96 protein-coding genes, 1 tRNA gene and 1 pseudogene (2 of these 98 only partly in view) are annotated in these 115,343 nt (G+C 68.4%); 66 read left to right on the forward strand and 32 right to left on the reverse strand.

The window, feature by feature from the left end:
• Window positions 1-752, reverse strand: the 5' portion of a protein-coding gene (gene eccB, locus FHR38_RS19605; protein WP_184536046.1) for a type VII secretion protein EccB. It extends 658 nt beyond the left edge of the window; the window shows 752 of its 1,410 coding nt (coding positions 1-752); it begins with the start codon at window positions 750-752; its stop codon lies beyond the left edge, outside the window.
• Between the two features lie 34 nt (window positions 753-786).
• A complete protein-coding gene (gene eccD, locus FHR38_RS19610) occupies window positions 787-2,175 on the reverse strand; it encodes a type VII secretion integral membrane protein EccD (RefSeq protein ID WP_184536047.1) in 1,389 nt (462 codons plus the stop codon).
• A gap of 203 nt (window positions 2,176-2,378) precedes the next feature.
• Here eccD and eccCa point away from each other — a divergent pair, with 203 nt between their 5' ends.
• The 5 genes from eccCa to FHR38_RS19635 all read left to right on the forward strand — a co-directional run bounded on the left by eccCa (window position 2,379) and on the right by FHR38_RS19635 (window position 11,635).
• Entirely contained in the window at window positions 2,379-6,341 is a 3,963-nt protein-coding gene (eccCa, locus tag FHR38_RS19615; protein WP_184536048.1) for a type VII secretion protein EccCa, read from the forward strand.
• 121 nt (window positions 6,342-6,462) lie between these two features.
• Window positions 6,463-7,410: a hypothetical protein gene (locus tag FHR38_RS19620; RefSeq protein ID WP_184536049.1), complete on the forward strand. Its 948-nt coding sequence runs from the start codon at window positions 6,463-6,465 to the stop codon at window positions 7,408-7,410.
• A gap of 30 nt (window positions 7,411-7,440) precedes the next feature.
• The gene (locus tag FHR38_RS19625) at window positions 7,441-9,333 is read left to right on the forward strand and encodes a WXG100 family type VII secretion target (RefSeq protein WP_184536050.1); all 1,893 of its coding nucleotides are present in this window, start codon (window positions 7,441-7,443) and stop codon (window positions 9,331-9,333) included.
• 98 nt (window positions 9,334-9,431) lie between these two features.
• Window positions 9,432-10,745, forward strand: coding sequence for a VWA domain-containing protein (locus tag FHR38_RS19630; protein WP_184536051.1), 1,314 nt, complete (start codon window positions 9,432-9,434; stop codon window positions 10,743-10,745).
• A 44-nt stretch (window positions 10,746-10,789) separates the two neighbouring features.
• Entirely contained in the window at window positions 10,790-11,635 is an 846-nt protein-coding gene (locus tag FHR38_RS19635; protein WP_184539929.1) for a peptidase, read from the forward strand.
• Window positions 11,636-11,810: 175 nt separating this feature from the next.
• On the opposite strand, the gene FHR38_RS31625 is transcribed toward FHR38_RS19635, so the two are convergent.
• Entirely contained in the window at window positions 11,811-12,938 is a 1,128-nt protein-coding gene (locus tag FHR38_RS31625) for an asparaginase (protein WP_221449089.1), read from the reverse strand.
• 284 nt (window positions 12,939-13,222) lie between these two features.
• On the opposite strand from FHR38_RS31625, the gene FHR38_RS19645 reads away from it, so the two are divergent.
• The 4 genes from FHR38_RS19645 to FHR38_RS19660 all read left to right on the forward strand — a co-directional run bounded on the left by FHR38_RS19645 (window position 13,223) and on the right by FHR38_RS19660 (window position 18,399).
• Window positions 13,223-14,578, forward strand: a complete 1,356-nt coding sequence (locus tag FHR38_RS19645; protein ID WP_184536052.1) for a glycosyl hydrolase family 28-related protein — start codon at window positions 13,223-13,225, stop codon at window positions 14,576-14,578.
• A gap of 750 nt (window positions 14,579-15,328) precedes the next feature.
• Complete coding sequence (locus FHR38_RS19650; RefSeq protein WP_184536053.1) at window positions 15,329-16,717, forward strand: APC family permease; 1,389 nt, start codon at window positions 15,329-15,331, stop codon at window positions 16,715-16,717.
• Window positions 16,714-17,712: an acetamidase/formamidase family protein gene (locus tag FHR38_RS19655; RefSeq protein ID WP_184536054.1), complete on the forward strand. Its 999-nt coding sequence runs from the start codon at window positions 16,714-16,716 to the stop codon at window positions 17,710-17,712. The genes FHR38_RS19650 and FHR38_RS19655 overlap by 4 nt, the downstream gene beginning before the upstream one ends.
• Before the next feature lie 6 nt (window positions 17,713-17,718).
• The gene (locus FHR38_RS19660; protein WP_184536055.1) at window positions 17,719-18,399 is read left to right on the forward strand and encodes a GOLPH3/VPS74 family protein; all 681 of its coding nucleotides are present in this window, start codon (window positions 17,719-17,721) and stop codon (window positions 18,397-18,399) included.
• Window positions 18,400-18,682: 283 nt separating this feature from the next.
• On the opposite strand, the gene FHR38_RS19665 is transcribed toward FHR38_RS19660, so the two are convergent.
• Window positions 18,683-19,153, reverse strand: a complete 471-nt coding sequence (locus FHR38_RS19665; RefSeq protein WP_184536056.1) for a DIP1984 family protein — start codon at window positions 19,151-19,153, stop codon at window positions 18,683-18,685.
• A gap of 153 nt (window positions 19,154-19,306) precedes the next feature.
• Between FHR38_RS19665 and FHR38_RS19670 the strand changes: the two genes are divergently transcribed.
• Window positions 19,307-19,705, forward strand: coding sequence for a nuclear transport factor 2 family protein (locus FHR38_RS19670; protein WP_221449091.1), 399 nt, complete (start codon window positions 19,307-19,309; stop codon window positions 19,703-19,705).
• Here FHR38_RS19670 and FHR38_RS19675 read toward each other — a convergent pair.
• Entirely contained in the window at window positions 19,702-20,229 is a 528-nt protein-coding gene (locus FHR38_RS19675) for a DinB family protein (protein WP_184536058.1), read from the reverse strand. The genes FHR38_RS19670 and FHR38_RS19675 overlap by 4 nt on opposite strands.
• Before the next feature lie 122 nt (window positions 20,230-20,351).
• On the opposite strand from FHR38_RS19675, the gene FHR38_RS19680 reads away from it, so the two are divergent.
• Together FHR38_RS19680 and FHR38_RS19685 are read left to right on the forward strand one after the other, a co-directional pair.
• Entirely contained in the window at window positions 20,352-20,810 is a 459-nt protein-coding gene (locus FHR38_RS19680; protein WP_184536059.1) for a sigma-70 family RNA polymerase sigma factor, read from the forward strand.
• 137 nt (window positions 20,811-20,947) lie between these two features.
• Complete coding sequence (locus tag FHR38_RS19685; RefSeq protein ID WP_312882287.1) at window positions 20,948-22,423, forward strand: recombinase family protein; 1,476 nt, start codon at window positions 20,948-20,950, stop codon at window positions 22,421-22,423.
• A gap of 506 nt (window positions 22,424-22,929) precedes the next feature.
• Here the strand turns inward: FHR38_RS19685 and FHR38_RS19690 are convergent.
• From FHR38_RS19690 to FHR38_RS19705, 4 genes are all read right to left on the reverse strand, one after another.
• Window positions 22,930-23,427 carry a hypothetical protein gene (locus FHR38_RS19690; RefSeq protein WP_184536061.1) on the reverse strand — a complete coding sequence of 166 codons (498 nt, stop codon included), beginning with the start codon at window positions 23,425-23,427 and terminating at the stop codon, window positions 22,930-22,932.
• 20 nt (window positions 23,428-23,447) lie between these two features.
• A complete protein-coding gene (locus tag FHR38_RS19695; RefSeq protein WP_312882111.1) occupies window positions 23,448-24,566 on the reverse strand; it encodes an IS630 family transposase in 1,119 nt (372 codons plus the stop codon).
• Between the two features lie 86 nt (window positions 24,567-24,652).
• Complete coding sequence (locus FHR38_RS19700) at window positions 24,653-25,744, reverse strand: IS630 family transposase (RefSeq protein WP_184536062.1); 1,092 nt, start codon at window positions 25,742-25,744, stop codon at window positions 24,653-24,655.
• A gap of 203 nt (window positions 25,745-25,947) precedes the next feature.
• Window positions 25,948-26,565, reverse strand: a complete 618-nt coding sequence (locus FHR38_RS19705) for a hypothetical protein (RefSeq protein WP_184536063.1) — start codon at window positions 26,563-26,565, stop codon at window positions 25,948-25,950.
• Window positions 26,566-26,669: 104 nt separating this feature from the next.
• Here FHR38_RS19705 and FHR38_RS19710 point away from each other — a divergent pair.
• The 3 genes and pseudogenes from FHR38_RS19710 to FHR38_RS19720 form a co-directional block, all read left to right on the forward strand.
• Window positions 26,670-26,838: pseudogene (locus FHR38_RS19710) on the forward strand (IS5/IS1182 family transposase); the annotation flags it as partial.
• Window positions 26,839-27,136: 298 nt separating this feature from the next.
• Complete coding sequence (locus FHR38_RS19715) at window positions 27,137-27,775, forward strand: hypothetical protein (RefSeq protein ID WP_184536064.1); 639 nt, start codon at window positions 27,137-27,139, stop codon at window positions 27,773-27,775.
• A gap of 5 nt (window positions 27,776-27,780) precedes the next feature.
• Window positions 27,781-28,635, forward strand: a complete 855-nt coding sequence (locus FHR38_RS19720) for a hypothetical protein (RefSeq protein WP_184536065.1) — start codon at window positions 27,781-27,783, stop codon at window positions 28,633-28,635.
• 54 nt (window positions 28,636-28,689) lie between these two features.
• On the opposite strand, the gene FHR38_RS19725 is transcribed toward FHR38_RS19720, so the two are convergent.
• The 3 genes from FHR38_RS19725 to FHR38_RS19735 form a co-directional block, all read right to left on the reverse strand.
• Window positions 28,690-29,037 (reverse strand): hypothetical protein, encoded by a 348-nt coding sequence (locus FHR38_RS19725; protein ID WP_184536066.1) that lies wholly within the window; start codon window positions 29,035-29,037, stop codon window positions 28,690-28,692.
• 126 nt (window positions 29,038-29,163) lie between these two features.
• Entirely contained in the window at window positions 29,164-29,817 is a 654-nt protein-coding gene (locus FHR38_RS19730) for a hypothetical protein (RefSeq protein WP_184536067.1), read from the reverse strand.
• Window positions 29,814-31,319, reverse strand: a complete 1,506-nt coding sequence (locus FHR38_RS19735; protein WP_184536068.1) for a reverse transcriptase domain-containing protein — start codon at window positions 31,317-31,319, stop codon at window positions 29,814-29,816. The genes FHR38_RS19730 and FHR38_RS19735 overlap by 4 nt, the downstream gene beginning before the upstream one ends.
• A gap of 1,029 nt (window positions 31,320-32,348) precedes the next feature.
• Here FHR38_RS19735 and FHR38_RS19740 point away from each other — a divergent pair.
• The 3 genes from FHR38_RS19740 (at window position 32,349) to FHR38_RS32360 (ending at window position 35,245) form a co-directional block, all read left to right on the forward strand.
• A complete protein-coding gene (locus FHR38_RS19740; protein WP_281384887.1) occupies window positions 32,349-33,155 on the forward strand; it encodes a DUF2637 domain-containing protein in 807 nt (268 codons plus the stop codon).
• Window positions 33,156-33,591: 436 nt separating this feature from the next.
• The gene (locus tag FHR38_RS19745; RefSeq protein ID WP_184536069.1) at window positions 33,592-34,539 is read left to right on the forward strand and encodes a replication-relaxation family protein; all 948 of its coding nucleotides are present in this window, start codon (window positions 33,592-33,594) and stop codon (window positions 34,537-34,539) included.
• Window positions 34,540-35,095: 556 nt separating this feature from the next.
• Window positions 35,096-35,245 carry a hypothetical protein gene (locus FHR38_RS32360; protein ID WP_246446650.1) on the forward strand — a complete coding sequence of 50 codons (150 nt, stop codon included), beginning with the start codon at window positions 35,096-35,098 and terminating at the stop codon, window positions 35,243-35,245.
• Window positions 35,246-35,520: 275 nt separating this feature from the next.
• On the opposite strand, the gene FHR38_RS19755 is transcribed toward FHR38_RS32360, so the two are convergent.
• Entirely contained in the window at window positions 35,521-36,000 is a 480-nt protein-coding gene (locus tag FHR38_RS19755) for a GNAT family N-acetyltransferase (protein WP_184536071.1), read from the reverse strand.
• Window positions 35,997-39,110, reverse strand: coding sequence for an orotidine 5'-phosphate decarboxylase / HUMPS family protein (locus tag FHR38_RS19760; protein WP_312882288.1), 3,114 nt, complete (start codon window positions 39,108-39,110; stop codon window positions 35,997-35,999). The genes FHR38_RS19755 and FHR38_RS19760 overlap by 4 nt, the downstream gene beginning before the upstream one ends.
• 575 nt (window positions 39,111-39,685) lie before the next feature.
• Between FHR38_RS19760 and FHR38_RS19765 the strand changes: the two genes are divergently transcribed.
• Genes FHR38_RS19765 through FHR38_RS19795 form a run of 7 tightly spaced genes read left to right on the forward strand, consistent with a single transcriptional unit; the run spans window position 39,686 to window position 46,740 of the window.
• Window positions 39,686-41,170: a protoporphyrinogen/coproporphyrinogen oxidase gene (locus FHR38_RS19765; RefSeq protein WP_312882289.1), complete on the forward strand. Its 1,485-nt coding sequence runs from the start codon at window positions 39,686-39,688 to the stop codon at window positions 41,168-41,170.
• Entirely contained in the window at window positions 41,167-42,255 is a 1,089-nt protein-coding gene (locus FHR38_RS19770) for a hypothetical protein (RefSeq protein ID WP_184536072.1), read from the forward strand. Before FHR38_RS19765 ends, FHR38_RS19770 begins: the two co-directional genes overlap by 4 nt.
• Window positions 42,255-42,803, forward strand: coding sequence for a P-loop NTPase family protein (locus tag FHR38_RS19775; protein WP_221449092.1), 549 nt, complete (start codon window positions 42,255-42,257; stop codon window positions 42,801-42,803). Before FHR38_RS19770 ends, FHR38_RS19775 begins: the two co-directional genes overlap by 1 nt.
• Before the next feature lie 3 nt (window positions 42,804-42,806).
• Window positions 42,807-43,823 carry a glycosyltransferase family 4 protein gene (locus FHR38_RS19780; protein WP_184536073.1) on the forward strand — a complete coding sequence of 339 codons (1,017 nt, stop codon included), beginning with the start codon at window positions 42,807-42,809 and terminating at the stop codon, window positions 43,821-43,823.
• The gene (locus tag FHR38_RS19785) at window positions 43,820-45,406 is read left to right on the forward strand and encodes a hypothetical protein (RefSeq protein WP_184536074.1); all 1,587 of its coding nucleotides are present in this window, start codon (window positions 43,820-43,822) and stop codon (window positions 45,404-45,406) included. The genes FHR38_RS19780 and FHR38_RS19785 overlap by 4 nt, the downstream gene beginning before the upstream one ends.
• 42 nt (window positions 45,407-45,448) lie before the next feature.
• Complete coding sequence (locus FHR38_RS19790) at window positions 45,449-45,931, forward strand: NUDIX domain-containing protein (RefSeq protein ID WP_184536075.1); 483 nt, start codon at window positions 45,449-45,451, stop codon at window positions 45,929-45,931.
• A gap of 8 nt (window positions 45,932-45,939) precedes the next feature.
• Window positions 45,940-46,740, forward strand: coding sequence for a phosphotransferase family protein (locus tag FHR38_RS19795; protein WP_184536076.1), 801 nt, complete (start codon window positions 45,940-45,942; stop codon window positions 46,738-46,740).
• A gap of 1,074 nt (window positions 46,741-47,814) precedes the next feature.
• Here the strand turns inward: FHR38_RS19795 and FHR38_RS19800 are convergent.
• From FHR38_RS19800 to FHR38_RS19810, 3 genes are all read right to left on the reverse strand, one after another.
• Window positions 47,815-49,293 carry a tetratricopeptide repeat protein gene (locus FHR38_RS19800; protein ID WP_221449093.1) on the reverse strand — a complete coding sequence of 493 codons (1,479 nt, stop codon included), beginning with the start codon at window positions 49,291-49,293 and terminating at the stop codon, window positions 47,815-47,817.
• A 240-nt stretch (window positions 49,294-49,533) separates the two neighbouring features.
• The gene (locus FHR38_RS19805) at window positions 49,534-49,911 is read right to left on the reverse strand and encodes a DUF6244 family protein (RefSeq protein WP_184536078.1); all 378 of its coding nucleotides are present in this window, start codon (window positions 49,909-49,911) and stop codon (window positions 49,534-49,536) included.
• Between the two features lie 217 nt (window positions 49,912-50,128).
• Window positions 50,129-50,680 carry a GNAT family N-acetyltransferase gene (locus tag FHR38_RS19810; protein ID WP_376771489.1) on the reverse strand — a complete coding sequence of 184 codons (552 nt, stop codon included), beginning with the start codon at window positions 50,678-50,680 and terminating at the stop codon, window positions 50,129-50,131.
• A gap of 1,186 nt (window positions 50,681-51,866) precedes the next feature.
• On the opposite strand from FHR38_RS19810, the gene FHR38_RS19815 reads away from it, so the two are divergent.
• Complete coding sequence (locus tag FHR38_RS19815) at window positions 51,867-53,501, forward strand: NsdA family TPR-like regulatory protein (RefSeq protein WP_184536079.1); 1,635 nt, start codon at window positions 51,867-51,869, stop codon at window positions 53,499-53,501.
• Here FHR38_RS19815 and FHR38_RS19820 read toward each other — a convergent pair.
• Window positions 53,484-54,050 (reverse strand): N-acetyltransferase, encoded by a 567-nt coding sequence (locus tag FHR38_RS19820; RefSeq protein ID WP_184536080.1) that lies wholly within the window; start codon window positions 54,048-54,050, stop codon window positions 53,484-53,486. The genes FHR38_RS19815 and FHR38_RS19820 overlap by 18 nt on opposite strands.
• Window positions 54,051-54,089: 39 nt before the next feature.
• On the opposite strand from FHR38_RS19820, the gene FHR38_RS19825 reads away from it, so the two are divergent.
• From FHR38_RS19825 to FHR38_RS19850, 6 genes are all read left to right on the forward strand, one after another.
• Window positions 54,090-54,350 (forward strand): hypothetical protein, encoded by a 261-nt coding sequence (locus FHR38_RS19825; protein ID WP_312882291.1) that lies wholly within the window; start codon window positions 54,090-54,092, stop codon window positions 54,348-54,350.
• A 322-nt stretch (window positions 54,351-54,672) separates the two neighbouring features.
• The gene (locus FHR38_RS19830; protein WP_184536081.1) at window positions 54,673-55,965 is read left to right on the forward strand and encodes a sialidase family protein; all 1,293 of its coding nucleotides are present in this window, start codon (window positions 54,673-54,675) and stop codon (window positions 55,963-55,965) included.
• 141 nt (window positions 55,966-56,106) lie between these two features.
• Window positions 56,107-56,682 carry a hypothetical protein gene (locus tag FHR38_RS19835; RefSeq protein WP_184536082.1) on the forward strand — a complete coding sequence of 192 codons (576 nt, stop codon included), beginning with the start codon at window positions 56,107-56,109 and terminating at the stop codon, window positions 56,680-56,682.
• Window positions 56,679-57,857 (forward strand): peptidoglycan-binding protein, encoded by a 1,179-nt coding sequence (locus FHR38_RS19840; RefSeq protein WP_312882292.1) that lies wholly within the window; start codon window positions 56,679-56,681, stop codon window positions 57,855-57,857. The genes FHR38_RS19835 and FHR38_RS19840 overlap by 4 nt, the downstream gene beginning before the upstream one ends.
• A 5-nt stretch (window positions 57,858-57,862) precedes the next feature.
• Window positions 57,863-58,549 (forward strand): ABC transporter ATP-binding protein, encoded by a 687-nt coding sequence (locus FHR38_RS19845; protein WP_446685688.1) that lies wholly within the window; start codon window positions 57,863-57,865, stop codon window positions 58,547-58,549.
• 125 nt (window positions 58,550-58,674) lie between these two features.
• Window positions 58,675-59,826, forward strand: a complete 1,152-nt coding sequence (locus tag FHR38_RS19850; protein ID WP_184536084.1) for an ABC transporter permease — start codon at window positions 58,675-58,677, stop codon at window positions 59,824-59,826.
• Window positions 59,827-60,789: 963 nt separating this feature from the next.
• On the opposite strand, the gene FHR38_RS19855 is transcribed toward FHR38_RS19850, so the two are convergent.
• The 4 genes from FHR38_RS19855 to FHR38_RS19870 form a co-directional block, all read right to left on the reverse strand.
• Window positions 60,790-60,864 (reverse strand) — tRNA-Arg (locus tag FHR38_RS19855).
• Window positions 60,865-60,975: 111 nt separating this feature from the next.
• Window positions 60,976-61,662 carry a winged helix-turn-helix domain-containing protein gene (locus FHR38_RS19860; RefSeq protein WP_184536085.1) on the reverse strand — a complete coding sequence of 229 codons (687 nt, stop codon included), beginning with the start codon at window positions 61,660-61,662 and terminating at the stop codon, window positions 60,976-60,978.
• 185 nt (window positions 61,663-61,847) lie between these two features.
• Window positions 61,848-62,552, reverse strand: a complete 705-nt coding sequence (locus FHR38_RS19865; RefSeq protein WP_184536086.1) for a DUF305 domain-containing protein — start codon at window positions 62,550-62,552, stop codon at window positions 61,848-61,850.
• 12 nt (window positions 62,553-62,564) lie between these two features.
• Window positions 62,565-63,452 (reverse strand): thioredoxin-like domain-containing protein, encoded by an 888-nt coding sequence (locus FHR38_RS19870; RefSeq protein WP_184536087.1) that lies wholly within the window; start codon window positions 63,450-63,452, stop codon window positions 62,565-62,567.
• Between the two features lie 95 nt (window positions 63,453-63,547).
• On the opposite strand from FHR38_RS19870, the gene argS reads away from it, so the two are divergent.
• Window positions 63,548-65,206 (forward strand): arginine--tRNA ligase, encoded by a 1,659-nt coding sequence (argS, locus tag FHR38_RS19875; RefSeq protein WP_184536088.1) that lies wholly within the window; start codon window positions 63,548-63,550, stop codon window positions 65,204-65,206.
• 169 nt (window positions 65,207-65,375) lie between these two features.
• Complete coding sequence (gene lysA, locus FHR38_RS19880) at window positions 65,376-66,761, forward strand: diaminopimelate decarboxylase (protein ID WP_184536089.1); 1,386 nt, start codon at window positions 65,376-65,378, stop codon at window positions 66,759-66,761.
• Window positions 66,762-66,775: 14 nt separating this feature from the next.
• On the opposite strand, the gene FHR38_RS19885 is transcribed toward lysA, so the two are convergent.
• The 3 genes from FHR38_RS19885 to FHR38_RS19895 all read right to left on the reverse strand — a co-directional run bounded on the left by FHR38_RS19885 (window position 66,776) and on the right by FHR38_RS19895 (window position 69,316).
• Window positions 66,776-67,177 carry an RNA-guided endonuclease TnpB family protein gene (locus FHR38_RS19885; protein WP_221449095.1) on the reverse strand — a complete coding sequence of 134 codons (402 nt, stop codon included), beginning with the start codon at window positions 67,175-67,177 and terminating at the stop codon, window positions 66,776-66,778.
• A gap of 33 nt (window positions 67,178-67,210) precedes the next feature.
• Complete coding sequence (locus FHR38_RS19890) at window positions 67,211-68,281, reverse strand: IS110 family RNA-guided transposase (RefSeq protein WP_184536090.1); 1,071 nt, start codon at window positions 68,279-68,281, stop codon at window positions 67,211-67,213.
• A gap of 198 nt (window positions 68,282-68,479) precedes the next feature.
• Window positions 68,480-69,316, reverse strand: a complete 837-nt coding sequence (locus FHR38_RS19895) for an RNA-guided endonuclease InsQ/TnpB family protein (RefSeq protein ID WP_221449096.1) — start codon at window positions 69,314-69,316, stop codon at window positions 68,480-68,482.
• A 167-nt stretch (window positions 69,317-69,483) separates the two neighbouring features.
• On the opposite strand from FHR38_RS19895, the gene FHR38_RS19900 reads away from it, so the two are divergent.
• Both FHR38_RS19900 and thrC read left to right on the forward strand, forming a co-directional pair.
• A complete protein-coding gene (locus FHR38_RS19900; RefSeq protein WP_184539947.1) occupies window positions 69,484-70,797 on the forward strand; it encodes a homoserine dehydrogenase in 1,314 nt (437 codons plus the stop codon).
• 188 nt (window positions 70,798-70,985) lie between these two features.
• On the forward strand, window positions 70,986-72,035 hold the full coding sequence (gene thrC / locus FHR38_RS19905; protein WP_184536092.1) for a threonine synthase: 1,050 nt from the start codon (window positions 70,986-70,988) through the stop codon (window positions 72,033-72,035).
• Between the two features lie 67 nt (window positions 72,036-72,102).
• Here the strand turns inward: thrC and FHR38_RS19910 are convergent, their stop codons facing one another.
• Window positions 72,103-73,311 carry an IS30 family transposase gene (locus FHR38_RS19910; protein WP_376771391.1) on the reverse strand — a complete coding sequence of 403 codons (1,209 nt, stop codon included), beginning with the start codon at window positions 73,309-73,311 and terminating at the stop codon, window positions 72,103-72,105.
• 276 nt (window positions 73,312-73,587) lie between these two features.
• Here FHR38_RS19910 and FHR38_RS19915 point away from each other — a divergent pair, with 276 nt between their 5' ends.
• The 5 genes from FHR38_RS19915 to FHR38_RS19935 all read left to right on the forward strand — a co-directional run bounded on the left by FHR38_RS19915 (window position 73,588) and on the right by FHR38_RS19935 (window position 80,349).
• A complete protein-coding gene (locus FHR38_RS19915; RefSeq protein ID WP_184536093.1) occupies window positions 73,588-76,884 on the forward strand; it encodes an efflux RND transporter permease subunit in 3,297 nt (1,098 codons plus the stop codon).
• Between the two features lie 78 nt (window positions 76,885-76,962).
• Window positions 76,963-77,895: a polysaccharide deacetylase family protein gene (locus tag FHR38_RS19920; RefSeq protein ID WP_184536094.1), complete on the forward strand. Its 933-nt coding sequence runs from the start codon at window positions 76,963-76,965 to the stop codon at window positions 77,893-77,895.
• A 43-nt stretch (window positions 77,896-77,938) separates the two neighbouring features.
• Window positions 77,939-79,177 (forward strand): MFS transporter, encoded by a 1,239-nt coding sequence (locus FHR38_RS19925; RefSeq protein WP_184536095.1) that lies wholly within the window; start codon window positions 77,939-77,941, stop codon window positions 79,175-79,177.
• A gap of 92 nt (window positions 79,178-79,269) precedes the next feature.
• Window positions 79,270-80,136, forward strand: coding sequence for an SPFH domain-containing protein (locus tag FHR38_RS19930; protein ID WP_184536096.1), 867 nt, complete (start codon window positions 79,270-79,272; stop codon window positions 80,134-80,136).
• A gap of 15 nt (window positions 80,137-80,151) precedes the next feature.
• Window positions 80,152-80,349 carry a type II toxin-antitoxin system antitoxin gene (locus FHR38_RS19935; RefSeq protein ID WP_184536097.1) on the forward strand — a complete coding sequence of 66 codons (198 nt, stop codon included), beginning with the start codon at window positions 80,152-80,154 and terminating at the stop codon, window positions 80,347-80,349.
• Between the two features lie 36 nt (window positions 80,350-80,385).
• On the opposite strand, the gene FHR38_RS19940 is transcribed toward FHR38_RS19935, so the two are convergent.
• Window positions 80,386-80,898, reverse strand: coding sequence for a hypothetical protein (locus FHR38_RS19940; RefSeq protein WP_184536098.1), 513 nt, complete (start codon window positions 80,896-80,898; stop codon window positions 80,386-80,388).
• 98 nt (window positions 80,899-80,996) lie between these two features.
• Here FHR38_RS19940 and thrB point away from each other — a divergent pair, with 98 nt between their 5' ends.
• The 3 genes from thrB (at window position 80,997) to FHR38_RS19955 (ending at window position 87,958) form a co-directional block, all read left to right on the forward strand.
• Window positions 80,997-81,971, forward strand: coding sequence for a homoserine kinase (thrB, locus tag FHR38_RS19945; protein WP_184536099.1), 975 nt, complete (start codon window positions 80,997-80,999; stop codon window positions 81,969-81,971).
• Window positions 81,972-82,265: 294 nt separating this feature from the next.
• On the forward strand, window positions 82,266-84,302 hold the full coding sequence (rho, locus tag FHR38_RS19950; protein ID WP_184536100.1) for a transcription termination factor Rho: 2,037 nt from the start codon (window positions 82,266-82,268) through the stop codon (window positions 84,300-84,302).
• A 170-nt stretch (window positions 84,303-84,472) separates the two neighbouring features.
• Window positions 84,473-87,958, forward strand: a complete 3,486-nt coding sequence (locus tag FHR38_RS19955) for a phosphodiester glycosidase family protein (protein ID WP_184536101.1) — start codon at window positions 84,473-84,475, stop codon at window positions 87,956-87,958.
• A 69-nt stretch (window positions 87,959-88,027) separates the two neighbouring features.
• Here FHR38_RS19955 and FHR38_RS19960 read toward each other — a convergent pair whose 3' ends face one another.
• The 3 genes from FHR38_RS19960 to FHR38_RS19970 all read right to left on the reverse strand — a co-directional run bounded on the left by FHR38_RS19960 (window position 88,028) and on the right by FHR38_RS19970 (window position 91,677).
• On the reverse strand, window positions 88,028-88,924 hold the full coding sequence (locus tag FHR38_RS19960; RefSeq protein ID WP_184536102.1) for a phosphatase domain-containing protein: 897 nt from the start codon (window positions 88,922-88,924) through the stop codon (window positions 88,028-88,030).
• A gap of 199 nt (window positions 88,925-89,123) precedes the next feature.
• Window positions 89,124-90,485, reverse strand: coding sequence for a glycosyl hydrolase family 18 protein (locus FHR38_RS19965; RefSeq protein WP_184536103.1), 1,362 nt, complete (start codon window positions 90,483-90,485; stop codon window positions 89,124-89,126).
• Window positions 90,486-90,552: 67 nt separating this feature from the next.
• Entirely contained in the window at window positions 90,553-91,677 is a 1,125-nt protein-coding gene (locus FHR38_RS19970; protein WP_184536104.1) for an RNA ligase, read from the reverse strand.
• 278 nt (window positions 91,678-91,955) lie between these two features.
• Between FHR38_RS19970 and rpmE the strand changes: the two genes are divergently transcribed.
• A complete protein-coding gene (gene rpmE, locus FHR38_RS19975; RefSeq protein ID WP_184536105.1) occupies window positions 91,956-92,180 on the forward strand; it encodes a 50S ribosomal protein L31 in 225 nt (74 codons plus the stop codon).
• A gap of 215 nt (window positions 92,181-92,395) precedes the next feature.
• Window positions 92,396-93,484, forward strand: a complete 1,089-nt coding sequence (gene prfA, locus FHR38_RS19980) for a peptide chain release factor 1 (protein WP_184536106.1) — start codon at window positions 92,396-92,398, stop codon at window positions 93,482-93,484.
• Window positions 93,485-93,809: 325 nt separating this feature from the next.
• On the opposite strand, the gene FHR38_RS19985 is transcribed toward prfA, so the two are convergent.
• Entirely contained in the window at window positions 93,810-95,348 is a 1,539-nt protein-coding gene (locus FHR38_RS19985) for a GGDEF domain-containing protein (protein ID WP_184536107.1), read from the reverse strand.
• A gap of 134 nt (window positions 95,349-95,482) precedes the next feature.
• Here FHR38_RS19985 and prmC point away from each other — a divergent pair, with 134 nt between their 5' ends.
• The 17 genes from prmC (at window position 95,483) to FHR38_RS20070 (ending at window position 111,229) form a co-directional block, all read left to right on the forward strand.
• On the forward strand, window positions 95,483-96,328 hold the full coding sequence (gene prmC, locus FHR38_RS19990) for a peptide chain release factor N(5)-glutamine methyltransferase (RefSeq protein ID WP_184539949.1): 846 nt from the start codon (window positions 95,483-95,485) through the stop codon (window positions 96,326-96,328).
• Between the two features lie 194 nt (window positions 96,329-96,522).
• On the forward strand, window positions 96,523-97,167 hold the full coding sequence (locus tag FHR38_RS19995; protein ID WP_184539951.1) for an L-threonylcarbamoyladenylate synthase: 645 nt from the start codon (window positions 96,523-96,525) through the stop codon (window positions 97,165-97,167).
• Window positions 97,168-97,791, forward strand: coding sequence for an arsenate reductase/protein-tyrosine-phosphatase family protein (locus FHR38_RS20000; protein ID WP_184536108.1), 624 nt, complete (start codon window positions 97,168-97,170; stop codon window positions 97,789-97,791). It abuts the gene before it with no gap.
• A 142-nt stretch (window positions 97,792-97,933) separates the two neighbouring features.
• The gene (locus FHR38_RS20005; protein ID WP_246446654.1) at window positions 97,934-100,054 is read left to right on the forward strand and encodes a transglycosylase domain-containing protein; all 2,121 of its coding nucleotides are present in this window, start codon (window positions 97,934-97,936) and stop codon (window positions 100,052-100,054) included.
• 90 nt (window positions 100,055-100,144) lie between these two features.
• On the forward strand, window positions 100,145-101,461 hold the full coding sequence (glyA, locus tag FHR38_RS20010) for a serine hydroxymethyltransferase (RefSeq protein ID WP_184536110.1): 1,317 nt from the start codon (window positions 100,145-100,147) through the stop codon (window positions 101,459-101,461).
• Window positions 101,458-101,889: a Cg1360 family ATP-synthase-associated protein gene (locus FHR38_RS20015; protein ID WP_184536111.1), complete on the forward strand. Its 432-nt coding sequence runs from the start codon at window positions 101,458-101,460 to the stop codon at window positions 101,887-101,889. The genes glyA and FHR38_RS20015 overlap by 4 nt, the downstream gene beginning before the upstream one ends.
• A gap of 316 nt (window positions 101,890-102,205) precedes the next feature.
• Complete coding sequence (locus tag FHR38_RS20020) at window positions 102,206-102,427, forward strand: MFS transporter (protein WP_184536112.1); 222 nt, start codon at window positions 102,206-102,208, stop codon at window positions 102,425-102,427.
• A 40-nt stretch (window positions 102,428-102,467) separates the two neighbouring features.
• Window positions 102,468-103,247 carry a F0F1 ATP synthase subunit A gene (gene atpB, locus FHR38_RS20025; protein WP_184536113.1) on the forward strand — a complete coding sequence of 260 codons (780 nt, stop codon included), beginning with the start codon at window positions 102,468-102,470 and terminating at the stop codon, window positions 103,245-103,247.
• Between the two features lie 90 nt (window positions 103,248-103,337).
• Complete coding sequence (gene atpE, locus FHR38_RS20030; protein ID WP_184536114.1) at window positions 103,338-103,571, forward strand: ATP synthase F0 subunit C; 234 nt, start codon at window positions 103,338-103,340, stop codon at window positions 103,569-103,571.
• Between the two features lie 35 nt (window positions 103,572-103,606).
• Window positions 103,607-104,134, forward strand: a complete 528-nt coding sequence (locus tag FHR38_RS20035) for a F0F1 ATP synthase subunit B (protein ID WP_184536115.1) — start codon at window positions 103,607-103,609, stop codon at window positions 104,132-104,134.
• Window positions 104,134-104,955, forward strand: a complete 822-nt coding sequence (locus FHR38_RS20040; protein ID WP_184536116.1) for a F0F1 ATP synthase subunit delta — start codon at window positions 104,134-104,136, stop codon at window positions 104,953-104,955. The genes FHR38_RS20035 and FHR38_RS20040 overlap by 1 nt, the downstream gene beginning before the upstream one ends.
• Window positions 104,956-105,008: 53 nt before the next feature.
• Entirely contained in the window at window positions 105,009-106,658 is a 1,650-nt protein-coding gene (gene atpA / locus FHR38_RS20045; protein ID WP_184536117.1) for a F0F1 ATP synthase subunit alpha, read from the forward strand.
• Between the two features lie 10 nt (window positions 106,659-106,668).
• Entirely contained in the window at window positions 106,669-107,607 is a 939-nt protein-coding gene (locus tag FHR38_RS20050) for a F0F1 ATP synthase subunit gamma (RefSeq protein ID WP_184536118.1), read from the forward strand.
• Window positions 107,607-109,061, forward strand: a complete 1,455-nt coding sequence (gene atpD / locus FHR38_RS20055; RefSeq protein ID WP_184536119.1) for a F0F1 ATP synthase subunit beta — start codon at window positions 107,607-107,609, stop codon at window positions 109,059-109,061. The genes FHR38_RS20050 and atpD overlap by 1 nt, the downstream gene beginning before the upstream one ends.
• 192 nt (window positions 109,062-109,253) lie before the next feature.
• Window positions 109,254-110,387 carry an LCP family protein gene (locus FHR38_RS20060; RefSeq protein WP_312882295.1) on the forward strand — a complete coding sequence of 378 codons (1,134 nt, stop codon included), beginning with the start codon at window positions 109,254-109,256 and terminating at the stop codon, window positions 110,385-110,387.
• Between the two features lie 89 nt (window positions 110,388-110,476).
• On the forward strand, window positions 110,477-110,761 hold the full coding sequence (locus FHR38_RS20065) for a F0F1 ATP synthase subunit epsilon (RefSeq protein WP_184536120.1): 285 nt from the start codon (window positions 110,477-110,479) through the stop codon (window positions 110,759-110,761).
• Window positions 110,762-110,773: 12 nt separating this feature from the next.
• Complete coding sequence (locus tag FHR38_RS20070; RefSeq protein WP_184536121.1) at window positions 110,774-111,229, forward strand: DUF2550 domain-containing protein; 456 nt, start codon at window positions 110,774-110,776, stop codon at window positions 111,227-111,229.
• A 234-nt stretch (window positions 111,230-111,463) separates the two neighbouring features.
• Here the strand turns inward: FHR38_RS20070 and FHR38_RS20075 are convergent, their stop codons facing one another.
• On the reverse strand, window positions 111,464-112,036 hold the full coding sequence (locus tag FHR38_RS20075; protein ID WP_184536122.1) for a cob(I)yrinic acid a,c-diamide adenosyltransferase: 573 nt from the start codon (window positions 112,034-112,036) through the stop codon (window positions 111,464-111,466).
• Between FHR38_RS20075 and murA the strand changes: the two genes are divergently transcribed.
• From murA to FHR38_RS20090, 3 genes are all read left to right on the forward strand, one after another.
• Window positions 112,035-113,504 carry a UDP-N-acetylglucosamine 1-carboxyvinyltransferase gene (murA, locus tag FHR38_RS20080; protein WP_246446656.1) on the forward strand — a complete coding sequence of 490 codons (1,470 nt, stop codon included), beginning with the start codon at window positions 112,035-112,037 and terminating at the stop codon, window positions 113,502-113,504. The two genes, FHR38_RS20075 and murA, sit on opposite strands and share 2 nt — an antisense overlap.
• A gap of 142 nt (window positions 113,505-113,646) precedes the next feature.
• Window positions 113,647-114,783, forward strand: a complete 1,137-nt coding sequence (locus FHR38_RS20085) for an MBL fold metallo-hydrolase (RefSeq protein ID WP_221449099.1) — start codon at window positions 113,647-113,649, stop codon at window positions 114,781-114,783.
• A gap of 68 nt (window positions 114,784-114,851) precedes the next feature.
• Window positions 114,852-115,343 carry the 5' portion of a 3-hydroxyacyl-CoA dehydrogenase family protein gene (locus FHR38_RS20090; RefSeq protein WP_184536123.1) on the forward strand. Its footprint extends 357 nt past the window's final position, so only the first 492 of its 849 coding nucleotides appear in the window; its start codon is at window positions 114,852-114,854; its stop codon lies beyond the right edge, outside the window.

Below are 115,343 nucleotides of genomic sequence, written 5' to 3' on the forward strand. Positions count from 1 at the left end.
GTGGCAGGCTGCCCCCGGCCGATCACCGTACGGGTCGTCAGCGGCCCTCCGGCGGGTAACGCGTCGAGCCACGCGCGGGGGACCACGATCGCGGGCTGCTGGTCGAGGCCCAGGGCGGTCAGTGCGACCCGTCGGTCCATGAGTTCGTGTCGACGCCCGTGCCAGATCAGGAAGAGACGCCGGGAATCGGCGTTCTCGACGAGGAGCGCGTCGTCGCCCAACTCCCGCCCGGTCGAGTCGACGCCGATGCGCAGACTGGTGAAGCCGTGCGGGCGGTCGCCGGCCTGGGGAGGCAGCCCGCACAACTGCCACGGCTTGGCGGTCACCCGCGCGGCCGGCGGCAGCGCGTCGGGTGCGCCGACGATTCCGAGCAGCGGACCACGGGGGACACCCAACAGGGAGTTGGCCGCCACCCCGACCGTCTTCGCTGGCCCGTCCAGCGCCAGCACCGCGGAGGTGAGGTTCGCCATCGGATAGAGCGTGCCGTCCCGGTAGACGTATCGGGTGCCGCTCTGCTTCTCCACGATGACGGCGGAACCGTCTCGCCAGGTCTTGTTGCCACCGGGTCGGAGCATGCCGTACACACCCATGCCCGCCAGGCCCAGCGCCGCCACCATCACCCCGGCCAGGCCGGCTCCCAGCAGCCGCCGCCCGGCCGGATGCACCGGATCGGTGTCCTGGTGGGCGAAGGCCGACATCACCCGTTGCATCATGAACTGGTAGGACTGCACCTGGTCGCGGCGTGTTGGCATCATCCCTCCGTAGTTGGGCCAGGCGCAGGGGTGCTCAACCGGCCAGCCCGCGCATCACCGCGTAGAGGCCGAGGACGCCGCAGACCAGCGGCACGACAGCCAGCAGCAGCAGGATGTCGAGTAGCTCGGCCGCCCGACCCAGATAGACCGACGAGCGGTTGCGGCGCAGGCCCAGGGCGAGCACGACCGTCGCGGAGCCGACCAGTGCCAGGAGGGACCAGCCGGGTGGGTCTTCGACGGGTAACCGCAGCGACAACGCGACCAGTCCGGTCAGACCGGCCAGCAGCATCGGCAACCGATGTCGTACGGCTGGGAACAGCCGGGCGCGCAGCAGGCAGGCAGCGGTGACGACGCCACCGAGTACGGGCGCGGCGAGCCCGTCGGCGAGGCCGAGCGCCACCAGTCCCGGTGCGATGACGGCGGTGGCTCCCGCCAGTAGGCCGGTCAGCATGTCGTCGGCCTGGGCGATGACGCCGAAGGTGACGGCGGCCGGCGTCGGCGGCGCGTCCTGGAGCAGTTCCGAGGTGCTCCGGGGGAACGCGGGCAGCGGCAGCCGTCCGAGCCGTCCGGCGATCGCCGGCCAGGTCGGGGTGAGCAGCAGCAGCACCGATACGGTGACGGCGGCGGTCGACGGCAGGTCCAGCGGGCTCAGCGCCACCAGTGCGCCGCCCGCTCCGGCGACGCCGGCCACCATGGCGGCGACGAAGAGCCAGCGCCGGCCGGAACTGCCCAGGTAGCCGACCGTGCCGGCGAGCAGCAGCAGGGCGAAGCCGGTGAGCAGGTGTGGGGCGGCCAGTTCCGGCCCCGGGCCGGTGCGGGGCAGTACGAGCAGTCCGCCGACGAACGCGGCGACCAGGCCGTATCCGGCCACGGTCCGGCCGATGTCCGGCTCGTCGTACGCCCGGGTGAGCAGGATGCCGCCGGTCAGGCAGCCGATGGCCAGGCCCAGCCCCCACCAGGCGCCGATGCTCGACTGGGCGGCGGTCTCCGACTGGACGGCGGTGCGCAGACAGACCGCCAATGCCGCAGCGACCAGCACTCCCATGGCCACGGTGCCGGTCCAGCGACTGACCCCGGTGCTCCAGACCAGGCCCCCCTGCCGGGCGCTGGCGGCGATCACCTCCACCACGTCGTCGTACTCCGGCTCCGGCCAGTCGACCTGCGCATGGACCAGATGCAGCACGTCGCCGTCGCGTACGCCCTGGGCGGTGAGGCCCCGACCCACGTCGAGCGGGGTTCCGTCGGTGCGGCGGAGCAGCCAGCCGCCCTGCTCACCCGCCTGGTGCGTGGCCTCGTCGCCGGCGTGGGACAGCACCGCCGGCAACAACATCGCCAGGGTCAGCTGTCCGGGCAACGCCAGGTCGAGATGCCGGCGTGGCGTCACCACCACCACCCGGACCAGTCCGACTTCGGTGTCCGTCACCATGCCGGTCCTACCGCCTTCCGCGCGCCGTCCCCGCTCGGCCGAACAAGGAAACCATGATGACTGGCCGCCGGGAAGATGCTGTCATCGGTCTATCATTTGCCGCTGACGGGACCGGGACCATGTCGTAGTGCCTGCGCCGCCGAGCGGGCGACGGGCACCTCGGCTGCCCGACGTGCGACGCCGGGAGGTTGGACCGCCGAATGGCCTTCACCGTCCACCGTAGACCGCCGCGGATGCCGGCACCCGAATATCCCACCGGTGAACTGATCCTGGACCCGCCACCGGAGATACCACCAGCCGGCGGCCAGCGCTGGGCCCAGATGATGATGATGCTGCCCATGCTGGCCGGCTCGTGCGCGATGGCGCTGATGTTCGCCGGCCAGGGCGGCAGCTCCCTGGCGTACGTCACCGGTGGTCTCTTCGGTGTCTCCGCGCTCGGCATGATCTTCTCTCAGCTCAGCATGTCGGCCGGCGGGCAGAACCGGCAGCAGCTGATCACGGCGCGCCGCCAGTTCATGCAGCACCTGAGCCAGCGGCGGCGTACGGTGCGGCGAACGGTGACCCGGCAGCGGGCCGCGCAGCTGCACCACCATCCGGACCCGGACAGCCTCTGGTCGATCGCGGCCAGTCCCCGACTGTGGGAACGGCGTAGCGGCGAACCCGACTTCGTCACGGTCCGGATCGGGCTCGGTCCGGCCGAACTGGCCACCCCGCTGGTGCCACCGGAGACCAAGGCGGTCGAGGACCTCGACCCGCTCTGCGCCGCCAGCCTGCGCCGCTTCCTGCACACGTACGCGATCGTGCCGGACCTGCCCATCGTCATGGCGCTGGACGGGTTCAGCCGGGTCTACCTACGCGGCGACGGCGAGCGCACCCGGGCTTTGGCCCGCGCCCTCATCGCCCAGGCAGCGACCTTTCACGCCCCCGACGACCTGCTCGTGGCGGTCTGCCTGACCGAGGGCAACCGGTCACAGTGGTCCTGGACCAAGTGGCTGCCGCACGCCCTGCACCCCGGACGGACCGACGGACTCGGGGCCCTGCGCCTCGTGTCGACCAGCATCTCCGGCCTGGAGACCATGCTCGACGACGTGGTGGCCGGACGGCCCCGGTTCGACAGCCGGTCGCCCGAGCGGCATGCCCAGGCCGGTACGGCCACCCCGCACGTACTGGTGCTCCTCGACGGGGGTGACGGCACCGGGTCGGGTCATCTGCTCACCGAGGGGGGCCGCAGCGGCGTGACCGTGCTCGACCTGCATTCGGCGCCACCCCGGATCCTCGACCGGCACACGCTGGTGCTCGACGTCGACGCGCAGGGATCGCTGCGTACGACCACCGCGGAGGGGACGGCCGAAGCCGGGCGGGCCGACGGACTGCGGCCGGACGTCGCGTTGGCGCTGGCGTTGCAGATGGCGCCGATCCGCCTGCACGGCGGAACCCGTACGGAGCCGCGGATGACCGGTGACGTCGGATTGACCGAGCTGCTCGGTCTCGGCGACCCGTGGACGTTCGATCCGGGCACCACCTGGGTGGCCCGCTCACCGCGGGACCGGCTGCGGGTGCCGATCGGCGTCGGCCAGGACGGTGGCCGGGTCGAGTTGGACCTCAAGGAGTCGGCGCAGGACGGCATGGGGCCGCACGGCCTGTTGATCGGGGCCACCGGCTCCGGCAAGTCCGAGCTGCTCCGTACCCTGGTGCTCGCGCTGGCCGTCACGCACGACCCGGAACTGCTCAACTTCGTGCTCATCGACTTCAAGGGCGGGGCGACCTTCACCAGGTTGGAGACGCTGCCGCACACCAGCGCGGTCATCACCAACCTGGCCGACGAGCTGCCGCTGGTCGACCGGATGGCGGAGGCCATCAACGGCGAGCTGACCCGCCGTCAGGAACTGCTCCGGGCCAGTGGCAATTTCGTGTCGCAGCGAGACTACGAGCGGGCGCGGGCCAGCGGCGCGGCGCTCGCGCCGCTACCCAGCCTGCTGATCGTCTGCGACGAGTTCTCCGAGCTGCTCAGCGCCAAGCCCGACTTCGTCGACATGTTCGTCCAAATAGGACGGGTTGGTCGGTCCCTCGGCATCCATCTGCTGCTCGCCTCGCAACGCCTGGAGGAGGGGCGACTGCGCGGGCTCGACACCCACCTGTCCTACCGGATCGGCCTGCGGACGTTCTCGGCGGCGGAGAGCCGGGTCGTGCTCGGCGACGCGGCAGCGTACGAACTGCCCCGGTCCCCGGGACACGGCTTCCTCCGGTTCGCCACCGAGGCGCTCGCCCGGTTCCGGGCGGCGTACGTCTCCGGAGCGCTGCCCGATCCGGCGGCCGGTACGTCGCACGTCGTCCCGGTCGACCAGGTGCGGGTCTACCACACCGAGTACCTGGCGCCGGCGCTGCCGACCCCCGAGGCCGAAGAACCGGCCCCGGTCGACGAGGTGGACGGGGAGAGCCTGCTGGACGTCCTGGTCGACCGGATGCGGGGGCGGGGTGCCCCCGCCCACCAGGTGTGGCTGCCACCGCTGACCGACCCGCCGACGCTGGACAACCTGCTCCCCCCGATCCGGGTGGTTCCCGGACGGGGCCTGACCGTGGCGGACGATCGCCTGCATGGCGCGTTGCGGGCGCAGCTCGGCGTGGTGGACCGGCCGTCGCAGCAGCGCCGGGACCCACTCTGGCTGGACCTGGGGGGTGCTGCCGGGCACGTGGTGATCGTCGGCGGGCCGCACAGCGGCAAGAGCATGGCGCTACGGACCTTCGTGGTCGGCATGACGCTCTGTCACACCCCGCGCGAGGTGCAGTTCTACTGCCTCGACTTCGGTGGGGGCGGCCTGCTCGGGCTGCGCGAGTTGCCGCACGTGGGTGGGGTGGCCACCCGGCTGGAGGCCAGCCAGGTGCGGCGCACGGTGGCGGAGGTACGGCTGCTGCTCGAACAGCGGGAACGACTCTTCGCCGAACACGGGATCGACTCGATGGCCAGCTATCGGCGGGCCCGGGCGGCGGGACGGTTCCCGGAGGACCCCTTCGGTGACGTGTTCGTCGTGGTGGACGGCTGGGGCACGCTGCGCTCCGAGTTCGACGACATCGAGACGGCGCTGGTCGAGGTTGGCAACCGGGGCCTGTCGTACGGCGTGCACCTGGTCGTCTCGGCGACCCGGTGGTTGGACCTCCGTCCGGCGGTCCGGGACATCTTCGGGAGTCGACTGGAGTTTCGCCTGGGTGAGCCGGGTGATTCGGCGCTGGACCGGCGTACCGCCATGAACGTGCCGGAGAAGGTTCCCGGGCGGGGCATCACGCCGGAGCGACTGCACTTCCTCGCCGCGCTGCCCCGGATGGACGGCAGGCAGGACGCGGAGACCGCCAGCGAGGGGCAGGCCGCGCTGATCCGGCAGATCCGGGAGGGTTGGACGGGCCCGAGCGCCCCACCGGTCCGCCTGCTGCCGACCCTGCTGCCGTACGAGGAACTGCCGGTCGAGGCGGACCGTCCCGGGGTGCCGGTGGGAATCGCCGAGCTCGACCTGCGTCCGGTGACCATCGACTTCGAGACCGACGCGCACTTCATCGTGTACGGCGACTCCGGCTCCGGGAAGACCGGCTTCCTGCGCCTGCTCGCGAGATCCCTGGCGGAGCGGAACACGCCGCGCCAGGCTCGCCTGATCGTCGTCGACTACCGGCGGGGACTGCTCGGTTCGGTGCCGGACAGCCATCTCGTCGGGTACGGCACGTCGGCCGCCGTCACCCGCAACATCATCGAAGAGGTGGCGACGGCCATGCGGGCCCGGCTGCCAGGCCCGGACGTGACGGCCGAACAGTTGCGGGACCGGAGCTGGTGGCAGGGGTCGCAGCTGTACGTCCTGGTCGATGACTACGACCTGGTCGCCGGGGCGCAGAACAATCCACTGGCACCGTTGGGGGAATTCCTCGCCCAGGCCGAGGACATCGGCCTGCACCTGATCGTCGCGCGGCGCACCGCTGGGGCGGCACGCGGTGCCTACGAGCAGGTGCAGTTGCAGCTGCGGGAGCTGGGTGTGCCCGGCATCCTGATGTCCGGTGCGGCCGACGAGGGGCCGTTGCTGGGTAACGTCCGGCCGTCGGCCCAGCCGCCGGGGCGGGGCTGGCTGGTCGACCGCCGACACGGCCCCCGGCTGGTGCAGTTGGCCTGGCGGTCGCCGTCGTAGGTCTGCTCGCTTCGGCCATTCTGTTCGGGTGCCTACGACGACTATCATCGTGAATGCCCGCAGTCGCCGTGGAGCTGCGGGTCGGGTCGGTCCGCCGGCCCCGACAACCGGGAGGGTGTCGATGTCCGACGACGACGCGACGGGGCCGGGCGGGCAGGTCCGGGTCAACCTCGACGACCTCGACACGTACCGGTCGCGGATCGACGCGATGAGTCAGGAGTTCGCGACGGACAGCAGCCGGTCCCTGGAGACCCTGATGCTGTTTCTCCTCGGTAGTACCGACTCTGAGGTCTTCTCCGAACTGGACGAGTTCGGCAGCGCCGGCTTCGACAACGTCACGAAGTTCCAGGGGCTCAGCCAGGACATGACGTTCGGGTTGACCAACCTCGCACTCGGCGCCAGCATGCTTGGCTTCGCCTACCAGGTCACTGACCAGATCGGTGCGGACGGCCTCAACCGCATCGACTCCGACGACGTCACCAAGCTGTTCACCGCTCGGCTGGGGGACGCCGATCCGCTGCAGTTGGCGAATGAGAAGCTGGCAACGGAGTACGAGAAGATCCAGCTCAATCTGGCCGAGCAGGAGAAGGCGTACAAGAAACGCCAAGCCGCGTTGGCGCAGCAGGCGGATCAAACGAGGACAGCTCCGCCGGGTGAGCGGGAGGACGTACAGGTCAATCCCCTGACCGGAGCCGTGACCGTCTATATCAGTGATCCGGACCCGAACCAGCCATGGGGCCCCGGGCGGAGCAGCACCCCGGAGAACGAGATCCGACCGGACATCTGCCGGGTGAAGCCCGGCGGTGTGTCGGCCGACGAGCCGCTGCCGTACAACATGTTGGAGCTCGACAATGGAAAAGTGGTGCAGAAGGTCGGCGTCTGGGTGCCGTACCGCTACGGCCAGGATATTTACACCGAGCCGATGATCGCTCCGCCGGTCGAGTGCACGTACGACGAGGGGTCGCGGCGAATTCCCGCACCGGCGATCGTGACACGGACCGAGGAGAACTACGGCAGGTACCCCCGGCCGTTCGATCCCCGGCTGTCCGAGTCGCTACCGGACCAGTAGCGTCCCGCCCAGATCGAGAAGGCCGAGTCGATGGCGGAGTATATTCCTTACGGCGGGCCCCCGATCGACCAGGTCTGGCGGGCTGTCGCACTGCTCAGCGATGAACGGCTCTACGAGGCGGCGCAGACGTACCGGGCGTTCGCCGGCCGGATGCTGAATCTCCAGATCACCCTGTCGCTGTACGACGAGGAGTTGGCCAAGACCTGGCAGGGGGAGGCAGCGGATGCCTTCATGACCCAGGGGGCGAAGATCCGGAAGGTCGCGAACAGCGCCCTTACGGCGGCACTGGACAACGCGCAGGCGCTGGACACCATCGCTGACAAGATCAGCCAGGTGCAGAGTGCCATGCAGACGCTGTGGGACGAATACCGGATGCAGCTGGCGCGGTACTCCGGGGGCGGTTATGTCGATCTCACGGCCAACGGCTCGCCCACCCTGGTCCGGACACCACTCGAATGGCAGTGGTTCGACGACCAGTTCAGCATACGGGCCATGCGGATAGTCGAACCCCTGCTCGGGCTCGTGGCCGATCCCAACATGCGTCCGGCCCCGCCGCCGGAGTTCGAGGGCCCAAAGTCGATCAACGTCAGCGGACTGTTCGGCCTGCTCGACGAGATGGTGAAGCAAGCGCAGGAGCGGATGGCTCCCCCGAGCGCCCCGGCCGGCGTGGCCGGTACGGGGATGCCCCCACCGCCGGCCCCGGCGGCCCCGACTCTCGCCGGGCTGGGCGCTGCACCACCGATGCCACCGGTCCTGCAGGCCCTTGGCGGGCTGGGTGTTCCGCCGCCCTCGCCACCGGTCCTGCCGGCCGGTCAGGTGGCGTCCCGAGGCCCCGTGCCGACACCACCAGGCTCGATAGGACGGCCGGGCGGCAGTCGACCCGGCGGTCCGGTGCCACAACCACTGCCGCAGGGTTTGATCCCGCCAACCTCACCGCGTACGCCAGTAGTTCCGGTGTCGCGTACGCCGGCTGTTCCGGCACCGCCCAGCCGGCCGAGCGTCGCCCTGCCCGGCAGCCGGCCGGCTGACGTTTCTGGCCAGGGCGGATCGTCGATGTCGTCCACGCCGACACCCCCACTCCGGCCATCGGCGTCGCTGTCAAAGGACCCGGCTCAGCTCGGGCCTCCAAGCCAACCGGGGGAGCCGGGCCAACCCCGACAGCCGATGCGTCCGCCGAGCCTGCCGATGCCCCCGCGACGGCCCGGAGGTGCGAACCCGGCCCAGGCGGCGAGCGCCGCCGACGCGTTGTCGAAGCGGCCGCCACCGTCGCTGGGCGGCCGTGGCTGGCCGCCACCGGGCAGTGGTACATCCCGAGGCCCGGACGGCCGGTCGACGCCGCCGACCGATGCGCAGCCAGCGAGCCTGACCGAGGAACTCGGCCGTCTCGGCCCACGGCCGGTCGCCCCGGAGTTGACCGGCCAGCGGACTCCCACCCCGCCCATGCTCCCACGTGGCCCGGCCGCCCGGATTGCGCCGCCGGCCGGCGGCACTCGTTCCCAACCGGCGGCTGGCACCGCCGGTGTCAGCGTGGGCAGAGCGGCTCGGAACACCCCGGGTACGCCACCGGACGATCCCTGGTCACCGGCGACCCCGTTTCGGCTGGACCTGACCGGCCGGTCGCGTCGGCCGCTGCCCGGTGAGGAGCCACAGCGGTCGGCTCCCATGCTGGCCGGCGCTCGAAGTCCAGCGGAATCGACGAACCGTGCCGGGAATCCGGCAGTGGGACGCGGGGAGCTGCGCACCGGGTCGCCGGTCGTCACCCCGAGCGATCGACTGGCGTCATCGTCAAAACCCGCGGAGCCGGACGAGCAGCAGCCCTGGCAGGTGCCAGGAGCCGGTGGCCGGGTGCTCGACACACCGGCTTCCGTCAACCTTCCGCGCCACTCCGCGATGCTCTCGGGGCTGCCGTCACGCTCCGAGTGACGTCCGATTGGTCACCGGACGTACTCGCCTGCCCACTTTGACGAAGTCCTATCCTGCCAACCGCAGGCGATCCAACGAGTCTCATTAGGATCGTCGCCGTGATCATCAAAAGACGGCTCCCAATGGTCCTGTTAGGACTATTGGTCGCCCTCCCGACACTGGGCATTCCCCCCGCCTACGCCGCCGAACCCGAGACCGAACCGGTCGAGCCGCCCAAGATGGAACTCGTGCTCGACGTCAGCGGCTCGATGCGGGCCAAGGACATCGGCGGTCGTACCCGGATCGAGGTCGCCCAGGAGGCGTTCAACGACGTCGTGGACGCGGTGCCCGAGACGACGGACCTCGGCATCCGGGTCCTCGGTGCCACCTACGGTGGCGACGACAAGAAGGTCGGCTGCCAGGACACCCAGCAGCTCGTACCGGTCGGCCCGGTGGACCGGGTGAAGGCGAAGAACGCCATCGCCACCCTGCGCCCCACCGGCTTCACCCCGGTCGGGCTGGCCCTGCGGGAAGCAGCCAAGGACCTGGGCACCGGTGAGACGACCCGACGCATCGTGCTCATCACCGACGGCGAGGACACCTGTGCGCCGCCGGACCCGTGCGAGGTGGCCCGGGAACTGGCCGCCCAGGGCACCCACCTGGTGGTCGACACGCTCGGCCTCATCCCCGACGAGAAGGTACGCAAGCAGCTCGTCTGCATCGCCGCGGCGACCGGCGGGACGTACACCTCCGCGCAGAGCAAGGAGGACCTGACCCGCCGGATCAAACAGATCGTGGAACGGGCCAAGGACACCCACGCCAAGACTCCGGCGAAGGTGACCGGCACCGACGTCTGCGCCAAGGCACCGGTGCTGACCGCCGGCGTCTACACCGACCGGGAGCGCTTCGAGGAGCACCGCTGGTACCGGATTCCGGTCCAGCCCGGACAGGAACTGCGGGCCTCGGTCAGCATCGGCCTGGACCGGCCGTTGAACCGGGACTACGGCGTACTGCTGCGAGCCACCGCCACCGACGGACGGGAACTGGTCCGGGGCAACGACGCGGGGAGCGGTCGTACCGACGTACTGTCGACCGGTCTGCGCTGGTCGGCGGCGGACGACGAAGATGAGGAAGAGGCGGAGGACGACGACCAGGGCGGGATCTTCACGAAGTCGACCACGAAGGCCCCTGAGCCCACCGTCGTCTGCCTGGTGGTCAGCAACTCCTTCTCCGCAGCGGCCGGTGCCGGTCAGGCGCCAGGCATGCCGCTGGAACTGACCATCGACCTGGTCGACGCCTCGCCCGCCCCGAACAGCCCGGGTCTCGGCCGGGGTTGGGTGCTGCTGGGCGTACTGGCCCTCGCGGGTCTGCTCAGTGGCCTGCTCGTCGGTTGGCTGACGCGCTGGTGGGTAGCGGTCTGGAGGACCCGATGACGATGCGGACGACTTCGACCCGGATGCCGGCACCGGCTCCGGGCATGACCTCGGGTGCGGCCTCGGGCGTGACCTTGGCCCGGACCTCGGTCCGCCGGGCGGCGGTGGTGCTGGCCGCCGCTGGTATCGCCGTCGGGTTGCCGGCGGCCGCCAGCGCGGAGACACCCACCCCGTCCCCGGGGGCCGCGACGGTGAACAAGGCCGGCACCTCGTTCCTCACCGCCGCCGGGATCAGTCCCGGCCAACCGGTACGAGTCGGTGCCTCCATCGGTGACTACCTGTACTGGTCGTTCACGGCCAAGGCGGGGGAGACCCACCACGTGGCGGCCACCGTCTCGCTGCCCACGGCGGCGACCCGGCAGGGCGACTCCACCTGGACCGTGGAGGTCTTCGACGGGCTGCGTCGCCGGCAGGCGTGTGTCGCCGGGGCACAGACCCCGGTGGCGGCCAAGGCCGCTGCCAGCGTCGAACTCGACTGTGAACTGCGGCAGGTGCGCTCATGGGCGGAGCCGTGGTCCGGTGATCCGCTGCCGGGCACCTACTACGTCCGACTCTCCGGCAGCTCGCTGCCCGAGCAGGAGTTGGGCCTGCCGATCGAGGTGAGCCTGGTGGTCGGGGTGGAGTCCGACGGTGACACCAAGCCCGAGGGCGGCGACCTCAAGCAGCCGCTGGCGATGCCGGTCGAGCCGGGCAAGGTGGTGGTCGAGGATCCGACCCTCAGCACGCCGCCCGCGGCTGCGGCTGGTGACGAGGATGACGGCTGGTTCGACTGGGTACGGTGGCCGGACCTGTCGTCGCGCTGGTACTGGACCATCGGGGGCGGCATCCTGGCCGCTGTCGCAGGTGTGGTCGGATTCGCCCTGACCCGTCCCCGTAACCGCGTCAGCTGATCGTCCGCCCCCGCACGTAGGTGCCTGCCGATCTACCCCTGCGCCTGCCCCCGCCCTACCGCGTTGATCAAGAGGTTTGCGTCAGCTTTTGGTTCTTGGCTGACGCAAACCTCTTGATCAACCGGGGTGGTTGGGGTGGTTGGGGTGGTTGGGGTGGTTGGGGTGGTTGGGGTGGTCAGCGGATCGGGCCGAACTCCGGTACGGCGTAGCGCTGGAACAGGCTGCGGACCTCGGCCGGATCACCAGTACGGCTGAGCGCGAGCAGGAGTAGCAACCGGGACTTCTGCGGCAGCAGATCCTCGGCGGGGATGACCGGACCGGGAGTGTCGTACACGGCACCGGTGTTGTTACGGTTCGCCGCGACCACGGCCATGCCCGACTGCGTTGACGACATGAGCGCCGCGGTCTGTGCCGGGGACGGGGTGCCGGCAGCTACCACGCCCTTGACTCCCGCCGCCGCCATCGCGGTGATCGACTCACCGCCAGCATCGGCGTACGAGTAGACGATCTCCACCTTGGCCAGCCCGTCGCGCGGCATCGTGGCCAGGTCGAACGGCGTACGCCACTGCTTCGGCTGGGCGCAGTCGTGGACCCGGGCGGGAGCGCGGTGCAGTCGTACGTTCTTTTCGTCCATCGTGCCGAGGATGCCCAGTTCGGGTGACTGGAGGGTGTCCAGGCGAGTGGTGCTGGTCTTGGTGGCGTCCCGGGCGGCGAGGATCTCGTCGTTCATCATGATCACAGTGCCGAAGCACCGGGTACGTCGACCGGCCGCGAGCGTGATGGCGTTGTAGAGATTGGGCGGCCCGTCGCTGCCGATGACCGTCCAGGGGCGCATCGAGCCGGTGACCACCACCGGTTTGGGGCTGCGCACGGTCAGGTCCAGCCAGTACGCCAACTCCTCCATGGTCTGCGTGCCGGTGGCGACGACCACCGCGTCTGCCTTGGTCAACTGCTCGTCGACCAGCCGGGACAGGTCGTGGAACTCGGCGATCGTGTATTCGCTGGAGCCCTTCTCGCCGAAGTCGACCGAGGACACGTCGGCGACCTGACCGACCTCGGGTTGCAGGAAGTCGACCAGCTCGGCGACCGGCGTACGGCCGGGCTGGTAGCTCTGGAAACCAACCCGGCTTTCGGACTTTCCGGCGATCGTGCCCCCGGTGCCGATGACGGCGACCTTCGGGCGGCTCTCCCGCTTCGACGTTTTGGTCGGCACGTTGGCCGAGCCTGGTACTGCGGTTGCCGCCAGGAATCCGAGGACGACCAGTGCCAGCATGCCTGTGCTGCGGGAACGTGACTTTGTCATGTCGTCAGCCTGCCGTCTGCCGGACTGGAACTCGATGAAGCCAGTCCGACTCTTCATGCAGCGGCCAGCCTGACTCCTCATGCTGCGGGTAGCCGTACCCGCAGGGAGATGTCGTACGTGGTCCGGAGTGCCCGCAAACAAGATCCTTAATTTTTGATCAAGTTTCTTGTCCGGTTTCGGGTGATCTATCTACTGTGGACCGGCTTGGACGCCAGTTCGAGCCAGAACCGCTGAGGAGAGTCGTCGGTATGCCAGCAAGGCAGAGCGAGCCAGAGCAGCCAAGAATGTTCAGCCGTCGTGGGTTCGCGTTCGGCGCGGCGGGCGGGGTCGGCGCGTTCGCGATCGCCGGTGCCTCGCCGGCCGTGGCGGCCCCTGCGGTCGGCGAGGCCGCTACAGGTGACGGTGTCTACACGATCAACGTCAGGGACCACGGCGCCAAGGGTGACAACAAGACGGACGACTCCGACGCCATCCGGGCTGCGGTCGCGGCAGCGGTCTCGTCCCGGTCCGGGGTGCATGCTCAGCGGGAGATCTACTTCCCGCCGGGGCAGTACCTGGTTACCAAGAAGGACACGTTGATGTGGTCGCCGACCGCCGGCAAGTCCGACCAGATCTTCGGCCTGCGCTTCCGGGGCGGCGGCCCTCGGGTGACGAACATCAACTTCGCGAGCAGCTTCGCCGCGAATGCCGACCCCCGCGAGAACAACCTGATCACCGCGGCGATGCGATTGCGGTACGTCTATTTCAACGACATGAGCTTCAGCTCGACCAACCCGAACAACCGCTTCGCCTACTACTATTCCCGGGACGGTGACGACACCGCCTACAAATATCCGGAGTACGGCTACGGTCAGAACCAGTACTTCGTGTATCAGAATGTCGAATGGCGTGGCCAGTGGGACCGGGTGATCGGTATCGATGGTGACCAGCAGGCCAACAACAACAGCGAGCACCACTTCATGCTCTGCTCGACGGACACCGCATCGGAATACACGGACTCGTTCCTGCGCTGCGGCGGCATCAGTGGCACGAACGACCAGCAGAACCAGTTCCTCAACTTCTTCGTGCTGTCGTGCAACTTCGCCCTGCGGAAGGGCAATTTCTTCCGCTTCGATCGCGGCGGATCCATCAACGTCTACGGTGGCTCCTGGTCGATGGTCGGAAACAGCGACGGAACGCAGAACACCTGCAAGTACTTCTACATGCCGCTGGCGAACGGCAACACGACGGCCGCTCGACTGAACGTCAACGGCGTCCGGTTCGAGCCCCGGGCCACGGACAAGCATCGGATCATCGACTGCAACTGGAACAACGGATCGGTGACCTTCACATCCTGTTCCGACGTGGGGGCCGTGCAGGGCGGCAACGGTAAGCCGTACAGCTTCCACGAGTACAAGGCCACGAGTAACCGGCTGCCGATCGTGCGCTACCAGGACTGCGTGCTCGCGGGGCGGCATCTGGTGAGTGCCAACGGCACCAGCCTCACCAACGGAAAGATGATCTACGAGGGCTGCCGGACGTACCACAACACCAAGGCGGTCGGTGGCACGTCCGACGCGGATGCCTTCCTGCAGTACGCCGGCACGCCCGCCCGGTACGCGTTCCGCGACTCCTGGGCGACCCCGGACGTCTCCGGCTGACGGCGAGCAGCAGCATCTTCCACCCGGGCCGACCCACCGTCACGGTGGGTCGGCCCGATCCGGGGTGACTGTTGGCGGGGCTCTGGCCCCGGGTGTGACTGTTGGCGGGGCTCCGGTCCCTGGTGCGGTCGCCGGCTGCCCCGCCTCCGTCGTCGATCGTCGGCCAGCTGTCTCGGAGTCGTGTCGAACCTGCGGGTCCGATACCACTCGAGTATCGGTGGACGCCACCCACTCAGGGGATTTTTGTGAAGATCCAACCGGGCATGAAGTCGAACACCTTCAGGTGTTGTGGGCTCCGTCGACCCGGTTCTTTCTCGGCCCTCGTACGCCGGCTCCATCGTGATCACTCAGCGTGCGCGATTTAGGGGGCCGCCCGGGTGAAGTTGCGCTCCGTATCGGAGCGCAGGATCGGACTCGTCGACCGAAGCGCAGCTTGCTGCGTTGATCATCAGCTTTAGGTGAATCATTCCAGTTTTCGCTGATGGCGTTCCGTATAACGATGTTCTCCCGGCCCTTATTGCAGAGCGTACACATACCACTCTGGACACAAGTCGCCACGCTGCGACATCTATGCTGACCCGGCGCACGTGCTGGCTCTTCACTTGCCCGTCCGGGCACTGCATGATCTGCCAGCGGAACAGGACCTCGACACTGATATGCCCAGTCCGACCACCCCAACCCCTGATTCAGGGGGGCCAACCATCTGAGGCGGCACACCGGACTGGCGCACCAAAGGGGAGGAACAACGCAATGCGTACCGAGCAGCCGACCCAGTTCGGCTATCGGCAGGAGCTACGCCGCACATTGGGCTTTACGGACCTGCTGTTCTACGGATTGATCTTCATGGTGCCGATCGCCCCGATGGGCATCTTCGGGTCGGTCTACAGCAGCTCCGGTGGGATGGTCGTCCTGACGTACCTCGTCGGCATGATCGCGCTGGTGTTCACGGCGGCGTCGTACACACAGATGGTCAAGGCATTCCCCCTGGCCGGCAGCGTCTACAACTACGCGGGTCGGGGCATCGGCGCGCCGATCGGCTTCCTGGCGGGCTGGGCCGTGCTGCTCGACTACGTACTGGTGCCGAGCATGCTCTACCTGGTGGCCTCGGTCGCCATGCACTCCACGGTGCCGGCGATTCCGGTGTGGGGCTGGCTCATCCTGTTCGTACTGTTCAACACGGTAGTCAACTACCGAGGCATCCGGCTCACCGCGGCGATCACGCGGATCTTCCTGATCGGCCAGGTCATCGTACTGTTGATCTTCCTGGCGGTGGGCCTCACGGCACTGGTGGAGGGCAAGGGCACCGGGTTCTCGGTGGAACCGTTGTTCAACCCCGACACATTTACCTGGCCCATCGTCTTCGGCGCGGTCTCGGTCGCGGTGTTGAGCTTCCTCGGGTTCGACGGCATCAGCATGCTGGCCGAGGAGAACCGGGGTGGCGCGGGACAGATCGGGCGGGCCATGGCGGCGGCCCTGGGGCTGGCTGGCCTGCTGTTCATCACCCAGACCTGGGTCGCGGCGATGCTGTTGCCGAATGCGGCCGAGGTGCTGGCGACCGGTGACCCGGACGGGGTCGCCTTCTACGACGCCGCCCGTGAGGCCGGCGGTGCGTGGCTGGCCACGCTCTGCGCGATCGCCACCGCACTCGCCTGGGGCTTCGCCAACTCCCTGGTGGCCCAGGTGGCGACCTCCCGGCTGCTGTACGCCATGGCTCGGGACCGCCAACTGCCGAAGTTCCTCGCCAAGGTCTCCGTGAAGCACGGCGTGCCGTCCAACGCCATCCTGCTGACCGCTGCCGTGTCGCTGGTGATCGGCCTCTACATGAACTCACGCGACGACGGCATCTCCGTGCTGAGCAGCCTGATCAGCTTCGGCGCGCTCACCGCGTTCCTGGTGCTGCACCTGGCGGTGATCTGGCACTACCTCGTCCGTCGGCGCAGCCGGAACTACTTCGCCCACCTGATCATGCCGGCCGTCGGATTCGCGATCCTCGCCTACGTCGTGGTCAACGCCAACATCGCGGCGCAGCGCCTCGGCTTCGTGTGGTTCGGCATCGGAATCATCGTGTTGATCGGGCTGTACGCGGCTGGCCGCCGCCCGGTGCTGTCCGGCCTGGAGAACGAGGAGGACTCCGAATGACCCGTCTCATCCGTCACGATCCATCCGGCGGTCAGCCGACCTACACCTTCGGCGGTCACCAGCCGGTCGCCGAGGTCAAGCCGGGGGACGTCCTGGTCACCACCACCGAAGACTGCTTCGGCGGTGCGGTCCGGACAGTCGACGATCTGCCCACCCTGGTCTGCCAGGCGTTCAACCCGGTCGTCGGGCCGTTCCACGTCGTCGGCGCGGAGCCGGGGGACACCCTGGCCCTGCACTTCGCCGACCTGACCCCCGCCCGGGACTGGGGCATGTCGGCGACCTTCCCGCACTTCGGCGCGTTGACCAGCACGCACACCACCGCGACGCTGCAACCGCCACTGGAGGAACGGGTCTGGCGTTACGACATTGACGTCGAAGCCGGGATCGTGCGCTACCACGCACGCCGGTCCGACTTCACGGTCGACCTGCCGCTGGACCCGATGCTCGGTACGGTCGGCGTCGCGCCCGCCGGTGGCGAGGCCCGATCCACGATCGTGCCGGATGCCCACGGCGGAAACCTGGACACCCCGGAGTTGCGCGCCGGCACCACCGTCTACCTCGGCGTCAACGTGCCGGGCGCGCTGTTCGCCTTCGGCGACGGGCACGCCCGCCAGGGGCAGGGGGAGGTCTGCGGAGTGGCGGTGGAGACCGCCATGCGGGTCACCGTCGCAGTGGAGCTGATCAAGGGCGTGACCACCCCGTGGCCCCGGATCGAGACGGACGACCGGCTGATCTCGATCGGCGCGGCCCGGCCGTTGGAGGACGCCTACCGGATCAGCCAGCACGACCTGGTCACCTGGACCGTCGGCCTGACCGGTCTGGAGTTGCTGGACGCCTATCAACTGGTGTCGCAGGCGGGCCTGGCCGCACCGGGCAACGTGTGCGACCCGAACTACACGATGCATGCTTCGATCGACAAGGCCATACTCTCCGGGGCGCCGGCCTACCAGGGCACGCACCAGCGTCTGCGGGAGTTGGCCGGGTCTCTCCGGTAGGTCGGGATGAGTCAGCCCTTCACACCCACCCCACCGAACAACCGCATGCCGCTGCGGGGCGAACTGTTCGTACTGACCCACACCGAGGCAGGCGAACCCATGGCCCACCGGCCTTCGCTCTCCATCGGGCTGGCCGGGGCGATCCTGGTCGGCCTGGTGATGCCGGTCGAACGGGTCCGGCTCATCGGCGGCTCGGCAGCGGTGGTGGTGGACCATCAGATGACCGGCGACCCCGTCGCGGACTGGGCACTGACGATGCTGGCCGGGCACCAGGCGTCGATGTCGGTGCAGGACACGCTGCGACTGCTCGCAGTCGACGCGTACCAGCGGACCAGTGCAGGGCTCGTCGCCGGCGGCCTGGTGACCGAGACCAGCCGCCGCCGGTTGTTCGGTCGCACCGCTGCCTACCCGCCGACCGACTCGGCCGTCATCCCCCGGGTACGGGGTCGACTCCGGTACGTCCTCCAGGGCATCGAGGCGGCCGATCCGCAGACCGACGTCCTCGCCGGTCTGGTCCGGGCTCTCGGGCTGGAGTCCGCCCTGTACCTCGACGCGATCGGCGAAGACATCCGCCCGGTGATGCGGCAGATGCTCAACCGGGTCGCTACCGAGTACCCAGGGGTGAAGGAGATCGTCAAGGCGGTCGAGGGCCTGATCGGCGAGTCGGCGATCTCGGTGTACGGCTAGTTCCGCGGTTCCGGCACGTGGGTCCCGCCTGCACCGGGACCCACGTGACCGTCGGCGCGGTGGACAACATGAAGACCCCGAGCCCGCCCTCGTCGTCGCGGATCTGCACGTGGTGGTGAGCTGTACATCGTGCCCCGTCACCTGTACGCGATGCTGGGCTGCACTGTCTGCTGGGGAGTCGAACCCCGCGCTGCCCCTCACGCGCCAGGAGGGGTCGGAAACCGCCGACCTCGGTGTGTGCCCGCCTCCGTGACGACTACCTGCTCACGTTGTCGCCCCACGCCTAGTCCAGGAGGTCGGCCTCCCAGTTGGTGCGTTGGATCCGTACGTCCAGTTCGCGGATCTCCCGCGCGAGCCGGTCGGCCTGCTCGCGTAGCTGCGCGACGGGAAGAGCGGAGACCATCGCCAGCTCGGACCTCAACTGCCGCACCGCATGGCCACGCTGGCTGCCGGCCGCCGCGTCCGCAGCGGCGGTGACCACCGAGTGACGCATTCGGAGTACGTCCCGACGGGCGAGCGCATCGGTCAACGTACCGTCGTCGCCCATCGTGACAGTGGCGTTGGTCCGGTTGATCCGGCGGATCAGCACTTCAAGCGTCTCCAGCACGTCATCGACCTCGACCAGCAGTCGATGCGCATCCTCGGACGGCGTCTCGCCCTCCTGGTACCGCGCATTGGTGGTGATGCGCGCACGAAGTTGTTCCACCCGGCGAGCTGCGTCCGCCCGTTCAGCCAGCGCCTCGGCAAGCTTCACTTTTGTACCTTCCTGGCCGTGGTCCACCACCAATATCAGTCATGCGGGTGGTTCACCAACTTTCTCGTCAGTGGGTACGACCTCGGCCGGTTGTCAGAGGGGGCTGGTAGGAGTGGTCACGACATGGGCAGTGGTTCACAGTCGGGGGAGCGGATGGAAACTCGTGCGGCGGCCCAGCGCTGGGCCCGGACGTGGGCGACGGCCTGGCCGGTCAAGGACGTGGCGGCGATCGTCGCCCTGCAGGCCGAAGAGGGCGACCACTGGGCATCGATGTTCCGGCCCTACCGGGGGCGGGACGGGCTTCGGGAATACGTCACGGAGTGCTTCGCCGAGGAGACTCGCCCCGCCGAGACCTGGTTCGCCGAGCCGCAGGTCGACGGCGCTACGGCAGCCGTGGAGTACTGGGTGGTGCTCTACGTCGACGAGAAGCCGACCACCATCTCCGGCTGTACGGTGCTGCGCTTCGACGAGTCCGGCCTGGTGACGGAGGCCCGGGACTATTCACACGTCAGGGAAGGGCGGCACCTGCCCCCGGACGGCCTCTTCGACTAGTGCTGTACCCGGTAGAGGTTTCGCACCAGGCCGATCTCGGCGACGTTCTTGGTCAACTCGATGTTGACCCAACCCGCCACGTCGGCCAGCGTCAGCTTCTCGCCCCAGGGCAGCCCGGCGGTCCGCTCGACGGAGTCGAGGTCGGCATCGGTGAGCGGCAGCAGGTTCGCCCGCCAGTCGTCTCGCAGACCGCGTAGCCAGTCGGTCGCCGCCGCCATGCTGCCCGGCCAGGTGATCTCTTCACGTTCAGGTGCCCCGGAGCCGAAGCAGTGCCCGAGGGTGGTCGTCCACCAGTAGCCGATGTGCCAGGTCACCCAGCCGACGGAGACGGCCGGCACCGGGTCCGGCTCGGGCACCGCCCAGTCGGCCACCCAGCGACCGTGCTCGTCCGGTCGTACGGCCCAGCAGACCGGTGCCGGCTCCCAGTGGCAGACCGTGTCGTCCAGGTCGGCCAAGTGGTATTCGAGCAGCGCCCAGGCGATGTCGAGTTGTCGGGTCAGCAGATCCACGCGCGCTACCGGCATCCGGGGATCCTGGCAGCGCCGGCGACGATCCGGCAATCGGATTTATCGGTCGCGAGAAATTCTTTTGAAAGTCAGGCAACCGATTCCGTCCCGGGGAGGCACCTAATGGTGAAGGGAGTCGGATGCGACGTGACGAGGATGAGGGTCGGCGCCAGTTCAGCGAGTACTTCGCTGCCCGGCGTGAGGCGGTCCGGCATACCGCGTACCTGATCTGCGGTGACTGGCACTGGGCGGATGATCTGACCCAGGCTGCGTTCATCCGGGTCGCCACAGCCTGGCATCGGATTCGTGACCCGCAGGCGGTGGATGCGTTCGTCCGGACCTGCCTGGTGCGGACGTACTTGTCCGAGACCCGGCGAGTGTGGCGGCGCCGCGAGCGCTCAGTGGCGCAGATGCCGGATCAGGCCAGCGGGAACGACGACGCCGAGTCGGCGACCCGTCGGGTGCTCTTCGCTCAGGCGTTGCGGCAGGTGCCGCCTCGTCAGCGGGTCACTCTCGTCTGCCGGTTCTATCAGGGACTCGACGTGGCCGAGACGGCCGCCGCGTTGGGCTGCTCGGAGGGCACTGTCAAGGATCGTTAGATGCTAGTTTCGTTCATGTGGGGACGCGCATCGATCGAGGGATCCTGGTCATGGTACGGAAACGGTCGGCCCGGCAAGTTTCGACGCGGTTCGACACGAAAGCTGCTCTGCTCGCGGGCGGGGCTGACGTGCGGGCGGTGCGGTATCAGCGGGCAAGTCAGGATAAGAAGGAACAGGGTAAGAGCGTCAGCGACCAGGGCAACCTGAACCTGGCCGAGATCCACCGCAACGGATGGTCGGAAGCGGCCTCGTTCACAGACAACAACCTGTCGGCGAGTCGCCACGCGACGAAGGAGCGCGAGGACTTCGAGCGGATGATGGACGGCATCCGCGCTGGCCGCTACGACGTCCTCGTCGTGTGGGAGGTGTCCCGCAAGGAACGCGACCTCGCCGTCTTTGTCAAGATCCGCGACCTGTGCCACGAGGTCGGCCTCTACTTCTGGCTGGTCGGCGGGGTGCTGTTCGACCTGCGGGACAAGAACGACCGGATGATGCTCGGCTTCCAAGCGGTGCAGGCCGAATGGCTGGCCGATTCGATCCGCGACAACGTGCTGCGCGGCATCAACGGTGCCGCCGAAGCGGGCCGACCGCACGGGAAGGTCACCTACGGGTACCGGCGGATCTACGACCAGCGCACCAAAGCGTTGCTGCGCCAGGAACCGGACACGGAGACCCGCCAGGCGGTCGCCGCAGACGGCACGGTCACCGAGTACTCGCACGCGCAGGTGGTGCGGGACAACTTTCGCAAGATCTCCGAAGGCATGCCACTGACCGTGCGGGAAGCCGAGTTGAACCAGCTCGGCATCCCCGCGCCGCAGGGTGGTGTCTGGCGGCGCGGGGTCTTGCGCAAGCAGGTGATGAACCCGGCCTACATTGGCAAACGGGTGCTGCGCGGGGAGATCGTCGGTGACGGGATCTGGCCCGCCCTGGTGGACGAGGAAACCTACTGGTCGGTGGTACGGATGCTGGCCGACCCGTCCCGCACGACCACCCGCCCCGCCCGCGCGGTCCACCTGCTGTCGTACATCGTGCGCTGCGGCGTCTGCGGCGGGCCGTTGTCGTCGCAGAAGGTGAACCGGCACGGCTGGACCGGCCAGGTGTACTCCTGCCTGCACAAGCGGTGCGCCGCGGTGAAGGCCGAGTATTTGGACGAGTACGTGCAGCGGGTGGTGGTGGCGTGGCTGTCCCGCCCCGACGTGTACGAGATCCTCTCCACCGCTGGCGCCAGTGACGAGGAGGCCGCGTTCGCCCGTGCGGAGGCGCAACGGTTGCGGGGGGAGTTGGAGGACTGGCGCAAGCTCGGCGAGGAGGGCGACGTCACCGCGATCGCCTACGCCCGCGCGGAGAAGCGCCTGCTGGCGAAGATCGCCGAGCACGAGCAACGCGCCGCCGAGGCCGGGGTTCCCGCCGTGCTGCGCGGACGGATCGGGGATCAGGCTGTACCGGCGTGGCAGGTACTCGGAGACGACGTCGCGGTCAAGCGGGAGATCATCCGCCTCGTCGCGGACATCAAGCTCCTGCGGGCCGGGTTCAAGGGCGAACGGCGATCGTTCGGCCGCCACCGCCTCGACTGGCGGTGGAAGTTCGGCCCGCAGGACCAGCAGGCAGCCTGAACCGCTAACGGCAGCCGAGCCGAGTCCTCGAACGACTTGACCTTCACGCAGAGGCGAGTGTCGATCGTGTCCGCCGCCCCGCCCACCACTGGGCGGGGCGGCGTCATCCGCCGACGGAAGGTGTCTCGCCGTGCCCCGCGAACGACTCAGCGCCCTCGCCTCCATCCCGGACGACGTGACCGATCCGCTGCTGTGGCGGCTCGCCCTCGACGTCGCCGCCGCCCACCAACCTGACGAGGACGGCAACTGCCGCAACCTGCAGTGCGTTAGCCAGCGCGGCATGTGCTCCGCCGTGCGCCACGCCCGTCGCGCCATGGCGTGCGCACGGTCTGCTCGCCAAAGCGCGCCTCACCCCAGCTCAGCGGCCCTTCAAGGTCGCGCTGCTGTGCCCATCCGCCAGGTCTCCGGATTTCGCGGCTGGTTCCGTGCGTCCGCCGTGGCGGAAGCGGGACTTCCGCTGCGGCGGATCGCTGCGATGCCAGCCGCATGAGACGGAAGCTGGTGCCTTACCGCAGCCGAGCGAGAGCGCAGGCGAGCCGTTCCGCTGAACCGTCGCCAGGTGCTATCCGGCCGGCCGATTTCTCAATAGCGGTGTAGACGTCGGGCAGCCACAGCAGCGACCAGCGGTCCAGGCTTCGTACGTGCGCCAGATAAGCACTGAGCTTGGCGTGATGGGCTTGTGTGGTGAGTAGGAACAGCTGCGCTTCGGCTGGAGCGTGGGAGGCGTACTTGTCGAGCTGCGTATCGTCGTCTTGTTGTGAGTTGAGCCTGGAGCGGATCTTCACCTCGCACTCGATGACGATCTGGCCTGCGCGTGTTCCCACGATGTCCGCCTGTCTTCCGCGTTGGCCGAGGTCGAAGGCCACGTCGGGTCCGCACCGAAACAGGGCGTCCGCCAGTCCGGGGATGCATCGCAGCCCGGCCAGCAATAGCGCTTCGAGTAGCCGCTCGTCGGCCTTGCTGGCAACCTGGGGATGGCTGAGGACGGCTAGTGCCGTGACCACGAACGTTCAGAGTGTCGGGGTCAGGCTGCGCGGGTGGCGGGTTGGCCCCATTGTCGTTGTCGTTCGCTGCGAATGCGGGCGCGTTCGCGGCGTTGGGCTGCCAGGACGTCGGGGTGGCGGGTGTTGGCGTTGCGCCAGCGCAGGTAGGTCTGCAGTTTCCGGGTCAGCGTGGGGTGGTTGGGGTGGTTCGAGCCGGCGATGACGAAGGTGCGTAGCGGCCCGAACTGGGCCTCGATCGGGTTGGCCCAGGAGGCGTAGGTCGGGGTGAAGCACAACTCGACCTTGTTCCGGGCTGCCCACCTGCGAATTTTGAGGCCTTTGTGTGCGGACAGGTTGTCCAGGATCACGTAGATCGGTGCCCCGTCCGGACGGGCGGCGCGGATCGACTTGAGTGCGGCGAGGGTGTTCACGGCACTCTTGCGGCATCGGACGACGCCCCAGAGTTGGTCGTCACCGATGCTGTAGCAGCCGTGGAACTGCCGGACGCCGTGCAGTTTGTGATAGTTCGCGGGCAGCCGGTGTGGGTGTCGGGCCGGTGCCCACCCGGCGCCGGCCTGCGGGCGGATCGTGAGGGGACCGAACTCGTCGAACGCGAACACCCGCTGCGGGAAGTGGCTGCTCACGTACTCGATCCGGGCGAGTTTGGTGTCCCGGTCAGGGTCGGTGGACTCCTTCCACGTTTTTGTCCGCTGGAAGGTGATCTTCTGCTGGTGCAGGATCTGCCGCAGCCGCTCCCGCCCGATACGGATCGGGCGGGCAGTATGCGAGCCCAGGTAGTCGGCGAGCTTACGCACACTCCAGCGGGTGAACGGTTTCCCCAGCTTCTCGGGGCGGGTGTTGGCCGTCTCGACGATGAACGCTTGATCGTCAGGACTGATCTGGCGGGGACGGCCACCCGCCCACTGAGGGTCCAGGCTGGCCATCCCCATCTCGTTGAACCGGTGGATGACCTGCCGGATCGTGTCCTCGTCGGCTTGGACGAGGCGGGCGATCGCCGGCACCGTGTTCCCGCCGGCCGAGGCGAGCACGACCATCGCCCGCCGTAGTCGGATCGCTGAACCGGTTCCCCGGCGAGTAATTCTGAGCAGCTGCTGACCCTCCTGGTCACTGAGCCGCCGCACACGTACAGGATCTGCCACCGCCACAGCCTGACCGCCACGACGCCGCCCAGCCGACAGGCCGGACGGCGTGTCACCCAACACCGCGAACGTTCGTGGTCACGGCACTAGTGTCCTGCGCCAGAAATTCGCCTACAAAATCGTGCGAGTGATTCGAGGATCTCTTCGGCGGTCTTGGTCCAGATGAAGGGACGTGGATTGCTGTTCCAGTCGGTGATCCACGCCCGAATGTCCGCCTCAAGGGACCGGACACTCTTGTGCGCGCCACGACGGATCTTTTGTTCGGTGAGGTAGCCGAACCAGCGTTCGACCTGGTTGAGCCAGGACGAGCCGGTCGGGGTGAAGTGCATGTGGAAGCGGGGGTGTCTGGCGAGCCAGGCCCGGATGGCCGGGGTCTTGTGGGTGCCGTAGTTGTCGCAGATCAGGTGGATGTCGAGGTCGGCGGGCACGGTCTTGTCGATCGCGGTCAGGAACTTCTGGAACTCGGTGGCGCGGTGCTGGCGGTGGAGTTGGCCGATCACGGTGCCGTCGGCGACGTTGAACGCGGCGAACAGGCTGGTGATGCCGTTACGGACGTAGTCGTGGGTGCGGCGTTCCGGCATGCCGGGCATCATCGGCAGTACCGGCTGGGAGCGGTCCAAGGCCTGGATCTGGGATTTCTCGTCGACGCACAGCACCACGGCCCGTTCCGGCGGGTTGTGGTACAGGCCGACCACGTCAACGACCTTCTCCATGAACTGCGGATCGGTGGACAGTTTGAACGTGTCCGCCCGGTGTGGCTTGAGGCCGAAGTCCCGCCAGATTCGCCCGATGGTGGACTTCGACAGCCCGGATCGCTCGGCCATTGACGTGCGGGACCAGTGCGTGGCGTTGCGTGGTACCTGCTCCAGAGTCGCGACCACCACCTGTTCCACCTGGTCCAGGCTGATCGACGGCGGGCGGCCCGGCCGTTGCTCGTCGATAAGGCCGTCGAGCCGCAGCTTCAGGAACCGCCGCCGCCACTTACCCACAGTGGACAGATGGACACCCAGCTCCGTCGCCACGTCGACGTTCGAGGCGCCCTCGGCACACGCCAGGATGATCCGTGACCGCATCGCCAGAACCTGCGACGACTTCGCCCGCCGTGACCAGCGCGTCAACGTCGCCCGCTCTTCGTCCGTCAGCGTCAACGGTGGGGTCGGACGCCCGGTTCTTGGCATCCTCGTAGCCTACACCCACTTATAAGGCGAATTTCTGGCGCAGGACACTAGCAGGGCACGAGCCGTCGCTTGTCGGTCCAAGTCTGTGGGCACCGGCTTGGTCGACTCCTCCATGGCGGCATGGTGCCAGCCGGCTATGGCATCGATTGCTGGCACCGCCGAATGGTCCCGTGGCGGAGCGGGGCGCGAGGCGGGCAGTTCGCTTAGTGTTCGCGGAATCCGGCTGCTCCGCCCCTCTGTTGATCTTGCAGGTTCTGTTGGACCTCCTGATCGGGTTGCTGCTTCGAACGATCGGAGGCCGATGCCTGCGTGTGGGTGCCGGGCTGAGGTTCGAAGGCACCAGCGGATCCAAGTCCTGCGATAGCCCATGCGATAAGGCCGCCGATGGTGCTGGCGGTGACTCCCCACCAGCTCAGGGAGGGCCAGAAGTAGTAGATGAAGCCTGCGCCGAACAGTGGTACCCAGATGGCACGGTCGAAGTACTCGATGCTTCTCCAGACTAGAAAGCCCATGAGGAACAGCCACGCCAGGGCAAGTTCCCACCATGACTGCTTGTACCGGTCGCGTTCGGCTCGCTGCGAGAAGCGCTCGAACGCGGCAGGTATCGCCTTCAGCGCCCGCGGCACCGAGTCACTCGGCCCCGGTTCTGCGCTGGGCGAAGGAGTCGACGATGTGGCGGCGCCTGCGGCGGGCGTGGTGGCTGCCGCCGGTGGAGCTGGGGCGGCAGGTGGGAAGTAGTAGGCGTAGACGCCCCAGCCCAGGGCGAGAAGCGCGATGATCGTGCTGACAACGGTCGCACGGTCCGACTTCGGTCGTGACAAGTTCACTCCACCCTCGGGCGAGCCGACATCCCGATTGTATCGAAGAGTTTCAGATGGTGCTGGGCTGGTGACTGAGGGCTTCCGTGGTGGCCGCAGCTGACACCCGGCAGAAGGCCGTGAACCGCACAGCAAAGATGCGCGCCTGCGGTGAAAGAGCCATCTCCACCGTCAGGCCTGGAGATCCTCGCCAAGCTACGCTGCTGCCCACGCCAAGCCACCACGATCGTGCGGGACATCCTCGTCCTGCAACAGGTCGAAGCCAACCGTTACGCACGACAAAAGAGCTGGCAGGGCCGGTCCGCTCGATCGGTGGGGGCCGGGTGTCGACCGTCGAAGATAGACAAGCTCCTGGTAGATGGGGTGATCGACCAAAACACATGTCGCCTGTCCGAGGAGCTTCGTGCTGACCTATCCCGCCACGATCCCGCTGTCCACGTGGAGCCTGAGCCACGTCGCGGAACTGCTACGGAAGACTCGACCTCACGCACGCCCGTCGCCTCCTGAACTGTCGGTGGCGCGTGGGAAGCTCAAGGCAGCAACAACCCCGAGGATTCGAGAAGGGTGATCTCCAGTGGTCGAACTACACCCCTCGACGTACCTACAAGCCGCCGCCTGGGTACCCGATGACGACCCGGAGCGACCCTGGGAGGACGCCGCCGACCTTGCTGCGGACTGGATCTGGGAGCGCAGCAAGATCGAGGGGGTAGCCCCACTCCTGGTGACCAACACCGTCCAGAATGGCGTCGGCATCGGATGCCTGGACGAGATTGCTCGCCGTGGCGGTCGGGCCACGCCGCAGGGCAAGCAACGGTTCGATCGCGGTCCGGTGCTGGCCTACGTGCCGGATGAGCGAACGTTGAAGTTCGCGCTCGATCTTGCCCGCGGCTACTCGCTCGCGGTCGTGGAGACGGTCAGCTTCCCGCTTGCTGAGTGGGCGGCGGGTGCGGGAGCCATCAATCTGCTCGACGGAAGTACGAGCACGAGCAGCATCCCGGACGACGTCAAGGCCGACCTCGATCGCGCGGTGTTTTTCGGCGGCAATAACGGTTGGACTGGGCCGGACGAGAAGCAGCACGCTCGCGCTCACCTCGGGCACCATGTCCAGTCCGGGCGTCTCGCGCCAGAGCAAGCGGCGTCCTACGTTATGTCGCAGGGCGTCTCCGACAGGGGAGCCAAGAGGCTGCGCCTACTCCTCGAGAAGCTGGCGTAGCGCTTGTGCAGGAACTTTACGATCGCGCCTTCGCGCGACTCGACCGTGTGTCCGTCAAGCGCCAGGAGTTCGCTCAGTGCTGGGCGAAGTACATCTCGGTGCATCCGTGGGACATTGATGTCCGGAATGTCGATCCCTGCACGTTGGAGATCCTGGCAGTCATGCGCGAGCCAGCGCCGGTCGAGCTGGCCCTGATCTTCTCCGAGTGGCTGGCAGCGCTGCGGGCGTCGCTCGACAACGCGATCTACGCCCTGGCCTCCTCGACAACCGGCCAGAATCCCCCGCCGCAGGCCGAGCGCATCCAGTACCCGATCTGCTCGACTCCGGCCGAGTTCAAGAGCCAAGCAAAACGCCTCGTGATGTTGCCGGTGCAGATCATTGAGGCGCTTGAGAAGTCGCAGCCCTACCAGTCCCCATGGGGCCCAGAGAGCAACCTGACCTGGTGGGTCAACGAGCTGGCTCGGAAGGACCGCCACCGAGCGCTCCACGTCGGGCTCGGCCGTGTTGACGAGCACCGCATCCGGGTTGCGCCGCCAAGCGGCGTCACCATTCAGTTCGACGAGACCGTCGAGCCGTACAGCCACATCGAGCGAGAACTGGTGGTCGGGCGCTTCACGGCCAGCCGACCGCTGCGGCCATGGGAGATCACGGCGGACTTGACGGGCGTCGCTATCGCGCCGGAGATCCAGGCCTGGGCTGGCTTCCGATTGGATGGTAGGCGGCAGTCGCTCCAGGACCGGATGGTCTACACCGAAATCTTCACGCGCAACCATCTGGAGAACATTGCTCTGATGGGCGGATGCGTGCCGGCTGGCGGGTTCAGGACGTTCGATCCCGTTGAACCGGAAGGTGGGGCGTAACAGGCTGAGCAAGCCGATCGTCAACCGCCACGCACGGAACCTGTGCTTCGAGCGTCACCAGACCCGGCTGTTCTGCCCTTGGCCACCGCTCGGGGCTTCAGGAGGTGGGCTGAAGATGTGATCTCGGTATGTGCGCTGCGGGATGAGACGCCGGCCAGCCTGAGCCCTCTTGAGCCAGTCGACAAGTTCGAGGATGTCCTCCTCGCGCATGCCTTCGCGGCGTAGCTTCGCCGCGAAGGCTTCAGGTGCGACCCCGCGCCACCGGGCGCGGGCGTTCATGAGGTCGGCCTTGAACTTGGCCTGTTCGTTCCACTTCAGGTGGTTGTCGTAGCCCCTGGCCATCATGGCGAGGTACTCAGCGATGCTGGCGACGCTGGGTGGGAGGTCTTCGGCGTGGGCCATGAGTCAGTTGTACTGCGGACGTACGACATCGCCAGCAAGGTCGACTTCCGGCCAGCGGCACCCCCGGTCCGAGGAGGCTCCCGGTAGGGGCATCTTTCTTGGTCGATTGCTGTCTTACCGGGGACCTCACCTCGACCGGCTACCAGCTTCTCCAGGCCGCTGACCTGCACCATCAGGATGGAAATGGCTCAATCTTTGGGCCCAGGTGTCGGCGGCGGCGGGCGCGGTGATCGCCTCGGCGGTGACCTGCGGGTGCGTGTCCAGCTTGGTGATGAATTCGCGACAGGTTTCGACACAGTCGGCCAGCGACGTCGCGGTGATAACGACCATGCCGTCGCGTACCGGCACGCCGATGACACGTATCTTGCGGGGAGTTTCTTTCTCAAGCTGCTTTGCTGTGAAGCGACCGAGACCATGGGCGACTGCGTTGCGTACGAGAAGGCACGCCTCGAGCCTTTCCCATGCTGGGATGTCAGCCACGTCGATGTTGTGCCGTCGCCGCAGGAGACCGATGACGTCGCTCCAGCCGCCGGGCGCTCGGCCAGGAGCCTCATCGGCGAGATGTCTCAGGAGGGCCTCGGTGTAGATCTCGACGATGCTGACCATCCGAAGCCAACAGGCAGCCCGGTCGGCTGACGCAGCGTCACGATCGAGGCCGACGCGATGGCGGGGCCGGTCTCGCGAACGGCCGACTGCTGTCGCGGTGTGTCGTGCGTAGGTGGTGATCAGCTCTTCGAGGGCGTCTTCGGTGATCTTGAGTGTTACGGGCTCTGGTGTCATGGCTGAGCCAGGATCGTCGCGTGTAGGCCGCTTTCGTCGCGCACGGCATCGTTGGCTTCCTGGGATACAGCTCCATGGTGGCGCAGGCGTCGTAGGGCAACCAGATACCAGGTTGCCAATGCCGATGGCTCCTCGTCGAGGGCGCGGACGATCTCCTGCGCCTCGATCTTGTTCGCGTATGCGAGGGCAAGTGCGGCCTCGGCGCGCACGACAGGCTCGTACCGCTGCGCACGGTTGGCCATGATCCAAGCGGTGAAGGGGTCCGAGTCCAGCAGGCCGAGTTCGCGGATAGCGCGGAGCAGGTAGAGGCGCTGCCAGTCGCTGAGGCTGACCTCCGTGGCGATCGCGGTAACGGTGCGGGTCACCGCGGGACGGTCGAGGTTGGCCATGGCTTTCAGATAGCGGAGTACATACGGTGTCGTGGACGCGGCGAAGGCGACGATATTCATCACCTTCGGCATCACGTCGACGGCCCGTGGTTCTGCTGGATCCGACAGCCTGATTAGCGCACTCCGGATGGCGCGGATCGCGGCACGGTCGGCCTCGTGCAGGTTGATCCGGTTGTCGGTGACCATGTCCGTTGCCAGATCGCGGGGGGTTACGGTCGAGTTGAGAATGTCGAGCGCCCACTGAGGGTCGCTGTCGTCGTCATCATCGGCGTACTCGGGTACCTCGTTCTTCTCCCAGTAGGCGCGGAACGATGGTGTGCGGGTCTTGGATTCGTTGAGCGTCAGCCCGTTATCGCGGGCGGCTGCTGCCAGATCGTCGAGCGCTCGTTTGGCGTCCTCGAACGTGTCGGTTGCGATTCGGAAGTCGTCGTTGAACCGCCACGCAGCCCACTGCTTGCGGCGCAGCGCGCGCAGCACCCGGCTCGCGTACAGGTCGGAGAGCCGATCCGAAGGCTCGAGCAGCTGAGGAAGTCCGTAGCGCCTGCGCTGGACCTCGAGCAGGAGCTCGAGCAGACACTCGATAGTGGCGTAGTCCCCCGTACGGAGGAGTAGCTCGCGGGCGAGGATGTCATGGTCGACGTAGTCGTAGAACGACGCGAGGTCGGCTTTCACGACGTACTGGACGACCGCGTTATCCGGCCAGGACAACTCGCTGTTGCCGTTGGCGTCTACACGGCTGCCCCGGGTTTGGGCGTACGCCAGCGGTGCGTAGGCGAACGTCCGGTATCCCTCCGTGGAGCGGTCCACCTCGTGTTTGGCCTCGGCCATGAGAAGATCGGTCAACGCCCGGAAGGTCACTCGCTCGGCGAAACCCCAGAGTGCAACCGGCCTGCTGCCGGTCTCGGGTTTAGCGACCGCGACGACAAGACCGCGGCAAGGCGTTAGTCCGGCTTGGAGTTGGCCGGCAAGCCACGAGGCGAATTCTGGAGCGCGTTCATTCAGCTCGGAGGTGCCCGGCGACGACGGTATCAAGGGTTCCTCGGCACTGGCCTCTCGACACGTGGCTCCTTCCAGATCGAGCCGGGAAAGGACGTCAGGTGGCACCGGCTGCATGGCCCTTATGAAAGCACGCGGTGGGCCCATGCCGGGAGCAATGAACCTGGGCACGCGGATCGATGGAGGCGGGCCTCGCGCTCCTGACATCACCGCACTTGCAGAGGGAGACCTGGATCCCTTCCCATCCTTGCACGACCCCGAACGGCGATTGCGACGACATCGAGCCCTCCGTCTTGAGGACGCTCGCAGACCTCACGGCGGCGCCATTCGGAGCCGATTCCACCAAGAGAGATAGCAGTCCCGACAGTTGAGCGGCTTTACAGGTATTTCCGCCAATGATCGGGCAGGACGTGCGGGGACTGCGACGGATGCAGGCGGACTTCATAGCACCCGGAGGGACGGGTGGCAAGACTCGGTGCCTGATCCGTTGCGAATCGGAGGTTGACTCTGTTGGGTTTCGGAGGCGTAATGGAGACACGTTCCCGCAGCGTCGGCTGGCGCGGTTGGCCACACATGCAGCGGGCAGGCACCCCCACAACCGGGGTGCCTGCCGTTGTTCGTACCGACGCCGCGGGACGTGGAGAGATAGGAGGTCCCACATGAAGGATGGTCCGTCGGCGAGTTGAGGTGCCGCACCACCCCTGACGCTCCTGTGGCGCTACCCGTGGCGAGTACTGATCTTTTGCGACTCGGCTTGGCCGTCTGCCCCTGTGTCCGCGCGTTGACCACAGCCTGCTGTGCGGGTTGTGGCGACGCCTGCTGCCCTGATGCTTGCCCCTGCATGGTCTGCGTGTTCGTTGACTCGACCATAGTGACTTTCTGCCGTCCCCCTGCACCCGTTAGGGGTCCGTCCGACCGGGCGTCACCCGGCAGGGGCACGCCTGTCCGGGAACGGACCGGAGCCGGGCATGCGCGGCCTGGGACGGAACCCTAATCGTCTGATGTCGAACCCTTCAACCGTTTGGAGCACGAACGTGACCCCACACCTCAACCCCATGGAGGCGGCGGCTGCCGTCACGGCCCGCCTCCCCTCGGCAACGTCGAACGCGGCCGTACACGTCCCGCCTGAACCCAGGTGGTGGGCCCTTGGCCTCACCTGACCAACGTCACCCTGGCGCACCAGAGCAGGAGAGCACGAGGCGGGAGCGGCTGGAGAACCGCACCCAGGTGGCGATCATGCTGCTGATCGGCGGCGCGGCCGGGGCGGCATCGTTCACGCATGTGCATGACGTCGCGGCTGGGCATGGTCAGCCGGGCTGGCTGGCCTGGGCCGACGCCGTCGTCCTGGAGTTGACGTCGATCGCCGCCGGTCTGGAGCTGCGGCGCAACCGGCGCCTGGAAAGGAGCGTCGCCTTCCCCGCCACGGTGCTGGTCCTGGCGGTGTTGCTGTCCCTGGCGGCGCAGGTGGTGGAGGCGGAGGCGTCGGTGATCGGCTGGATCGCGGCCGCCCTGCCAGCCCTGGGCTTTCTGGCGATGGTGAAGATTGCCCTCGGCCGCGCCGACCCCGCCCCACCCCACCGGACCGCCTGGACCGAGCCCGAGCCGGTCCCGGACACTCACCAGCCGGTCCCCGTGATCGCTGCTGCCGTCCAGGACCGCACGACCGCGGGCCCCGCCGTCGCGGACCGGCGTACGGCGGTCCCGGACCGCCGGGACACCGAGGTGTCGACGGACGACGGCGGTCCGGAGGTCGCCGCGCTGGTCCCGGCCGCCCGGACCGCCGCCCGCACCCTCGCCGCCGAGGGAACCCTGCTGTCCCGCAAGGCGCTCGCCCGACAACTACGCGCGGAGGGGCACCAGCTGTCCAACGCCACAGCGTCGGCGCTTGTGCGCGTCCTCCGCGCCGAGACCACCCCGCCCGCACCGGATCTGTCACCGCGGCAGGCCGCGTGATAGATCCCCGACCTGGCAGGTCTGTCAGACCGAACCGCCGCTGTCAGACCAGCGCGCGTCTGTCAGGAAGCCCGTGAGCTGTCAGAACCTGACGGGACCTGTCAACGCACTCCCGCCCAGCAGTGGCCGGGCTGCGTATCCCGCGCCTATCCGCACCCTGAACAAGGAGCAACAACGATGATGTCCCCGCACAGCGACAACCACGAGCGCCGCTACCGGCCCGACTCACGCATCCCCTCACGGCACCGTCACGCCCCGTCCGTTGTGGCCGGCCGTGTCGGTGGCGGCGTCGATCCCCGTTCTACCGTCCGTCTTGATCCTGACCCCCGAACTGACCCCCCGATCCCGCTCACAGCCCAGGTCAGGGCCGCTCTCACCGGTTCGATACCGCTCCAGACAGACCCTCCAGTCTGGGGTCTCCCCCCAGGGGCCGCCCATGCGTAAACCGCTACCCGCTGTGGATCCGCTGCTGCGGCTACAGGCCAGCATCACCGCCCGCGACGACCGGCTCCTCGGCTGGCTCTACGACCACGGCGTGCTCACCACCGACCAGATCGCCGCCGCACTGTTCCCGTCCCTGGACTTCGCCCAACGCCGGCTGCGCCGCCTGACCGTCCTGCGGGCGGTGGACAGGTTCCGGCCCAACCGGGCCTACGGCGGCTCCTACCCGTACCACTACGTCCTGGACCAGCTCGGCTACGACCACGTCCACGCCCAACGCGGACTCGGACGACCACGCCGGGACCAGGCCCGCCGCCGCAAACAGTCCCTCACCTCGCGGCCGGACCTGCCGCACCTGCTCGGCGGCAACCAGGTCTTCATCGACCTCGCCGCCCACGCCCACGCCCGCGCCCACCCCGACAGCCGATTGGTCCGCTGGCAGCCCGCGTCCGCGTTCCACGAGCCCGGCGTACTCTACCGGGCAGGCGGCAACCCGCAGATGATGGTCCATGGATCGACCGGACTGCCCCGCCCGGACGGCGCCGGGGTGTGGACCGAGCAGGACCGCTCGGTACCGTTCTTCCTCGAGTACGACACCGGCCGCGAACGCCTCGACATCCTCACCGAGAAGATCGCCAAGTACGAACGGCTGTACGCGATGAGCACGTGGGCGTGGCCGGTCCTGTTCCACCTGCCCTCGGCCCGCCGCGAGGCGAACCTGCACCACCGCCTCGCCGCCGTTCCCGGCCTGGAGACGGCCATCGCCACCACCACTGCCGAACTGCGTACCGCCACCGGCGCCAGCCCCGCCGACCAGGTCTGGCAACTCGCCGGCCGCAGCACCGGCCGCCACCGCCTCATCGACCTGCCCTACACCGACACCGACCACGACGACGCGTTCCCCACCCACACCACGCCCAGCCAGGACGGGCGGACCGTCTAATGGGACCAGCGGGAAGGACGGCGCGTGGGATGGCCTGCCAGCTTCACACGGCGCCCATCCCGTCCACACCCGCTACCCCCCTGCAGCGACGGCCTTCCCTCGCCTGCGGCCCGCACCGGCGGGCTCGAACCGCACTTCGGAGGCGGAGCAGGCGCCTCGCCACCGGCCACACGTCTGTCGGCGGGCTCCCGGCGACAGACACTGTGCTCACACCAGTCCTGCCGTGACAGTTCCTGTGAGTGGCGCACGTCTTCACTTCCGAGGCCGCCAGAGTTACAGTCCGCGCCCACTTGACCGTCGCCGATCCGCCGTTCCACGGACGACGCGACCCGGCGGCCGATCTTCAGCGAGTTCTCACGACCGAGAAGGAGTTGCCGATGGCCAGACGCCTCGACCTCACACCACGAGCCGTCCTGGGAGGGACATGGCCACACGCCGTGACCAGCAATCACGCGCGAAAACACCACACACGTCGCCGCCGACCCCGCCCACGCGGACAGCCGATGGCGAGGCCACGACCGACAGCAGCGATCCAATCCTGCCGGGGACGCTGTCGATGGCCCGCTACCTGACCGACCCGCAGACCGAAGACGAAATCCAAGCCCTCGCCGCCGAAGCCGGCATACCCGACATCGACCAAGCGGCCAAACTCGCCCGCCTCCTACGCCTGCACCACCAGCCCACCGCCCGACCCCACGCCGCGTGACCTGCGCCCGCCCTGACAGGGGCGGGCGCAGCCCATGGGTACCGCCAGCCCGCAATCGGCGCGGGGGATCGCTGATGGCACTGGCGATAAGCGCGACAAATGACGCGCTGGAGGACGCGCCTCGCCGCCGCGAACATGCCTCTGCCTACCCGCAGAGCTGCGCGAGCCGCAGATCTCGCCGGAACACTCACGCCCTCACCCACTGGCGTCACACATCGTCGAGATCCACTTTGCCGTGCACCTCCGGCGTTGGGGTCGCAAGGGGCCACTTGATGTTAGGCGCAGATCGATCGCTCGTACACGGCGCGGTGTTTCCCCGGCCCCTTGTAGTCGTTGATCACGGACACGCCCTGCTCTTTGGTGTCTCCGCGAACGTTGCTGAAGCCCAAGGCGAGCCATGCCGCGTGCGCGGCGTGGTTGTCGGGTTCTGATGTGAGGAAGAGGCGCCGGCACCCCCAGAGGGCGCCTTGGCGGTGAACTTCTTCTACGAGCGCCCGCGTGACCCCTTGACGTCGGTGGCTGGGGTGCGTCATCACGTCCTGCAGGTAGATCTCTGACGGGTCGATCTGGCTTCGGAAGGCGATCACGCTGCCTACGACCTGCCCGTCGACGATGGCGAGTGGGCAGGTGTTGGCGAACATCGTGGCGTACAGCCAGTAGTCCGATGAGCCCCGTAGCCTGATGTACGGCTCTCCGAGCGCCAGCAGTTTCTCGAGGTCGGGAATGCGGTCGACCGTGAGCGGGGTGATGATCATGAGCGGTTTCCTTCGGTGAGCTCGATCGATGCGGCGAGGTCCCGCGCGGCGATGGCGGGGTCTAGGGAGTCGGTGACTCCGCGACCGACGACGAGGATGTCCCAGGAGCGTCGTCGGCTGGCTTCGACGTCGGTGGGTTCGAAGCCACCGGAGACCGCGACCGGCAGCTTGGTCCACGACCTGATGAGTTGCGCCTGGTCGAGTGGGTGGAAACCGGCCACGCCCAAGTCGATGTTCGTGGTGATGGCGAAGCCGTCGACTCCCGCGCGTTCCATATCCTGGACCCAGCCTTGGACCAACCGGCCCTCGGGCACGTCGATGATGATGGGGACAGCAAGCCGTTTGCTCGCTTCGACGGCAGCGGACACGCTGGCGATGCTGGCGGGTCCGATGAGCAGCACGACGTCGGCTCCGGCCTCGGTCGCGAGGACCACCTGGTCGCGTCCCCAATCTGCCGACATCATCTCGGCGACGATCCAGGCATCGGGCGTTTGCTGCTTGATGGCGCTGATGGCTTGAATGCCGACGCTTTTGACGAGTGGGTCGCCGACCTCGATGAATTGCACCCCAGCGTTGGCGGCGGCCCGTGCGACGGCGATGGCGTAGTCGATGTCGCGGACGTCGAGCGCGACTTGAAGTGCGCGTCCGTCTCGGAGACGGCGGAAGGCTTCCTTGCTGATGCCTCCAGCCGTGCTCGTGGCTGTGCCGTCTTGGACGAGCAGGTTGGCTTCGGTGCGAACGAGCCAGTCAGCCGAGGCGATGCCTTGGTTGACCAGGGCGGATTGGACGTTCGTGGGCAGCCGTAGGGCACCGGTGCGGGTTTCTCGGAGCAGGCCGAACAGGGCGCTGCGAGATGAGTCCTTGTCCTGGATCGGTTGTCTGCCGGACTTGAGTAGGAGCCGCTGGGCGGCGACTCGGACATTTCGAGGACCGTTTCGCCATGCCGCCTGGGCCCTGATGACTAGGTCGGCGGCCGAGTCGTTGTCTCCGACTCGGGCGGCAAGCCCTTGGAGGAGACGCTCGCGGACGTGCCAGTTCCGGTCGTCGAGGAGAGTCGCGAGTAGGTGTTCCACGCCGGGTGCGGCCGAGCGGCCGACGGCTTCGGCGACGGCGGCGCGGACTTTGTAGTCGCGGTCCGCGGCCAACGATTCCATGATCGAGATCATCGTAGGGTGTGGGATAGCGCGGCCCGCTCGGATCCCCTCGGCGAGGGCGGCGCGGGCTCGCCAGTCGGGGTGGGCCAGCAGTGCCTTCAGCTCTTGGGAACTGCCGTCGTCGGTGGCGAGAAAGACGTAGAAGTGTCGAGCGATAAACACCGCGTCTTCTACGGTGTTGAGTTGCGCAAGACGGATGAAGTCGTGGATGGCCGCGATGGGCAGCCGCGTCTCGACGCACGCCACGATGTCGGACCAGACTGCCGGGCCAAAGCGGCGCAGCACCCGCAACATCCACCGGGAGTACTCCGCACCGAGCGCCGTGGCGGCTGTGCTGGTGTGCAGGAGGGCTCTGGCGAGGGAAAGGCCATTGTCGTGAAGGCACCGGGAGGCGCACATGCGCAGCACCTCGGCCGTGGCGAAGGCGGAGGCGTCGCCGGTGAAATCGAGCATCAATGGCAGCGTTTCGGTGATGCTGACCGACGGTGACTGCGCGACGGCGGCAAGCAGCTCCGGTGAGGTCGCATCCAAGCCCTGCAAAAGGAATTCCAGGACGCCTCGCAGGTCGGCCGACGTGCTGGTGCGAGCGGCCAAGTCGTTGAGCAGCTCGATGGTGACGCTCGAGCGTCCGTGGGACTCGATGAGCTGGGCGAGCCACCGTGCGAAGAGGTACTCGCGGATGACGTCGTGATGGAACGCCAGTCCGCCGAACGGGCCGGACCGCACGAGTCTCGCGATCGAGGACATGGTGAGGTCACCGAGATTTCCTGGCGGGTCGTTCTGGATCGGGGGAAGGAGGTGATGCGGCCATGCGGAGGCGAGCTGCCGTCGCGCGAGTGCCATCAGATCCGCCGTCGCACGTTCGACGTTCAGGCCCGCCGCCTTCAAGATCGAGGCAACGCAGAATTCCACGAGCCGGTAGGCGTTGGTTTGCCCGAGCGGCTCGGTCGACTTGGCGGCCCGGATGAGGCTCATGTACAGCGGCAGGCGGGCCAAGTTGCGAATCTTCGCGGGCAGGGCGTCGAACGGGGGCTCGCTCTCGTGCCGCTGCGTGTTCCACACGTCCCGGGCCGTGTCGGCGTCCCAGCGGTCCAGCGGCAGCGACGGGCCGGCACCGTGATTCTGACCGGGCATGACCGCCGCCGATAGGACGGGGTAGGGCGCGAGCTCGACGTCCGGCGGTGTGCGCAGTACGACCAGGAACTTCAGGTTGCCCGAGAGCACCTGCCGCAGCGTGCCGTCGAGCTGGCGGCATACCTTGTCCACCACGGCGCGGGACTGCGGACTGTCGATGACGACGAGCAGCGGCCTGGACAGGCTTTGGCTCTCACCCTCAAGGGTCAGCAGCGGATCTACGCCGGCTGGCAGGGAGCCGTAGCGGAGGATCTCCCGCGCCAGGTCGACGTCCTCGGTCCACGACTCCGCGGTCAGCAGTTGAACATCCACTCCGGGAGCCTGCGACGCCAGGTGGCGGGTAAAGCTGGTCTTGCCGCAGCCCGGGGGGCCGGTGACCAGGTAGACGCGCGCGGTCGAGGCGAGGAAGTCCGCAAACAGCCGCTGGACGTCGGCCGGAGGCGTGTACACGAGATCGTCGGGCTGCTGACCACCGAGCGTCGTGAGGATGGCTGCCGTCCGTTCCCTGGAACGGGCGCCGAGATCTTGCATGGCGGGCCCGGAGTCGTCGGCAGGTGCGGGTAAGCCGCTCGAACTTGCGGCCATAGTCGCCTTGAGGGTCTGGGCGAACCGCTGCTTGACCTCGGTCGGCGATCGCGCCAGATCGACATCGAGCATCTGCTGGGTCTCATAGCGCATACGGGTCGCGGAACCGCGCTTTTCCCAGTTGGAGACGGCCGCCGGATTGACACCCAGGTGTTCGGCGAAGCCGCGCACGCTCATGCGCAACGCCAGGCGTAGTGCTCTTGCCTCGAGGCCGGTCCACCGCCGCACCGTCTCCACGGGCTATCCCCCAGGCCGTGCACTCGGCGTCATTGTCGCAGTCGGCAGCGTAGTAGACGACGGTGGGCGCAGGCGAGCCGAAACTAGGACAACACTAGAACGTCTACGCATCGTCAGGGGATGGGGCGGACCCGCAGGCTGGTTGCACAGACAACCGCGGCAATGGATGGGGGTTTCGACTTCGCGTCACTTCCACGGCTGTGGCCAAGCCCTCGCATTTGCGATCAGTGGTGATGGTGGAGGTGCCCCGTGGCCGTCGACGTTCGAGGCGAGAACATGCGCGACTGCGCACGTCGTACCGCATCCGGCCGCAGCGGTGAGCGGCCGGGGCAGCCCGGATCGCCTCTCTCTGGGGCCTTCACCCTCGAGGGTCTGCTGCGCTGTCGCGGTTGCGCGCGTCGCTGCCGCCCGTCTGGATGCTCGGTCACGGGCCTACCGAGGGCCATGCGGTTGCCGGTTGACCGCCGTGGATGCCGACGACCTCGAACAGATGGTACTGGAAGCGGTGGCGGCGCCAAAGTGCCCGAGCTGGTTCCGCATGAGTCCCGTCCCTTATTCGACGAGAAGGAGTGGCCGTGCCGCTGACCGTCGCCCACCCCGCCCGGTTGAGGCGAAACCAGCCCGCCGTGGCGGAAGACCTCGCGCAGCAGGCTTCATGCGCACGAGAGCCTGGCCGAATCCTCATCGTCGGGGCGGGGCTGTGCGGCCTGGCCTGCGCGGACGACCTGGTGCGGCTGGATCACTCGGACTGGCTGCTTCTCGAGGCGTCCGCCACTGCGGGTGGGCTCGCTTCTTCCGTAACTGACTCAGCCGGCTTCACATGGGACCTGGGTGGGCACGTTGTCTTCTCCCATTTCGGCGAGTTCGACCGACTGTTGTCCGAGCTGTTCAGCGACGGGGAACTGCTGCGCCATGACCGGTCCTCGTTCATCCGTTTTCGTGACCGGTGGGTTCCGTATCCCTTCCAACAGCACGTGCATTGCCTGCCCACCGAGGACGCGACAGCTTGCCTGGACGGGCTCGTCCTCGCCCAACGACAGGGCGGCGTAGGCAGGGATGCCGACTTTGGTACCTGGTTGCGGGCGACGTACGGGTCGGCGCTGGTGGAGTGGTTCTTCGGTCCATACAACACAAAAGTGTGGGCCACAGCGCCTGAGCTGATGTCCTCCACCTGGGTGGCCGAGCGCGTCGCGCCGGTCGATCTTGACCAGATTCTGACCGCCGCCACCGCCCCTACCGTGAGGCGCGCCGGCCGGTGGGGGCCGAACGCCACCTTCGCCTTCCCAATCTCCGGCGGCACGGGGGAAATCTCGCGCCGCTTGGCCGCTCGTCTCGGTCCTCGTGTGCGTACCCGTGCCCGTGTGGTCGCGGTCGACGCCGCCGTCCGAGAGGTGGTTCTGGCCGGAGGTGAACGCATTGCGTACGACCATCTGGTGGCCACTGGGCCGCTGGACCAGTTGGTGGCGATGACGATGGGCGCTTCGGCTGGGGTACGGGCGGCGGCCGGGCGGCTGCGGCACACCACCGTGGCCATGGTCGGTCTCGGCTACCAGGTCCCCACCACCGACGTCCGGTCGTGGATGTACTTCCCGCAGCTGGACGTGCCGTTCTATCGGGCCACCAACTTCAGCAAGTACGCGCCCGCCAACGTCCCCGGCTCGGACACCCGCACCTTCAGCTCCTGGATGACGGAAACCTCCGTGCCGGACGGTGCGCAGGTCGACCAGGCCACATTGATCGATTCCTGCGACCGGGCGCTGCGCCGCCACGGCCTCGTCCCCGCCCACGCGCCGTTGGTCAGCGCCCACCTGGAGGTAATCCCTTACGCCTACCCGGTGCCCACCCTCGACCGCGATGCGGCCTTGGCCGAGGTGGTGCCGTGGATGGAAGAGAGTGGGATCTACCCGCGTGGCCGGTTCGGCACCTGGCGGTACGAGATCGGCAACATGGACCATGCGGTGAAGATGGGCATCGACATCGCCCGCCGCCTGGTGAGAGGCGCTGCGGAAGAGCTGCCCAACACGCGCACGGTCACAGTGGCAGGCGGGAGCCGCTCGTGAACGAGACCACGGACAGTGAGCTGATCTCCTTCGCCGGACACCGCTTCCGTATCCACACCGACGATGCCTTCCGCGCCATGCAGGGCATCCACCTGCGGAACTTCGCCCCGGAGGCAGACCTGGCCCCGTCGTGCGGGCATCTCACGCCGGTCCGCGTCCACCACGATGAGGATCTCTTCCGGGAGCAGATGACCCGCCTGAGTGCGGTTCGGTCGCTGACGGTGGTCCCCTTCCGCGGCGAGCCGTACCGATTCTCCCAGATGGGCAAGGTCTCCTGGTGGCGGCCCGACCCCGACTCGCGCCTACCCCAGGACCACCTGTACGCCCAGGATGCCGCGCGCCGACCGCACGTCGTGTTGCATCCGGGGACAGAGCACGGCGAGCGGTACGCCATGCGCGTCATCCGAGAGATCGTCCTACGCTGCGCGGAAGATCGCGGCTGGACCACCTTCCACGCCGCTGCCGCAGCGATCGACGGCCGCGGAGTGTTGATCGCCGGGCCGTCGGGGGCGGGCAAGACCACCGTGCTGACCGCGCTGGCTGCGCACCGCCAGGCCGACGTGGTCGCCTCCGACCGCGCGGTGCTCACCGAGGGCGCGTCCCGCGTGGTCGGCGTGCCAATCTCGGTACGGATCGCGGGCGGCACTCTGTCCGCGCTTGGCCCGCGTCGCGGCCTGCCACCGCCCCGGCAACCACGAGCCGACTTCGGCGATGCCCACAAGGCTGCATGCACTCCGCGCGACTTCGCCCACGCCTTCACCGCCCGCGTGCGGGAAAGTGCCCCGATCCGGCTCGTTGTTCTCCCTCAACTCAGCGACGACAGCCGGGAGCTGAGCATGGCCTTCTGCGGCCCGGCCGTGGCCCGCACCGCGCTAGCCGCTGTCTGCTGCACCCCGCATGACGAGGACTGGCTCCACCCCTGGTTCGCCGACCGCACCCGCATCCCCGATGAGCTGGCACGCCAAGCCGATGGCTGCGTGGAGGACCTGCTCGCCAAGGTGCCGGTGATGACGGTGACCGTCGGGGTGCGCACCGCGCGGCTGCTGGAGCGGATCGCTCACGTTGTAGCCGGGGGCCTCACGTGATGGCCCAACGGATCGCGCTGGTCGGGCCGGTGGCCTCCGGCAAGTCCACCCTCGCCACCGCTATCGCCGCTCACACCGGCCTGCGCCACGTCGACCTCGACGACCTGTTTTGGGGACCGCAATGGACTCCTGTCGGTGCCTCCGACTTCCACGACGCCGTGCGACACGCGCTCGCCGCCAGGGCTTGGATCGCGGACGGCAACTATGGCGGAGACGTCGCCGAGATCCTGCTTGAACGCGCCGAGCTCACCATCTGGCTGGACCTGCCGCTACGGACCTGTCTGCCGCGGTTGATCCGCCGCTCGATACGGCGGGCCGCCACCGGGCAGGAGCTGTTCGCCGGGAACCGGGAGACCTTCCGGCACCTTGTCTCCCGCGACTCGATCCTGTGGTGGGGCCCTGCCCACCACCACCGGCACCGCCGCCGCTGGGCGCAACGCCTCCATCCGCTCACTGCCGGCGGCCTGTCCGTCCTTCATCTCGACCAGCCGGCAGCCGTCGCGCCGCAGCTACGAGCCCATGGCCTACTCGCCCCGAAGGAGGCATGACGCGTGATCGCCTCAGTCGTCCGCGTACCCTGGCACACCGCTCACAGCGGCTACGACCGGCTCCTGGACCACCTCCCTGACGTCCGCCGGATCACCCCGCCCACCAGGCGCCTCGCCCAACACGCCGCCCGACGCGCGCATCGACTGCTTCGACGCCGGTGCCCGCTGCCGTTCTACCCAGTCGAGCACTGCGCCACCGACCTCGCGCTTCTCGCCGCTCGAGGCCCCGCCCACGTGCTGTACGGGGACGAACAGTTCTACTTCTCCCGCCGCCGCCAGGGACCCACCGCCGTCACCTACCACCGCCCGGCAGCCCACCTGGCGGCACTCATGCCGCCCGCCGCCTGGCGCGACGTTGCCGCACGCGCCGACCAGATCATCACTCTCGACCCACACCAGCAGGAGTTCTTCGCCAACCTCGTCCCCGCCGAGCGGGTGCATCTGGTGCCGCACGGCATCGACACGGCCGCGTTTACCCCAGCCGACCAACTCCTCACCTCTCGGCCGCTAGTGCTGACGGTCGGCTGGTGGTTACGGGACTGGAAGGTCCTCGACACGGTGCACGAACGCCTGCACCGCCGGCACGGCGACGGCATCAACTTGACCGTCGTCACCCGAGAGGCCCACCGCCGCCCGTGGCACCCGGCCACTCGTGTCTTGCAGGGCATCAGCGAGCCATCGCTGATCACCCTCTACCGCCAAGCCGCGGTCCTGCTGCTGCCGCTGAAAGACGCTACTGCCAACAACGCGCTACTGGAGGCGCTCGCCTGCGGCACCCCCGTCGTCGCCACCGACGTCGGCGGCATCCCGCACTACGCAGGCAGTAGCCCCGCAGCCGTTCTCACCCCGCCCGGTGACACCGCCGCCGCAATCGACGCGGTCGAGACGGTGCTTACCGAGACCGGAACCCCCGACCACACCCTCCGGCGCACCGCCGCCCGTGAACGCGCGCAAACCTTCGCCTGGCCTGCCATCGCCGACCAGACGCGGACCATCTACCGGCTGCTGGAGCAGCAGTGAGCGCTACGGAGGTCTGGCTGCACATCGCTGCCCCTGTGCTGCTGGCCGCCCTGCTCGCCCGCGCTCTGTGGGTGATTGTGGCGGTCGAGATGAGCGCCCGGTGGCTGCTGGCACCGCCGGCCGCAGCGCCCATACACCGCAGCGAGGTGCCGTGGCTGGTGATCCTGCTGCCGATGCTGCGTGAGCAGAGCGTCGCCCCGGAAACGATCGCCGCGTTCAAGGCACTGGAGTACCCGCACGGACGGGCCGCCGTCGTGGTGATTACCACCGAACGCGAGAACATCGCCCGTACCCGGCACCGCAGTCAGCTCCCGACACTGGCCGCCCAACACCCGCTGCGGGCCGAACAACTGCGGGGTATCTTCCCCGCCGCCCAATGCCGCACCGTCGCCGCAGAAGTTAACGCCGCCCCGCCCGACGACCGCCTGACGATCCTGACCGAACGGTTCGACGCCGAACCCACCACCGCCGAGGTTGTCGCAGCCCTCGCCGCCACCTCGCCATCCGGCCGGCTGCCCCTGGTGCACCTGCACCAGCCCGACATCGGCGGGCGCAAAGCCGGCCAGCTGAACTTCGCCCTCGACCACCTCGATCAGGTGCTCGGCCCGGTCGGCTGGCACGAAACCGGTGACGCCGAGTCCACGTTCGCCGTGGTCTACGACGCAGACGCGATCCCCGACGCCCGCACCCTCCACGCCTTCGCCGCCGCAGCCGCCACCCGCATCGCCCGGACAGACAAGACGCCGGCCCTCATCCAGCAGCAACGGCTGCCGCTGCTGGGCCGCCGCCCCTTCCCCAACGGGCCGGTCGGTCTGCTACTCACCGGGGAATGGGTGTACCAGCTGCGACGCTCCCTCGGCATCGAACTCGCCCGCATCCGTCTCCACGCCTACCTGTCGGGCTCCCCGCTACCGCAGTGGCTGCGCACAGTGCTACGCCCCATGGTCTACGCCGTAGGCTGCGGCATGGCTGTCCACCTCCCGGTTATCCGTGCGCTTGGAGGCTTTCCCGAACCGATGGAAGACCTCGGCACCGGACACCGACTCTCCGTGCTCGGCGTCGACCTGACCGCTACCACGGTCGCGGTCCTGGACGAGCCCTACACCGAGCCGACCGGGCTGGCCAATCTCCACGCGCTCGCCTTCACCTCCTCCGCCCGTCCCGACCGCCACGCCCACGCGGTCTCCCACCTGCCCGCCGCCATCTCCCGCCCAGCCAAGGCCCTCCTGGTCGTGCGCGAGTGGGCAGACGAAGCAGCCTGGCTGATCGGCGCACCCCTGGCAGCCGCCGCCATCGCGTCCGCCTGGTGGGCTGGGCCCCTATGGGCCGCGATCGCCTTCCTCGGAATCCTGCTCCACGGCCCGCTGCTCACCGCACGGCTGCTTGCCCTCGCCCCCGCGCTGCACGCCGCCGTCCTCCCGCCACGCCCCACCGGTCAGCTTCCGCTGGCATCCCCTTGCCATCCGGCCGCCGTGATCGCTGCAAGCCCGCTCCAACCGTTCGTCCGGATGGCTGGTCCCTGGGCGATGATCCTCCAGAAGCTCACCAGAAACCACCGGGGCTTCGGCAAGACTGAACGCTGACGCCCCCACCCGCCGTGTCGAGCAAGAGTTGGAGACCACCTCGTGACTGAGCCTCAAAACCTGCCGACCATCCGCACCTCTGCCAAAGCCGTCGTCATCCACAACGGGCGCGTCCTGCTCCAACGAGCGACTTGGGAGGGCATGGACTGTTACTTCCTGCCCGGCGGCGGTCAACACCCCGGCGAACCCCTCGACGCCGCCGCACGCCGCGAGGTCCACGAAGAGACCGGCCTGACCGTGCACGTGGTACGCATGCTCTGGCTGCGCGAATACATCGGTGCCAACCACGAACACGCCGACACCGAAGCCGACACCCACCGCGTCGAAGCGATCTTCCACTGCACCCCAGAGGGAACGCCCGGCCAGCTCAGCGGCCACGCCAAGGACGACCTGCAGACCGGACTGGAGTGGGTCGAACTGGAAAAGGTGTCCGGCCTCAACCTGCTACCCCACGCCCTGCGGCAACCGATCGCCGCCCTCGCCGTCGACGACCTGCACATCGGCTACCTTGGCGACGTCGCCTGAAACCCATCATGGCGGAACTCGACGGGCGGGTCCCCGACGGCGCCCGCGAACTCACCACCGGCCAGGCCAATCGCGTCTGGCATATCAATGGGCCAACGCCCTACGTGCTCAAGCAGTACGGCACTGCCGCCCGCGCCGCGAACGAAGTCGCCGCCCTTACCCTCCTTGCCGCCCACCACGCACCCGCACCCCGACTCCTGGCCGCCGATCCGAACGCAGCACCGCCCTGGGCTGCGCAAACCGCGGTCCACGCCCCACCTGTGCCCGCCAACCAGTTCCTCAATCAGATCGCCGAACCCCTCGCCGCCATCCACCGCATCCCCGGCCCGCACGTCGGCCGCCTTGCCGGCGCACCGCGTTACCCGACCTGGCGCGCCTACCTCCGCAACCGGCTGGACACCTACGCCGCCGCAGCGCCGAACCTCGCCCCGGTCGCAGCGGCCATTCATCGCGAACTTGACACCGCCGATCTGGATATCGAACCGAGACTGCTCCATCACGACCTACAAGTTGGCCACCTCCTCCACACACCCGGCGGACTGCTGCTCGACTGGGAACTCGCCGCCTACGGCGACCCACTTTCCGACCTTGCCCGCCTCGCCGTCCGCCTCCAGCTACCCGACCCCACCCACCTGCTCTCATTCATCCACCGGCCGCATTCAACCGCTGCCCGCCGCCTCATCCTGTTCTGGCACATCCACCAGCTCGCCGACGCCGCCCTCAACACCGACCCACATACCCGTATCAGAGCCAGCAGGCAGCTGGTGGTCAGCGCGACTTGCACGTACGCGACACGCCAGACGAATTGATCTTGCCCTCGCCTGGTAAATCGGCGACGGCGGGTCAAATGACGGTCAAATGACCAGCGGAGCCGGCGGCCAAAAGGTGGATATCCAGGCGCGGGTGCCCGCAGCCAAACAAGAAAATTACGCTTGGTTGCCTATTGATGGCACACAGCTTCTCTGTGGTGGTGCCGTAGCCCATGCTGGCAGACGCAGTAGGCTGCGCGACGTGCCATCGCATCCCGAACTCGACCTCGTCATCGATGGGCTCTTGTCCTGAACCGAAGCCCGACGCGCCGCCCTGATGCAGGCCATGGACCCGGTCCAGCAACGGAACCTCGGGCAGTACTTTACCCCGAGGGTGGTGGCCGAGCGGATCGCGACCGAACCGCGGCTGGCGGAACGCGGCACCCTGCGGTTGCTGGATCCAGGAGCAGGCTCGGGATCCTAGACTGCGGCGCTGGTCGCCCGGGTGTTGCGTGAGTGCTCCGGCCTGCGGATTGAGGTGACACCCACTCGAAGGGTGACCGGAACTGCGTAGATTTCGGCTCTGTTTCACATTCGGTGGTAACCGAATGTGAAACAGAGCCGTTGATCCACAGGCCCGTGTCCACCAGCAAGAAGATGATGGCCGGGCGAGTAACGGTGAAGGAGCCTCTGTGGGTAGGGTGAGCGGGTGCCGGTTGTTCTTCCTGGTGAACCTGATGATCGCCGCCCGTCAACACCTCATGCGGCTCGCCTCATCACCTGCACGAGCAGTGCTCCAATTATGAAGAGAACTACAACGGCGGTGAAAATCCGGCTCAGGCGCAGTCGGACTAGGACCCATGTTGCCCCCGACGCGGTACCCCTGATGAGCGCAATAATCAGAAACGTAATTCCAACTGCGGCAAAAAGTAGCTCCGCCATATCTTCCCCCGTTGTTGACGCCTGGATAGAGGCATGCAAGGTCGGCATGCTGCTCTGGGCGACGCGGCGCACCTGAGCAGTCGATGCGAAGGCTGCAAATCTTGGCCAAGAGAGAGTTTTAGCGTCGAAAGTGCGGGCCTTATGTATGGATGTGTTTGAAGGTTTTGTTTGGAGTCACTCCATTCGGGTTGTTTATGGCTCAAAGTGAAGTGCGCGGCGGTGAAGGTCTCGTGCTTGCGGATGATGTGGGAACCGCTCGGCGATGGTGGCGAGAGCGTGTATACGTGTGGCAAGTCTGGCTGCCCCTGGGATTTGGTGGGCGAGTTGTATTGCCTGGGTTGCGTCGTCGCACGCCTCGTCCGGTCTTCCGAGAAGGAACCGTGATCGGGCGAGGTTGATAAGGTTGTATGCCTTTTCGCGGGCCTGGTTCTGGCTTTGGGTATCGAGTGCGATGAGCGAGCAGGACTCTGCTTTGGCGGCGAGCGGGGCGGCCTGCCGATGGTCGACTTCGGCGATGGTTAGGTAAACCTCGGCGGCATGCCTCCTCAGGCGGCACTGACTGATTGGTGGTGGGGTTTCGGCGGTTGCGCAGCCGGTGAGGGCCAGGGCGATGGAGCTGTTGATCTCTTCCATCCAGTCGGGGCCGAGTATGGCCAGGGCGCGGGCTCGCAGGATCCAGAGCATGCCCTGCATGACGCCGCTGCGGGCGGCGTGCTGTATGTGGTGCGCAGCTGCCAATTCGATAAGACGCAGTGCCGTCTGTGGCGCACTCAGTTCGCACATCTGGTGGGCCATGTGCGTGAGGACATACACGACGACGAGGTTGGCGTGGTCGTTGTCCACGACCTGCGCGGTCTGAAGCGCGTAGGCGAAGTACTGCTGTGCGGTGCCGTCGAGGCCGGCGTCGTGGGACATCGCGCCCACCTCGGAGGCGAGTCTGGCTATCGCGGCGAGTAGACGGTTACGGATGAAGGTGTCGGTTGGCAGGTGATGGCTGGCGAGGTCCACGGCGTATCGCAGTTGTCCTGCCGCCATGTCGCGCGCTGCTTCTCCACCGGCCACCGCATCCAGAGCAATGAGGTGGGCGGTGGCTGCCTCGATTCGGTCGACCATCAGCTGATCGCGCTGATCGGTGTGCTGTGGCCCCTGCTCGGTGGCAGTTAGGCGGACGGGTGGGGATGCCAGCCATCGCGATATCGGGTTTACCAGTTCGTCGCCGGTCGCGACCGGGACAGGGTCGGTCCAGCCGACTTCGCGGAGCGCGTCGCGCCGGAGGAAGGCTCCCAGGTTTGCCAGGGTGTGCTCGGCGATACACGGTTGCAGGTGGGCTGATGCGGGTGGCGTGCCGTTGCGGTCGTCGGGCCAGATCACGGCCGGCGGTATCGTTACACCCCACGCGCCGCTGAGGACATCGGCGACGATTTCGGGGTGCATGCACGCCGCGCCGTTGAGCCAGCGTCTGATGATGTTGTGGTCGTGACTGAGCTGTATGCCATACGCGGCCGATGCGTGGTTGTTGATCGCGCTAGCAAAGGCGGCGAGAGATCGGAATCCAGATTCTTTTACGAGGTACGCGAGTGGCTGATTGGCCGCTGCGGCAAGGGGTAGTTGGTTGAGTCGTTTGTTTCTGATGCGCCTGGCTCGTTTTGATCTGGGTAGGCTGTCCGTCACGGCCGCTCTCGACTCTGCGCTTGGTGTGGTCGGCATGGGCGGTCAACCTCGCGGGGTAGACGCGTCAGCTGTTCTCGCGCAGGTCGCGCAAGTCAGCGTCCGACCGCACCGAACACACCAGTGTCTTGATCGCCAGTAGGTGCAGAATCCGACGACGGCACCGATCAGCATGCCGACCAGCCCTGCCAGCACATGCGACATCGAAACTCTCCTTTCAGGTCGCAATCGACGAGGCCACCTTCAGGACTCTGCGCGTCCCATTTGTTGTGCGCTGTGAATGAGCGCGGCCAACGACTGTTGTGCGGCGGTGCCGGTATGCAAGACCTGCACGAGGTTCTCTTTGATCGCTTCGAGCATCGCGAGCAGTGGCCCGGGGTCGCCGCCGTGCAGCACTCTTACGGCCACCGTTCGGGTTTCATCGACCTGACCGATGGTGGCGATAATCGTGTCGTGGACGGTCTTGAGGCGTTGCCCCGCTCGGCCCAGCTCCGAGATCGCCTGGGCGGGTGACTCATGCACCGGCGCTTGCTGGACGGTGGTGGACGTGTCACCGACGGCGACGTGGATGGCGGCCAGGGTCGTCTGGGTCTGCTGGATCGCCTCCCGTACCTGGGTCATTCCGACAGCGATGGCGCTGAAACCGGCGAAGGCGGCTCGGGCGATGACCCGCTCTACCTCGTTGCCCGCAACGGTTGCGCGAGTTCGTACGGCCTCGATACCTGTCTGCATGATTCGTAGTTGCTCATCGACAGCTGCTGTTGCTGTTCGCGACACTTTGTCCTCGTGGGATTTGTTGTGAGTGATGGGCTGGGCCGGGCTTTGCGGAAGCAGAGCTTCAGCTCTGGTGGGTTGGTTGCGGCTCGCGCCACATGGACCAGAACGGGGTGCCATCCGGGAGGGTGAACGCTCGGCGGGGCTCGTAGCCGTGGCGGGTGTAGAGGTCCCGGGCGCGGGGGCTGCTGGCCTCCAAGTAGGCCGGGATGCCCGCTTGGTCCAGGTGCCGGTGGTGGTGGTCAAGCAGGGCGGTGCCGCGTCCGGTGCCCTGTGCGGCGGGGGTGACCGCGAGCAAGGCGAGGTGGTGGTGCGGTTCGGCAGGGCGATGCCTGTCGAAAAGCGCATCGAGGTGGCGAAAGCGGTGGACATGGCTGCCGCACGCCTCGTGGAGCCGCTGGTCGTAGTGGTGTGGTGGTGGTACGGGGCCGAGGTGGTGGAACCAGACCGCGGCGGCGGACCGGTCATACAGCACATCGATGTGACCGTAGAAGGCGGCGTGTTCGACCAGAATCTTGAACTGGTCACGAAGCGCGCTGGTGCGCTGCTCGGCATCGGGGACCAGCCACGCGGCGGTAGGCAAGGGAGAGACCGCCTCAGCGATGAGGCCCGTGATGGTGTTGAGATCGTTCCAGCTTGGCGTTACGACTGGCGGCGGATATTTGATGACTCTACTGTGATTATTTGACAGGTCGTGGGCAGCGAATTTCGACACGTTATAACTCTCCTAAGTCCCTGCTTTTCAGTAGCTGGCGACCACTTACCTCGTGGAACCGTGGGCTTTACAGCTTCGGCAATTTGATGCTGAGACATAGCGCAGCCAGGGAGAAAATTTGGGGCCCGATAAGGTCGGGCACGTTGTAGCGGCAGCCTCATATTTTCGATATCACGCATTGTTTTAATTGGAGCGCCATCGCGCTTCTCGGTGGACTGTCGCCTGGGCTTGACAGTCGAGGCGATGAAGTAAATGTCCCGCCTCAGTTCATCCCCGCCAGCAACCCCGGACCGCCTAGTCGCCGCGCGCCGATCAGCTCGGGCCGAGTCGCACCCGGCACTCGCTTGGGCAGCCGCATCGAAAACATGAATGTCTGAGTCGCAGTCTCGTGCTCAACGCACGGTCCGGGTGTGCCGCACGTCAGGCATAACCCGTTCGCGCTCGATACCGCGTGTCGCTCCAATGTCTGCTGCGCTTGATCCAACCGCTGCCCACCGTGGTATGTCCCCACGTGTCTTCCCTTCGTGTATCACGGGTGGCGGAGCGCACCGCGTGGTTGCCGCCAGCATCGGGTTGCACGGCGCACTCCGCCCGTTTTCCCGACGCCACGGAGGAGCCCGCAGTCACGTAACGCCAGGAAGTCAACTGATCGACTAATTCATGATTCGGACGCACATTCGGCGACGCGCTCCCCGCCCGGATGTCGAACGTAGCGGCCCACCAGTTGCTGATTGTTGCAGTCATGGTCCCCCTTGCATTCCAAGGTCTCGATTGAATAATCGTTCGGCCTTCGTTTGACTGCTTGTGCGGGCTTTATGGCGGTGTGCCAGCCGAATGGAGGCATAGTCATGTTTGGCCGGCTCGCCGGTCCGTCCCACCGCCGGTGTGGATACGTTTCCGGTAGGGCGGCACGGATGCTGCTCCCCACCACGATCACCTATGCATTGGGTTAATCGCTACCCGGCATCATCGGGAGGTTTCCGGCCGTCAATTCCCCGTGTCGCGGGGAAGTTTCCCTACTGGGCGCAGTGGACGTATCGTCTGGTGAATGGGCATCGATGTGCACGGCTGTTTGTAGGGTGGTGGGATGACCGAGGGACGGTCGGAAAGCCTGCGACGGCAGCAGGTGCGGTTGGCTGCCGAGTTGCGCGCAGCGGGCAAAACATGGGTGCAGGCAGCCGAGATCTTTCAGACGCGGTTTCGACTTAACCCCCGTGTGGCTCTTCGGACCGTGCGTGGGTGGAGTCAGACGCGAGCCGCCGACGAGTGGAACCGGCGGTGGCCTGACGAGCCGAAGACCTTCAAGTCCTTCTCGTACTGGGAGATCTGGCCGGGCAAGGGTGGATACTCACCATCACAGGACAACCTTGTGCGGCTGGCGGAGATCTATGAGTGCAGCGTCGTCGACCTGCTGGCGGACCTGCCAAGCTTCCGTCATCTCGACTCGGCCGCCGGAACGACTTTGACAGCGCCTCGGGGTACGACCACCACCCTTGCGGGTGAAATCATGGTGCCAGGCGAGGCGGAGATCCTGCTTCGCGACCTTCTCAGCCGGCGCCCCGGTGCCGAGGCGAGTGCTCCACTACCCGCGGATGCTACCGGCCTGTACCGCCTGCCGGAGGAGGTCGACTTCGGAGAATTGGCGCAGGTCATCGCGATGTGGATGCAACGGATACCGCACTCCCAGGCTCGCAGGGACATGTTGGGCAACTTGACTGCCGCGCTGGCGGTCGCCACCGTAGCGCCGTTGACTGAGCTGGCGGGCCTAGCCCAGCATGCCGATGCCGCGCCCGCAGCAGATCTAGGTAGGTTCGATCCGGCTACGTTGGCGCACTGCGAGACCATGATGCCGAACCTACGCAAGCAAGGTGATGTTCTCGGGGCGAGTTCGACGCTGCCCAGTGCGCTGGCCTACCGGCGCATCGCCGAGCAGCAAGCCAAAGCCGCCCCGAATGGCGCGCTACGCGACCGCGCGGTGACCGCCTATGCCGAGCTGACCCAACTGTCCGGCTGGCTGTGCTTCAACATGGGCGATTACGGCTCCGCGCAACGGTTCTACGACGACGCGCGAGCCGCCGCGCACGAGGCGCGTGCCGTGGAACTGGTGACATACATTCTGTGCACGATGAGCCACCTGGCAACGTGGCAGGGAAAGCCTCGGGTCGGCATCGATCATGCCGTCGCCGCCGCAGCGTGGGCCGAACAGAGCGACACCCCATACGCTCGCGCCTACGCCGCCGACGTAGCCGTTCGGGCACTGACAGCCGATGGGCAGGCGGCCCGGTCGAAGGACACCCTCGATCAGGAGTATGCCGCCTTGCAAGCAGCATTGAGCGGCCAAAGCCAGCGCCAGTCGTGGTGGTACTTCTACGACGAGTCGTTCTTCTGGAGCACCAGTGCTCAGAATGCGCTGAAGTTCCACGATGCGGATCAGGTGCTGACAGTGACCGACAAGGCACTGAAACTCAGCGACCAGGGCAACCTGCACAACCGTTCGTTCCGGCTACTGTTTCGCGCCGAGGCATTCGCCCGCCAGCGGAGTATCGGTCTGGCCTGCCAGACGATCACCGAGGCTGTGGAGCTGACCTCGGTGAACTCCACTCGCCGCATCGAGCAGCGAGTGCGGCAGTTGCGCCGCGGGCTCGATCCGTGGAAGCGCACCCGGGCGGTCAAGGAACTCGACCAAGCGATCGGCGCCTACCAGTCACCGCCTGCCAGCTAGCGAAAGTGGACGCATGAACACCGCGTATTCACGGTAATAGGCACCGGGCCGCCCCGGTTTAGTGCCGATTCGCTGCCAGCCCCACCCCTCGTAGAGGGCATGAGTCGCAGCCGCTGCTGGGTTCGCCGACAGCGTTGCCCGTTCCTCGCGACGACCCCCGAGGAACGTGTCATGAAGTCCTCGCCCGGTTCCTCTGCCCTGCCAGGCTTTGCGAACCTCGATCTCAGCCAGCACCACAGTCCGCTCGCCGCCGCGCTCATCGGTGAACCCGGGCTCTGGAGCCGGTTGGAGCCCAGCGAACCAGTCGCGCTCCTGCCGCAGGCTGTAGCCGAAGACGAACCCAACCAGATCGTCACCGGCCGTCGCCGTCACCAGCTCGTAGTTCCGGGCGCTCAGCGCTCCCGTGGCGCGGTCGCGGAAGGCACCGGTCTTTACGTTGCTGTCCTCGCCGGACACTTCGCCGTAGGCGTCCGTGTAGACCTCGCACAACTGGTCCATCAAGGCAGCGGCGGCGTCGGAGCCTAGGCGGGTGTACGTAACATCGGTCATGCCTCCACCATATGTGCGTGTGGATGCCAGGAATTCCCCGTGTCACACGGAAATGCTGCCTCCCTAGCCATCCGGATTTCGTTCGTCAACGCCATCGCCGAGATGTGCGTCGCCGCCGGAGCCAACGTCGCCGAACTGACCGAGGCAATCGGCCACGAGTCGCGTATCGACCATCACTACTTCCAGCTCGGCCGCCGCCAGCACCGGGCCGGCATGCTCGACGGGCACGGACAGCTCCCCATCACCCATGACACACCCGCAGATACGGTGCGCACGGCCACGGGGCTACCACCTCGGTGAGGTACGCAACGCCCGTCCGCTCCGGCAACAACGCAGCGGGCGTGAGGGCTAGCGAGATCGGTGCCGATCGGTGCTGCCCCTGGACGCCCGCCCGGTAGCCGTCAACGGCGGCAGCGGCCAGGTCGGCAGTACACAGACGATGGTCGCACCACGCGGGATGTCCCTGTCAGGGGTGGTTTCAATGGGTCCAAGATTCTTTTGGCTTTTTGCGCGCACTGACTACAGTCAAGAGCCAGACAGCGCGGGGTCTCGCCACGCTGCGCCAGATCCTGGGCGATGCAGTTTCCGTCCCCGCACTGGCCGGCGCTACGGAGGGAAAGGCATGACGGAATGGCGTGATCTCTTTGCGGAGGCGACGGATTCGGCACCGCCGAGCCGGCTGGTCGCGGACGAGGTGTACGCGGCCGGGCGGCAACGCCGACGTCGACGGGCCGTAGTGGCCAACGCTGCGGTCGCGGTGGCGCTCGCCATGGGCGCCGGTACGGGCATTGCCGCGATGGTGCGGTCCGAGCCGACCGTCAGGGGCGAATCAGGCACCGGTGGAGAAAAGTCGTTGCCCGGCGTGCTGCCATATCCCGGGGGATTGGTCCAGATGGTCAGGGCGGCCGACGCACGACACCTCTACGTGCTGGTGTCGACGCAGTCGAGCTGTGCGAAGCAGCCGTGCGACAAGAGCAGCATGCAACTGGTGGGCTCCGACGATGGCGGGCGTACCTGGAGCGACCGGGGCGGACCGATCAGGGTCACCGGTTTCGAGGTCCTCAAAGCCGGTCGGTTGCTGGCCGTCGAGCCATCCGGCCCGTCGGACACGAAAGAGTGGGAGCTGCGGACCAGCACGGACGGCGGGCGAACCTGGCATACAACAGAGCGCGCCCCGGCCGTCGCGGCGGTGTCGAGCGGAAGCACGGCCCTCTGCTGGCCGGAGTCGGGCGGGGTGGCGGGTTCGCCGTGCATCGTGCACGCGCTCGATCCGACGTCACGCCGGATCGCGCCGCTGACCAACCAGCCTCCGTTGACCCTGAGCACCGAACTCCTGATCGGAGAGTCGGGCGGCCGACTGTGGGCATCGGGTGTCGATCAGGCGACTGGTCGGCCGGCGGTTGCGGTGAGTCGGGACGCGGGCCGTACCTGGTCCACCAAGGTCTTCGTGGACGCGCCGGCCTGCTCGTCGGAGGGCTGCCAACCGCCGTACCTGACGACAGGTGACGGGCCGACGGCGTACGCGGTGGTCGTCAGAGTGCGGCACCGTGCCGTCTACCGCTATGTGGAGAACGCGGGCCGGGACGGTGGTGACTGGCAGCGGGACACCGGTGTGGACAAGGTGCCGGTCGACCACCTAGTCGGTGGTGCACAGTCGTTCGTCGCCGCCGACGGGACGCATGTGCTGTCCCAGGTCGTGCCCCACCCCGATCGAGACATCGAAGGTTACCGCTGGTGGGTGGCCCGTCCGAATGACGGCACCTACCAACCGGTCGAACTGCCGGGCCTGCCGGCCACCGTTTTCCCGATCCGCCGTACGCCGGATGGCTGGTTCTACGCCCACAGCTACCCCGACGGTGTCCTGTACGGGTCGACCGATGGCTGGCGCTGGTCACCGGTAGCCCGCAGCTCGTAAACGAATCAGCCAACTTCTAAACGCAGATCGCGGAATTCGTCATCTGCGCGGCTTCAGCCTGCGCGCAAATCGGAATGGAAACGTCGGGAGATATCGATGAGTCAACCAAGTGTTCGAGGCCGGTATCGGCACTGTTTTGGTGTGGGAGCCGCTGCGATGCTGGTGCTCGCGTTGAGCGCATGCGGTGGCGACACCGATGCGCAGTCGGTGGCCACGGCCGGTGGTGCGAGTGCCCAGCCGACCGGATCGGCCGGCGCGGCCAGCGGAGCTGCCGCCCAGTACGTCGAGGCGCAACGGAAGTGGGTCGACTGCCTGCGTAAGGAGGGCTTCGAGGTGCCGGACCCGGACGCCAAGGGGCGAGTCGACCTGAGGGCGCACGGCATCCCGAAGAAGACCGACCCGAAGTGGCGGGAAGCTCAGCTGAAGTGCAAGGACTTCAGCCTGCCTGTCCCCGAGGAGTTGCAGGAGAAGCCGCCCCCGATGACTGCGGAGCAGATTGCCAACCGGCGGGAACACGCGAAGTGTATGCGCGCGAACGGGATGCCCGACTGGCCCGACCCGGGTCCCGATGGTGAATGGCCGAATGAGGGGGGATTGGCACGGGAACTCACCCCGCAGGAGCAGGCGGCCAACATTCGCGCGTTGCAGATCTGCGAACCGGTGCTGGATGGCCGTCCGAAGACCACCCCGAACCCGAACGCGAGCCACCAGGGGTGAGCGAGCAGATATCCCGGGCGGAATCGGCCGATGTCACCGAGCCACCCCGTACCGCCGAGTCGCCCCGTACGGTGGCGGGCTGGCGGCGGCGACGGCGGCTGCGGGCCATAGCGGGCGGTGCTGCCGCGCTGGTCACCCTTGCGGTGGCCGGCGCGGCCACCCTCGGCCTCGGCGGGCGCGGCGGCGACGAACCGCCATCGGAGCGCACCGGCCCGGCCGCCACCGCGCAGGTCACCCGACAGACCCTGGTCAAGACCGTGACGTTGGCCGGCGAACTCGGATACGGCCCCGCCACACCGCTCGCCTCCACCGCCACCGGCACGGTGACCTGGTTACCGGCGGTCGGAGCCACGGTACGACGCGGCGGGGTGCTGCTGCGAGCCGACGAGCAGCCGGTCGTGCTGCTCTATGGCTTCCTGCCGATGTACCGGGCGCTGGCCGAAGGCAGTACCGGCTCCGACGTACGGCAGTTCGAGCGCAACCTCGCCGCCCTCGGCTATCAGGGGTTCACTGTGGACGACGAATTCTCCGCACTCACCACCGTCGCTGTGAAGCGCTGGCAGAAGGACCTGACGCTGCCAGAGACCGGCACGGTCGACCGGTACCGGGTGGTCTACGCACCAAAGGAGGTACGCGTCGCGCAGCAACTGGTACGCCTCGGTGCGAGCGCGACCGGTGACGTGCTGACGTACACCGGCAACGTGCGGATGGTGACGGTCACCGCCGGCGTGGGCGAGGCCAGCTGGGCGACGAAGGGGACCAAGGTGACGGTGACCCTGCCAACCGGCGGTTCGGTGGCCGGTGAGGTCAGCGCGGTGGGTGCCGTGACCTCCGGTGCCCCGGCCGGAGGTGGAGAGCAGGGAGCCAACTCGGAACGGCCCGGTACCGGTGCCGCCACCGTCCAGGTCACCATCGCCATCGCCGATCAGAAGTCGCTGGGTGCGCTGAGTGGCGCGCCGGTCGACGTGCAATACGTCGAGCAGGAGCGCCGTGACGTGCTCACCGTGCCGGCGGATGCGCTACTGGCGCTCGCCGAGGGCGGATACGGCCTGGAGGTGACCAGCCCCTCCGGTACCCGGATCGTGGCCGTGCAGGCGGGCATGTTCGCCGACGGACGGGTCGAGGTCAGCGGCGAGGGCCTTGCCGAGGGCATGACGGTGGGAGTGCCGCAATGACCGCCGTGATCGAACTCGTCGGGGTGTCCCGGACCTACCCCGGCGGGGTGACGGCACTGCGCGAGGTCGACCTGACCATCGGCTACGGGGAACTCGCCGCGATCGTCGGTCCCTCCGGCTCGGGCAAGTCCACCCTGCTGAACCTGATCGGCACCCTCGACCGCCCGTCGTCCGGGACGGTACGCATCGACGGGTACGACCTGTCGGCGCTCACCGACCGGGAGGTGTCCGCGCTGCGTGGCCGGCGGCTCGGTTTCGTGTTCCAGCAGTTCCACTTGGCCGCCGGGGTGCCCGTGTTGGACAACGTGGCCGACGGATTGCTCTACTCCGGCGTACCCCGGCGGGAACGACGGTGGCGTGCGGCGGAGGCGCTGGCCCGAGTCGGCTTGGACCATCGGCTCGACCATCGGCCGCACGAGCTCTCCGGCGGTGAACGGCAGCGGGTGGCGTTCGCCCGAGCCGTCATTGGCGAGCCGGCGCTGCTGCTCGCCGACGAGCCGACCGGCAACCTCGACTCGGTGGCCGGTGCGGCGGTGTTGGGACTGCTGCACGAGCTGCACGCCCAGGGCACCACGGTCCTGGTGATCACCCATGATCAGGAGATCGCGGCGAGTCTGCCCCGGCAGATCATGCTGCGGGATGGCCGGATCATCCGCGACACCGCCGCCGCACCCCTGGCGGTGCATCGGTGACCCGGGAAGCCAGGACGACCCCGACCCGGCAAACCCGTACGCCGGCAAGCCGGCAACCCGGTACGCCGGAGAGCCCCAGATCAGGCACCTCGAAACCGCGGCCGGCTCGGCTTAGCGCCGCGGACATGGCCCGACTCGGTGCGGCAGGCTTACGGGCCCGACCACTGCGGGTCTTCCTCTCCGCGCTCGGCATCGCCATCGGGATCGGGGCGATGCTGGCGGTGGTCGGCATCTCCACCTCCAGCCGAGCCGAGCTGGACCAGACCCTCGACCGGCTCGGCACCAACCTGCTGACCGCAGCCCCGGGCGAGACCCGTACGGGCGGGGAAGCGGTCCTACCCGAGAACGCGACGGCGTTGGTGGATCGGGTCGGGCCGGTGGAGTCGGTCAGCGCCACCGGCACCGTCGCCAGATCCGTCTACCGGAACGACCGGATCCCCGCCGGGCAGACCGGCAGTCTCGTCGTGCTCGCCGCCGAGCCCGAGCTGCTGACCGTCGTCGACGGCACCCTGCACGCCGGTACCTGGTTCACGTCCGCCACCGCTGCCTATCCGACGGTTGTCCTGGGGCACACCGCCGCCCGCCGTCTGGACGTACCCGGGGTTGGCGCCCGGGTGTGGTTGGGCGGTGAGTGGTTCGCGGTGATCGGCATCCTGGCACCCGTACCCCTAGTGGAGGAGCTGGACTCGGCCGCGTTGGTGGGGTGGGAGGCGGCTCGGTCCTATCTCGGCTTCGACGGCCGTCCCACCCGGGTATACCTGCGGACCGCGCCGACCCAGGTCGCGGCGGTGCGAGACGTGCTTGGCCGGACCATCAACCCGGAGTCGCCGAGCGAGGTGGCGGTGTCCCGACCCTCCGACGTGCTGGCCGCCAAACAAGCCGCCGACAGCACGCTGAACGGGCTGCTACTCGGACTGGGGGCGGTGGCGCTCCTGGTGGGTGGTGTCGGCATCGCCAACACCATGATGATCTCGGTGTTGGAACGTCGTGCCGAGGTGGGACTTCGGCGAGCGCTCGGCGCGACCCGGGGGCAGATTCGCGGGCAGTTCCTGGCCGAGTCGCTACTGCTCTCCGCGCTCGGCTGTGCGGGCGGCACCCTGCTCGGCGTCGTCGTCACCGGGCTGTACGCGGCCGGGCAAGGCTGGCCCGTCGTGGTGCCGGCCTGGGCAACGGTCGGTGGCCTCACCGCCACCCTTCTGATCGGTGCGGTCGCCGGCCTCTATCCGGCGATACGAGCGAGCCGGCTCGCCCCTACCGAGGCCCTCGCCGGTACCTGACCGACGGTCATGGCCGAGTTGCCGCGAGGAGTTGGCGCTCTTGTGGTTGTTCGCGGTGCCGCTGCTGTACGGCCTGTGCTACGGCTACGGCCGGGCATTCGGCATGGTTCTTACCGGTACGTTTGTACGAAACCTCGGAAGGACTCTGATGCGGGTGAGACCATGCGTTGCGCGGTGGTCTCACCCACCAATGGCCAGAGCTGAGCGTCAGCTCAAGTTAATACACGTACCAGCCCCACGATCCCATGTTGCCGGTGGTAGCGATGTTGGCTGGCCACCAGTTGGTGCCCACGTGGAATTCGTAACCGCCCGGGTACAAGCCGTAGATGTCGACCCGGGAGCCATCCAAGTAGATCGGAACACAACTTCCCGGGTGCGCCAGGACCGAGGTAGTTGGGCTGTCGCTGTATTTCATGTAGGAGGTGTAGGTTCCCCTAGCGCACAGGGAGTACCACCCAGTGGTTCCGCCGGCTTGGGCCGGGGCCGCACCCACACCGATAGCCAGCCCCGCGGCGACAACCGCAACCGACATAGATGCGATCAACTTGCGAATCGAAAAACGGCGCACGCTCTCCTCCTGTTCTCCTAGTCGACCGGCAGCCCGAGATGACCTGGAACCAGTTACCTCCGGAGTCATCTCGATTGCCACCACTACTCCATGCACGTTCAGTCCATGGGAAAAGTTCAACGTGTCGATCAGGCTCTGGTCGAGTGCGCCGTTGAAAGGGTGTAATTCCGAGCAAAGAAGACACCGAGATGGGGAACATGAAGATCGCTTCGGCGGCCACCGGAGGTTGGCGCACCGGAGGTGCCGGGGCAGTGCAGCTAGGCCCGGCTGAGGTCGCGCCGAAACTTCGGCACGCATTCGGCACGGACGCCCGACACAGACCACTGACGGCCGGGCACACGACTAAGGCCGCTGACTAGGTTTCCCGGTCAACGGCCTTTTGGGTTTCTCATCGATGGTGCCCCCGGCAGGATTCGAACCTGCGCCCCCGCCTCCGGAGGGCGGTGCTCTATCCCCTGAGCTACGGGGGCTCAGCGACTCAGGAACTGTAGCAAACCCCCGGTCCGTCAGCCCAATCGGTATCCGCTCATGTCGCCGCCGCGTCCCGTTCGTACCGTCGGCTACGTATTCCAGCCGCCGGGCTATGCGTCCCGGCCGCAACTGGGCAGCGGGTGCAGCACGATTCGCGGTGGAAGGCGGCGTGGCCACCGGGCGGTGGGCCAGGAACTGTCCACGATCGCGTGCACCGTACGGCCGGCTGCGCCGCTGAGTCGCAGCAGGAAGTCGCGGGGCAGGGGCGGGTTGACCGACGGGGTGGCGATCATGAAACGGGTACGGCCGCGTGCCGAAACCGCCGACAGGACGTCGGCCGGCGGTACCACACCGTGCAGCCGGGTCCGGCCGAGCCAGTAGACGTCGGCGTGGTGTTCCTGGGCGGACCGGAGGATCGCCGGGTAGGCGTGTTCCATCCAGCGGGTGACCGAGTCGGCGCAGAGGCTGCAGGCACGCTCCCGGGGTTCGCGGGGCCCGAGACCCCACGCCCCCAGGTACGCCCCGACGTCGCGCAGGTCCAAATCGAGCTGGAATCGGCGCTGGATGAGGGCGGCCACGGTGTGCCGGGACCACAGTTCGTCGTCCAGGCCGTACCCGTCGGGATGGTTGCCCCGGATGGCCTCGATCAGTTCGAGTTCCTGGTCGCGGCTGAGCGTCCCCTGCGCGCCCGACCGTTGTCCGCGACGGACGGCCGCCACCGCCCCGTCACCGCCGATGGTGTGACGCCGGCACCAGCTGGTGACGGAACGTCGTGCGTCCTTGAGTGCAACCCCCACGTCTAGGACAACGAACCCGGATTATGACTGGTCACGATATCTGCGGAGAAAACTCCTGAAAGGCCGCACTAGCCTCTAACTGGGCTATACGGACAAAGTTGGCATGATGGAGGCGGGCCTGCGGCAGCGCGCAGGCAAACGACGGCGGCCCCCACCCGTGGGTGAGGGCCGCCGTACGGGACTGATCAGGATCCAGCGCCCAGCTTGGTCAGCAGTGCCTGGATACCGTCGATCTCCTTCTTCTGCCCGGCCACCATCGACCCGGCCAGGTGGGTGACCTGCTCGTCGTCGGTGAGGTCGAGCACGGCCTCGGCCATGTGGATGCCGCCGAGGTGGTGCTGGCGCATCAACTGGAGGAAGAGGACGTCGAAGTCGCGACCGGTGGCGTTACGCAGCCGTTCCCGTTCCTCGTCGGTGGCCATGCCCGGCATCAGCCCCTCGCGGATCATGTCTTCACCCTTCGGCATCCAGGCCATCCGGGGCTGGGAGCCGGTCGGGTTGAGATCCCAGGTACGTAGCCAGGTCTGCATGGTGCCGATCTGGCCCTGCTGGGTCAGGGCGATGTCCGCCCCGAGGGTACGTACGTCCGGGTCCGTGCCCTTCTCATGCGCGAGGATCGCCATCTCCACCGCCTGCGCGTGGTGGGTCGACATGTCCCGGGCGAACCCGGCCTCGGGCGAGGCGTCACCGGGCCGGGTCAGCCCCGGTACGAGGAGCCCGGCGACCAGGCCGAGCGCCAGCCCGACCACCAGGATCGCGGCCAGCCAGGCCGTACCGAAGCGCTGGCCGCCGCCCCCGACGGTGGCCGAGGCGTCCGATCCGAGGTCGCCGCCATCCGGGACGCTGGCCGCTGCCGGCGTCCCGGTCTGGGTTGAGGTGCTGCTGCCCACTGCCGCTCCCAACTACTGCATCGGCTGCTGCGGCTGGTCCTTGCCCAGGTCGCGTGGCGTGGTGCCGGTGGCGGTGATGCCCCGGCCGCAGGTCGCGCCCGGCTCGACGTTGGCGTTCTGCCGCAGCGCCTTGATGAACTCGTCCACCCGGCTGTCATCGGCCTTGTCGACCTTGAGCTGGTAGCCCCAGGCCTGTAGCGAGATCGGCGAGTCCAGCCCGTCGACCGGGCTCATCATCATGTACTCGTTGCCGCGTACCTTCTCGGCCAGCGCCGAAACCTGGTCGGCGGGCAGGTCGGAGCGGTAGGTGATCCAGACCGCGCCGTGCTCCATGCTGTGCACCGCGTGCTCGTTGGCGATCGGCGCGGCGTAGACGTCGCCCATGCAGTTCTGCCAGTTGAAGTTGTGCTTGCCGCCGACCGGCGGGCTGACCGCATAGGTCAACGCCCCCCAGGCGTGCTCCTGTGAGGTGATCGACTTGTCAGCGTGGTCGCGGAAGTTGACGATGCCGGCGATGTCCGCGGCGCGGTCCTCCCACGACCGGGCACCCTTGAAGGCCGCCCAGGCGCCGTAGCCGATGATCCCGGCCGCGAGCACGCCGACCGCCACGAAGAGCGCGATCGGGCCCCAGGACCGGCCCTGGCTGACCTTGACCGGTGCGATCGGCTTGCGTGGACCCTTGCCGCCGCTGGTCGGGCGGGTGTCGCCGCCCGGCTTCTTCGCGGGAGCGGACTTGGTGGCCGCCGGCTTGCCGGCGGACGTCGACTTGACATCAGCGGCCTTGCCGCCCGAGGTGGTCTTGTCACCAGCGGGTGGCTTCTTGCCGCCGGCCGCCGGTTTCTTACCGGTGCTGACCACGGACGGTCGGCGCTGATTGCCACTCGGAGTGCTTATGCTCATGGTGCCTCGCCAGGTCGGTCGGTCGGGGGGTGGCGGGTCGGGTACGCGCAGGGTCGCCGCCGAGTGACCGAGTCTACCCCCGGTAACATGTTTCGGTGACTCCTGCCAAACTCGCCGAGGTCGTCCTCTCCGCTGCCCACGTCGTCTTTGCCGACCGTGGGCTGGATCACAACATTCTGCCGGAGACGACGGCCCTGGAGCGACCGCGCAATCCGGAGCACGGCGACTACGCCTCCACGCTGGCCATGCAGCTCGCCAAGCGGGCGGGGGTACCGCCACGGGAGCTGGCCACCGCCCTCGCGGACAAGCTCGGTCAGGCGCCCGGGATCAAGTCGGTGGAGATCGCCGGACCGGGCTTCCTCAACATCCGGTTGGAGGCCGCCGCCGCCGGGCAGCTTGCCCGAGTCGTGGTCGAGGCCGGTCCGGCGTACGGGCGCAGTGAGCACCTCACCGGCCAGAAGGTGAACCTGGAGTTCGTCTCGGCCAACCCGACCGGCCCGATCCACCTGGGGCACACCCGGTGGGCCGCGGTCGGCGATTCGCTGCGCCGCATCCTCACCGCCGCCGGGGCGACGGTGACCAGCGAGTACTACATCAACGACGCCGGCGTGCAGATGGACCTGTTCGGCCGCTCCGTGCTGGCAGCGGCTAAGGGGGAGGCGACCCCGGAGGGTGGGTACGCCGGTGAGTACATCACCGACATCGCCCAGCGGCTGCTCGCCGACCACCCGGACGCGCTCGCACTGCCCGAGGAGGAGGCCCGGACGCTGTTCCGGGACGAGGGCTACCGGCTGATGCTGGAGGAGATCCGGGCCAGCCTGGGCCGCTTCGGCGTGCACTTCGACGTGTGGTTCTCCGAGCGGGACCTGCACGCGGGCGGGGCGGTCGACCACGCCCTCGACACACTGCGCAAGCAGGGCCACGTCTACGAGGAGGGCGGGGCGATCTGGCTGCGCACCACCGAGTTCGGGGACGACAAGGACCGGGTGCTGCGCAAGGCCGACGGGGACTGGACCTACTTCGCGGCCGACTCGGCCTACTACGTCAACAAGCGGGAGCGCGGCTTCGACAAGTGCGTCTACCTGCTCGGTGCCGACCACCACGGTTACATCAACAGGCTGCGGGCCATCGCCGCCTGCGCCGGGGACGACCCGGACTTCAACATCGAGATCCTGATCGGCCAGCTGGTGAGCCTGGTCCGGGAGGGGCAGCCGGTACGGCTCTCCAAGCGGGCCGGCAACATCATCCTGCTGGACGAGATCGTCGAAGCGGTCGGCGTGGACGCGGCCCGCTACTCGCTGGCCCGGTCCTCCACCGACTCGCCGCTGACCCTCGACATCGAGGTGATCACCCGGCGGTCCAACGACAACCCGGTCTTCTACGTGCAGTATGCGCACGCCCGGATCGCCTCGATGCTGCGCAACGCCGCCGAGCTGGGGGTCAGCCGCGGCGAAGACTTCGACCCGGGGCTGCTCGACCACCCCAAGGAGAACGACCTTCTCAAGAGCATCGGTGAGTTCCCCACGGTGGTCGCCACCGCCGCCGAGCTGCGCGAGCCGCACCGGATCGCTCGCTACCTGGAGGAGTTGGCCGGCACCTACCACCGGTTCTACGACGCCTGCCGGGTGCTGCCGCAGGGCGACGAGCCGGCGACCGACCTGACCCGGGCCCGGCTGTGGCTGGTCGAGGCGGCCCGGACGGTCATAGCTAACGGCCTCGACCTGCTCGGCGTCTCCGCCCCGGAAAGGATGTAGTCGCCAATGCGAGCGCGAGGAGCGAGCGTTTCGGGGCCGGCCGCGTGGGACGCGCTGGCGCCGGAATGCGAGGAGAGCCTGCGAGCCCCGCAGTCGCGAAGCGGAGGTAGGTAATGCGAGCGCGAGGAGCGAGCTTGCGAGCCCCGCAGTCGCGAAGCGGAGGTAGGTAATGCGGGCACATGAGGCCGGTGCGCTGCATGGCGACATCGGCAGCCGAGGGCCGGCGTGGCTGCGTACCCCGGTCGACGTCAACGCCCTCGTGCCGCAACTGTGGCCGCGCAGCGTGGCGCGGGACGCCGACGGCGCGCTCACCGTCGGCGACCTTGGCGTCCGCGAGTTGGCCGAGCGGTTCGACACCCCGGCGTACGTCCTGGACGAGGAGGACCTGCGCGCCCGGTGTCGGGAGTTCCGGGCGGCCTTCCCGGACGAGGACATCTACTACGCGGGCAAGGCGTTCTTGTGCCGCGCGGTGGTGCGCATCATCGCAGAGGAGGGGCTGTATCTGGACGTCTGCTCCGGCGGTGAACTGGCGGTGGCCCTGGCCGCCGACATGCCTCCGGAGCGGATCGGCTTCCACGGCAACAACAAGTCGGTCGCCGAGCTGACCCGGGCGCTGGACGCCGGGGTGGGCCGGATCATCGTCGACTCGTTCGACGAGATCGACCGGTTGACCGCGTTGGCCCGGCAACGGTCGGTACGGCCCCGGGTGCTGATCCGGGTCACCGTCGGCGTCGAGGCGCACACCCACGAGTTCATCGCCACCGCGCACGAGGACCAGAAGTTCGGCTTCTCGCTGGCCGGGGGAGCCGCCCTTCAGGCCGCGTTCAAGATTCTCGACGAGGACGTGCTGGAGCTGCGGGGGTTGCACTCGCACATCGGCTCGCAGATCTTCGACACCAGCGGCTTCGAGGTGTCCGCCCGTCGGGTGCTGGATCTACAGGCCCAGATCCGGGACGCACGCGGGGTCGAGCTGCCCGAGCTGGACCTGGGCGGCGGTTTCGGCATCGCGTACACGACGCAGGACGACCCGTCCCCGCCGCACGACCTGAGCAAGCGGCTCAACAAGATCGTGAGTAGCGAGTGTGCGGCGGCCCAGCTCGCCGTACCGCACCTCTCCATCGAGCCGGGGCGGGCGATCATCGGACCGGCCGTCTTCACCCTCTACGAGGTCGGCACGGTCAAGGACGTCGACGGCATCCGCACCTACGTCAGCGTGGACGGCGGGATGAGCGACAACATCCGCACCGCGCTCTACGACGCGTCGTACTCGGCGACGGTGGCCTCCCGCAGCTCGTCGGCCCCGCCGATCCTTGCCCGGGTGGTGGGAAAGCATTGCGAGTCCGGGGACATCGTAGTGAAGGATGAATTCCTGCCCGCTGACGTGCGGCCCGGAGATCTTCTTGCCGTGCCCGGTACGGGTGCCTACTGCCGGAGCATGGCCAGCAACTACAACCATGTGCCGAGGCCGCCGGTCGTGGCGGTCCGGGACGGTCAGGCACGCGTGATCGTCCGGCGGGAGACCGAAGACGATCTGCTGGCATTGGATGTGGGTTGACATTCTCCACCGCCTTAACGGGCGGGGATTCCCTTGGCCGCCCTTGGGTTTTCCTGCTTCGACACCGACTGCCTCGTTCGGGCGTGCGCCCGTTGGGGTCTTACACCGGCTCCACAGGCGGTAACGGAGAGCCCCTCCGCCAGAATGTTGCGGGCCGCGTTGACATCCCGATCATGGACGCTGCCGCATCGGCAGGTCCACGACCGTACGTCAAGCGGCATCCGTTCAGCGCGCGCACCACACGTCGAGCACAGTTTCGACGACGGGAACCATCGGTCCACCACGACCAGGTTCCGGCCGTACCAGTCGGCTTTGTATTCGAGCAGAGTGCGAAACTGTCGCCAGGCCGCGTCGCTGATCGCCCTTGCGAGGGTGTGGTTTCTGACCATGTTGCGCACGGTCAGGTCCTCGATCACGATCGTTTGGATGCCCCTATGTTCGTCAAGGGGTCATGCTGGTGTGGGTTGGAGCAGGGTATAGATCTCTCGGGCGACGTAGCGTTTGAGGCAGCGGATGATCTCGCGTTTGGTTTTGCCTTCGCTGAGACGGCGGTCGCGGTAGGCGCGGGTCTCGGGATCGGTGTGCAGGCGGGACAGGACGATGCGGTAGAGAGCGGCGTTGGCTTGCCGGTCGCCGCCGCGGTTGAGGCGCCGACGGCTGGTTCTGCCGGACGAAGCGTCAACGGGGCTGGCTCCGCAGAGCGCGGCGAAGGATCGTTCGCTGCGCAGCCGTTGGGGGTTGTCTCCGGCGGTGATGAGCAGGGTCGCGGCGTTGTCGGGCCCGACCCCGGACCGTTCGAGCAACTGCGGATGATGGTGTGTGATCACTGCGGCGAGGCATTTCTGCAGCTCGTCGATCTCCTCGGTGAGTGTGAGGATCCGACGGGCGAGAAGGCGCAGGGTGTAGGCGGCGGCGCCAGCGGTGTCGGTGGGTGCGGCGTCGATGGCCAGGGCGGCGCAGCGGCGCAGCAGTGTCTTCGGACCGAGACCGGCCATCGATTCCCGCAATGCCGGGTCGGTGCCGACCAGGACGGCCTTGAGTTGGTTGATCGCCTGGGTACGGGCCTTCAACGCGGAGTTCTTGGCCAGTTTGAACATGCGGATCATCTCAGCCGGCCCGTCCGTGGTCTTCGCCATGGCGCTCGCGCTACCGCTGATCACCGCTCGTGCGGCGCTTTCCGCGTCGATGACGTCGGTCTTGCCGCGACGCCGGCGCGTGGCCTTGTCGGGGTAGGCGACCTCGATGACGGTGATGCCCTGGCTGAGCATGTAGCGGGTCAAGGCGGCGCCGTAGGAGCCGGTGCATTCCACCCCGGCGCGGCGGAGGTCACCATAACTGCGGGCCCACGTGAGCAGCTGCCGGTAGCCGGCCGCGGTCGTGGGAAAGCTGTTGCTGCCGAGCAGTACACCGGTGACGGTCAGGACCACCACCACGTGTACGTCTTTGTGGGTATCCACACCGATCACGATGTCGCCGGCGTCGGGCGCACCGACAGGATCGGGTTGGAGCATGCTGGACATGGTCGAGGGGCTCCTGATCCGCTCGGGGGCATAAACGGCCAACGCCGGACCGGTCGGAGCGGTCAAAACTGTGACGGTGCCTTGTTCACGGCAAGGCCCCTATCGGGACACGTTCCACCGGGCCGGTGTCAGCACGCACCATCCCGAACCGCGATCGACAGATCCAAACCAAGGCACCACGGCCAGTTTTCGCGCGAGTCAGACCACGGCCCGGGACAGCACCCACCCATACTCACAGTTCTCACGAACGAGCCGAGTAGTCAGTTTGTGCAGGTGATCCCGCCTGCGGTCGATGATCCGGGCGTGAACACGGGCTACCTTCAGCCGGGCCTTGGCCCGGTTGATCGACCCTTTCTGCTTGCGGGCGAGCCGGCGCTGGGCGCGGGCGAGCCGGGCCCGGTCGGCACGTTCATGGCGCGGGTTGGTGATCTTCTCCCCGGTGGAGAGGGTGAGCAGGCTGTCGAGCCCGACGTCGATCCCGACCTGGCCGGTGGCGGCCGTCTGGGCGATCACGTCGTCGCACAGCAGGGCTACGAACCAGCGTCCAGCGGCGTCCTGCGACACCGTCACGGTCGACGGCGATACCCCCTCGGGCAACGGCCGCGACCACACGACGTCGAGGGGTTCAGCCATCTTCGCCAGGGTCAGCCGCCCGTCGCTGTGGTAGCGGAACGCGCTGGTGGTGTACTCGGCCGACTTGCGGGACTTCTTCCTGGACTTGAAGCTCGGGTACCGGGTGCGGTTGGCGAAAAAGTTGGTGAACGCGGTTTGCAGGTGCCGCAGGGCCTGCTGCAACGGCACGGAGGAGACCTCGTTGAGGAACGCCAACTCCTCGGTCTTCTTCCACGCAGTGAGCATCGCGCTGGTGGCGTTGTAGTTGATCCGTTCCTGCCGCAGTGCCCATGCCTCGGTGCGGGCCTGCAACGCCATGTTGTAGACCTTCCGGACGCAACCGAACGTGCACGACAACTCCGCCGCCTGCGCCTCGGTCGGGTAGAAGCGGTACTTGAACGCCCGCTTCACAGTCCTGGACACCACTCACACGCTGGACCGCTTACCGGTGAACCTTGTGGTGACGCGCGGGCAGACGCCTATCCGCCTTGGCGGCGAATCGGCTATCCCTGCCCTGCACCGCAGGAGTTCCGTTTCCTTTCCGGCATAAAGGCCGGAGCATCCACGGAAGGAATCCGATGACAAGAGCTGTGCGGCTGGCGCTGTTGGGATGCGGCACGGTCGGTGCCGAGGTGGTCCGCCTGCTGCACGAGCAGGCCACCGACCTGGCCGCCCGGATCGGCGCTCCGTTGGAGATCGCCGGCATCGCCGTACGCCGGCTGGGCCGGGACCGGGGACCGCTACCGGTGGACCCGTCGCTGTTCACCACCGACGCCCTGAGCCTGGTGAAGCGGGACGACGTCGACGTGGTCGTCGAGGTGGTCGGCGGTATCGAGCCGGCCCGGACCTGGCTGGTCGAGGCGCTGCGGGCCGGCAAGAGCGTGGTCACCGCCAACAAGGCGCTGCTCGCCGAGGACGGCGGCACGCTGCACGACGCGGCGCTCGACGGCGGTGCGGACCTCTACTACGAGGCGGCGGTGGCCGGGGCGATCCCGCTGCTGCGTCCGCTGCGCGAGTCGCTGCACGGCGACACGATCACCCGGGTCACCGGCATCGTCAACGGCACCACCAACTTCATCCTTTCCGCGATGGACGCCACCGGGGCCGGTTTCGCCGAGGCGCTGGACGAGGCCACCGAGCTGGGCTACGCCGAGGCCGACCCGACCGCCGACGTGGAGGGCTTCGACGCCGCCGCGAAGGCGGCGATCCTGGCGTCGCTGGCCTTCCACAGCCGGGTGGGGGCCGCCGACGTCTACCGGGAGGGCATCACCGAGGTCACCGCCGCCGACGTGGCCAGTGCCAAGGCGATGGGCTGCACCATCAAGCTGCTCTGCATCGCCGCGCGTGGCCTGGACTCCACCGGCACCGAGTCGGTCAGCGTCCGGGTGCATCCGGCGATGATCCCGCTGAGCCATCCGCTGGCCAGCGTCGGTGACGCGTTCAACGCGGTCTTCGTGGAGGCGGAGGCCGCCGGGCAGCTCATGTTCTACGGCCGGGGCGCGGGCGGGTCGCCGACCGCGAGCGCGGTGCTCGGCGACGTGGTGGCGGTGGCCCGTAACCGGCTCGCCGGGGTACGGGCGGCCAGCGAGTCGGCGTACGCGGCGCTGCCGGTGCGACCGATCGGCGAGGCGGTCACCCGCTACCACATCAGCCTCGACGTGGCCGACCGGCCGGGTGTGCTGGCCGGGGTGGCCGGTGTCTTCGCTCGGCACGGCGTGTCGATCGCCACGGTGCGGCAGGCGCCGGCAGCGGGGGGTCCGGCCGGTCGGGGTGACGACGCGGTCCTGGTGATCGTCACGCACGCCGCTCCGGACGCCGCGCTGGCCGCCACCGTCGAGGAACTGCGCGGTCTGGACATCGTCGGATCGATCGCCAGTGTGCTGCGGGTGGAGGGCAGCCTCTGACCTGGTTGCCGTTGCCGGAGCCCGCCGGGGCGGTGATGGGCTGTGCGCTGGGGCGGTGTGCCCGTGTGGTGGCGCAGATGGGAGCATCCCGACAGGTGGTTAATCGCGGGTGCGCCGCCGGCCGACCGGTCACGCTGGGGCAGGCTGGTAACCCGCCCGAGCAGGCGTGAGCAGGCAAGGAGATCGAGATGTGGCGTGGTTTGATCGAGGCGTACCGGGATCGGCTGCCGGTCACCGAGTCCACGCCGGTCGTCACGCTGAACGAGGGGAACACGCCGCTGCTGCCGGCCCCCGCGCTCTCCTCGCGGATCGGTGCTGACGTCTACCTCAAGGTGGAGGGGGCCAACCCGACCGGGTCGTTCAAGGACCGGGGGATGACCCTGGCGGTCTCCAAGGCGATCGAGGCCGGCAACAAGGCAATTATCTGCGCGTCCACCGGCAACACCAGCGCCTCGGCCGCCGCGTACGCGGCCCGGGCCGGGATCACCTGTGCGGTCCTGGTACCGCAGGGCAAGATCGCGCTGGGCAAGCTGGCCCAGGCCCTGGTGCACGGGGCGAAGCTGTTGCAGGTCAGCGGTAACTTCGACGACTGCCTGGCGCTGGCCTCCAAGCTTTCTGTGGACTACCCGGTGGCGTTGGTCAACTCGGTCAACATCGACCGGTTGCACGGTCAGAAGACCGCAGCGTTCGAGATCGTCGAGGCGCTGGGCGACGCCCCGGACATCCACTGCCTGCCGGTCGGCAACGCCGGCAACATCGCCGCGTACTGGCTGGGCTACCAGGAGGACGCGGCGGCGGGCAACGCCGGGAAGACCCCGAAGATGTACGGCTTCCAGGCGGCCGGGGCCGCGCCGATCGTCAACGGCGCGGCGGTACGGGAGCCGTCCACGATCGCCACCGCGATCCGGATCGGCAACCCGGCGAGCTGGACCAAGGCACTGGATGCGCGGGACGCCTCGGGCGGGCTGATCGCGGCCGTGACCGACCGGGAGATCCTCAGCGCGTACCGGCTGTTGGCCCGGCAGGTCGGCGTCTTCGTGGAGTTGGGCAGCGCGGCCAGCGTGGCCGGCCTGTTGCAGCAGGCCGAGGCGGGCCGGGTGCCGCGTGGCTCGACCGTGGTCTGCACCGTCACCGGGCACGGCCTCAAGGATCCGGAGTGGGCGATCTCCACCGCACCCGCGCCGACCACCATCAAGAACGACGTACTGGCCGCCGCCCGCGCACTCGACCTCGCCTGAGTGTGGGGAAGGGTCCCTTCCGGTCGGGAAAGGCGGCGGATTCCAGGGGTCGTTGCAACACAGGTGATCAACTGGCTTCGGTCAGAAGCTTAGCGATGCGCTCGGCTGGGGTGTCCCAGCCGAGTGTTTTGCGTGGTCGGCCGTTGAGTTCGGCGGCGACGGCGGCGAGGTGCTCCGGGGCGTGGACGGCGAGGTCGGTGCCTTTGGGGAAGTACTGGCGAAGCAGACCGTTGGTGTTCTCGTTGGAGCCGCGTTGCCAGGGCGAGTGTGGATCACAGAAGTAGACGGGAATGTCCGCAGCGGTGCTGAACTGGTGGTGCAGGGCCATTTCGGTGCCTTGGTCCCAGGTCAGGGATCGTTTGAGGTGGGCCGGCAGGGTGGCGACGGTGGCCTGCAGCGCGTCACGGACACGCTCAGCGGTACGACCGCGACCCAGGTGCACCAACAGGACGTAGCGGGTAGCGCGTTCCACCAGGGTGCCGATGGCCGAGGCGCTGTCCTTACCGATGATGAGGTCGCCTTCCCAGTGGCCGGGCACGGCCCGGTCGTCGGCTTCGGCGGGCCGGTCGCTGATCATCACCATGGGCGCGGTGAAGCGAGGCTGACGTTGTCCGGGTTGGCGGCGCGGGCGGCGGACCGCGCGGCCGGTACGCAGCGCCCGAGTCAGCTCGCGGCGTAGCTCACCGCGTCCCTGCACGTAGAGCGCCTGGTAGATCGTTTCGTGGGTCACGTGCATCCCTGGCTGGTCGGGGAAGTCTCGCCGCAACCGTTGCACGATCTGTTCCGGGCTCCACTTACGGTCCAAGCCGTCCTGCACTGCCTGGCGTAGCCGCGGGTTCGCGGCGAGCTTGCCCGTCTTCGGCCGTGGGCGCCGCTGTTCGGCCCGTGCCTGAGCCGCGTGAGGGCGGTAGTCCCCTGTCCCGGGATGGGCATTACGGCGCAGTTCACGGCTGATCGTGGACGGATCCCGCCCCACCTCGGCTGCGATCGACCGAAGCGACCTGCCCTCGCGCCGCAGGTCAGCGATCAGGATCCGGTCGTCCACGGACAGAAACCGACCGGAGGAAGTCCCGGGCCGGGCAGGAGGTTGCGCCTCCTGCCCGGCCCGGGACTTCCGCCCGTGCCGCCAACGATGGCCAGTACGCCGGTTGACCCCGACGATCCGACACGCCTGTGCGGTACCTACACCCTGCGCCACAAGATCAAGATAAGCCTGACGCTCAGCATGCAACTTCTTCCGGCCCTGAGGCGCCCGGTCCTTACGGATCTCGAACACTGCAACTCCTGAACAGATCAGGTGTTGCAACCACCACTAGAACTCAAGGGCGCCAGGAAGGGGCCCTTCCTAACATCCGATCACTGAGAGTGGGCTGAGGAGCCTTACCTCGACGGGCGCGCTGGGCTGGGACAATCACGCCCACCGCCCCCGGTGCAGGGGCTGTGTCCCCCGCTCCCGAATCAGTTGCCCGGATCGGGCAGTATTTGTCGCCGAGTCTCGCCGCCCGCTGTCGGGGTGGTCTCTTAACTAGCTTCCCCGGGAGGAAGCCCGATCATGTCGTTGCTTGCCAGATTCAGTCTCGCCAACCGAGGCCTGGTCGCCCTCATCGCGGTGGTGCTTACGGGGTTCGGACTGTTCGCCGTCCCATCGCTGAAGCAACAACTCCTACCGTCGCTGGAGTATCCCGGCGCGTTCGTCATCGCCGCCTATCCGGGTGCCGCACCGGAGATCGTCGAGGCGCAGGTCACCGAACCGATCGAGAACAGCATCCAGGGGATCGCCGGACTCAACAAGGTCACCTCGACCTCCCGTGAGGGCGTGGCGACCATCCAGGTGGAGTACGAGTTCGGTACCGACATCGACGCCGCGGTCAACAAGATGCAGACCGCGCTTGGTCGCATCGCGAGTCAGCTGCCCGAAGGTGTCGAACCGACGGTGCTCACCGGCACCACCGACGACCTGCCTGCGGTGATCCTGGCGGCCGGCGGTGGCGGGGACGAGCGGGCGCTGGCCGACAAGTTGCGCAACGCGGTCGTACCCGAACTGGAGGCCATCGACGGCGTCCGTACCGTCGAGGTGACCGGGGCGCGGGACCAGAGCGTGGTCATCACCCCGGACCCGGTGAAGCTGGCCAAGGCCAAGGTCCAACCGACCGCGATTGCCGGTGCGTTGCAGGCCAACGGGGTCTCCATCCCGGCCGGCACGCTGACCGGTCCGGAGCGGAGCCTGACCGTGCAGGTCGGCAGCCGGATCGAGACGCTGGACGAGCTGCGCGGTATCTATCTGACCGCGCCCGGCGCCCCGCCGGTCCGGTTGGGCGACATCGCCACCGTCGAGCAGCAGCTCGACGCGCCGACCTCGTACACGCGGACCAACGGCAAGGACAGCCTCGGCATCGCGGTCACCGCCAAGCCGGACGGTAACGCGGTGCAGATCTCGCACGACATCCGGGACCGGCTCGCCGATCTGCGTACGGCGTCCGGGGCCGAACTCAACGTGGTCCTGGACCAGGCGCCGTACGTCGAGAAGTCGATCAAGAGCCTCACCACCGAGGGCCTGCTGGGCCTGGTGATGGCGGTACTGGTCATCCTGGTCTTCCTGCTGTCGGTGCGGTCCACCCTGGTCACCGCGGTCTCCATCCCGCTGTCGATGGTGGTGGCGCTGCTGGCCCTGTGGATCGGGGACTACTCGCTCAACCTGCTCACCCTCGGCGCGCTGACCATCGCGGTGGGCCGGGTGGTCGACGACTCGATCGTCGTACTGGAGAACATCAAACGACATCTCGGGTACGGCGAGCGCAAGCGTGAAGCGATCATCAAGGGCGTACGCGAGGTGGCCGGCGCGGTGACCGCCTCCACCCTGACCACGGTGGCGGTCTTCGCCCCGATCGCCCTGGTGGGCGGCTTCGTCGGGCAGATCTTCGCGCCGTTCGCGATCACCGTGACGGTGGCCCTGCTGGCCTCGCTGCTGGTGTCGCTGACCGTCATCCCGGTGCTGTCCTACTGGTTCCTCAAGCCGGCCACTGGCGTGGACGCCGAGGCGGTACGCCAGGCGGCCGAGGAGAAGGAGCTGCGTGACCCGTTGCAGCGCCGCTACCTGCCGGTGATCGAGTTCGCCACCCGGCGGCGCTGGCTCACCCTCGGGTTGGGCCTGTTGGTGCTGATCGGCACCTTCGGGCTCTCCACCGGGCTCAAGACCAACTTCCTGGACCAGTCCGGGCAGGACACCCTGAGCTTCTCCCAGGAGATGCCGGTCGGCACCAGCCTGGCGGCCACCGACGCGGCGGCCCGCAAGGTCGAGGAGGTGCTGGCCCGCACGCCGGAGGTGACGACCTACCAGGTCACCGTGGGTGGCGGCGGAATGCCATGGGAGTCCGGCGGCAGCAAGTCGAGCTTCTCACTCGCCCTGACCGAGGACGCCGACGCGGAACAGCTCACCGAGCGGTTGCGGACCGAGCTGACCGCGCTGAATGCCGGCGAGATCAGCTTCGGCGCCGGCGGTGGCGCCGGCATGGGGTCGACCAACCAGGTCGCGGTCGTCGTGCAGGCGTCCGACCCGGAGGTGCTGACCCGGGCGGCCGAGCAGGCGCAGCAGGCGATGGCAGAGACGCCCGACGTGGCGGATGTGAGCACCAACCTGACCGGGAACTCCCCCCGGATCGAGGTCGTGGTGGACCGGGCTGCGGCGGCGAGGGTCGGCATGTCCGAGGCGGCCGTCGGCCAGCTCGTTGCGCAGGTGTTCCGGGGCAGCCCGGTGGGCCGGGTGGTGCTCGACAACGAGCAGCAGGACGTGGTGCTGCGGCTCGGTGCCGGGCCGACCTCGGTCGAGGCGCTGCGGGCGTTGCCGATCGGACCGGTGAAGCTGGACGACATCGCCGAGATTAGCGAGGTCAAGGGCCCTCTGGAGGTCACCCGGATCGACGGCGACCGGAGCGCCACCGTCACCGGTACGGCCACCGGTAGCAACCTGGGCGAGACCACCGAGGCATTGAAGGAGCGGCTGGACAAGCTCGACGTGCCGGGTGCCACCTTCACGCTGGCCGGGGTCAGCGCCGACCAGGAGGAGGCCTTCGCCGACCTGGGGCTGGCCGTACTCGCCGCCATCGCGATCGTCTTCCTGATCATGGTGGCCACCTTCCGGAGCCTGATCCAGCCGCTGATCCTGCTGGTCTCCATCCCGTTCGCGGCGACCGGTGCGATCGGACTGCTGCTGGCCACCGGCACGCCGCTGGGCGTACCGGCGCTGATCGGCGTGCTGATGCTGGTCGGCATCGTGGTGACCAACGCCATCGTGCTGTTGGACCTGGTCAACCAGTACCGCGACCAGGGCATGGGGGTACGCGAGGCGGTGATCGAGGGCGGTCGGCGACGACTGCGGCCGATCCTGATGACCGCGATCGCGACCATCTTCGCGCTGCTGCCGATGGCCTTCGGGCTGACCGGCGAGGGCGGCTTCATCTCCCAGCCGCTCGCGATCGTCGTGATCGGTGGGCTGATCAGCTCGACGCTGCTGACGCTGGTGCTGGTGCCGACGCTCTACACGATGGTGGAGAACACCAAGGAGCGGATTCGGCGGCGGCGGTCCGGTGGTGGGGCGGGTGACCCGGCCGGACCCGTCGGGACGACCGAGGAACCGGCCGGGGTCGTTTCGTCCACTGTGACCTCGAATGGTGCGCAGGCTCCGGTCGTGGCGTCGGGCGATGGCCCGGATCGGGTGGAGTCACCGGTGTCGGCCGCCACCTCGGCGGAGGCCCGACCGGCACCCTCCGGTGCGCTGGTCGACGGAACGGACCAGTTCGAGGTGCTGCGTCTGCCAAAGAGTCGCAGGTCACCGTTGCCTCCTTCGGAGTAGCGGCGCACCCTATGCTCAACGGCGTCCCGCTGACGGTCATCGTCGGCGGGACGTCGTTGGCTTTGGTGATGGGGGGCCATGGTGAGCGTCGAGGGTAGGGAACAGACCGGGCGCGGGTGGGTGCCCGCGCCGCGCCGACCCGAGCCGGGGGACGGTCGACCGGTCGAGGCCGGACCGGTCGAAACCGGATCAGGCGAGGCCGGACCGGGCGGTAACACCCGTCGCCGAACCATATTGCGGCGGGCCGCGCTGGTGGCGGCGGGCGCGGGGGTGGGGGCGGTGGCGTTTGCCGAGGCGGCCCACGTCGTCGACCGTAAGCTGCCGATCCGGGGCGGTGCCGCAGGGGCGACGGTGGCCAGCCGGGACCGGCATCCGGGCGCGGGGCAGGTGCTGGTCACCTGGGCGGGGCCGACCGACCAGAAGTTGGTGGCACTGACCTTCGACGACGGTCCCCGTCCGAATTGGACGAACACGGTGCTGGACACCCTCCAGCGGTACGACGTGCCGGCCACCTTCTTCCTCGTGGGCCGGCGGGTACGCAAGTACGCGTCGGTGCTGACCGGCCGGATGGGCCGGCACGAGGTGGGCAACCACACCTGGAACCACCGGGACATGGCTCGGGTCGACGCCGAGGAGGCGTACCGGGACCTGTCCCGCGCGCACGAGGCGATCGCCGAGGTGACCGGACAGGAGGCGGCTCTGCTCCGGCCGCCGTACGGACACCTGGGCGGTGGAGCGGTGCTGGCGGCGGCGCGGATGGACTACCGGATCGTGCTGTGGTCGTTGCAGATGCTGGAGTCGAAGTTCCCGGACGATCCGGTCGGGCACGCCCGGCACATGGTGGAGCACACCGAGCCGGGTTCGATCCTGCTCGCGCACGATGTCGGGCCGCAGGACCGGCTGGTCGCGATCCGGGGACTACCCGACATGATCATCGGTTTGCGGGCCCGAGGTTTCGAGTTCGTGACCGTGTCCCAGTTGATGGCAGCGCAGGCCAAGGTTCATCTCTGACCGCCGCCCTCCCGGTCGCGGTGCCCGAGTATGGTTCCGGTACGTGGCATCGACGTTTTCGGTCCTTACCCGTAACCGGGACTTCCGTAATCTGTTCTGCGCCGAACTGGTGGTCTTCGGGGCCGACTGGTTCGTCATGGTGCCGTTGCTGGTGCTGTTGCCGGAGTTGACCGGCAGCGGTGTGTGGGGCGCGCTGGTGCTGGCCCTGGACACCGGCATCGTCGCGCTGCTGCTGCCGTACACCGGCACTATCGCAGACCGGATGGACCGCCGGAAGATCATGATCGTGGCCAACCTGGCCGCCCTGCTCGGCGTCCTGCTCCTGCTCGGTGTCCGTAGCGAGGCGACGGCCTGGCTGGCCCTGCTCGCGATCGGGGCGGTAGCGGTCGCGAAGGCGTTCTACTCGCCGGCCGCGCAGGCAGCGCTGCCCAACGTGCTGGAACCGGCGGAACTCGCCGCCGGCAATGCGATCGCCGGCTCGGCGTGGGGAACGATGACGGTGGTTGGCGCGTCCCTCGGTGGGGTGCTGACCTCGGCGTTCGGGCCGTACGCCTGTTTCTGGATCGCGGCGGCCTTCCTGGTCGGGGCCGCGTTGCTGGCCCGGCGGATCCGGCGGCCGTTGCAGGTGCCTCGGGACCACACGGTGCCGGCCCCGCGCACCTGGGCGGCGATCAGCGAGGCGCTGCGCTACATCGGCCACCGGCCCCGGGTGCTCGCGCTGGTCACCGTGAAGTCGGCGGTGGGGCTGGGCAACGGGGTGCTGACCGTCTTTCCGCTGCTCGCCGGCCTGTACGGGGTCGGCGCGATCGGCACCGGCCTGCTCTTCGCGGTACGTGGCGCCGGGGCGCTGGCCGGGCCGATGCTGATGCGTCGGGTGCTCAGCCACCGGTCGTGGCTGCTCCCCGGCCTGGCGTTGTCGATGACCGGCTACGGCCTGTCCTACGTCGGGGTGGCGGCGGCCCCCTGGTTCTGGCTGGTGCTGGTGCTGGTCTTCGTCGCGCACCTGGCTGGTGGCGGCAACTGGGTGCTGTCCAACTTCGCCTTGCAGGGCGAGGTGCCGGACCGGCTACGGGGCCGGGTCTTCGCGACCGACATGATGCTGGCGACGCTTGCTGTCTCGGTCAGCCAACTGGTGGTGGCCGCCGTGGTCGACCACGTCGACGCGTGGATCGTGCTGGCCGGTTGTGGCCTGACCACGGTGGTCTACGCGATCGGTTGGCGGGTCGCCACCCGCCGGCTGTCGCTGTCGGATGAAGCGACCGAACCGGTCCCCGCCGCCTGATTCGCGGGAGCCGCCGGATTTTTCTGGGGACTTGTGTGCCCGGCGAGTCACTCGATACCTTGGTGATATCACTTTGATGGCAAGGAGATGTCATGGAGAGGTCCGCCTTCCGGCTTCCCGGGTTCCTGGTGATCGCGGCACTGGTGGCACTGGCCGCAGCGGTGTCGACGGTGCTCATCTTGCTGGCCGGTGCCTCCGACGCCGTGCTGTGGATCGTCGTGGCCTCCGTCAGCTATGCCGTGCTCGCCGTCGTCACCACCACCGGATTCGTCATCGTCAATCCCAACAATGCGAAGGTCGTGCAGTTCTTCGGGCGCTATGTCGGCACCATCCGGGATGCCGGGCTGCACTGGACCTGGCCGCTGACCGCGCACCGGCAGGTCACCCTGCGGGTGCGCAACTTCGAGACCGCCCGGCTCAAGGTCTCCGACGCCGACGGCAATCCGGTGGAGATCGCCGCCGTCGTCGTGTGGCGGGTGGTCGATTCCGCCAAGGCCGTGTTCGCCGTCGACAACCACGTCGAGTACGTCTCCGTGCAGGCCGAGGCGGCGGTCCGGCACCTGGCCACCAGCTACCCGTACGAGGCGCACGACTCGGGCCGGGCCAGCCTGCGGGACAGTCTCGCCGTCAGTGACGAGCTGACCCAGGAACTGCGCGAACGGGTGGAACTGGCCGGCGTCGAGGTGCTGGAATCACGGACCACCCACCTCGCGTACGCGCCGGAGATCGCCCAGGCGATGCTGGCCCGGCAACAGGCGAACGCCATGGTCGCGGCCCGGTTCAAGATCGTCGAAGGGGCGGTGGGTATGGTCTCCAACGCCCTGGAGCGGCTGAGCGTGGAGCACATCGTCGAGCTGGACGAGGAACGCAAGGCCCAGATGGTGGCGAATCTGCTCGTCGTACTCTGTGGCGACCGGGCGGCTCAGCCCGTCGTCAATGCGGGTTCCCTCTACAGCTGAGGCGGTTGCCGGCTGATGGCCGAACGCAAGAAACTGTTGCTACGGCTCGATCCGCAGGTCTACGAGGCAGTTGCCAAGTGGGCCGCCGACGACCTGCGTAGCGTCAACGCACAGATCGAGTACGCCCTACGGCAGGCGTTGCGTGCCGCAGGGCGTACACCGAAACAACCACCGTCCGAGAAGTCACCGTCCGAGAAGTCACCGGACGAGTGAATTCCGGCCAACGCCCGACTCCGGGCATGGTGTCGGTCAGGACGTCGGTGGGGTCCACTGGGCCGGTGCCGGCGGTGCGGAGGCCGGCGGGTACGGGGCCGACATCGTCGGGTATTGCGCTGGCGTGCCCGACGTCGGCGTGTCCGACCAGGCGGCAGGCGCGGCCGACGGCGTGGTCGGCGTCGCTGTCGGTTCCGTCCTGGCGGTACGGCCGGCCAGTACCGCGCCGATGAGCAGCCCGATCCCGGCTGCCTGCATGAGGCTCAGCAGCAGGGAGACGACGAGGCTGATCGGAGTGAACTCAGCGTGGTTGAAGACACCCTCCCTGAACAACGTGGGAATCGCCAGTCCCCAGGCCAGGGCAAGAAGTAGTTCCAGCAACAGGACCGCGCCGCCGAGGAAGGCCAGCACCCGGGCGCGACCGGGCAGCCGCTTGCCGGCCACGGCCACCAGGATCAGCCCGACCACCAGCACCAGCATGGTCGGCAGTGTCCCCAACGATGGGCCAAGCAGGTCTCCGAACACGGCTTCCTCCGCTCCCAGGATCATGCCGACACCTTACCGGCGATGGTCGATACGACCGCGATTGGCGAGACCGTAGGCATACCGGCGCTGGCCGAGTGCCGGACGCGGCCTAGCATGAACGAATGCCGCTGTCCTTCGTCTCCGGGCCGGCGCGGGTGCGCGTGCCCGCGACGAGCGCCAATCTCGGGCCGGGCTTCGATGCGCTGGGCCTGGCGCTGGCGCTCTACGACGAGGTCACCGCCCGGGTCACGTCGAGCGGCTGCCGGGTCGAGGTGACCGGTGAAGGCGCTGGTGAGCTGCCCGCCGACGACACACATCTGGTCGTACGCGCCATGCGGACCACCTTCGACGTGCTCGGCGGCCAGCCGTCGGGTGTGGCTGTCGACTGCGTGAACCGCATCCCGCAGGCTCGGGGGCTGGGTTCCTCGTCGGCGGCGATCGTTGCTGGCGTACAGCTTGCCCGGGCGCTCGTGACCGACGGCGGCCAGCGCCTCGACGATGCCGGCGCACTGCGGTTGGCCGCCGAGATCGAGGGGCATCCGGACAACGTCGCGCCCTGCCTGCTCGGCGGGTTCACCATCGCCTGGACGGAAACCGCGGAGTCCGCGGCGCGTACCGGTGTCCTGCCTGGAGCCCGGGCGGTTTCCCTGCCGATCGCCCCGGCCGTGCAGCCGGTGGTGTTCATACCCGGTGAACGTGGGTTGACCTCGGTGGCCCGTGCCGCGTTGCCGGCTACCGTGCCGCATCGGGACGCGGCGTTCAACGCCGGCCGTTCCGCGTTGCTCGTGCACGCCCTCACCACCGAGCCCGGTCTGCTACTGGCCGCGACCGAGGATCGGCTACACCAGGACTACCGGGCGGCGGGGATGCCTGGCACCGCCGCCCTGCTCACGGCCCTGCGTGCGGCGGGTGTGACAGCTGTGGTCAGTGGGGCGGGACCGACGGTCCTGGCGCTGACCGAGCCGCCGGCAGGATTCGACCCGGGAATGGATTGGATCTGCCAAAGGTTGTCCGTGGATGTCGCCGGTGCCCTGGTCGAGGGGGGTAGACTGGGACACGCCGAGCGGGACCCTGTTGCCGCAGGTCGGAAGAGTTGATTACGCTCTAGACTTAGCACAGCCGCGAAGCACCGCGATCTCCTGCGGGTCGGCGCACCCCCGAAGCTTTCGGCGGTTAGCCCGTCTACCCCTGCCTAGGCCCACGCCGCACCGCAGTTCTCCAAGGTCGCCGCAGAAGGCGAGACTCGCTCACCAGTACTGGTGAGTCGAAACCGACCGACTGCTGTGTTACAGACTCCCGTTACGTGTCACGCGAGGCGGGTGCACCGAGGCCGCCCGGCCACCTGTTCTTCGACCCCGGGCAGCCCCGGCCTTATCGAGGGAAGGAATCCATTGAGCGACACCACCGACGTGACGTCGGATGTTTCCAACGTCGCTGGCGAAGCCACCACAGGTCCCGCCCGCCGTCGGCGGACCGGCACCGGACTCTCGGCGAAGCTGTTGCCGGAGCTCCAGAGCCTGGCCGCGTCGCTCGGCATCTCCGGTACGGCCCGGATGCGCAAGGGCGAACTGATCGCCGCTATCACGGAGCGGCAGGGCGGCGCTGCTGCTGCGGGCAGCGCACCGCGTCCTCGGGCTGAGGTCGCGGCAGCGGCAGCTCCCGCACGGGAAGAGGTCCGGGCCGAGGTTCGGGACGCCGGCGAACGGCGTGGCGACACGGCACAGGCACCGGTACCGGACAAGCCGGCGGCCGAGGGCGAGACCCGCCCCCGCTCCCGCCGGTCCCGGAATGCGGCTGCCACCGCCGCTCAGGCCGAGTCGCGGGTCGAGGAGACCCCGGCTGGTGGTCGGGCTGAGCGCGCCGACCAGGCAGAACGGGCTGACCAGGCCGAGCGGGGCGACCGTGCCGAGCGGGGCGATCGGGCTGATCGTGCCGACCGTGGTGAGCGGGCTGATCGTGGCGACCGTGCCGAGCGGGCTGATCGTGCCGACCGGGCCGAGCGGGCTGATCGCGGCGAGCGGGCTGATCGCGGCGAGCGGGCTGATCGTGGCGAGCGGGCTGATCGTGGCGAGCGGGCTGATCGTGGCGAGCGGGCTGATCGTGGCGAGCGGGCTGATCGTGGCGATCGTGGTCAGCGCGGGACTGCGGATCGGGACCGTGACAACGACGGAGACGACGACGGTGAGGGCGGCGGTCGCCGTGGCCGCCGTAGCCGATTCCGCGACCGTCGTCGTGGCGGCCGGGGCGACCGTCCCGAGGGCGAGAGCGGCGGCCGGGAGCCGCAGGTCAACGAGGACGATGTGCTCGTCCCGGTGGCAGGCATCATCGACGTGCTCGACAACTACGCGTTCGTCCGCACCACCGGCTACCTCTCCGGCCCCAACGACGTCTACGTGTCGATGTCCCAGGTCAAGAAGTACGGCCTGCGGCGCGGTGACGCCGTCACCGGTGCGGTGCGTGCCGCCCGCGAGGGTGAGCAGCGCCGGGACAAGTACAACCCGCTGGTCCGGCTGGACGCGATCAACGGCATGGACCCGGACGAGGCCAAGCGTCGACCGGAGTTCTACAAGCTGACCCCGCTCTACCCGCAGGAGCGACTGCGGTTGGAGACCGAGCCGCACATCCTGACCACCCGGGTCATCGACCTGGTGACGCCGATCGGCAAGGGTCAGCGGGCGCTCATCATGTCGCCGCCGAAGGCTGGTAAGACGATGGTGTTGCAGGCGATCGCCAACGCGATCACCCACAACAACCCGGAGTGCCACCTGATGGTGGTGCTGATCGACGAGCGGCCCGAAGAAGTCACCGACATGCAGCGTTCGGTCAAGGGCGAGGTCATCGCGGCCACGTTCGACCGGCCGCCGCAGGACCACACCACGGTCGCCGAGTTGGCGATCGAGCGGGCCAAGCGCCTGGTCGAGCTGGGCCACGACGTGGTCGTACTGCTCGACTCGGTGACCCGGCTCGGCCGGTCGTACAACCTGGCCGCCCCGGCCAGCGGTCGGATCATGTCCGGCGGTATCGACTCGACCGCGCTCTACCCGCCCAAGCGGTTCCTGGGCGCGGCCCGCAACATCGAGAACGGCGGCTCGCTGACCATCCTCGCCACCGCCCTGGTGGAGACCGGTTCCGTGATGGACACGGTCATCTTCGAGGAGTTCAAGGGCACCGGTAACGCGGAGTTGAAGCTGGACCGGAAGATCGCCGACAAGCGGGTCTTCCCGGCCATCGACATCCACACCTCCGGTACGCGTAAGGAGGAGATCCTGCTCGCACCGGAGGAGTTGGTCATCACGCACAAGCTCCGCAAGGTGTTGCACTCGCTGGACTCGCAGGCGGCGCTGGACCTGCTGCTCGACAAGCTCAAGCAGACCCGCACCAACATCGAGTTCCTGATGCAGATCGCGAAGTCGACGCCGGGGGAGTAGTTGCCCAGCCCTGCTCGTCTCCAGTCGACGACGATGGCGTGAGCCGGACCGCACAGCGGTCCGGCTCACGCCGTTTCCGGGGTGCCGCCGCGCGACGAGGTGCGGAATTTTCCTTCAGTTCAATCGGCGGGTATTGAAACTTCTATTCACCATCCGGTTGACTACCCGGCATGCGTACCCGCAGTCGACCCGCCCACCTCCTCGGTGCCCTGCTGCTGGCACCGTTGCTGACCCTGGCTGGCCCGCTGCCGGCCAGCGCCGCCCCGGCATCCGCCGGCAGCCTTCCGGCCGGCGGTACCCTCGCCGAAGACAGTCCGATCGCCTCCTCCTATCCGGCCCGATCCTCCACGCTGCTCGCCGCCGAACCGGCCGGTGGCTTCGACACCGACCGGCGGAGCAGACCCGTCGCTCCCGGGCTGACCCTCACCTCGTTCGACCGCTTCGACTCCGCCGGCTGGTTGCGGGCCGACGCGCTGACCGCCGACCTCTCCGGCGGGCTCACCGTCGACTACGTCAACTCCGGTGAGGTCGCCAAGGCCGAGCCACTACGTCGCGCCGTCGACCGGTCCCGCGCGGTGGCCGCGGTGAACGGCGACTTCTTCGACATCAACAACTCTGGGGCCGCCCAGGGCATCGGTATCCAAAGTGGGCAGCTCGTCCAATCGCCGGTCGCCGGGCACCACAACGCCGCCGCCGTCACCGCCGACGGGATCGGCCGGGTGATCCAGGTGTACTTCGAGGGCACCGCCACCCTGCCCACCGGTCCGGTGGCGTTGACGCAGTTCAACAACATGATCCAGGCCAACGGCATCGGTGTCTTCACGCCGCTCTGGGGGTCGTACACCCGGGGCCGTGCGGTCAATGGTGCCGCCCGCGTCACGGAGGTGGCCCTGGTCGACGGTCACGTGGTCAGTGTCACCGACGCTGCCGGCAGCGGACCCATCCCGGCCGGCACCACCATCCTGCTCGGCCGCGACGGCGGGGCCGACGCGCTCGCCGGTCTTCGCCCCGGTGACCCGGTGGACGTCGCCTACCAGCCGCGTCCCTCCGCCGGTGGCGCACCGCACGCCGCGGTCGGCGGCGGCAACGTGGTTCTGCGCGACGGCGTACCGGAGAACATCGCCGACGTCACCCTGGCCCCGCGCACCTCGGTCGGCTTCTCCGCCGACGGTCGGAAGATGTTCCTGCTCACCGTCGACGGCCGGCAGGTCGACAGCCGGGGCGTGACGCAGACCGAGCTGGGCCGGATGATGGCCGAACTCGGCGCGCACAACGCGCTGAACCTCGACGGCGGCGGTTCCTCCACGCTGCTCGCCAGGGAGCCCGGTGTCGCCACCGTACAGGTGGAGAACAGCCCGTCGGACGGCTCCGAGCGGCCCGTGCCCAACGGCCTGGCCATCTACGCGCCTGCGGGCAGCGGCAAACTGACCGGCTACTGGGTGGAGACCGCCATCGACCCGAGCGCCGCGCCCGGCGTCGGCCCGGTACGCGGCGGCCGGCCGGACCGGGTCTTCCCCGGTCTCACCCGTCGACTGACCGCCGCCGGTCACGACGAGACCTACGGCCCGGCCGTCGGCAAGCCCACCTGGCGGACCACCCCGGCGGTACGGGGTGCGGTGAACGCCGACGGTGTCTTCCGGGCACTGGTGCCGGGCGAGGCCACGGTGACCGCCGCTCGGGGCACCGCTCGGGGCGAGGTGAAACTCACCGTGCTCGGTCCGCTGGACCGGATCAGCGGCACGGTGGACCGGGTGGGTCTGGTCGGTGCCGGCGCGACCGGCCTGGTCGGGGTCGTCGGGTACGACGCCGAAGGCAACACCGCGCCGATCGAGCCGGCTGACGTGCGGCTCGACTACGACCGGAACCTGTTCGAGATCACGCCCACCGCCGAGGGCAACCTGTCGGTCAAGGCGAAGGCCGAATCCGGTGCCGGCCTGGTCACGCTGAAGGTGGGCGCGAGTAGCACGGTGGTGCCGGTCACCATCGGTCTGACCGACGTGCCGGTCGCCACCTTCGACGACGCGGCCAACTGGACGTTCAGCGCCGCTCGGGCCACCGGATCGGCCGCCCCGGCCGCCGGGCACACCGGCACCGGCCTGAAACTGTCGTACGACTTCAGCCAGTCCACCGGCACCCGGGCCGCGTACGCCAACCCGCCCGCGTGGATCGAGGTGCCCGGCCAGCCGCAGGCGTTCGGCATGTGGATCTACGCCAACGGTCGGGGCGAATGGCCGAGCCTGCACCTGCACGACGCGCTGGACCAGCAGCACGTGCTGCGCGGGCCGGACCTGGACTGGACCGGCTGGCGCTACGTCGAGATGGCGGTGCCGGCCGGGGTGCAGTATCCGGTGCGGATCCGGCGGTTCTACGTGGCCGAGACCGATGCCGCCACCGCCTACCAGAACGAGGTGGTGGTGGACGACATCGTGGCCCGGGTACCTCCGACGGTCGACGCGCCGGCCGAGTCGCCGCGCACCGACCGGGTGGTGCTGCGTGACGGCACGGTGGACGGGGCACCCTGGCGCTTCGCGGTGATGTCCGACGCCCAGTTCGTCGCCGCCGACCCGGACAGCGACCTGGTCGCCCAGGCCCGCCGTACGCTGCGGGAGATCCGGGCGGCGAAGCCGGACTTCCTGGTGATCAACGGCGACCTCGTGGACACCGCCTACCCGGCCGACTTCGCGCTGGCCAAGCGGATCCTGGACGAGGAGCTGGCCGGGACGGCGCCCTACTACTACGTCCCCGGCAACCACGAGATCATGGGCGCCCCGATCAGCAACTTCAAGGCGGTCTTCGGCGACACCCACCGGGTCTTCGACCACCGACCGGCCAGCGGCGGCACGGCCACCCGATTCGTCACGTTGAACTCGGCCACCGGCACGCTGCGCGGGGGCGGCTTCGACCAGATCGAGGCGTTCCGGACGGCACTGGACCAGGCCGCGTCCGACCCGACGATCGGGTCGGTGGTGGTCCTGCACCACCACCCGCCGCGTGACCCGTCCCCGGCCAAGGCGAGCCAGCTCGGCGACCGCAAGGAGGCGGCACTGGTCGAGCGGTGGCTGGCCGAGTTCCAGCACACCACCGGCAAGGGCGCGCTCTTCGTCGGCGGTCACGTCGGTGCCTTCTCCGCCGGGCGGGTCGACGGGGTGCCGTACGTGATCAACGGCAACTCGGGCAAGAACCCGTCCACCGCCCCGCACCTCGGTGGGTTCACCGGCTGGACGATGTTCGGCGTCGATCCGGTGACCGAGGCGGAGGCGTCTCGGGCCCGACGGAACCCGCTCGCCGAGGGCCCGCAGTGGGTGACCGCGCAGACCCGGGCGCACGTGGACGCGTTGACGGTGACCGCCCCACCGGTGGTCGCCCTCGGTACACCGGCCCAGGTGACCGCCACGGTGACCCAGGCCGGCGGCCGGCAGGTGCCGGTGGCGGCACCGGTCAGCGCCGACTGGTCCGCCTCACCGAGCGTCCACATCGGATCGCCGCTGGGGCTGCGCCCCTGGCACACCGCCTGGTTCGACCCGGCGACCGGTCGACTGACCGCCCTGCGATCCACCGGTTCGGTGGTGGTGGCGGTGACGGTCAACGGCGTACGGGCCGAGGCGACGCTTCAGCTCGCACCCCGGGTAGGCGCTCGCACCGCGCCGGCCGCCTAGCCAGCTTCCACTCAGAGAAGGGTCCCTTCCTACGCGAGGAGCGATAGGAAGGGACCCTTCCGTACTGCGTCAGAAGTCGCCGTCGGCGACCTGGAAGACGGTCAGACCGAGATCGCGCCACATGCGTACGACCTGCATCCGGTCGTCGAAGACTCCGACGACCCGGTAGTGGTCGTGGATCTCCCGCTCGAAGATCTCCTTCTTGACGATGGAGTCCTTGCGGGTGTCGCCCAACGCCCGCATGTGTAGGGCAAGGTAGGGGACTCCGACGTGCTCGGCCAGCCAGGACTCGGTCACCTCCCGGCAGGAGTCGTCCCGGCCGGAGCAGAAGACCACCCCGTAGCCGGCGGCGTGCATCGCCCGTACCGCCGCGATCACGGCGTGGTGGGGCCGGTCCTCACCGACCCGGGTCATGTCGTACGGGCTGCGCCCGCTCATCAATGCGACGGTGCCGTCGATGTCGACCAGGACGATCTCCGGTGCCCCGGTCGGCGGGGTGTAGACGGTGGCCGGTCCACCCGGGGAGACGTACGGCACCGGCAGGGGCAGTTTGCGTCCGGCCAGGTAGCGCTCGTGCAGTCGCCGGATCGCCTCCTCGCCGACCCGGTCCTGCTCCGGTCGTACGGCGTCCCGGCGGACACACTCGTCCACCGGTACGTCGGTGAAGTCGTGCAGTTCGAACGTCGCGCCGAGCCGGGCGGCGAGTTCGGCCCACTCCCGTACGGTCTTGGCCCGCAGGTTGGTGTCGTCCACGCAGACGTCGACCCGGGCCCGCAGCAGCGCCTCGACCTGCACCCGCTGGGCGGTGGTGACCTGGCTCTCCGCCCAGTGCACGAAGAGCCGCTCGCCGTGCAGCATCCGGCGCAGGTCGTCCCGGTTGACCCGGACCACGCTCGGCTGCAACTTCCGGGCGAAGGTGGTCTTGCCGGAGGCGGGTAGCCCTCGGGTGAGGATCAGTCGGGTCATGGCGGTCGCTCCGGCATGGGTCGCGTCAGGTCGGTCCCACCGTACGCCGTATTGATCTTCGTGGCGCGCGGGTTTCCATGGCCGGTGGCCGGTGGCCGGTGGCCGGTGTCGGCTGGTCGGTGTCGGCTGGTCGCGACGCGCCTGCGCCCCGAACCGCGTGTACGGGATGCGGCCCAGGGAGCAGGCGACGAGCGGTTGGTCAGCGGGACTGGAGGCTCCTGACATTGTCCCCGAACGTCCAGCCGCGCGATCCGTCCCAGTTCAGGGACCAGGTCATCAGGCCCTTCAGACCGCCCTGGTAGGTGTTCCACGCCTGGGCCACCAACGCCGGGGACATGTGGCCGCCCCCGGCACCCGGTTGGGCGGGCAACCCGGGCACCTGCTTGTCGTACGGCACCCGGATGGTGGTGCCCTGGATGACCAGCCCGGCGTTCAGGCAGTCGGTCTGCTTGGTGAAGCCCAGGACGGTACCGGCGGAGTACGAGTCGCCGGAGCAGCCGTACATGCTGCCGTTGTAGTACTGCATGTTCAGCCACCAGAGGCGGCCGTTGTCGGCGTACTTCTTGATGATCGGCAGGTACGCGCCCCAGATCGAGCCGTAGGTCACGCTGCCTCCGGTGACGTACGCCGTCTCGGGTGCCATGGTCAGGCCGAAGTTGGCCGGCATCGCGGCGAGTACCCCGTCGATGATGCGGATCAGGTTCGCCTGCGACGGGGAGAGTTGGTTGATGTTGCCGCTGCCGGTCAGCCCGGTCTCGATGTCGATGTCGATCCCGTCGAAGTTGTACCGCTTGAGGATCGGCACGATGGTGGCGACGAACCGGTCGGCTACGGCGCTCGAACTGAGGTCGATGCCGGCCGTCGCACCGCCGATGGACATCAGGATCGTCAGGCCGGATGCCTTGGCCTGGCACATCTCGGCCGGGGTGGCGACCTTCACGGTGACGTCCATGCCGTCCTCCCAGAGCACCGTGCCGTCCGAGCGGATCACCGGAAACGCCGCGTTGATCACGTTGTAGCCGTGCGCGGGGATCCGGGGGTCGGTGATCGGGATCCAGCCGAGCGGCGGGTGCACGCCGTTGACCGCGCCGTCCCAGTTTTCCCAGTATCCCTGGAGTACCTTGCCGACCGGTTTCGACTTGACCGGGCAGGTCTCGGTCCCGGGGGAGGAGGTGGGGCTCACCGTCGGTGACGGCGAGGCGGTCGGGCTCGCGGTGGGGGACGGTGACGAGGTACGGGTCGGCGTCGGGCTGGGCGACCCTCCGCCGTCACAGGTGCCGAGGTCCCGCCAGAGCGAGGGGGCGGCCACCGGGTTCCAACCCGCGCCGACCGGCGGGGTGTGCGTCACCCGGGCCTCGTACAACCGGCCGGTGTAGGTCACCTGACTGCCCGCCGGATAGGTCGTGCCCTCGGCCCAGGCCGGTGCCGAGCAGGCGACGAGCGGTACGTTCGCCGAGGCGTCGACCGCCCTGGCGAGTCCGTACGGTGCGGACACGAACCCGACCAGGACGGCCGTTGCCGTGCCCGCCACCAGTGCGATCAGTTCCCGACGAAGTCTCATGGCATCCCACCTCGGTTGGGTACGGGAAGCCTATCGGTTAACTTTCTTTAATGTAAGTCTTTCAATGTCATGGGCGCGTCGGGGTGGGGTCGGGGCGGCTGGTCGACGAGTACGGCGTCCACTCCGGTGCCGGTCGGACCCGCTGCCAGAGCAGGGGGCGGACATCCTTGCCGTCCAGCCGCAGGAACAGCTGTCCCCGGTCAGGGTGCTGGTGCACCGCCTGGGCGAACTCCCGTCGGGTCCAGCCCTCCGGCAGCGCGGCCACGATCTCCTGGTACGCCGTCTCGATCTCCACGACCCGCTCTTCGACGGTCGCGGTCAACGTCGCCACGACCTCGCGTACCCAGGTGTGGAACTCGTCGGGCAGCGGCTCCACGAGCGCGGCGAGATCCCCGCCGTTGACCAGCACGTCCCACACCGAGCGGGCAGTCAGACCGGTCACCAGGCGGTGCAGGCGCAGGTAGTCGGCGTACTTGATCTTCACCCGCTGGTCGGTCTCCCGGCAGTGCACCACCAGGCCCTCCCGGTTGTCCCGGGGTGGGGCGGCCAGCGCCTCGGCGAACGTGGCATGGTCGAGCTGGTCGACCACCGGGCCCGGCCAGTCGGACACCGCCTCCGGCCCGTGGGTACGACCAGAGGCGATCTCGACCGCACCGAGCAGCACCAGGTCGTCCAGCCCGCCGTAGTCCAGCACGATCCGGTTGGCCGGGTAGACGATCTCCACCAGTACGGTGAGCCCGGCCGGCGGGGCGAAGTCCGGGTACCGGTTACGCAGTACGGCGGTGGCGTGCTCGGCCTGGGTGGAGGCGAACGACCCCCGGGTGGCGACCGCGAAGCCGCCCTCCGGGTCGGGGTAGAGGATGCCCAGCGAGCCGTCCGCCTTGTCGGTGACCGTCACCGGCGCGTCGATCCGCAGCGTCGGTGCCCCGGGCTGGTCGTGGTTGAAGAACTTGGCGAAGGGCCGGGCCAGCACCATCTCGGTGCGGTCGTCCACGATCAGCCCCCGGCAGGTCGTCGTCACCGGTGTCCAGAACTGTCCGTACGTGCACGCCTCGGTGTAGTTGTAGATCGACAGGGGGTGCTCGGGGTGCCGCTGGACCCGGACGTGTCCGGCGGCGAGCGCGTCAGCCAGGGCGGTGGCGTCGAGGACGTCGGTGAGTCGAGGCGTCGAGGTGCGTACGGGGGTGGTCACGGGTGTGCCTTCCGGCAGGACGGGAAATCGACAGGCAGCCCGCTCAAGGGGGATCCGGTGGCCGACAAGGGCCGGGGAATACCTGAGGGGCGAGTCAGGTTAGCCGTCACGGGACCCGGTGTGCAGTCCGATTTCGCCGCGCCCGACGGTGCATGGCACACTGGTCAATCGGCCAGGGTTCCGGTTCACGCCCGACTACGTCACGCGAGCGGTTCGTCACGCGGACTGCGGTGCGGCGAGGGCGACCCGGCGACCGTCAACGAAAGGACCGAGGCGACATGAAGCAAAACATCCACCCGGAGTACGTCACCACCGAGGTCACGTGCTCCTGCGGCAGCTCCTTCACGACCCGCAGCACCGCCAAGGGCGGCTCGATCCACGTCGAGACCTGCAGCGCCTGCCACCCGTTCTACACCGGTAAGCAGCGCGTGCTGGACACCGCCGGTCGGGTCGCGAAGTTCCAGCAGAAGTACGCCAAGGTTCAGGCCAAGAAGGCCAAGTAGCTGCGTCGACGACGCCCGTGTCCGGTCTAGCGCCGGACGCGGGCGTCGTCCGTCTTTGGGCCGGTCGGTCTTTGGCCGGTCTCGTCTTGGGCCGGTCGCTCTGGGGTCGGTCCGTCTTTGGGCCGGTCCGGTAGCGAAGCCGACCGGCGGCGTCGTGGTTCCGGTCTCGATCGAAGGAGTACGGGTATGAGCGGGCGAATCGTCGAGGCCGGCGCATGAGCAACGAACGCCTGACCGGGCTCCTCGCCGAATACGCGGAGCTGGAGAAGCGCCTGGCCGACCCGGCGATCCACGCCGACCAGGCCACCGCCCGACGGGTGGGCCGACGCTTCGCCGAGCTGACCCCGGTGCACAAGGCCGCCGGTGAGCTGGAACAGGCCCGGGCCGACCTGGCCGCCGCCCAGGAGTTGGCCGCCGAGGACCCGTCCTTTGCCAGCGAGGTGGACGAGATCGCCGCGTCCCTGCCGGCGCTGGAGGAACGGCTGGCCGAGCTGCTCATCCCGCGCGACCCGCACGACGCCAAGGACGTGATCCTGGAGATCAAGGCCGGTGAGGGCGGCGAGGAATCCGCCCTGTTCGCCGGGGACCTGCTGCGGATGTACACCCGCTATGCGGAGCGGCACGGCTGGGTCACCGAGGTGATCGACGCACAGGACTCCGACCTCGGCGGCGTCAAGGACGTCTCGCTCGCGGTGAAGACCAAGGGCGTACCCGAGGGCGGCAACGGCGTCTGGTCGCGGCTCAAGTGGGAGGGCGGCGTGCACCGCGTACAGCGGGTGCCGGTCACCGAGTCGCAGGGCCGGATCCACACCAGCGCCGCCGGGGTGCTCGTCCTGCCCGAGGCCGAGGACGTGGACGTCACCATCGACCCGAACGACCTGCGCATCGACGTGTTCCGCTCGTCTGGCCCGGGTGGCCAGTCGGTCAACACCACCGACTCGGCGGTCCGGATCACCCACGTGCCGACCGGGATCGTGGTTTCCTGCCAGAACGAGAAGAGCCAGTTGCAGAACCGGGAGCAGGCGATGCGCATCCTGCGGGCGCGACTGCTCGCCGTGGCCCAGGAGCAGGCCGACGCCGCCGCCTCGGACGCCCGCAAGGCGCAGGTGCGTACGGTGGACCGATCCGAGCGGATCCGGACCTACAACTTCCCGCAGAACCGGATCACCGATCACCGGATCGGCTTCACCGCGTACAACCTGGACCTGGTGCTCGCCGGGGAGTTGGACGGCGTCCTCGGCGCGTTGACCGAGGCGGACCGGACGGCCCGGCTGGCGGGCGAGACCGAGCTGTCCCGCCGCTGACGAACGCGACCCGCGCCCGGCTGGGAGGTGTCGTAGCCGGGCTGCGGGTCATGTGGTGGGCTTAGCCGGTCGTCGGCACCCGGGTCATGTGGTGGGCTTAGCCGGTCGTCGGCACCCGGGTCATGTGGTGGGCTTAGCCGGTCGTCGGCACCCGGGTCAGGAGCGGGCAGCGAGGACGTCGATCAGGCTGGTGAAGCTGTCGTCGCCGTGCCCGGAGGCTGACCCCGCCGGAAGATCTCCAGTACGGCCGCTTGATCCGGCTCCAACGGAACGCTACGCCGTAGCGAGGAGAACGAGGAGAACGGCGAGACCGGGTCGTCGACGGTCAGGCGGGGCGGGTCCGGTCCGAGCGCTGCCGTTCGGCCAGCTCGAAGGCGAGACCCAGCGCCTGCTGTAGTGGGGCACCGGGACGTACCTCGGCGAAGCCCACCCGGACGTCGATCGGGGTGCCCGGCACCAGCGACTCCCAGTCCTCGGCGAGGATCGCGTGGATGATCCGCCGCGTCACCTCGGTGGCCTGGCTCATCCCGGCTCCGGGCAGCAGCAGTACGAAGTCGTCGTCGCCGTAGCGGGCCACCAGGTCGCCCCGGCGCATGACCCGGTTGATCACCCCGGCGATGCGCTGCAACACCAGGTCACCGGAGTGATGGCCGTGGGCGGCGTTGACCGCTCGGAACCCGTCCACGTCGCAGACCCCGATCACCGCCCGCTCGCCCCGGTCTATCAGTGCCGCGACGTAACGTTCCAGCCGCCGCCGGTTGGGCAGACCGGTGAGCGGGTCGATCAGCGCCTCGCCGCCATACCGGGCGGTGTCCCGGCGTACCTCCTCCTGGTCGATGCGGGCGGCGATCCCGTCCACGTAGACGTCCCGTAGGCGGTCGTTGCGCTGAGCGGCCAGCCGGAACGCGTACCGGTCCGTCCGGTGCGCCGCCGAGTGGTCGCCGGCCAGGGCGTACGTCATGCTGCGAAGCCGGGCGTGCTCGGCCGCCCCGAGGGTCTCGGTGGAGACGGTCATCCCGTCGAGCTGGGACATCGCCTCGACGGGGCGGCCGGCGGCGATGGCCAGACAGGCCGCGCCGAGTAGCCGCATGTCCCGGGCCCGAGCGCTGTCGCCACCATGGCTGAGCAGCTCGGCGGCGTCGGGCCGCCCGACTGGCCCGGCCGCGTCGCCGAGCGCCGCCCCTCGGGCGATGGCGTAGCCGTAGGCGACCAGCCCGCTCGGGCGCAGCCGGGTGGCCCGGCCGCCGCGCTGGAAGCGTTCGAAGTCACCGCCGATGTCCCGGAGCACCCGTAGGCAGCCGTCGCTGTCCCCGTTGTGGTCGAGGGCCACGGCGTTGCGCAGCCGGATACCGGGCGCGGCGAAGGTCTCCTGCGGGATGCTGGCGGCGGCACCCAGCTGCCGGGCGCGCTCGATGGCGCGCAACGCGTAGCCGTGGAAACTGAGGTACGAGTACGCCATCGCCAGGTCGTGCCAGGCCCAGGCGGTGGCCCGGCCGGGATTCTCCACGCTGCCGAGCGCCCGTTCGGCGCGGACCAGGTGGGTGACGCACCGGTCCAACGCTCCCTGGTGGTGCGCGGCGAGCCCGGCCAGCGCGTGCAGGTGCCCGTGCAGGTACGGCTCGGCGAGGTCGCGGGCGGCGGCGAACGCCTGCTCGACGGCGCTGGTGTACGCGGCGGTCCGGCCGAGGTTGATCAGCGCGGAGAGCCGTTGCAGCATCGCCTCGGCCCGGGTGTACGGGTCCCGGGTGGTGCTGATCACGAGATCGAGGGCCAGGCACGCCTCGGCCGACCGGTCACTCTCCTGGAGCTCCTGGGCGCGCCGGATGACATCGGCCTGGTCATTGACCCGGTCGAGCCAGCTCACGGTAACCTCCCCAGCGGTCGTGAGCGATACGCCCCCGTGGCGCGACGTCGTCGCCGACGTTCCATGATTATGTCGTGACAGGACGCGGCGGAGGCTCTGGCGGCGAGGCGGATCGGTTTCGGCCGTCCCGAACGGTGGCGGTCGCGACGACGGTGCTGGCTGAGGCGGGTGTCGGCCCGGCCCGGGTCGAGGCGGAACAGCTCGCGGCGTACGTGTTGGGCGTGTCGCGGGGCCGGTTGGCGCTGGCCGAGGACTTCACTCCCGCGCAGTACGACCGGTTCATGGAACTGGTCGCCCGGCGGGTCCGCCGGGAGCCGCTACAACATCTGCTCGGCTCGGCCGCGTTCCGGCACGTCGAGGTGGCCGTCGGACCGGGGGTGTTCGTGCCCCGGCCGGAGACCGAGCTGCTCGCCGGCTGGGGTATCGAGCAGGCCCGCGCGGTCGCGCCAGCCGGCCACGCCCTCGTTCTCGACCTGTGCAGCGGTAGCGGCGCGATCGCCCTTTCGGTGGCCGACGAGGTGCCCGGGGCCCGGGTGGTGGCGGTGGAACGGTCGGTTGTTGCGCTGGACTGGCTGCGGCGCAACACGGCAGCCGGTGCGGCGGCTGGCGGCCGGTCGGTGGAGGTGCTGTCCGGCGACGTGACGGATCCGGAGCTGCTGTCCGGGTTCGCCGGGCAGGTGGACGTCCTGCTGTGCAACCCGCCGTACGTGCCGGCGGCCACCGTCGTACCGGCGGAGGTGGCCGAGCACGACCCGGCGGAGGCGGTCTTCGCCGGACCGGACGGGCTGGCGGTGATCCGCCCGGTGATCGCCCGTGCCGCCGAGTTGTTGCGCCCGGGGGGCGTGGTCGGGATCGAGCACGACGACAGTCATGGAGCGGCGGTGCCCGAGCTGTTTCGGGCCGACGACCGGTTCACCGAGATCGTCGGGCACCAGGACCTGACCGGTCGGCCCCGGTTCGCCACCGCTCGCCGGGCCTGACACCCGACCTCGTCTCCGGTTGGCATCGCTCGCCGGGCCTGACGCCCGACCTCGTCTCCGGTTGGCATCGCTCGCCAGGTCTGACCTCGCCACCGCTCGGCGGGACCGATCTCCGGGTGGCACCCGTCGGGGGTTGGGAACAGCGGCTCCGGCAACCCCGGGCCGGCTGGGGCGTGGCAGACTGGCTACCCGTGATGCTCTATGACTGCCGTTCGCTCGCCGAGCGGGACCGAGGCATCGCTGCGGCGATCGAAGCGGTCAAGAACGGCGAACTGGTCGTGCTGCCCACCGACACGGTCTACGGCGTCGGCGCCGATGCCTTCACCCCGTACGCGGTGAAGGCACTGCTCGACGCGAAGGGCCGGGGCCGGCAGATGCCGCCGCCGGTCCTGGTTGGTTCGCGACACACCCTCGACGGGCTGGTCTACTCGTTGCCGCCGGTCGCCCGCGACCTCGTGGAGGCGTTCTGGCCGGGCGCGCTGACCATCGTGGTGGAGCATTCGCCGAGCCTCCAGTGGGACCTCGGGGACACCGACGGCACGGTCGCGGTGCGGATGCCGCTGCATCCGGTGGCGCTGGAGGTGCTGCGGGAGACCGGGCCGATGGCCGTCTCCTCGGCCAACAAGACCGGGCAGCCGGCGGCGGTGACCGCGGCGGAGGCGCGTGACCAGCTCGGCTACACGGTCCGGACCTATCTGGAGGCGGGACCGTGTCCCGATCCGGTGCCGAGCACCATCGTCGACGTCACCGGGCAGGTCTGCCGGGTGCTGCGGCAGGGCGCGATCCCCCTGGAAAAGCTGCGCGACGTGGTGCCGGACATCCAGGGGCAGGTGTCCTGAGTGCCACCCTTCACCGTCCTGCACGTCTGCATGGGCAACATCTGTCGCTCGCCGATGGCCGAGCGGTTGCTGACCCTCGCTGTCCGTACCCGGGTGGCCCGGTCGCTGGGCGGTGCGACCGAGGTCTCCGTCGCGGACGAGCTGTTGCACAGCCACAGCGCCGGCACCGGTGGCTGGCACGCGGGTGAGGAGATGAATCCCCCGGCTGCCCGGCAGGTGCGGGGCCGGGGTGGTGACATCACCGGATTCGCCGCCCGCAAGCTGCGTTCCGACCAGATCGACGCCGCCGACCTGGTGTTGACCGCGACGGCGGACCAGCAGGAGTACGTGGTGGCGCTGCGCCCTGACGCCGCCGCCCGGACGTTCGTGCTGGGGGAGTTCGGCCGGCTGCTGGCCGGGGTGGACGCTGCGGCGCTGCCCCCGGTGGAGTTGACCCCCGACTCGGTGTACGCCCGGGGCGTCGCACTGGTCGAGGCGGTCGACGCGGCCCGGCGTGGAGCCACCCCGCTGCCCGCAGACGACCTGGACGACCCGTGGGGTCGCGGGGACCAGTGCTTCAGCCGGGTGGCCGACGAGATCGAGGAGACGGTGCAGCCCTTCGCGGCCGTACTGCTGCCCGGATAGTGTGAATTTCCTGCTGATTAACCGAAAAGGCGGCCGTACCACGTAGTTCGTGGTCATTCTGAACTGGTTCTAACGCTTCTACGCCGTTGCGAGGGGTAAGCGTATGGCCCGGTTACGGTCTCTGTCCCGGTTGCGATCCCGGTTGCGTTCCCGGTCTGGGTCGCGGGCCCGGTCCCGGGTCCGCAAGATCTGGTTTCTGCTGGTGGTCGGGGTGGCGGCCGGTGCGATCCTCGGGGTGGCCACCATCCCGTCCGGCACGCTCCTCCTGATCGGGCTGGGCTCGATCAGCGCCGGTTACGACGATCTGCCCCGGAACCTGTCGACCCCGCCGACCGCGCAACGGTCCTATCTTTACGCCAACGACGGCAAGACCCTGATCACCTCCTTCTACGCGGAGAACCGGCACGACGTGTCGCTCGACGCGGTGGCACCGGTGATGCGTCAGGCGATGGTGGCGGCCGAGGACACCCGGTTCTATCGGCACAGCGGAGTCGACGTGCGTGCCGTGGTACGGGCGTTCGTCGCCAACCAGCAGGGCGGCGAGGTACGACAGGGCGCTTCCACGCTGACCATGCAGTACGTGCGCAACGTGCTGAAGAACGATCCCAACCTGACCGAGGAGCAGCGGGCGGCGGCCACCGAGACGACCACCGGCCGCAAGCTCCAGGAGATGCGGTACGCGTTGGCGCTGGAACGCCAGCTCACCAAGGAGGAGATCCTCGGCCGCTATCTCAACATCTCCTACTTCGGGGCCGGGGCATACGGCATCGCCGCCGCGAGTCAGCGCTACTTCTCCAAGCCGGCCGACAAGTTGACCCTCGCCGAGGCGGCGCTCCTGGCGGGACTCGTCCAGTCGCCGCACACCGACGACCCGATCAGCGGCGACGTCGGCGCGGCGCTGGGGCGCCGGTCGTACGTGCTGGACCAGATGGTGGAGATGGGCATGGTGCCGGCCGCCGAGGCGGCGACGGCGAAGGCGGAGAAGCTTCAGCTCCGGCCCAGTACCGAGCCCAACGACTGCGTGGGAGTGCCGGCCAAACACGACGACTGGGGCTTCTTCTGCGACTACTTCCAGCAGTGGTGGAACGCCCAGTCGGCCTTCGGGGATGACGTACAGCAACGGCAACGGGCACTGCGCCGGGGCGGGTACGCGATCACCACCTCGCTCGATCCAGGGATCCAGGCGACCGCCCTGGAGGAATCCCTGGCGGTGTACGACTACGACAATCCCCGGGCCGTACCGACCGCGGTGGTGCAGCCGGGCACCGGCCGGGTGCTGGCGCTGGCGGTCAACCGGCACTACAGCCTGGCCGAGAACCCCGATGGCCAGGAGAACTACCCCAACACCGTGAACCAGCTGATTGCTGGGGGCGGGGCGATCGAGGGCTACCAGGGTGGCTCGACGTTCAAGCTGTTCGCCATGCTGGCCGCGCTGGAGGACGACCTGCCGTTGAGCACCGGCTACGACTCACCTACCCGGCTGATCACCAAGTGGCAGGTGACCGGATCGGCGAGCTGCGGCGGCTACTGGTGTCCGCGTAACGCCAATCCGGAACGGATGGACGGCTATCGCACCATGTGGACCGGCTTCGGGCGCTCGGTCAATACCTACTTCGTACACCTGGCGGAGCGGGTCGGGGCGGAGGCGGTGGTGGAGATGGCCGAGCGGTTGGGCATCACCTTCCGGTCGGACGGCGACGCCGAACTGGCCCGCAACGGTGCCAGGGAATGGGGACCGTTCGTGCTCGGGGTGGCCGCCACCACGCCATTGGACCTGGCCAACGCCTACGCGACGGTGGCGGCGGAAGGCCGCTACTGCGATCCGTTGCCGGTGGTCTCGATCAAGGACGCCGCCGGCCGGGCGGTCGCCGTCGGCAACCCGTCCTGCAAGCGGGTCCTGAACGCCGACATAGCCCGGGCGGCCACGGACGCGGCGCGTTGCCCGGTCGGTGACCAGTCGGCGTTCGGCCGGTGCAACGGCGGTACGGCGACCGACGTGTACGAGATCGTGAAGCGTCCGGTGGCCGGTAAGACCGGTAGCTCGGACAACTACGCCACCGAGACGGTGGTGATCTACACGCCGCAGCTGGCGGTGGCGGCGATCGCCGCAAACCCGGACGATCCGCAGGATCTCGTCGGCTCCCGGGTGCAGGCGAAGGTGGCCGATGGGGTGGCCCGGATCATGGCGGACGCGTTGCGCGACGAGCCGAAGCGGAACTTCAAGGCACCCAGCCTGGACCTGGCCTTCGGGGTCGAGGAGTGACCCGGCCAGCTCAAGGCCATCGCGTGGCGAGGCGGCTCGTCGGGGCGGCCTAGACTCTGGTGTTGTGGGGAACTCGACGAGGCGTTGGCGATGAGCGGGCGGGATGCTGCCCTGAGCGGTCGGGATGCCGGCCCGGGCCAGTTCTGGGGGCCAGACTTCGACCAGCTCCAGACCACCGACCCGGAGATCGCCTCGGTGGTGCTGGGCGAGCTCGACCGGCTCCGTGGTGGTCTCCAGTTGATCGCGAGTGAGAACCTCACCTCACCGGCGGTGCTGGCGGCGCTCGGCTCGACCCTGACCAACAAGTACGCCGAGGGCTACCCGGGCCGGCGCTACTACGGCGGCTGTGCCGAGGTGGACCGGGCCGAGGAGATCGGCCTGTCCCGGGCCCGCGAGCTGTTCGGTGCCGAGCACGCCAACCTGCAACCGCACTCGGGTGCCAGCGCCAACCTGGCCGCCTACGCTGCGCTGGTGCAGCCGGGGGACACGGTGCTGGCCATGGACCTGCCGCACGGCGGCCATCTGACCCATGGCAGCCGGGTCAACTTCTCGGGCAAGTGGTTCACCACGATCGGCTACCGGGTCCGGGAGGACACCGAGCTGATCGACTACGACGAGGTACGCGACCTCGCCCTCACCCATCGGCCAAAGATGATCATCTGTGGTGCCACGGCGTACCCGAGACTGATCGACTTCGCCCGGTTCCGGCAGATCGCCGACGAGGTCGGGGCCTACCTGATGGTGGACGCGGCCCACTTCATCGGCCTGGTCGCCGGCCGGGCGGTCCCGTCCCCGGTGCCCTACGCCGACGTCGTGTGCGCCACCACGCACAAGGTGCTGCGCGGTCCCCGGGGCGGGATGATCCTGTGCCGGGAGGCGCTGGCCCAGCGCATCGACAAGGCGGTCTTTCCGTTCACCCAGGGCGGTCCGCTGATGCACGCCGTCGCGGCCAAGGCGGTCGCCCTGCGCGAGGCCGCGACGCCCGAGTTCCAGGCGTACGCCGCCCAGGTGGTACGCAACGCCCGGGCGCTGGCCGCCGGGCTCGCCGCCGAGGGGATGCGCCCGGTCTCCGGCGGCACCGACACCCATCTGGCCCTGATCGACCTGCGCGCGATCGACGTCACCGGCCAGCAAGCCGAGGAGCGCTGCGACGCCGCAATGATCACGTTGAACAAGAACGCCATTCCGTACGACCCGCGACCGCCGCTGACCGCCTCCGGAATCCGGGTCGGTACGCCCAGCGTCACCACCCAGGGCATGCGGGAGGGGGAGATGCACCAGATCGCCGCGTTGATCGCTCGGGCGGTGCGCACCGACCCGACCGCTCCGGGGGGCACCGACTCCCTCGCCACGATCGCGGGCGCGGTCGCCGACCTGGTCGCAGCCTTCCCGGCGTACCCCCGATGAGCGCGCCATCGGCTGGGCAGCCGGGAGCGATCCGCCAACGCCTGCCCTATCTGCGGACCACCCTGCTCGCCTCGGCGGCGCTGCTGGTGCTGGCGGTTCCGGTGGGCGCGGTGCTGCGCGGCCCGACCGGGGCGGCCGGCGCCGCCGCCGGGGTGGCGCTGGTGGTGTTCAGCTATCTGGTCTCCGGGTTCTCGGTCGCCTGGGCGGATGCGGTGAACCCAAAGCTGATCATGTCGGTCGGACTGGTGACCTACGCAATCAAGATTGTCATTCTCGGTGTGGTGATGTCGGTGATCGCGGCGACCGGTTGGTCGGGACTGATGCCGATGGGCGCGGCGATCATCGCGGCGGTGGCGGTGTGGACCATCAGTCAACTGGTCTGGACGGTTCGCGCACCACTGCCGTACGTGCAGCCGAGTCAGGACTGACCGGCGGTCTTTCCGGTCAGTGGAGTGTTTGGGTAGGTGCTGACCGGCGGTCTTTCCGGTCAGTGGAGTGTTTGGGTAGGTGCTGACCGGCGGTCTTTCCGGTCAGCGGGGGCGACGGGATTGACTCGCTGCCGAAGCCGTCTGCCGACCGCATGGCTGTCGGAATTTTGCCGGGTACGGCGTGGCGCCAACCCGTCCCATGGGGAGTAACGTGTGCGGAGGTCGACGTGTCTTTGGTGCCCGTCCCGCACACTTGATGCCGTGTGGGGGGTGCCCCGCACCTGCGCGTATCTAGGCTGATATCGTTCGCCACGTCATGGCCGATGACCTCCACCCCCAGAAGTCCGACGACGAGTCGTCGGAGGGTGTGGCCGGTTCCGTCGTGGGTTACCTGATCGCCGGGATCGGCGTCTGGGGAATCCTGGGATGGTTGGCGGATCGATGGCTGGATCTGCCGTCCGGCGTCGGGCTCGTGACGGGCATGATGATCGGCGCGGTCGGAGCGATCTACCTGATCATTAAGAGGCTCGGTGCCTGATGTCAGCGTGCCGGTCTTGTCGAGTGCGGAGGATGACACGGTGAGCGGACAGCTGGTCGTCGCCCAGGATTTGCCCTGGCCCCCCAGCGTCGGGGACTTCTACCCACCGAACGTGGCCGGCCCCTGGGTCACCAAGTTCGGCATCATGGTGTGGATCGCGGTCGCCGTACTGATCATCTTCTTCATGCTGGCCTACCGTAAGCCGAAGCTTGTCCCGGGCCGGGCACAGTGGGCGGCCGAGGAGGTCTACGGGCTGATCCGCAACGGGGTCGCCAAGGACCAGATGGGTGCCGCGGGCATCAAGTTCGCGCCCTACCTGACGGTGCTGTTCAGCTTCATCGTGCTGACCAACCTCTTCAGCATCATCCCGGGCTTCCAGATCTCGCCCAACTCGCACATCGCGTTCCCGATCGTGCTCACCGCGGTCTCCTACGCGATGTACAACTACATCGGTGTCCGTAAGCACGGGTTCTTCAAGTACGTCAAGATGAGCCTGATCCTGCCGAACGTGCCGTGGCCGATGCACTTCCTGCTCGTGCCGATCGAGTTCCTGCAGAACTTCATCATCCGCCCGGTCACCCTCGCGCTGCGACTCTTCGCCAACATGTTCGCCGGGCACCTGCTGCTGCTGGTCTTCACCATCGGCGGGTTCGTGATGCTCGCCTCCGACAGCCTGTTCATCCAGGCGACCTCGGTCTTCTCGTTCCTGATGGCGATCCTGATGGCCTTCTTCGAGTTGCTGGTCGCCGTTCTGCAGGCATACGTCTTCGTGGTGCTGAGCGCGAACTACATCTCCACCTCGATGGCGGACGCACACTGATCTGGCGGGCCGCCGGCACCGTCCGAGAGCTTTGGTACTGACTTGTCGTACGCGTGAGTAGTCACGCGCGAACTAGGAGGAATCCTCGCAATGAACGTTCTTGCCGAGATCGTCGGTAGCGTCAACACCATCGGCTACGGCCTCGCGGCCATCGGCCCGGGTATCGGTGTCGCACTGGTCTTCGCGGCCTACATCCAGTCCAGCGCCCGTCAGCCCGAGTCGGCCGGCTACAACCGGACCTGGCTGATCCTGGGCTTCGCCCTGGTCGAGGCGCTGGCGCTGTTCGGCCTGGTGCTCGCCTTCGCCGTCGGCGGCGCCGAATAAGCCACGGGTCCGAACCGTAAACCGGGAGGTCTGAGATGTATCTCGCCGCCGAAGGAGCACACAACCCGATCCTGCCGATCTGGCAGGAGATCGTCGTCGGTGCGATCTCCTTCGCCATCCTCTGCTTCGTCCTGCTCAAGTTCGTCATGCCGAAGATGGAAGGCATGTACCAGGCGCGGGTGGACGCGATCGAGGGCGGCCTGAAGCGTGCCGAGGCAGCCCAGGCCGAGGCGAACCAGGTGCTGGAGCAGTACAAGACGCAGCTCGCCGAGGTACGCACCGAGGCGGCCCGGATTCGGGACGACGCCCGTGCCGACGCCGAGGCGATTCGTAGCGACGTGCTGGCGAAGGCCCGCGAGGAGTCGGAACGGATCATCGCGGCCGGTCGGGAGTCCCTCGCCGTCGAGCGGCAGACCATCGTGCGCGAACTGCGCACGGAGGTGGGCACGCTCGCCGTCGACCTGGCCAGCAAGATCGTTGGCGAGTCGCTGGCCGACGAGGCACGACGCAAGGGCACGGTCGAGCGGTTCCTGACCGGGCTTGAGAGCGCGGGGGCCCGCTGATGCAGGCAGCCAGTCGCGAGTCGTACGCGGCCGCGTACGAGCGCTTCGAGGCGTACGCCGGCAGTGCCGAACCGGCCTCGCTGGCGGACACCGCGGAGGCGCTGCTCTCCGTGGCCGCGCTACTGGGGCGCGAGCCCCGGCTGCGGCGGGCGTTGGCCGACCCGGCCCGCCCCGGCGAGGACCGGGCGGGCCTACTCGGCAACCTCCTCGCCGGCAAGGTCGGCGCGGAGGCGCAGGAACTGCTTACCACAATGGCGTCCGGCCGCTGGTCGACACCATCGGAGCTACTCGAAGCGACCGAGCGGCTGGGTGTGGAGGCACTGCTGGCCAGTGCCGACCGCGCCGGTGACCTCGGTGAGGTCGAGGACGAGCTGTTCCGCTTCGGTCAGCTGGTCTCGGGCGACCCGGGGCTGAGCAGCGTTCTGGCCGATTCCATCGCTCCGCCGGCCCAACGGGCCGAGCTGACCCGGACGCTGCTGGCCGGCAAGGCCAAGCCGGCGACGGTCCGCCTGGTCGAGGTCGCCCTGGCCGGCTTCGGTGGGCGGTCCTTCTCGGGTTCGCTGACCCGGCTGGTGGAGCTGGCCGCCGACCGCCGGGACCGGCAGGTGGCCTACGTAACCGTCGCGGCGCCCCTCAGCGAAGACGAGGAGCGTCGGTTGGGTGCCAAGCTCGCCGAGCTGTACGGCCGGGAGGTTACCGTCAAGCAGACGGTCAACCCGGAGATCCTCGGTGGGTTGAGCGTCCAGGTCGGTTCCGATCTCTACGACGGTACGGTCCTGCGTCGCCTCAACGACACCCGTAACGCGCTCGCAAAGCGCTGAGAAGACATCCACGCCGTTCCGGTTCTCCGGGCGCTGAATAGAGGAAGCAGAGGATGGCCGAGCTGACCATCTCGACGGAGGAGATCCGCGGCGCCCTGGAGCGCTATGTCTCCTCCTATTCGCCCGACGTCTCCCGCGAGGAGGTCGGCACCGTCGCCGACGCCGGTGACGGCATCGCCCACGTCGAGGGCCTGCCCTCGACCATGACCAACGAGCTGCTGGAGTTCGAGGACGGCACGCTGGGCGTGGCGCTGAACCTCGACGTCCGGGAGATCGGTGCTGTGGTGCTCGGCGACTACGCCGGCATCGAAGAGGGACAGCGCGTCAAGCGGACCGGCCGGGTGCTCTCGGTGCCGGTCGGCGACGCGTTCCTGGGCCGCGTCGTCAACGCGCTCGGCCAGCCGATCGACGGCCTGGGCGAGATCGCCAACGAGGGCTACCGCGAGCTGGAGCTGCAGGCTCCGAACGTGATGGCCCGGCAGTCGGTCTCCGAGCCGCTGCAGACCGGTCTCAAGGCCGTCGACGCCATGACGCCGATCGGCCGGGGTCAGCGGCAGCTGATCATCGGTGACCGGAAGACCGGTAAGACCACGGTCGCCCTGGACACGATCCTCAACCAGCGCGACAACTGGCGTTCCGGCGACCCGAGCAAGCAGGTCCGCTGCATCTACGTCGCCATCGGCCAGAAGGCCTCCACCATCGCCTCGGTGAAGGGCCTGCTGGAGGAATCCGGCGCGATGGAGTACACCACCATCGTCGCCTCGCCCGCCTCCGACCCGGCCGGCTTCAAGTACATCGCCCCGTACGCCGGCTCGGCCATCGGCCAGCACTGGATGTACAACGGCAAGCACGTCCTGATCGTCTTCGACGACCTGACCAAGCAGGCCGAGGCGTACCGGGCCGTGTCGCTGCTGCTGCGCCGCCCGCCGGGCCGTGAGGCCTACCCGGGTGACGTCTTCTACCTGCACTCCCGGCTGCTGGAGCGCTGCGCGAAGCTCTCCGACGAGATGGGCGCCGGTTCGATGACCGGTCTGCCGATCATCGAGACGAAGGCCAACGACATCTCGGCCTTCATCCCGACCAACGTCATCTCGATCACCGACGGCCAGATCTTCCTGGAGACCGACCTGTTCAACCAGGGCGTCCGGCCGGCGATCAACGTCGGTACCTCGGTCTCCCGGGTCGGTGGTGCCGCGCAGGTCAAGCCGATGAAGAAGGTCTCCGGTTCGCTGCGGCTCAACCTGGCCCAGTACCGCGAGCTGGAGGCGTTCGCCGCCTTCGCCTCCGACCTGGACAAGGCCTCGCGTAACCAGTTGGACCGCGGTGCCCGCCTGGTCGAGCTGCTCAAGCAGTCGAACTACGCGCCGGTCCCGGTGCAGGAGCAGGTCGTCGTGGTCTGGTCCGGCGTCGAGGGCAAGCTGGACGACATCCCGGTCGGTGAGGTCCGCCGCTTCGAGGCGGAGTTCCTGGAGTTCTTGCGGCACAAGCACAACGCCACGCTCCAGGCGATCGCCGACAACAAGTGGGACGACGAGATCATCGGCGCTCTTGACGACGCCATCGGGCGGTTCAAGCAGACCTTCCTCGGCAAGGAGGACGAGCTGCGGATCAACGAAGCGGCGGCCAAGCCGGCCGAGGGCCCGGAGAACCGGGAGACGGTCACTCGCTACCGGGACGGCGCTCCCGCTGCCGAGAAGCAGTAAGGGCTGATCCATGGCGGCCCAGGTTCGCGTTCTTCGTCAACGGATCCGCTCGGCGAAGTCGATGAAGAAAATCACCAAGGCGATGGAGCTCGTTGCGACGAGCCGGATCGCCAAGGCCCAGGCCCGGGTGGCGGCGTCCCTGCCGTACGCCCAGGCCATCACCGGGGTGCTCACCGCGCTGGCGTCCAACTCGCAGGTCGACCACCCGCTGCTGACCGCTCGGCCCAAGGTGCGGCGGGCCGGCGTCGTGGTGGTCACCAGCGACCGCGGCCTGGCCGGTGGCTACAGCACCAACGCGATCAGAGCTGCCGAGTCGCTGGTCGCCCGGTTGAAGGCTGACGGCAAGGAGCCGGTGCTGTACGTCATCGGCCGCAAGGGCGTGACGTACTACCGGTTCCGTAACCGGCCGATCGAGGCGAGCTGGACCGGCTTCTCCGAGCAGCCGGCGTTCGCCAACGCTCGTGAGGTCGGCGAAACGTTGATCAAGGCGTTCGCGCACGGTGCGGATGACACCGAGGACGGCGGCGGGATCGACGGCGTTCGGGGCATCGACGAGTTGCACATCGTCTACACCGAGTTCAAGTCGCTGATGACCCAGAACCCGGTGACCCGGATCATCGGCCCGATGGAGGTCGAGGACCGGCCCCGGTCCGAGGCCGGGCCTGGCCTGCTGCCGGCGTACGAGTTCGAGCCGGACGCCGAGTCGCTGCTCGACGCGCTGCTGCCGAAGTACATCAACACCCGCATCTACGCGGCGTTGATCGAGTCGGCGGCGAGTGAGTCGGCGGCCCGGCGGCGGGCGATGAAGAGCGCGACCGACAACGCCGAAGAGATGATCGACAAGTACACGCGTGAGATGAACTCGGCCCGCCAGGCCGGGATCACCCAGGAGATCAGCGAGATCGTCGGCGGCGCGAACGCGCTTGCCGCGTCGGGAAGTGAAGTGTGATGACTGTATCCGCAGCTGCTGGTGGACCAGCTGAGACCAAGACGGCCACGGGTCGCGTGGTCCGGGTCATCGGCCCGGTCGTCGACGCCGAGTTCCCGCGCGACGCGATGCCCGACATCTTCAACGCCCTGCATGTCACCGTCGCCCTCTCCGGTGGAGAGAAGCTTCTGACCCTGGAGGTCGCCCAGCACCTGGGTGACAACATGGTCCGGGCGATTTCGATGCAGCCGACCGACGGCGTGGTCCGGGGTGCCGAGGTGCGGGACACCGGCGGCCCGATCAGCGTGCCGGTGGGCGACGCCGTCAAGGGCCACGTCTTCAACGCCATCGGTGAGTGCCTCAACCTCAAGCCGGGCGAGAAGCTCGAGGCCTCGGACCGGTGGGGCATCCACCGCAAGGCCCCGGCCTTCGCCGACCTGGAGCCGAAGACCGAGATGCTGGAGACCGGCATCAAGGTGATCGACCTGCTGGCCCCGTACGTCAAGGGCGGCAAGATCGGTCTGTTCGGTGGCGCGGGTGTGGGCAAGACGGTGCTCATCCAGGAGATGATCACTCGTGTCGCCCGGAACTTCGGTGGTACCTCGGTCTTCGCCGGTGTGGGTGAGCGGACCCGTGAGGGTAACGACCTCATCGCCGAAATGACCGAGTCCGGCGTCATCGACAAGACCGCGCTGGTCTACGGCCAGATGGACGAGCCGCCGGGCACCCGTCTGCGGGTCGCCCTCTCCGCGCTGACCATGGCGGAGTACTTCCGCGACGTGCAGAAGCAGGAGGTGCTGCTCTTCATCGACAACATCTTCCGCTTCACCCAGGCCGGTTCGGAGGTCTCCACGCTGCTCGGCCGGATGCCGAGCGCCGTGGGTTACCAGCCGACCCTGGCCGACGAGATGGGCGAGTTGCAGGAGCGGATCACCTCGGTCCGGGGCCAGGCGATCACCTCGCTGCAGGCGATCTACGTCCCCGCCGACGACTACACCGACCCGGCGCCGGCCACCACCTTCGCCCACCTGGACGCGACCACCAACCTTGAGCGGTCGATCTCGGACAAGGGCATCTACCCGGCGGTGGACCCGCTGGCGTCCTCGTCGCGGATTCTCGCGCCGGAGTACGTCGGTGCCGAGCACTTCGCGGTGGCCAGTGAGGTGAAGCGGATCCTGCAGAAGTACAAGGACCTGCAGGACATCATCGCCATCCTCGGTATCGAGGAGCTCTCCGAGGAAGACAAGCTCGTCGTGCAGCGTGCGCGGCGGATCGAGCGCTTCCTGTCGCAGAACACCTACGCCGCCGAGCAGTTCACCGGCGTACCGGGCTCGACGGTCCCGATCAAGGAGACCATCGAGGCGTTCAAGAAGATCAGCGAGGGCGAGTACGACCACTTCCCCGAGCAGGCGTTCTTCATGTGCGGTGGTCTTGAGGACCTGGAGCGCAAGGCCGCTGAGCTGATGAAGGGCTGACAACCCCTGTACGGATGAAAAGGGCTGCACCGGTGCAAACTGGTGCAGCCCTTTTCGTCGTGAATTCTGATGGCCGCCGCGACGAGGTACCTTCAATAGCTCACTGAAAACAATCCACGTTAGTCTCGGCAACGAATTTGTGGTGCGCGCCCGTCATCTGTCGATGGCAGGTCGTGACTATCGGAGGTTCTGGTGGTAGAGGCCGTCGACGGCGAGCGCCGCGAGGCAAGACGTTCAGCGCCCTGGTGGGCCTGGCTGTGCACGATCCTCGGATCGGTGCTGATCGTGCTCAGCGGAGGTGCTCTCGTTGGGGCCGAGGCGTTGTCCGTGCGCTATGAGGGTGCCGTCGGTAAGGCGGACCTATTCGGGGACCAGGCGGCCGGGACGCAGACCCGCCGACAGGAGATCACCGGCCCGCTGAACATCCTGCTGGTGGGGATCGATCCCCGCGAACCGGAGACCCCGCCACTCGCCGACTCGATCATGATCATGCATGTGCCGGAGTCATTCGACCAGGCGTACCTGTTCTCGCTGCCCCGGGACCTGATCGTCGACATCCCGCGGTTCGAGAAGGCGGACTTCTCCGGGGGGCAGGACCGACTCAACGCGGCGATGTCCTACGGCAGTCGGGTCTCCGGCAAGAACCCGGACGCGGCCCGGGGGTTCGAGTTGCTCGCCATGACGATCGCCAAGTACACCGGGATCGAGCGGTTCGACGCTGGCGTGATCATCAACTTCAACGGCTTCAAGAAGATCGTCGACGCCATGGGAGGCGTCACGATGCACATCGAGCGTGATGTCGTTTCCGAGCACCGCAAGCCGGATGGCACCCATCGCGAGGGCAATCCCTACGGAGAGGGCTACATCGGCCCCCAGGCGGAGTACAAGAAGGGCACGCAGCATCTGAATGGCTGGCAGGCGCTGGACTACGTTCGCCAGCGCTACCCGCGTAATGGCGTCCCGGACGCCGACTATGGTCGGCAGCGCCATCAGCAGCAGTTCGTCAAGGCAATGGTCGACCAGGCATTCAGTCGGGACGTGGTCACCAATCCGCTCAAGCTCGACGCGGTGTTGCGTGCCGCCGGGAAGTCGCTCATCTTCAACGGTCGCGGAAATGACGTCGTCGACTTCGGGTTCGCGTTGCGGGGAGTTCGGTCCGACTCCATTCAGACGGTCAAGTTGCCGGGCGGGGGTGTCGGAATGGGGAGTAACTACCAGGGGGAGCGGCTGGAGCCGATCGCGGAGGAGTTCTTCGCCGCGGTGCGGGCCGAGGGCGTCGCCCAGTTCCTGCTCGAACATCCTGAGCTGGTGAACAAGGAGCCGTAGTGGGAATGTGCGTCTGGCCACCCGCCTTGGGCGTCGGCCGGGTGCGGGATTAGACTCGGGCCCAACCCCGCCGCCGCAGAGGAGACAGCGTGGCAAAGCCGCTACAGGTCGAGCTGGTAGCCGTTGAGGAAAAGGTTTGGTCCGGTGAGGCCGAGATGCTTCTCGCCCGGACGACCGAGGGTGAGCTCGGTGTGCTGCCTGGCCACGAGCCGTTGCTGGGGCAACTCGCTGAGCCCGGCCAGGTCCGGATCAAGCGGGCCGGCGGCGAGGAGATCACCTACGAGGTCGCCGGCGGCTTCCTGTCGGTGACTCCCGACGGCGTCACCATCCTGGCCGAAGAGGCCACCCCGGTCACCGCCGCTTCGGCACGCTGACCGGGTACGTCGATGCTGGTCTTGAAATGGATCGGGGTCGGCGTCCTCGTCCTGTGCCTCACGCTGGCCGTGCTGTTCGTCCGGCGGGCACTGGTGACCCGGTCCGGTGGCATCATCCGACTCAGTGTCCGGGTGTCCACCCTGCTTGACGGGCGTGGCTGGTCCCCCGGTTTCGGCCGGTTCGTCAACGACGAACTGCGCTGGTTCCGGATGTTCAGCTTCGCGATCCGTCCGAAGCGGGTGTTGAACCGGCGGGGGCTCGCGGTGGATCTGCGTCGGCTGCCCGAGGGGCAGGAACGGCTCATCATGCCCGCCGACTGGGTGATTCTCCGGTGTACCAGTCACCATGCTCCGGTGGAGATCGCGATGGCGGAATCCACCGTGACCGGATTCCTTTCCTGGCTCGAGGCCGCCCCGCCCGGGGCGGCCTCGCCACGTCTTGCCGTGCACGACTGGCCGGCGGCCTGAGCGGCGCGCCGGTCCTACCTCTCTCGGCTCCCCCCGCCCCGTTGATCATGAAGTTGTTGTAGTAACCCTGTGCTCGGTTTGTCCGCTATAGAGTCATGATCAACAGGGTGGGTGTGTGGGGCGGGCGGGTCCGTGGGCGCGTGGAGCGTGGGGCCGGGTCCGTAGGGGCCGGTTCCGTGGGTTGGGTGGGGGGTTTGCCCGGGGGAGAGGCTGCCCCTGGTGCGCCCGGTCCGGTTAGTGCTTGCCGCCGGGGACCCATAGCACATCACCGGCTGGATTTGCCGTTCTTGCCAGGATGAACAACAGGTCTGATAGCCGGTTGAGATACTTTGCCGGAAGGGCGCTAGTTCGTTCCGAATCGTGGGTAATCAGCGACCAAGCCGATCGCTCGGCCCGGCGCGCGACAGTCCGCGCCACGTGTAGTAGGGCCGCACCCGGGGTACCGCCCGGCAGGATGAAGGAGTCGAGATTGGCCAGCCGTGCGTTGTATTCGTCGCACCAGCCTTCGAGTCGGGTCACGTACTCCTCGGTCACCCGCAATGGCGGATATGCGGGTTCCGGCTCGATCGGGTTGGACAAATCGGCTCCGACGTCGAAAAGGTCGTTCTGGATCGCGGCGAGCACCGAACGCAGATCGTCGTCGAGTTGCCCGAGCGCCAGCGCCACCCCGATCGCCGCATTGCACTCGTCGACGTCGGCGTACGCGGTGATCCGGGGATCCGTCTTGGCGACCTGTTCGTTGTTGCTCAACCGGGTCGTGCCGGCATCGCCGGCCTTGGTGTAGATACGCGTGAGGTGGACGGCCATGACGCAAAGCGTACGGATGTCCGCCCAGCCAGTACCAGCCTGGTCGTCGACCAGCAGGGCTGGCGGCGAGCCGGTGGCTGACTGGCCGGTGCCGGTGGGGCCGGCTGACCCGAGCGCGGCGGACACCGACCTGATCCGGGTCAGCGGGGGCGCTCGGCTTGCCGGTCAGGTCCGGGTGGCCGGCGCGAAGAACTCCGCGCTCAAGCTGATGGCGGCAGCGTTGCTCGCGCCCGGGCGCAGCGTCATCACCAACGTCCCGCGGATCACCGACATCGTCATCATGGGCGAGGTGCTGCGTCGACTCGGCTGCGAGGTCTCCTTTGCCGAGGACGACACGCCAGGGCCGGACGGGTGCGTGCCCACCGGGGCAGACGGAACGGTGCAGCGATGCCGGGCCATCACCATCGACGTACCGGAGCAGCCGGGAGCCGAGGCGGACTACGACCTGGTCCGCCGGCTACGCGCGTCCATCTGCGTACTGGGTCCGCTGTTGGCCCGGCGGGGCTACGTCCGGGTGGCTCACCCCGGCGGCGATGCGATCGGTTCCCGGGGCCTGGACATGCACGTCTCCGGCCTGGCCCGGATGGGGGCGGAGATCACCGGTGAGCATGGCTTCGTGATCGCATCAGCGCCGGACGGGCTCTGTGGGGCGACCATCTGGCTGGACTTCCCCAGTGTCGGCGCGACCGAGAACCTGGTGATGGCGGCGGTACTCGCCAAGGGCGTGACCGAGATCGACAACGCCGCGCGCGAGCCGGAGATCGTCGACATCTGCGCGATGCTGTCGCAGATGGGGGCGCGGATCGAGGGAGCGGGCACATCGACGATCCGGATCGAGGGGGTGACCGAGCTACGGCCAGTCCGCCACGCCACCGTCGGCGACCGGATCGTCGCCGGCACCTGGGCCTTCGCGGCGGCGATGACCCGAGGCGACGTCACCGTGACCGGGGTGAGTCCCGCCTACCTGGAGATCGCGCTCGACAAGATCGTTTCGGCCGGCGGCCTGGTGGAGACCCGGGCCGACTCGTTCCGGGTACGGATGGACCAGCGCCCGACGGCCGTGGATGTGGTGACCCTGCCTTTCCCCGGGTTCGCCACCGACCTGCTGCCGATGGCGATCGGACTCGCCTCGGTCAGCGAGGGAGCCTCCCTGATCACCGAGAACATCTTCGACGGCCGGTTCATGTTCGTCAACGAGATGGCCCGGCTCGGTGCGGACATAAGGATCGACGGCCATCACGCGGTGGTGCGGGGTCGGGAGCGGCTCTCCAGCGCCCCCGTACGCGCCACCGACATCCGGGCGGGTGCTGGCCTGGTCATCGCCGGTCTCTGCGCCGACGGCACCACCGAGATCTCGCACGTGCACCATGTCGACCGGGGCTACCCGGACTTCGTGGCGGACCTGCGGGCCCTCGGCGTGCAGGTCGAACGGGCCGCCGCACCCGAGGAGACCACCTTCACCCTGTGAGCCGGCCGTCGGCTCCCAGTCGTGCGGGGCGACCCGACCCTTGATCGATGTCCTTGATGTTCGAGGTCGGGTGGCGTTCAATGGTCGACGACCGGCGGGACGTGATCGGGCTGTCGGGAGACCGGCGGCGAAGGTGGACGCGATGCGGAAACTGTTCGGCGGTGCCGACCGGGGCGGTGCCGACCGGGGTGGTCGAGCAGGACCCCGGCGTCCGGACGACCCGCACTGGATGCTGCCGCCCGCCGCGCCTGACCCGGAGTTGCTGCGGGTGACCTTTCTCGGTGTCTCCACCCTGTTGATTCAGGACGGGGAGACCGCACTGCTCGTCGACGGCTTCTTCAGCCGGCCGGGCAAAGTGCGTACCCTGCTCGGCCGGATCGCGCCGGATCCCGCCATCATCGACCGGAGTCTCCGTCGCGCTGGCATCACCCGGCTCGCCGCCGTGATCGTCGGACATTCGCACTACGACCACGTCATGGATGCCCCCGTCGTCGCCGCCCGTACCGGCGCGGTGCTGGTCGGTTCGCCGTCCACCCGGATGGTCGCGCTTGGAGTCCGGCAGTCGGCCGGTGATGCCCTTCAGTCGGCCGGTGGAGCCGGTCGGGGCCCCTCCGCTGGCCTTGACGACAGCCGGATACTCGTGCCGGCCGAGGGGGAGCCGCTCGCCTTCGGCCGGTTCACCGTCACGTTGATTCGATCCGAACACGTCCCGCCGCACCGGTTCAGCGGTGAGCTCACCCATCCCGTGACGCCGCCGGTCCGGGCCAGCACCTATCGGATGGGCCGGTGTCACTCCCTGCTGTTCGCTCACGACCAGGGCCGAATCCTCGTCCAGGGCAGTGCCGGATTCCGGTCCGGTGCCCTGGTGAGGCAGCAGGCCGATGTCGCCTACCTGGGCATCGGGACGTTGGCCCGGCAGCCTCAGGACTACCAGGAACGGTACTGGCGGGAGACGGTCGGCACCGTCGGCGCGCGTCGGGTCCTGCCCATCCACTGGGACGACTTCTGGCGACCGTTGCACGAGCCGCTCGTCCCGCTTCCCGCCCTCGTCGACGACATCCCCCGTGCGCTCGACTTCCTCTACGCCAAGGCCAGCGCAGCCGGGATCGACCTGCGGCTACCCACCGCCTGGCAGCCCACCGACCCCTTCGTGGGCCTGCCCAGCGGCGAGCCCCGACCGGCGGTCTGCGCGTCCGGACCGGATCGGCAGCCAGGTTCGGCCGCCGGTGAGCCCGGACCGGGGACGGATCGACGACAGCAAGGCGGATCGGCCGCCTGAAGAAGCGTTCAGGTGGGCCGGATAAGGTGCTGACAAGGCAGCACAACCAGGTGAGGGAGTGGGAAGAGATGGCGGGTCGACTCGCGGTCGTCGGAGCCGGATTGATGGGCGCAGGTATCGCCCAGGTAGCGGCTCAGGCAGGCTGGCAGGTGACGCTTCGAGACCTGGACGACGCGGCGACCCGGCGGGGCCTGGACGGGATTCGCAAGTCGCTGGAGAAGTTCGCCGAGAAGGGCAAGATCAGCGCCGAGGACGTCGAGACCACGCTCCACCGGATCACGCCCACCACCGAGCTGGAGGCCGCCGCCGAGGCCGACATCGTGGTCGAGGCGGTGTTCGAGCGGCTGGACATCAAGCACGAGGTGTTCCGTACGCTCGACAAGATCTGCGGCCCGGATACGGTCCTGGCCACCAACACCTCGGCCATCCCGATCACCCAGATCGCGGCGGTGACCCAGCGGCCGGAGTCCGTCGTCGGCACCCACTTCTTCTCACCCGTACCGATGATGAAGCTGTGCGAACTGGTCCGGGGACACAAGACCAGCGACCAGACCCTGGCG

Origin of the sequence: Micromonospora polyrhachis (genome assembly GCF_014203835.1) — a bacterium.
GTDB lineage: Bacteria > Actinomycetota > Actinomycetes > Mycobacteriales > Micromonosporaceae > Micromonospora_H > Micromonospora_H polyrhachis.

Coding starts and splice junctions, on each gene's coding strand:
- FHR38_RS19995 (WP_184539951.1), top strand. CDS start 96,523: ATGCTCTATGACTGCCGTTCGCTCGCCGAGCGGGACCGAGGCATCGCT.
- FHR38_RS20085 (WP_221449099.1), top strand. CDS start 113,647: ATGCGGAAACTGTTCGGCGGTGCCGACCGGGGCGGTGCCGACCGGGGT.
- FHR38_RS20035 (WP_184536115.1), top strand. CDS start 103,607: ATGTATCTCGCCGCCGAAGGAGCACACAACCCGATCCTGCCGATCTGG.
- atpD (WP_184536119.1), top strand. CDS start 107,607: ATGACTGTATCCGCAGCTGCTGGTGGACCAGCTGAGACCAAGACGGCC.
- murA (WP_246446656.1), top strand. CDS start 112,035: ATGACGCAAAGCGTACGGATGTCCGCCCAGCCAGTACCAGCCTGGTCG.
- FHR38_RS19660 (WP_184536055.1), top strand. CDS start 17,719: ATGAGTCAGCCCTTCACACCCACCCCACCGAACAACCGCATGCCGCTG.
- FHR38_RS20050 (WP_184536118.1), top strand. CDS start 106,669: ATGGCGGCCCAGGTTCGCGTTCTTCGTCAACGGATCCGCTCGGCGAAG.
- FHR38_RS19755 (WP_184536071.1), bottom strand. CDS start 36,000: ATGATCATCACCCCGCTCACGGTCGACCGCATTCCCGACCTCGAGAAA.
- lysA (WP_184536089.1), top strand. CDS start 65,376: ATGCGGGCACATGAGGCCGGTGCGCTGCATGGCGACATCGGCAGCCGA.
- FHR38_RS19745 (WP_184536069.1), top strand. CDS start 33,592: ATGCGTAAACCGCTACCCGCTGTGGATCCGCTGCTGCGGCTACAGGCC.
- FHR38_RS19915 (WP_184536093.1), top strand. CDS start 73,588: ATGTCGTTGCTTGCCAGATTCAGTCTCGCCAACCGAGGCCTGGTCGCC.
- FHR38_RS31625 (WP_221449089.1), bottom strand. CDS start 12,938: ATGACAAAGTCACGTTCCCGCAGCACAGGCATGCTGGCACTGGTCGTC.
- FHR38_RS20020 (WP_184536112.1), top strand. CDS start 102,206: ATGGCCGATGACCTCCACCCCCAGAAGTCCGACGACGAGTCGTCGGAG.
- FHR38_RS19645 (WP_184536052.1), top strand. CDS start 13,223: ATGTTCAGCCGTCGTGGGTTCGCGTTCGGCGCGGCGGGCGGGGTCGGC.
- FHR38_RS19890 (WP_184536090.1), bottom strand. CDS start 68,281: ATGTCCAGCATGCTCCAACCCGATCCTGTCGGTGCGCCCGACGCCGGC.
- FHR38_RS20070 (WP_184536121.1), top strand. CDS start 110,774: ATGCTGGTCTTGAAATGGATCGGGGTCGGCGTCCTCGTCCTGTGCCTC.
- FHR38_RS19655 (WP_184536054.1), top strand. CDS start 16,714: ATGACCCGTCTCATCCGTCACGATCCATCCGGCGGTCAGCCGACCTAC.
- FHR38_RS19680 (WP_184536059.1), top strand. CDS start 20,352: ATGCGACGTGACGAGGATGAGGGTCGGCGCCAGTTCAGCGAGTACTTC.
- FHR38_RS19935 (WP_184536097.1), top strand. CDS start 80,152: ATGGCCGAACGCAAGAAACTGTTGCTACGGCTCGATCCGCAGGTCTAC.
- atpE (WP_184536114.1), top strand. CDS start 103,338: ATGAACGTTCTTGCCGAGATCGTCGGTAGCGTCAACACCATCGGCTAC.
- FHR38_RS19675 (WP_184536058.1), bottom strand. CDS start 20,229: ATGCCGGTAGCGCGCGTGGATCTGCTGACCCGACAACTCGACATCGCC.
- FHR38_RS19830 (WP_184536081.1), top strand. CDS start 54,673: ATGACGGAATGGCGTGATCTCTTTGCGGAGGCGACGGATTCGGCACCG.
- FHR38_RS19735 (WP_184536068.1), bottom strand. CDS start 31,319: ATGCAGCCGGTGCCACCTGACGTCCTTTCCCGGCTCGATCTGGAAGGA.
- FHR38_RS32360 (WP_246446650.1), top strand. CDS start 35,096: ATGGCCCGCTACCTGACCGACCCGCAGACCGAAGACGAAATCCAAGCC.
- FHR38_RS19670 (WP_221449091.1), top strand. CDS start 19,307: ATGGAAACTCGTGCGGCGGCCCAGCGCTGGGCCCGGACGTGGGCGACG.
- thrB (WP_184536099.1), top strand. CDS start 80,997: ATGCCGCTGTCCTTCGTCTCCGGGCCGGCGCGGGTGCGCGTGCCCGCG.
- atpA (WP_184536117.1), top strand. CDS start 105,009: ATGGCCGAGCTGACCATCTCGACGGAGGAGATCCGCGGCGCCCTGGAG.
- FHR38_RS19930 (WP_184536096.1), top strand. CDS start 79,270: ATGGAGAGGTCCGCCTTCCGGCTTCCCGGGTTCCTGGTGATCGCGGCA.
- FHR38_RS19815 (WP_184536079.1), top strand. CDS start 51,867: ATGACCGAGGGACGGTCGGAAAGCCTGCGACGGCAGCAGGTGCGGTTG.
- FHR38_RS19650 (WP_184536053.1), top strand. CDS start 15,329: ATGCGTACCGAGCAGCCGACCCAGTTCGGCTATCGGCAGGAGCTACGC.
- rpmE (WP_184536105.1), top strand. CDS start 91,956: ATGAAGCAAAACATCCACCCGGAGTACGTCACCACCGAGGTCACGTGC.
- FHR38_RS19725 (WP_184536066.1), bottom strand. CDS start 29,037: ATGGCCCACGCCGAAGACCTCCCACCCAGCGTCGCCAGCATCGCTGAG.
- FHR38_RS20015 (WP_184536111.1), top strand. CDS start 101,458: ATGAGCGCGCCATCGGCTGGGCAGCCGGGAGCGATCCGCCAACGCCTG.
- FHR38_RS19635 (WP_184539929.1), top strand. CDS start 10,790: ATGACCTCGGGTGCGGCCTCGGGCGTGACCTTGGCCCGGACCTCGGTC.
- FHR38_RS19795 (WP_184536076.1), top strand. CDS start 45,940: ATGGCGGAACTCGACGGGCGGGTCCCCGACGGCGCCCGCGAACTCACC.
- FHR38_RS19955 (WP_184536101.1), top strand. CDS start 84,473: ATGCGTACCCGCAGTCGACCCGCCCACCTCCTCGGTGCCCTGCTGCTG.
- FHR38_RS19960 (WP_184536102.1), bottom strand. CDS start 88,924: ATGACCCGACTGATCCTCACCCGAGGGCTACCCGCCTCCGGCAAGACC.
- FHR38_RS20040 (WP_184536116.1), top strand. CDS start 104,134: ATGCAGGCAGCCAGTCGCGAGTCGTACGCGGCCGCGTACGAGCGCTTC.
- prfA (WP_184536106.1), top strand. CDS start 92,396: ATGAGCAACGAACGCCTGACCGGGCTCCTCGCCGAATACGCGGAGCTG.
- eccCa (WP_184536048.1), top strand. CDS start 2,379: ATGGCCTTCACCGTCCACCGTAGACCGCCGCGGATGCCGGCACCCGAA.
- thrC (WP_184536092.1), top strand. CDS start 70,986: ATGTGGCGTGGTTTGATCGAGGCGTACCGGGATCGGCTGCCGGTCACC.
- FHR38_RS19805 (WP_184536078.1), bottom strand. CDS start 49,911: ATGACCCAGGTACGGGAGGCGATCCAGCAGACCCAGACGACCCTGGCC.
- FHR38_RS20075 (WP_184536122.1), bottom strand. CDS start 112,036: ATGGCCGTCCACCTCACGCGTATCTACACCAAGGCCGGCGATGCCGGC.
- FHR38_RS19940 (WP_184536098.1), bottom strand. CDS start 80,898: ATGATCCTGGGAGCGGAGGAAGCCGTGTTCGGAGACCTGCTTGGCCCA.
- FHR38_RS19920 (WP_184536094.1), top strand. CDS start 76,963: ATGGTGAGCGTCGAGGGTAGGGAACAGACCGGGCGCGGGTGGGTGCCC.
- FHR38_RS19625 (WP_184536050.1), top strand. CDS start 7,441: ATGGCGGAGTATATTCCTTACGGCGGGCCCCCGATCGACCAGGTCTGG.
- FHR38_RS19730 (WP_184536067.1), bottom strand. CDS start 29,817: ATGACACCAGAGCCCGTAACACTCAAGATCACCGAAGACGCCCTCGAA.
- glyA (WP_184536110.1), top strand. CDS start 100,145: ATGAGCGGGCGGGATGCTGCCCTGAGCGGTCGGGATGCCGGCCCGGGC.
- FHR38_RS19965 (WP_184536103.1), bottom strand. CDS start 90,485: ATGAGACTTCGTCGGGAACTGATCGCACTGGTGGCGGGCACGGCAACG.
- FHR38_RS19700 (WP_184536062.1), bottom strand. CDS start 25,744: ATGCCAAGAACCGGGCGTCCGACCCCACCGTTGACGCTGACGGACGAA.
- FHR38_RS19620 (WP_184536049.1), top strand. CDS start 6,463: ATGTCCGACGACGACGCGACGGGGCCGGGCGGGCAGGTCCGGGTCAAC.
- FHR38_RS19850 (WP_184536084.1), top strand. CDS start 58,675: ATGGCCCGACTCGGTGCGGCAGGCTTACGGGCCCGACCACTGCGGGTC.
- FHR38_RS19870 (WP_184536087.1), bottom strand. CDS start 63,452: ATGAGCATAAGCACTCCGAGTGGCAATCAGCGCCGACCGTCCGTGGTC.
- FHR38_RS19820 (WP_184536080.1), bottom strand. CDS start 54,050: ATGACCGATGTTACGTACACCCGCCTAGGCTCCGACGCCGCCGCTGCC.
- FHR38_RS19775 (WP_221449092.1), top strand. CDS start 42,255: ATGGCCCAACGGATCGCGCTGGTCGGGCCGGTGGCCTCCGGCAAGTCC.